This window comes from Hyunsoonleella pacifica (assembly GCF_004310335.1).
In the GTDB taxonomy this organism is placed as follows: Bacteria; Bacteroidota; Bacteroidia; order Flavobacteriales; family Flavobacteriaceae; genus Jejuia; species Jejuia pacifica.
In genome coordinates, this window is record NZ_SIRS01000005.1 from 1 (window position 1) to 115,343 (window position 115,343).

Sequence of the window (115,343 nt, forward strand, 5' to 3'; positions counted from 1 at the left end):
TTGCGGGTGCAAACATACTACCTATTTTTAATTACACAATGACTTTTTTAATATTTTTTTACCCCTTTTTTTTACACGCTTTTAATACCCTATAAATCTGTGTTTTATGTCATGAGAAAAAATGATAAAAAGAAAGACATAGCGTGTAATACTATGGGTTTATCAGAATCTGGTAAGCTCTAACTATAAATCTGACTTTGATAAGCTTTATATATATTTATTTAAATAAATATGGACTACCTACAGTTACTCCTAAAAACATTAGTGCTGCAGATAAAAACTTTTGTTGGCTGGCAAACCCACGTTAGAGATTGCAACAACAGCTTTGAGCGAGACACACACCTCCCTACTATTAGTAAAAAAACTGACTCCAACCAAAGAAGAGAAATGATCAAGAAATTATAATTACAAAAAGAAGTTCCAAACTAAACCGAATCTAATCGTGAAATCTCGGTATGGATAATTGGGAGCTGCATAATAGTTATAGCCTGTAAATGATGAATTGAAATGCTCTGCTTTAAAGAAAATACGTGTTTGGCGGATTTTGGCATTGATAAAAAAGTCTAACCTTGGAAACTCACCAAACTCTCTATCGTTTTGCACATAAAATTCTGCTAATATAGGATTGTAACCATTCATAAAATACTTGGTAAAGTAATTTAACGTTACTCCTGTTTGCAAATACATGGCTTTTTTGAATACATCTGAACCGAAATAAAACGTGTTTCGCGTAGTAATTTGAGGAACATTTAATACATTATTATCGTCCTGTACATTTTGATATAATATTGTATTGTTTAGAGCAAATTTACCCACTTTTATTTCATTTTCCAGCTTTGCTCTTAAATAATTAATTGTTGCATTGTTTTGATAAGGACGAATAGCTTCTGTTTCTATAATAGCTTCATCTTGCTTAAAGTATACATAATCTGAAATTGTTGAATAATCTACAGAGAGGTTTACTAACTGTTTATACTTAATTTGAAATGCTATTTGCTGAGTTTCTATATTATTAAAGCTATTTTGCCAATTATAATCTTGATAATTGCTCTGATATAATAACGTATTAAAATTTGGTGCTCGAGAACTATGGTTTATAGCTACTTTGGCAAATATATCATCAGTTACATTATAGGAAGCTTCTCCTCTTATATAATTACCTGTAAAATCGCCTGCAATGTTTACTCCTGCTTCTCCTTGTATATTGAAGCCTCTATAAAATTTCCGATATTTCCCTCCTGCCGCATAGATGTTTCCTTTTAAACGATTGGTTATTGTACCATCATTAAATATTACCAACTTGTTGTAGCCATAATTATAATGAGTATTACTAACATTTACACGAAAATCGCCTAATTCATTATTAAAATAACTAAGTTCGAATTGATTATATAATCGTTCAAGAGTTACACGGTCTCTAAAATTTGAACTTGTAAAGGCTTCTCCAAAAATTGAACTCTGACTGGTTTGATCAAATTGGAACGATTTATCTTCGAATGAAATTATATGGTTTAAAGCTAATTTATATGTTGATGTGGAATCGTTAAGCGTCTTAGGTAATGCTTTTTTTACTACTTTATTAAATACATTGTAAGTATGATCTAAGTGAAAGCGTTTACCTCTTAAAATATTTTCTGCATTCTGAAAATTTGGATCAAATATCGCTCTATCTAAAAAGTCTACTGCTCCAGATTCAAAATTTTCAATATCTCCGTCTTGAAGCCCACCATTTTCTTGATTTAGTAAATCTTGCATAACTATATGTCCCCGCATTTGATAACGGTTATTTTTAGTTTTATAATTAGTAGTAAACCTAAAATTACCTGTGCTTGTTAAAATATGCTGATATTGCCCCAATGATCGCATTCCTTTATAAGCTATTGAGAAATTAAATCGAGGCGATGTATTTACCGTAAAAAAAGAATCGGCTAGCTGCCCTTGCTCAAAGGCAGTTTTATAAAAAAGTTCTGTTAATGGTGTTGGCACTCTGTAATAGTAGATATCTTCTATCTCCATATAATTAAAGTGTCTAGCTCTTACACCAAAATGTGGTAAAAGATCTGTATTCTGAAAATTATAGGTTAAACTATTATATGTTTGCCCTAAGTTAGAGAATGGCATTAAACCAAAATTATCTCTTCTTAAATAATTGAATTTGTATTCTTTTTGAATTGTTAGTGTAGTGTCTACAAAAGTGGTATCGTTGTTATGAGAAATAATTAAGTAATCCTGTATTTTGGCTTTTTCTTCTTTATCGTCTCCTTTACCTTTGGTTAACCTTCCCAATAGGCTTTCTTTATTTTTTGGCTCATCTTTATCTTTAGTATTTGCAGTACTATCATTAACCTTTGCTGACGGGGATTGTTTCAACTCAGGACTTTGTGATGGATCGCCTTGACTAAAAACCACTGTAGCGTAAAGCGTAAAGAAAAAAATAAAAACTAGTTTTTGCATAAAATTTTAAAAACGTTGCAAATGTAAATACAAAATATGATAACGTACTAAAATGAAAAAATTATTTAGTTGATATATTAAATTATTCATAATACTTTTGAATCATGCTAATTTTTAAGCACACCAAACACACTTATGAATGCGGCACAGACGAGGCTGGTCGTGGTTGTTTAGCTGGGCCAGTAACTGCTGCAGCTGTAATACTTCCTGATACTTTTAAAAATGATATTCTTAACGATTCTAAACAATTAAGCGAAGTAAAGCGTGACGCTTTAAAACCCATAATTGAAAATGATGCATTGTGCTACGGTGTATCTCATGTGTATCAAGATGAAATTGACCAAATTAATATTTTAAACGCATCTATTTTAGCTATGCATAGAGCTATTGATAACCTTAAAATTTTACCTGAGTTTATTATTGTTGATGGGAATAAATTTAAGCCTTATCAATCAATTCCTCATGAGACTATTATTAAAGGCGATGGTAAATATTTAAGTATTGCTGCAGCTTCAGTTTTAGCAAAAACTTATCGTGATGCTTACATGAATAAAATTCATGAAGAATTTCCTATGTATAATTGGAAACAAAACAAGGGTTACCCCACAAAACAACACAGAGAAGCTATAAAAAAATATGGTATTACTAAATACCACAGAAAATCTTTTAGGCTATTACCAGAACAATTAAAATTGGATTTATAGGCCTTGTATGTTTTTTTATTAGTTATAATTTGGTTAATAAACATATTGACGAGGATCTAATTTTTTATATGTCATTTTATATTTTAGCAGAAATTTGATGATTCCATGAGATTCTTTTTGCGCTCCCTCTTACTACTTATTCTTTTAAATTGTACAAACTCCAAACAAGAACGACATCAATTAATTGATTTTGCTCCAGATAATTCTGAAATTATTATTAGAACAACAAATTTTGAAAGCCTTATAAATTCTATCGAAAACAATTCACTTTTAAACACACTACCTAAGGCTAGCATATACAAAGATTTACAGGTTAAATTAAAACCGATTTCCTTACTTAATCCTAATGAAGAAGTTTTAATATGCTTATCAACAGACAGCACTGACAGTCTAGAATACACTGTTATAACAAAACACTCTAAGACTCTATTTCAAAATGACTCATTAAAAAATTACATTGAAGAAGAGCTCAAATACAAATCGTACAACATTACAAAATCCACACTTAAGGATGCTGTTTTTTTCAACACCATAATTGATAGTACGTTTATTTTATCATCTTCTAAAGAGATTATTAGCAATTCTTTTAAAGCTTCAGGTAAGACTTCAGATTTTGAAAAATTATATAACGTTACAGGAGCAAATGAAGACTTATCTGTTCTAATAAAGACACATAATTATTTAACACCACCATTTTTTGTTGAAGGCGAGTTAAGTTCAAGTAATTTAAGTGATTTTTTAGCTTTAGATCTTGAGGTTTCCCAAGATGATATTTACATCAATGGTATAGCAAAATCTTTAGATTCTTCGAAAAAAGTTATCGATTTATTTAAAAATACAACGCCCCAAGAAAACCAAATGCAACATATTACACCTGGTAATAGCGATGGGTACCTAAGTGTGACATTTGATGATTTTCAAGTTCTAAAAGAAAACATATTAAAATATCACAGTAAAGATTCTATTTCTAAAAACACTTTGCTATTTAATAACATTGTAGAGGTTGGTGTGATTTATGAAGATAGAAAACGGGCTATTGTTTTAAATTCTATAGATGCTATCGCAACAAAAGAGGCATTAGTAAATGATAAAAATAAGATAGAAATCTATCGTGATATTAAGATTTTTGAGTTTTCTAAACCTAAACTCTTTGTAGAGACATTAGCGCCTCTTGTTAATGATGTTATGCCTTCCAAATATTGCATGATAGAAAATTACTTTGTTTTTGCAGATTCCATCGATTTTTTGCAAAACATTATTGCTAACTACCAAAACAAAACTACCTTAGGTAATCGTAGCTATTTTAAGGAACTAAGTAAAAACCTTAGTAATGAAAGCTCTTTAATGCTTGTTGCTAAACCAAAATTTTTAGACACTATATTAAAAAAGAATCTTAACTTCAAGGATCACAGTCTTTATGCTATTCAATACATATATGATACTAATTTTGCACATCTTCACGCTGGTATAATAAAAGGAAAGCAAAAGCAGTCCCAACATTCCATTTCAGAACGTTTTAATATAAAATTAGATACAGAAATTTTAAATACACCGCAATTTGTTAAAAACCATATTACTAAAGAAAAAGAAATTGTAGTTCAGGATCTCAACAATAAGCTGTATCTAATTTCTAACAAAGGAAAAGTTCTTTGGAAAAAGCAACTCAATAGTGCTATTATTGGTAAGATCGAACAAATCGATATCTATAAAAACGGAAGGCTTCAATTAGTATTTGCTACAACAAATAGAGTATATGTTATTGATAGAAAAGGAAGAAATGTTACCCCTTTCCCTTTAAAATTTAATGATGCAATTACACAACCACTCTCGGTTTTCGACTATGATAAAAACAAAAAGTATCGCTTACTAGTTACTCAAGGAAAAGATGTATTGATGTATGATGTGAGAGGAAAAATAGTGTCAGGTTTTACTTTTAAGAATGCTAATAGCAATATTACAAGCCAGCCAAAACACTTTAGAATTGGTAATAAAGATTACTTAGTTTTTAAAACTAAAAACAAACTTCACATCTTAGATCGTATTGGGAGAGTGAGAGTATCTCCAAAATCAAGCAACACTTATTCAAACGAACCTGTTTTCCTTTATCAAAATAAATTTACCACAACCACAAAAGATGGAAATTTAGTTAGTATTGATACCAGAGGTAATGTAGCTCTTGTAAATTTAAATCTAACCAACAATCATAGTTTAGAAACCACAAGTAAAACAAGAGTAACATTTCATGATAATAAATTAGGCATAAAGAGTAGGGTTTTAGAGTTAGATTATGGCAACTACACCAGACCAACTATTTTTTATATTAACGATAAAATCTATGTTTCCATTACCGATATACAAGCAAAAAAAGTACTCCTATATGATAGTCAAGGCAAACTAATACCAAATTTTCCTGTATATGGCAATTCTTCAATTACTTTGGATAACATTGATAGAGATAGAAATTTAGAGTTTATTACCAAAGGAGATGCTAACAGTATTATCCTTTACCAAATTAACTAGCTTATTTACAACAACATAATTAACAAATAAATGTTGATTAATTTTATCTAAGCTTTTTGATACTCAAAAACTAATGTCTATATTTAGCACAGCTATTAATCAAACTTTTGTCAATGAAATTCTTGAAAGATGCGTTAAGCATTTTAATTCTTGGATCACTTTTTTTATTCCTGATTCCATCACTAGAAGCTCAAACCAAACAGCTCAAACGTCCAAAAAGCCGTGTTGGTATTTCCAGTGTTGATAGTTTTGTACAAGAATCTTTTGATATTTATGATAAAGTGTATAAATATGATGGCTACGCTGAAGCAGGCACACCTTTGGATGATCATGATATTGATGTTTTAGAAGACGCCCTTGACGATTTAGAAGGCCTTAGCGCAAGTGCTCCAAATATTTTGGGAGACATAGACGGTGCCAGTGTTTTAAAACAAGGCAAAGCAACACTCCAAATTAATAAAGCAAAAAAGGCGTTAAAGTATAGTATTAAAACTTCTAAAGAACTACTTCTGGGACAACGTAAACGTGATAAAGAAGAAGAAGAAGAAGAAGAGCATGAAACAACTTCCAATGAAAATGATTTTGAGAATAACTCCTCTAACAATGAAGACAATACTAAAGAAGAGAAAAACATATCTGATGATTTAGAAGTTTACAGTAAATACGATTTTGTTCCAGGAGATAAACTGCTCTTTTTTGATAATTTCTCCAAGGATTTTATTGGAGACTTCCCAAGTAAATGGAATACAAATGCCTCTGGAGAGGTTGTTAAAATTGGAGATAGAGGTAAATGGTTTGAACTTAAAACAGGCTATGGCGTATATTACATACCCGATGTAAAAGATTTACCAGAAGACTACACAATAGAGTTTGATATTCTAACCAAAGGCCTTAGTCAGCAAACATCATCTACCGCAAAGCTTTCAGTGTATTTAAGCGACAATGACAAATTTACTGATGGCACTAATTATGCTTTCGTATCAATTCCCCTAGGACAATATGGCGCTTTTTCGTTAAGAGCCAGAAATTATTTTATAAGTGACGGAGGAACCATTAATACCGATATTAAAGCTGATGTTAGAAAAGCTGTTTTAAATCAACCGCACATTGCTATTTCTGTCACTAAAAAACGATTTAGACTATGGGTAAATCAAACCAAATACATTGATATCCCAAGATTTATTCAAGAAGAAAATATTTTAAAATATTTAAAATTTCATTTAAACAGTTTAGCTGACGGCAAGGAGCACTTGTATATTTCAAACTTAAAAATAGCAGAAGGTGGCGTTGATTTAAGACGCAAACTTATGTCTGAAGGCAAAATCTCTACCAATGGTATTTTGTTCGATTCTGGTTCTGCAAATATCCAACCACAATCTTTAGGTATTGTGCGTCAAATCTCCCAAGTTTTAATGCAAGATGATAGTATAAAATTAAAAATCATAGGCCACACAGATGCTGATGGGTCTGATGAAGCTAATTTAAAACTATCTAAAGCTAGAGCAGAAGCAGTAAAAAATGCACTTATTAGCATATATAATATTTCGAGCGACAGACTTGAAGCTGACGGAAAAGGAGAAGGGGAACCCGTTGGAGACAATAACACTACGGATGGAAAAGCACAAAACAGACGTGTAGAATTTATTACAATATGATTATGAAAAAGATTTTTATATCATTAATGTTAACCCTATTTGTCAGTTTCTGTGCTACTGGACAAGATGCCTGTAGTGTATATTACCCACTTAAAAAAGGCACTACTTTTGAAATTACAAATTATAACAAAAAAGGTAAAAAAGAAGGTGTTGTAAAGTATACTATTTCAAACGTTGAGGGAAATACAGCGACTATTGAAGCTGTAATTTTAGACGAAAAGGATAAGGAAGTTACTACTACATCATACAATATAATGTGTGAAGGCAATAGTATTTCAATAGATTTTAAATCTTTAATTAGTCCAGAAATGCTACAACAGTATAAAGATATGGATATTGATGTATCTGGAACTAATATTGAATTGCCTAACGATTTAGACATTGGAAAAAAGCTTAAAGATGCTAATATGATAATGACCATAAATATGGGAGGCATGAATATGAAGATAACTATGGACATCACCAATAGAACAGTGGATGCTAAGGAAAACGTAACTACTCCAGCAGGTTCATTTAATTGCTATGCGTTAAGTTATGATTCTGAAGTGAAAATGGGCTTAAAAACATCGTTTACAATAAAAGAATGGATAGCTGAAGGTGTTGGAGTTGTAAAAACAGAATCTTATAACAAAAAAGGAAAACTAATGGGATATTCTGAGCTTACTAGTTTTAGTAAATAATTTTTAACCACCAAAATACAAGTCCTCGAATCTAGGCGTCAAAGTGCTTTTGCTTTGGCGCCTTTTTTTGCTCAACTTTCAACTTAATTTAATACTATTGTAGTCTCAATAATTTACTTATGATTTCACGGAAAAACGCATCTATCACAAAATTCATCATACATAAAGTTGGCAATAAGTTTAACGATACCAAAAACGCTTTTTCAGAAAAAACTGTAGATTTTGATGAAGCCAGTTACGATTTAATGCTGCCATTTCTATTAAAGCCTTTTTCTAGTGCCGTACAAAGCTACCGTTTTAATCATCATGCAAATGTTGCCTTAAACGAAATAAATACCTACTCTTCACAATTATTTAATGAAGATGATGCTTTCATAGAAGTCTCTAAGCATATCGTGATGCATTTGTACGAACAATCTAACTCAGCAAATATAAAAACTGGAGATGTCTTGGTTGTGGAGTTTGAAGGTATAGAATTTAGAGACATCACTACCAATGCTATTGGAATATTTAAAATTGAAAGTAAAGTGAATTTTTTTCAAACTTATTTAGAAAACAACAGTTATGATGTGCTAGTCCAAAAAGGGATAAGCTCCAAAAAAGTTGATAAAGGTTGTTTGATTTTAAACCAAAGTGATACTGAAGGAAACATTATTTTTAGTATTGATAATAATAGTTATGATGCCCAATATTGGACCAATCATTTTTTGAATATAAAATATGCTGATGATGCCAATAGCCATACCCAGCAATATATTGAGCTTTGCAAAGATTTTTCTACTGAGATTTTAAAAACAACTTATGGAGCGCAAGAACAAAACACCTTTTTAGCAAAAACCATAGATTTCTTTAAAGAAAATGAAATTGTAAATGTAGAGCGATTTAAAGATGAGCTTTTTGAAGAAGACAAGCATAAACGAGAATTTGATACTTATAAAAAAGAGTTTGAAGGTGAGCAAAACTTAATAATTAGAAATCAATTTGATGTTGCAGAAGCTGTTGTAAACAAAGAAAAGCGTAAGATAAAAACTGATATAAAGCTAGACACCAACATACAAATAAAACTAGATATTGATGCCCCAGATGCATCAACAGAATATCTAGAGCGTGGCTACGATGATGAGAAGAAAATGCACTACTATAAAGTATTTTTTAATGCAGAAAACTAAATAACATATTCGGTGGTTATTATGCAGGGTAAAAGATGTTTTAAAAATCAAAATCTTCATTTTGATGTCCTTTTATATCATCTATAGAATCTACATAATTACGTACGTCTTGATTAATAATTCTTTTGTATAATGTACTTACCTCTATAGCTAAAAAAACAGCAACAAGTAATATAAAAATAACTACCGAAAGTGTGACTATCATATTGATATCCATATCTCTATTGAAATTTCCAAACCTTAAATAAATCAAATACAAGAAGTACAGTGAAAAACAAAATAAAGTTAATGAAAACAAGATATTACCAATCCAAAATAATCTTCCTGTTATTTCGAGGTTTTTAATTTTTGAACTGTAAAATTTCATGGTTTTAATCTGGTAGACGATACTCTAAACACCACCAAGAATTGTCGCTAATAAAAATAACATTTCATACTCAAACTTAGCTTGTTCAATTATCAGAATGCTATAAGTTGCAAAAGATATTAACGCAAAGATTGCAATACTTAAAATCAATAATGTGATTTTAATCCCCCTTTTTACTTTCATTAAGATGTAATTAAAAACTCAGCCTCAAAAAGCTTAGAAAAATGCTTTAACAACTTATCCTTTACCTCAACCTCATTTACTGTATCCATCCCTAACTCTACATTTAAACTGGTTACCGCTTTACCACGAATACCACAAGGAATAATATTATCAAAATATCCCAAATCTGCATTTACATTTAAAGCAAATCCATGCATGGTTACCCAACGGCTAGCCCTAACACCCATAGCACAAATTTTACGAGCAAATGGCGTACCTACATCTAACCAAACCCCAGTTTCTCCTGGGCTTCTTTCAGCTTTTAATCCATATTCATCTAAGGTAAGAATAATCATTTCTTCTAAGAATCGAAGATATTTATGGATATCAGTAAAAAAGTTTTCTAAATCTAAAATGGGATACCCCACAATTTGTCCAGGGCCATGGTAGGTAATATCCCCTCCTCTATTTATCTTATAAAAGGATGCGCCTTTTTCTTTAAGCTGCTCTTCATTTAACAATAAGTTAGATAAGTCTCCACTCTTACCCAAAGTATATACATGAGGATGCTCTACAAATAAAAAATAATTTTGGGTTTCAAGATGAGCATCTTCTCGCCTATTTTTAACTTTTGTGTCAACAATAACCTTAAAAAGTTGCTCTTGATAATCCCAAGTATCTTTGTAGTCTTTAAAACCTAAATCTTGCAGCTCAATTTTTTTATTCAAAATTAATCTTCTAAAACAATTTCTAAATTCATAACCTCAGGATTTGTTAAATAATCCATTAGACCATATTCTATTATAACAGTTTTTCCGTCTGCACTAAACATGGCCTTATCATTAGAAACAGACTTAACTCTTCTTGGAAAATGATAATTCAACTTATACTTTGAGTTGGCAAACATCATTGCCGCCTGCCCTAAACTATCCATCATTTGCCTTTGTAGCTCTTTATCAACTATGGCAACCTGTCTCTTAAACACACCATTATTAAACGAATAACTTAGGTTGGAATTTCCACCTTTTGCAAATGCTGAAAAAGGATTATTAGGGTCATTAATTTTGGCAGCCTTTTTACCTTGTAAATTACTTACTGTATTTAAAGCTGAAAACATATCTTGTAATTCATTGGAGTTTTTAAAGTCGGTAAAAATTTCCATATTAAACTTCATATCCTTTTCACTCATAAGCATATGGACAGAAAATTTCTCAATAGCTTTAAGTTTTTCCTGTTCTTCTTGGGATAAGTTGGCAATACTATCTCGCTTTTCATCAAATATCTCCTTAAACGTAAATGTAGAATCCATATCTTTTTCTCCAGGATTTTCACTCATTTTTTGTCCTGCCATTTGCATAATCTCAGAAGCATTAAAACTAAACTCCATTCTACCAGAGCCATCTTCGTTAAGATAGATGTTTTCAGAAAACTGACAACTAGTTAAACATAAGGCAGCACACACTAAAAAGAATAAGGTAAATCTGTTCATTTAAATTATTTTATTGGGTTTAAAAATCCCGACAAAGATACGCTAATTCTTAGGATTATTTAAGATAACCAAAGCCGCTATAACTCCAGGAACCCAACCGCAAAGCCATAACAAAAACACAATAATAATTGAGCCACAACCCTTATCTATAACTGCTAAGGGCGGACAAATAATAGAAAGAATAACTCTAAAAATACTCATAATAATTTTTTAACGATACTGAAATAAATTCAGTACGGATTGATGATTAGTTATTTGACGTTAACTTGCACATTTTGTTACATTAACAAAACTCCCTTATTAACATTTAAAGTTAATAGAATTTATAGTAGATTCGTGTTATGAGATTTTTGGGTTTTATTTGTTGTTACGTCTGTTTTAGCTATCTAGGCTTTGCCCAGCATGATTTTAATGGTTTTGTTGACACCGAACGTTGGCACAATACTGTATATCTATCTGTTATTGAGGATTACAGAACAATTGAAAATATTGACAACGAACAGATTATATCTAAAACTACTGCAGACACCTCTGGATATTTTCAATTTACAGGCAATCAGTTGGAGACCGAACATCACATCTATAAATTACATGTGGATAACTGCGAAACCCAAGACCACAACAGCAATCATTTTAATGGCCACTGTACAGACAGTAAAGACATTTTATTTATAGCCAAAAACACAGATACCATTAGCTTTCCTTTGTCTTTTGATGCTGAAATGTTTTGTGATATAACCTCTACTAACCCAAGAACTGTAGCTTTTATAAGAATTGACTCTCTAAAAGAAGAAATGAAATTTGCTTATTCTGAATACAGAAGTAAGGCCAACAGAGATCTTAACAATAAAAAATGGTTTAAGTCTTTACAAGAATTCGGAAAACAGCTAGATGAACCTTTAGCAGAACTATATATTTTTTCGTTTTTATCTGATAGGAGAAGTATGTTTCATTCATATTATCTAGAAGACTTAAAACAGAATCCTTATTACGATAATGTTTTAAAAAGACTTCAAAAAAAATATCCAAATTCTACATACGTCAAGCAATATGAAGCCGAAATCGCTTCAGATAAATATTTAATTTTACCTAAAACAACTCCATCTTCCATTAATTGGATGTATATCCTTTTAGCTTTATTAGCAATATCACTTTTAATCAATTTCTGGTTCATATCAAGATCAAAAAGAAAAACAGCAAAACTAAAAACTGAAACAAAAGATCAACTCACAAAACAAGAACAAAATATTCTTGATTTAATATTGGAAGGCCATACAAATAAAGAAATAGCCGAAACACTATTTGTTAGTGTAAGCACTGTAAAAACACACGTAAACAATCTCTACAAAAAATTAGGTGTTAATTCACGAGACAGCCTAAAGTCTCTGTTTAACAGATAATTACAAAATTCAACCCTAGTACTAGTACCAATTTCAACCCAGCATTGTACTATAGTTTCATCATCATAATTTAGGTTTGCTATACATTAATCACAAAATTATTCAATTATGAAACGAACAGTAAACATTTTTTTCGCTGTATTACTTATGAGTGTTACAAGCGTTGTGCAAGCACAAGACCTGGCTATGTTAGAAAAAGTAGCTATTATTAACTTTGAAACCGAGATTGTAAATTATGGTACTATTACACAAGGTTCTGATGGCACAAAAGTTTTCACTTTTACAAATACAGGCAACGCGCCTTTGGTTATTTCAGAAGTAAAAACAAGTTGTGGTTGCACAGTCCCCTCATATTCAAAAGCTGCTATCCTACCAGGAAAACAAGGCGAATTAGAAATTAAATACGATACCAAAAGATTGGGGAGTTTTACAAAAACTATTACAGTTATTTCTAATGCAAAAGTTATTAAGAAAACACTAAAAATTAGAGGTACTGTAGTCGCTGCTAAATAACACTAAACTTTGCTGTATTAAAGACCCCTAAGAATTATTAATAATCCTTAGGGGTCATTGTTTTATTGTTAGGGTAAATAATGTAATTTTGCACCTTTAAAATTAAGTAGCATGCAGCTTTCAGAACAAGAATTGGTAAGACGCGACAAACTCGCAAAATTAAGAGACCTAGGCATTAACCCATATCCAGCGGATTTATTCCCTGTAAAAGAGACTTCAAAGGATATAAAACAGGACTTTAAGGAAGGGAAAAATGTGGTTATTGCTGGTAGATTAATGTCACGCCGTATCCAAGGAAGCGCAAGTTTTGCTGAGCTTCAAGATAGTGAGGGTCGAGTACAAGTGTACTTTAACAGAGATGAAATTTGCACTGGAGACGATAAAACCAAATACAACGATGTATACAAAAAGCTTCTAGATATTGGGGATTTTATAGGAATTGAAGGCGAACTGTTTACTACAAAAGTTGGCGAGAAAACAGTAATGGTAAAAGACTTTACCTTATTAAGCAAGGCCCTAAAACCACTACCATTACCAAAAACGGATGCAGATGGTAATACCTACGATGAGTTTAACGATCCTGAATTACGTTACAGACAACGTTATGCAGACTTGGTAGTAAATCCTCATGTAAAAGATGTCTTTGTAAAGCGCACCAAACTGTTCAATGCCATGCGTCAGTTTTTTAATGACGCTGGTTACTTTGAGGTAGAAACCCCTGTATTGCAGCCTATTGCAGGAGGTGCAGCGGCACGTCCTTTTATAACCCATCACAATTCTTTAGACATTCCTTTATACATGCGAATTGCTAATGAGCTATATTTAAAACGATTAATTGTTGGTGGCTTTGATGGTGTATATGAGTTTTCTAAAAACTTTAGAAACGAAGGTATGGATCGCACCCATAATCCTGAGTTTACTGCCATGGAAATTTATGTAGCTTATAAGGATTACAACTGGATGATGGATTTCTGCGAGCAGCTTTTAGAGCATTGTGCCACTGCTGTTAACGGCACCACAAAAGCTACTTTTGGCGAGTACGAAATAGACTTTAAAGCACCTTATGCCAGAGTAACCATGGCAGACTCTATAAAACACTTTACTGGGTTTGATATTACTGAAAAATCTGAAGTAGAAATTCGGAAAGCCGCTAAAGACATGGGTATTGAAGTGGATGACACTATGGGGAAAGGGAAGTTAATTGATGAGATTTTTGGCGAAAAATGCGAGGGTAATTATATTCAACCTACATTTATTACCGACTACCCAAAAGAAATGAGTCCGTTGTGTAAAGAACATCGTGAAAACCCAGAATTAACGGAGCGTTTTGAGTTGATGGTTTGCGGTAAGGAAATTGCTAATGCTTATAGCGAATTGAATGATCCTATTGATCAACGTGAGCGTTTTGAACACCAACTAGAATTAGCCAAAAAAGGCGATGATGAGGCTACGGCAACTATAGATTACGACTTTTTACGTGCTTTAGAATATGGAATGCCACCAACCTCTGGAATGGGTATTGGTATGGATAGATTAATTATGTTTTTAACAAATAATCAATCCATACAAGAAGTATTATTCTTCCCGCAAATGAAACCAGAGAAAAAACCACTAGCTATTAGTGATGATGCAAAAGCTGTTTTGGAGATTTTAACTAAAGTTGAAAAACTGGAATTGGTAGATTTAAAATCGCAATCTGGTTTATCTAACAAAAAATGGGATAAATCCATTAAAGAATTAACGAAAAACAGTCTGGCTAAAGTTGAAAAGACCGAGGAAGGGTTGTTTGTGGAAGTGGTTTAGAACTATACAATACTTTATTTAAAAATCAGACTGGTTTTTTTAGCTAAAAGCTTGTTTTAGCGTTATTAAATATTGATGTGATTTCTTCAGAAAACATAAGTATTTTCGTTACTTTTATTTTTACAACGAAAAATAGACACAACTTATGATAGAAAGAATAACCAGAGTTCCTTTGAGACAAATCTGGAAACATGAAGCTAGAGATTTTACCACTTGGCTACAAGAAAACATTGATATTTTAAAGGAAGTAATCGGAATCGAAATTTTGAATCCTGAAAGGGAACAATCTACTGGAAACTTCAACGTAGACATTACTGGAGAAGATATTTCTGGTAATAGTATTGTAATTGAAAATCAATTAGGCAAAAGTGACCATGATCACTTGGGAAAAGTCATAACATATATTACCGCTGTTGAAGCAAAAACTGCTATTTGGATAGTATCAGAACCAAGGCTTGAGCACATCAATGCTATATCTTGGCTAAATGAATCAACGGAAGTAGACTTTTACTTAATAAAGGTTGAAGGAATAAAAATTGGTAATTCTGCACCTGCTCCCCTAATGACCCAAATAGTTGGTCCAAGTGAAGAAGCTAAGAAAATTGGTTCTTCAAAAAAAATAAAATCTGAACGACATAAACTTCGATTTAAATTCTGGGAACAGCTGTTAGAAATTGCTAAGAAGAAGCATAAATTATTTAGTTCTATTTCTCCAAATCAGTATAACTGGATTGGTGCCACATCAGGATTGAGAGGCGTTAACTATAGCTACTGGTTAAATCAAGATAGGATTTCAATAAAAATTTATATTGATAGAGGAAAAGATAGTGATGATGAAAACATCCAGATATTTAACCAAATTAAAAAATATCAAGAAAAAATTGAAAGTGATTTCAAAGACATCCTCATATGGGAAGAACTTGAAGGGTATAGAGCATGTATAATTAAGAAAGATTATTCAATAGGTGGGTGGAAAACAGAACAAGAAAAATGGAATAAAATTCATGAATTTGTAACGGATAAAATGATACTCTTAGAGGCTGCTACAAAATCAATAATAAACAAAATTAAAATTAAGCAAGTTGCACATAGATAAATCTTTGTATTAAAATAAGATTTAAAAAGAAAGCCGATGATTTTGTAGAAATTTCATCGGCTTTTGCTTTAACTAAACTAAACTTAAACTAAACTTGTACAAATAGACGACATTTTTCTCAATTCCTTACAACAGTTTACAAATGTTTAACTTATCTATCCAAATTTTAAGATTTTCTTAGCATTTGTGTTTCAATATCTTAAAGCTACGGCAATAATTCTTCAATAGTGTTATGATACGTTTTAAACTCTATAATATTACTGTGATTTGCTTCATCAATCGTCACTAAAACCCCTTTTCCCTTTGGAGTTACCTTAAATAGTTTCTCTGCACTTTTATAAGGCACTACGCGGTCGTTTAATCCATGAAACATCGTTATGGGGCAAGTTACGTTTTGTATAAACTGATAAGTAGGAAATTTGTATTTCAATAACGTTTCTACAGGCAAAAAAGGAAACCGATGTTTACCTACATCCACCATACTATAATACGGGGTTTCCAAAATTAGCTGTTTAGGTGTATTTTGTGAAGCGATGTATGTTGCAATACCTGTTCCCAAAGAGCGACCATAAACGGTAATACGTCCTTCATTGTACTTAGTCTTTAAAAAATCGTAAAATAATTGCGCATCACTGTAAAATGCATTCTCACTTAACTTTCCTGTGCTCTTTCCATAAGTACGATAGTCCATTACCAATACATCATAATCTTTTTCAACAAAAAATTCTGTGATCTTACCCCAACGTGATAAATCGCCCGCATTACCATGAAAGTATAAAATAACACCTTTGGGGTTTTCTACTTTAAAATGAATGGCATTTAGCACAGCCCCATCATCTGTTTTAAAATTCAATTCTTCAAAATCATAATTGAATTCATATTGATAGTTATCTTCTAAAACCGAAGGTAAAAACAAAAGTTTTTCTTGCATAAAATATAATCCTGCAGAAATCATAACATATAAAGTTAATAAAACAATAGCCAGTTTTTTAAGCTTTCGTTTTATTGGATTTTGTGGCGTGTTTAACATTAATACTTGTGGTTGACAAATCTATATTTTGAGGTTTACTGGTTAAGATATCATGAATCATAAGATGGTAGGACTCAAAAGTATTTAGGTTTTTATGTCCACCACCAATCACGGTATGTAACTTGGTTAATTTAGGGTTTACCTTAGACAACTTTACACTTGTTTTATAGGGTATTAACTTATCATTAGTACCATGGATAATATGGATGGGACATTGCACGTACTTTAACCATTTGTATGTTGGCAACGGATATTTAATTAAAACCGATAAGGGCATAAAGGGTGCATAGCGTTTGGTTACTTTGGTTAAGCTATAGTAAGGCGCATCCAAAATCAGCATTTTGGGGTTATTCATAGATGCTAACTTTGCTGCAAAACCAGAACCTAAGGAGCGTCCGTAAAGAATAATCCTGTCCTCTGTAGTACGTTCTTTTATCTCATTGTAAACACGCTGTAAATCTCTTTTAATGGCTTTTTGGGAACGTTTCCCTGTACTTTTACCAAAACCCCTATAGTCTATCATTAATACATTGTAGCCGTGTCTTGTAAAATCTACTGCAAATTTGCCCCACCCCTTTATACTTTTAGAATTGCCTTTTAAATACAGTACAATTCCTTTCGACTTCTCTTTAGGTTTAAATAACAAGCCATTAATTATAGCACCATCCCTAGTTTCAAGATTGTGCTCTTCAATGTTCTGATTTTCATAATAAAACTGAAAATCCTCGGGTAATTTTTCAGGTTTAAATAAAAAGTAATCCTGTAAATAATACAATGCAACACTAATTACAATGTAAATTACTAGAATCGTAATTATGGTGGATATCCAATATGCCATAAAAAACCTGTTTGCTTACTAAAATACGGAAAATCCTTTAGGTAAAATAGTTCATAAAAATATCCTGAAATGGATCTTGATGTAATACTGTATAATAAAACAAAGCCCCCAACCAACCATGGCAAATACCCATAACGTAAATATTCTTCACTTTTAAATACATATAACCATAGAATAATGCGAGAATAAAAGTTCCAAACATTAACCACATAGATGGGTAATGCACTATAGAAAACAGAATAGCTGTTAGTATAACTACTATTAGTTTATTCACTCTTAAATGGTTTAAATTTCCAGCAATTAAACCAATGGTTAAAAACTGCTGTATGCTTCCCCAAATTGGATAGGTTAGAAGTAACGGTAATACATGCCAGGTAACATTTAAAGTATCTTGATACCATCCAATTATAGAAAAGCTTGTTATGGCTACAAAAACAAAAGGCACAATAAACTTTGTTGCTTTTTTAAAATTATCGATTCTAAAGCCCCAATATTTTAAAATACCTTTTTCTTTTGAAGCACGACAATACACATAGATACTCCATGCCAAAATTGCAACTACTACATAGGGTAACCTCCAATTGAGATAATCCATGAAAATAAATTTACCTATTGCTGTTAGCAATACTGCTATAATTTCCAGAATACGTCTACGCTCTGAAATTAATATTGTTTTAGAGAACTTTATTAAATGTTTGGTAAGTTTTGGTTTCATAATATAAAGTTTAAAACCCCATAGCCGAAGCCACAGGGTTTAGGGTTAACTAACCAACCATCAAAACAACCCTTAGTGTTTTGTGTTTTGATTTAAATGATATTTTAGATTATTTTTCATCTTCTAACTGCCTATCTATATATTGCACATCTCTTGTGTTTTTCTGTACTGCAATAGCTGAAAAAAGACTTAATAGAAAAGACATCCCATAAAATCCTTTTTCGCTTAACAATAAATCTGCATTCCACAAGCCAATAACAAGAAGCACTATGGAAGCTATTGTAGTAAACCAGCTTATACTATAATAAATAGGAGTAACTGGAATATCTTCCATCTTATCGCGCACTGCTTTTTGTACCGAAATCACTGAAAACAATCCAAAAAGTAAAATGGTAAAATAATAGCCTTTCTCGTTTAGCATCATATCGGCATTCCATAATCCTATGCAATAAGATACCATACCTATGAGAAGTGCAGACCAAGATGCACCAATAAATGCTGATGTTGGTTTTTGATCAAAAACTTTAGTTTTCTTTTTTATTTTCGATTTTTTTAAATCTTCTTCAACTGAAACTGTGGTTTGATAATTCATAATTTTTGTTTTAATGATTACGGTTCAAAATTGTGAAACATTTTAAACCCACAATCAACAGTTTTTAAATATTACTGACGATATATTTTGTATACTAATATCATTTTTTATTAATTTTATTGATATTAACATTTTTTTAATGACGATTAAATGAATGACTTAAACCACATGGTTGCATCATTTTCAAAAGAAGATGGACAGAAATTTATTGCATATCTGGAAAAAAAGAATAAACGAAAGGACATTAAAAACATCCAACTTTTCAAACTGCTTCAAAATGAAGATTTAGACTCTAAAGCGGTTTGTTTAAAACTCTACAGCAGTAATAGCAATAAAACAAACGCTTACCATGCCCTAAGGAAACGCTTGTTTAAATCCATAATTAATTTTTCTGCAAACTCAAGTTTGGAAGATGAGAATTCACTTCAAATGGAAATTATACGGTATATCCTTGCTGCCAGAAATTACTTTGAACAAAAACAATATAAAGTTGCGTTTAGAATTTTAAATAAGGCTGAAAAGATATCTGTAGAGCACCATCTATTTTCTCTTCTAAATGAAATATACCACACCCAAATACAATATGCGCATACAAATCCTTTAATAAACTTAAATCAACTCATTGAAAGATTTAACAAAAATAAAGCGCAACATCTTTTGGAAGACCAATTGAATATTATTTACTCCAAAATTAAATACAAACTCGCTAGAGAAGATAATTCAGATTTTCAAACCATACTGCAAAATATTTTGGAAGAATACAATTTAAACATCACTAACAAGCTCTCTTTTAAATCGCTCTACCAACTTATTAGCATTGTTACGTTTTCAGCATTTGCCTCCAATGAAAATTTAAAAATAGAGGACTTCCTAATTCACAACTACAACAACATATTATCATACAAAGCCCAAGAAAAGCAACCCTATTACCATATTCAAATCTTATATCATATTGCAAACACACTGTTTAGAAACAAGAAGTTTAAAACCTCCAAAAACTATTTAAACAAAATGCATTCGCTTATGTTAAAATATGAGAATAAACACTATAATATGTTTCTATTAAAATACAATTTGCTTTTAGCTTTAAACTATAACTTTTCTAATAAGCAAGCAGAGGCCATTGCAATTCTTGAACCTTTTTTAAAAACCAAACACGTAGATATAGAATCTGTTTTAGACATCCATCTTACTTTAGCTATGTTTTATTTTCAAAACGATGCTCTAAAAAAAGCACATCAAGTTTTAAGCAAATTTTACCACAGCGATGCTTGGTATTCCAAAAAAGCAGGTAAAGAATGGGTTATTAAAAAAAACCTCATGGAGATACTCTTACACATAGAATTAGGAAACATTAATCTGGTAGATTCCAAACTTTTAAGTTTTAAGCGCCAACATTACGAGTATTTAAAATCAATTAATCAAGATCGCGCCATAACCTACCTAACACTTGTTGAAACTTATTATAAGACACCCGAGAATGCAACTTCAGAAACATTTAAAAATAAAGTTGAGCAATCTTTTGAATGGTTAACACCAAAGCAAGAAGACATTTTTGTAATGAGTTTCTATGCTTGGTTAAAAAGTAAAATGACTAGGCAACCACTTTACACAACTACCTTAACACTAATACAACATGCATCAACAGAACTCTAAAATATTTTATATTTGTTTGATGCTAAGAAAGTCCCTAATCATTTTCTGTTTTGTAAACCACATCTTATGCTATGCACAACAGCAGGACAGCCTAGTCTTTAAAAACGGCATAGATAGACCTAGTATATTAGCGACACACCATTTTGGAATTTTTAGCGCTCGCATTAATAATAATTTTAAACAGTTACCTTCTAAAAAAAACGCACTATCAATTAACTATACTAGCGGTAACAATTTCCACCCTTTTGTTGAAGCTTATCTTCCCAGAGACCCAGTTGTTAGAGAGCAACAGAGGCAAAAAATATGGTATCAAAGAGATTTTGTTTTTGAAAACCAAGAAACCACACCTGCAGATTATATGAATATTGTAATAGACGCTATAATTAAAGAATTCAGGGTAAACTACAATATTACTTTAAATAAGAAAAGTGAGTTAAACATAACGCTTCGGTCTTACCTAATTAGCAACGGAAAGTATCCATTTTCATTTTTTACTAGCGATGAGAGCATTGAGTGGTTCCATAGCAATATAGCTGGAGGAGAGGATCCTTTTGGCAGGCGCTATTACGGATTAAATCAGGTAAATTTTAGATATTTAGATAGGAATGGGAGAACTTTGGAACTCAATACTAACGATTTTTTTATTGGAGGTCTTGAACTTAATCATTTCTACTACCCTAATTTCCTAAGAAACAAAGACAAACATATTTATACAAACATTGGGAGCCATCTTGGAATAAACACCTCACGATTTAATAGTGCTTTAGATTATGGTGTTTCTATAAACTCCATAAAACAGCTAGTTTTTAAAAGCCAAAACATCTTAAGTTTTGGATTGGGTGGCAGTGTTTTACATAAAAACTTTTTAAATTTTAAAAATAGCAATATTGATTTAGGAAATAACAGACTCCTTGCCTCTTTTGAAGGCCATATTGAGTTTACTAAGTACACAAAAAAAGGAAATTACAATGCCTTTGGCATTAATTACCATATACAGTCTCGTTTTAATAAAAAAGAAGAAGCAGGGTATTACAGGCTTTTAGGAAAATGGCGAGAAATAAATGGTGGTTGGCACAATGGAGTTGCAACATTATATAACACTTTATCAGACTGGACAGCAATTTACACATACGCTACACCCACATATAAGTTATCCCTTTTTTGCAAACAAGATCTTGAGGTAAACAATGCTCCAGATTTCCAAACAGGTATTTCTTTAATCTTACCTTTTGGGAACAAATAGAACGATCTTCTTCTTGTTAATCTTACGTTAAAGTCTAGTTGCTTTTTAAACCATTTCTAATTGTTATGGTCAAAGAAGCAAACATTTAAAAAAGACATCATCATGAAAAAATTAGTTTTAGTTGTAATGGCACTATGCGCAATTCAAATTACATCTGCCCAAGGCCATCAAAAAAGTAAAAAAGGCATGAATTTAAGCGCTGAAGAAATAGCCACTATTCAAACAAAAAAAATGACTTTGGCTTTAGATTTAACAGACGCTCAACAAGACGACATCTACCAAATTAACCTTGAAAATGCAAAATTAAGAAAGTCTCACATTGCAGAAAGAAAAGCTAAAAAAGAAAGTGGAGAGGCTAAAAAGCCTACTAAAGAAGAACGTATAGAAATGGCGAATAAAAGATTAGACCATCAAATAGCCGTAAAAGCCAAAATGAAAGATATATTAAGCGAAGAACAATACAAGAAATGGGAGCGTATGATGGCAAAAAAATACGCAAAAATGAAAGACAAATCTAAAGACAAGAAAGCCCGCAAAAAAGCATAAATAGAGTTTGAATTTTATTTATTTAGTGATTTTTATTTAGTTGAAAACACCTCCAAATCGGAGGTGTTTTTTTATATCTGTTTGGCTAGCTTATCAATTGCGTTTATAGTGAAATCTAAATCCTCATACGTTAATGCATCAGTAATAAACCATGTTTCAAATGCACTTGGCGCTATATAAACCCCTTCGTTTAATAATCCATGAAAAAACGCTTTAAACGTATCATTATTTCCATTAGCTGCAGTATCAAAATCACAAACTTCGTTCTCATCAAAATGAACAGAAATCATAGATCCTACACGATTGATGGTATGCTTAATTTCATTTTTAGTTAAAACTTTAGAAATACCTTTATGTAAATATTCTGTTTTTTCTGCTAACCTAGTAAAGACGTTTTCTTCTCCATCTAAAGCTTCAAGCATTGCTAAACCTGCGGCCATTGCTAATGGGTTTCCACTCAACGTTCCTGCTTGATATACTGGCCCTAAAGGTGCTAAATAGCTCATAATTTCGTCTCTGGCAGCAAAAGCACCAACAGGCAAACCTCCTCCAATTACCTTACCAAAACACACAATATCAGCTTTAATATTATAGAGTTCTTGCGCTCCTCCTTTAGCTAATCTAAACCCCGTCATCACTTCATCAAATACTAATAAAATATTGTTATCATCACACAATACTCTCAAACTTTCCAAAAAACCTGATTTTGGAGGGATGCATCCCATATTCCCTGCTACAGGTTCAATTATAATACACGCTATTTCTCCTTTATTAGCTTGTATTAATGCTTTAACATTATCAATGTCATTATAATTAGCCAATAAAGTATCCTTTGCTGTTCCCTGTGTTACGCCTGGACTGTTAGGTGTTCCAAATGTACTAGCGCCACTACCTGCTTGTATCAAAAAGGCATCAGAGTGCCCATGGTAACAGCCTGCAAATTTTATAATTTTATCTTTCCCTGTAAATCCACGAGCCAGACGAACAGCACTCATACATGCTTCTGTACCAGAATTTACAAAACGAATTTTATCTATGTTTGGAACCATAGATACAGCGAGTTCTGCAATTTTTGTCTCAATTTCAGTTGGCATTCCAAAAGATGTTCCCTTTTTAGCTTTTTCAACAACCGCATCAACTACAGGTTTGTATGCATGACCCAAAATCATTGGTCCCCAAGAATTAATATAATCTATTAATCGGTTACCATCTTCATCATACAAATAAGCGCCTTTAGCTTCTTTAACAAAAATTGGAGTCCCACCTACACCTTTAAATGCTCTAACTGGAGAATTAACACCTCCAGGAATTACTTTTTCAGCCTCTGCAAATAATGCACTACTGCGTTTATATATCATTTGAAATTATTCTATTTTACCTTTAACTCTTGACCTATTGCAATACTAGTTCCTTTCATATTATTTAAAGCTTGCAACTCCTTAACGGTAACATTATAACGTTTGGAAATATTATATAATGTATCTCCTTTTACAACTTTATGCACTTCATTTTCAACTTCACTTTTATCAACAAATTTTCGTTCTGAAGGATTTCTACCTAAAACCTCATCATCATACTTATAAAGCTCATATCGCTCAATTAAACTAATCAGTTTTTGGGGGTATTTCTTATCTGTAGCATAACCGGCAGCCTTTAGACCTCTTGCCCAAGACTTATAATTAGAAACTTCTAAATCAAATAAGCTAGCATACCGCTTTCTTGATGATAAAAACAAAGAATGGTCTCTAAATGAGTATTTAGGACTATTATACTTCCTGAAGCATTCCCCTTTTTTATCATCATCATGATAAATTTTTGCACCTGTCCAAGTATGACATTTTATACCAAAATGATTGTTTGCTTCTACCGAAAGTCTTCCTTTTCCCGAAGCCGATTCTAAAATACCTTGAGCCAAGGTAATACTTGCAGGAATATTATATAAGGTCATTTCTTTTTGCGCTATAGCTTTGTACGCTTCAATGTAAGCTTCTGTACTACTTATTTTAGAAGTTTCTGTTACTGTATTTACTTTTTCAGTAGGTTTTGTCTTTTCAACTACCACTTGCTTTGCAGTTTCTTTTTTAGATTTTTTGGTAATAACAGTCTTTTTAGAACCACAGCTAAACACAAAAAAACTCAGAAATATTATAATTAACAATCGTTTCATTAAACTTGTATTAAGGGTAATTTTTTCTTTTGTAAAACCATATTCATACCATCGATACCTTGTAATCCGCCAGTATGAATCGCTAAAATTTTAGAACCTTTAGGAAAATAGCCTTTTTCAATTAAACGTAAAATACCATACATCATTTTACCAGTATAAATTGGGTCTAACTGAATGTTATTATCTAATTTAAATTTATTTACAAAAGCTATTAAATCAGAATTTATTTTAGCATATCCTCCAAAATGATAATCTGTAATTAAATCCCAATTGGACTTCTGTACAAATTTACTAATATCTTTATGTAAAAAAGAAGCTTTTAAAGCTGGAAAACCTAAAACTTGTTGACTAGGTTTTGAACAATTAACAATCCCAGAAATTGTACCTCCAGTACCAACAGCACAGCATATATAATCAAAATCTCTATCTTCATTAGTCAAAATTTCTTCACAGCCTTTTACCGCCAATGTATTGGTTCCACCTTCTGGAATTAAATAGAAATCATGGAATTCACTTTTCAAGGATTCTATAAAGGTTTCTGAAGTCTTATTACGGTAGACATCACGCGATACAAACTTAAGATACATGCCATGATCTTGAGCAAAAAGTAATGTAGGGTTATTTTCTATCTTAAATTTTAATTCATTACCCCTAATTATACCAATAGTTTTAAACCCCAATACACTTCCTGCTAAAGCTACTGCTGCTATATGATTTGAAAATGCACCACCAAAGGTCAATAAGGTTGCATAGCCTTTTTTATCTGCTTCTCTTAAATTGTACTTTAATTTTCGATATTTATTTCCTGAAACAAATGCGTGTAATTCATCTTCTCGTTTTAAAAACAGACTTACCGCATCTGTTTTAGAAAGTTTAATTTCCTGATTAATAGTATGTTCAAAATCGAAGCTCATTCAACACGAAGATACTTCAAAAAACTCCAAAATCTTCGATGTTTTAAATAGTTAAAATCAAACTCTTTCCCATAGGCTTCCCGTTCAAAAGAAATGTTTTTATAAGCCATATTCCAATTTTTAAATTGCACTAGCCTTATCAAAAATTCTAACGCATACCAAACATAAAACAGTATAATGAGCAACTCTAACTGCTGTCTTAAATGAATCTTTTCATGATTAATTAAAACTTTATTTAATTTCAATTTTGGATGTCCTAAAAAAATGAAAGGAAATAGAGCAATACCTGTATAACCTTTTGGCACCATGTATTTTGAAATAAGAATCATAATCTTGACGCTTCAAAAATCAATCCAATTTACGTTATCTTTGTGAAACTATGAAAAAGATTATCCCCATTGAAGAAGACGATTATTACCTAACACCTGAAGGTTACAGGTGTTTTACTGAACAATACCACCTAAAACGTGGATATTGTTGCGAAAGTGGATGCAGACATTGTCCATACGGATTTAACAAAAACACAGACACGATTAAACGCTAAAGCCCTGCTATTTATGGTATGATTATTGATGATAAAACTATAAAAGTGAGTAGTATTTCTCGTTTAACTGAGATTCAAAATAAATATGATTGTTATGAAAAAATTATTTAAAACTTTACCGCTTATTGCCCTTCTTATAGTAGCAACCTCTTGCTCCTCTGTTCGTGTATCTACAGATTACGACAGAAAAACTGATTTTAACCAATTTAAAACGTTTGCGTTTTTTAAAACTGGTATTGACAAAGCTGAAATTAATGATATTGACAAACGCCGAATTTTACGCGCCATAGAAGCAGAGCTTTTAGCAAAAGGCTTTACAAAATCTGAAGACCCAGATGTACTTATCAGTATTTTTACTAAATCTAACCAGCGTGTAGACGTTTACAACAACGCTTGGGGCATGGGCGCCTGGGGTTGGGGAGGCTGGGGTCCTTGGGGTGGTTTTGGCCCAGGTTGGGGCTGGGGATGGAATCAACCAGCAGTATCTACCCGTACAGAAGGTGTGCTTTTTGTAGATTTAATTAATGCAAAGAAAAAAGAACTAGTATGGCAAGGTATGGGCACAGGGTTTTTAACAAGAAAATCAGAGAAAAAAGAAGAACGTATAAAAGAGTTTGTGAGCAAAATAATGGAGCAGTATCCTCCTGAGGCTGAACAAAAATAAATTTAAAAAAGCGACTCAATCAGAGTCGCTTTTTTTTTTACATCACAATATCATTTTTCCATTCATAAGGTTTAGGAATATCGGTATCATCAATCAACTGACGAATATCTATTTCTATACCTCTACTCATGTCTGTAATCGGAATATCATTTGGACCACCTTCAAAAGGATTCTCCGTATTCTCTCCTATAGCCTCCATTGTATGAAATACCCATGAAATTAGAGCACTAAACGGGATAGAAAACCAAACAAAATGTTTAGCTATAAACTCTTGCGCTAAATGCCCCCAAGATGTTCGGGATTGATGTGTTGTCAAATCCTCTAAAATATGATCTCCTATAGTTTCAAAACCTTCCATAATTCCAAATGGGAGTAGTATTATAAAAATCCAAACAAAAAGATAATTTAATGTAGCAAACTGCCTTGGATAGGGGAAATTTTTAATACGTTCACATTTTCCCTGCAACGTGTAAAATTCAACCAATAAATTTGCCATTTCCATGTGTCTAAAATCCTCTATTAATCCTTCTTGTTTCAATTCTTTTAAACGTTTAGACTGAATACCTAGTAATTGCGATGCTTGATTGCCTTTTGCAAATATTTCTTTAAATTCTGCTTCAGAAATGTACGGTTTTATGGCTCCTTCAATCGGTTCAACATCTTCACAAACCCTATAATAATTTTCCCTAAACTCTTTATTAGATTTCCTGTTTTTTAAATGCATTTCCCAAGGCTTGTCCTTTCGCAATTGATAGCGAAGTGCAGTTAACCATGCTACATGTCGATGTACCATTTCTCTAATAATTCCTTTTAGTTCAGTATCTGTGCGCTTTACATTTACATGATCGTTATTAATAAAATCCTTTACCATAATAGTCCAAGACCTTGAACTATTAACTATACCTCCCCAAATTTTTCTGGCTTCCCAAAGCCTATCATAAGAGGCATTATTTTTAAAACCTACTATAAATGCTACCGCAGTCGCCAAGGCTCCTAATGGTAACCATGGCACATGCAACCATTTTAAACCAACTACATCAAATAAAACAACAGGGATTAGAGCTAATAAAAGAAATAAAAAAATATGGCGGCGCGTCCATTTTATCACACCTTTAACTGGAAAAATACGTCTGGTATACATTTGTAATCTATATATAATTCTGTATTAAATATATGGAAATCTTTTTAGCTACTTTCATTAGACCCCAAACACATTCTTTGAAGGAAAAGTTAAAAAATCAATATTTTGATGAATAATTCGTATTTTTAATTAACTTTTTTATCTAAACTTTAGAAATGTCGGATATATTTGAATCAAATGAGATACTTAAAAAGCTTCCTAAGCATCTAAAGCAATTTATAAAACCGCAAAACTACGAGGACTATTCAGCAATAGATCAAGCTGTCTGGAGATATGTGATGCGCAAAAACGTAGATTTTTTAAGTAAAGTAGCTCATAATTCCTATTTAAAGGGGTTAAAACAAACAGGAATTTCGATAGATAGTATCCCAAACATGTACGGTATGAACCGTATTCTAAAAGATATTGGTTGGGCAGCTGTGGCTGTAGATGGGTTTATCCCCCCAAATGCATTTATGGAATTTCAAGCTTATAATGTATTAGTTATTGCAAGTGATATTCGCCAATTAGACCATATTGAATATACTCCTGCTCCAGATATCATTCATGAAGGTGCTGGACACGCCCCAATAATTGCAAATCCTGAATATGCAGAATATTTAAGACGATTTGGAGAAATTGGATGTAAAGCTATTTCATCTGCTAAAGATTATGAATTATATGAAGCTGTAAGGCATTTATCCATCATAAAAGAAGCTCATAATTCCTCAGAAAAGGAAATACTTTTAGCTGAAAAAAAAGTAGAGGAATTGCAGAAAAATATGGGAGACCCCAGTGAAATGGCTTTGATAAGAAATTTACATTGGTGGACTGTGGAATATGGATTAATTGGAACGGTTGAGAACCCAAAAATATACGGTGCAGGTTTATTGTCCTCAATTGGAGAAAGCGCTTGGTGTATGACGGATAAAGTAGAAAAACTACCCTACGATATTAATGCTACATTTAAGGATTTTGATATTACTAAACCTCAACCACAACTATATGTTACCCCAGATTTTGCTCATTTAAGTTTAATTCTTGAGGAATTTGCCAATACTATGGCGCTAAGACGTGGTGGTTTATCGGGAGTCCAAAAATTGATAAATTCTAAGGCTTTAGGTACCGTAGAATTGAGTACTGGCATACAAATCTCTGGAATTTTTAACACAGTAGTTAACTATGACAACAAACCAATTTATATCCAAACAACTGATAAAACAGCATTAGCTTACAGAGAAAAAGAGCTAGTAGGTCATGGCACTAAAAAACACAAAGACGGCTTCGGGTCTCCTATTGGGAAACTAAAAGGTATAAATATTGCTATTGAAGATATGAGTCCACGAGATTTAGCTGCTTATGATATTTATGAAGGCCAAACCGTACATCTTGAATTTGAGGGAGGTATAAAAGTCTCTGGAGAGATTATTACTGGAAAGCGTAATCTACAAGGTAAGATTATTTTAATAAGTTTTAAAAATTGCACGGTAACGCATCATGACACTACTTTGTTTAAACCAGAATGGGGTATTTATGATATGGCTGTTGGCAAAGACATTGTTTCAGCTTTTTCAGGACCTGCAGATTTTAATAGTTTTAATTTAATTACCCATATACCATCAACACAAACTATTCATTTAAAAAAGTCAAAAAAACGCATTGCTCTAGAACTTTTATACCAACAAGTTAGAGATTATAGAGAAGGTAAAAACAAAACGATTTCAAGAAACAAAGTCTTAGAAGAACTTATTGAAAATCATCCTAATGACTGGTTATTATCAGTAGAATTATATGAATTATCACAGTTAGATAATGAAGTTACGTTGGGCAGAAAAATAATAAAACACTTAGAAAGTATTAAACAAAACAACCCTAAGTTTGGACATTTAATTGATGATGGCTTAGAGATAATCCTTGATAAACCTCTAGCAACTTAACTACCTAAACCGTTTCAATGTTTTTTTAGTAAAGTCGCTTAACACAAGTCGTCCACTAATTTCGGCACGTTCTGCTAAAAGTGCATCCCAATCTTCAGTGCCTTTCCAAATCACTTTTTTCATTTCGGTTAAAGCCTCTGGATTATAACTTGCCAATTTTTCTGCTAAGGTTTTTACAGCAATATCTAAATCTTCAGTAGTATCAAAAACATCGGCATACAACCCTTTATCTCTGGCAAACTCCCAGGAGAAAAACGTTTCAGCATCAATAGTCATTTGCGACATTGCTACCTTACCAATTTTACGAGACACTGCTGGTTCTATAACAAAGGGACCTATACCTATACTTAATTCACTTAACCTAATAGAAGCATATTTTGTAGCTAAACAGTAATCTGTTGCTGCTGCTAAACCAACACCTCCTCCAACTGTTTTTCCTTGCACCCTACCTATAATTAATTTGGGACATTTTCGAATTGCATTGATTACATTGGCAAATCCAGAAAAAAAAGCTTTCCCTTGTGCTTCATTTTCTATCTCAACTACCTCATTAAAACTTGCACCCGCACAAAATGTTCTATCTCCTCCACTTTTTAAAACTATTACCTTAACCGCATCACTACTTCCTGCTTTTATTATAGTTTCTTCTAATTGAGACAAAATAGTACTGGGCATTGAATTTCTATTAGGATGAAAAAACTCAACATAACCAACATTATTTTCTACAGATAGCGTTACGTAAGGACTCATAACCGTATATTATTTTAGAGGCTGAAGATACCCAAAATTTATGTAATCTACCACAGCAAACTATTAACAAATAATGAAATATTAACTAACTTTACAAAAAGCAAACTACATGGGTTTATTAAGTTTTTTCTTCAAAAGAAACGCACAAAAAGTTAAAGATTTTTTAAAACGAGACGCTATTATTTTAGACGTTAGAACACAACGTGAATGGGAAGAAGGGCACATAAGAAATGCTGTTCATATACCTTTAAGCGACTTAAAAGACCATATAGAAGATATAAAAAAATTAAACAAACCTGTAATTGCCCATTGTAAAAGCGGCGGAAGATCTGCCCGTGCCACTAAACTTTTAAAATTTTACAATGTAGAAGCCATAAACGGGGGTGGGCTTTCAGACTTAAAACTACTTATAAAGTGATGTTCTCTAAATCCTTTTGGTTTATTATAGGTGTGGTATTATATTGTAATGTCCACCCCAATGAGTTTGTTAGAATATAAAATTTAGATAACTCACTTATTAATCTGTTTTTAGCATTAGTCTTAATATCAGAACTCTCAATCTTTTTAGACAAAACTTGTTTTACCGTTTTATTAATATCATTGTAGTCCTTAGCTTCAAAAGGGTTCAAATAATCTGCTTGCACATCGTAATACTCTAAATCTGGATGTATTTTAATTTCTTCTGTTGGAATGTTTGTTATCGTTAACGTTTTAGTAGTTTCGTTTATATCATATTCAATCTTGCTTAAATCGTATGCCACAGTAACCTCTGTATTTACAACAACAAGCGCTTTTTTTTCAGCTGATAGCAAATCTCCAAATACATCTTTAGAATTTTTATAGGTAAATACTTCACTAAAATAACCTTCAGTTACCACCAACTTTCCAACATGGTTTATTTGCTCTTGAATTAAAGATGAACTTTCTTTAAGAAAGATGTCCTCTTTTTTCTTATCTCCACAATATTTGAATGTAAAAAGGATAACGAGTGTTATTACAACACCAAACAAAATTTTTCGCATGCTCTAATTTAGAAATAATTTAAAACATAGAAACTAAAGCCCAAAATTAGGCATAAAAAAACATCAGTTTCCTCCGACTTTGAAGTCTAACTAATGCATATAATGTTACTCTCTCGTAACACTATAAAAGTACATGTATTACTCTTGTTAAATATTACCTAATTGTTAAACAACCTTTAAATTAAATTGTTCTTTTTTGCTTTTTGCACTGCTTCTAGCTTATTATGTACTTGTAATTTTTTATAAATATTTTCAATATGTTTTCTTATGGTACCTGTAGATAAAATTAAATTATCTGCTATGGCATTATAACTTAAGCCTTTACTAAGCTGCTCCAAAACCTCTGTCTCCCTAGTTGTTAATGTAATATCCTCTTTATCCTTTTCATTTTTAATTTGAATAGGGTTACGCAGTAGCTTTAAAGTTTTAAGTGCTATGGAAGGTGTCATTGCCGCTCCTCCATTTAATGTTTCCAAAATACCACTATACAAATCCTTTGGATTTACCTCTTTTAATAAATAGCCATCTGCTCCAGCCTTAATAGCATTAAAAATATGTTCGTCATTATCAAAAACTGTAAGCATAATAATTTTTATGTGCGGGTATTTTTGTTTGATTAGCTCTGTAGCTTCAATACCATTTAAAACTGGCATTTCAATATCCATTAAAATCACATCAATGTTATGATTCTCTTGAAGATGCAATAATGCATCAGCGCCATTTACTGCGGTAATCTTAATATCTATATCATCAAAAAATAATAGCTTTTCTTTTATAGCCGTAATTAAAAAGGTATTATCGTCTACAATTGCGGTCTTTATTTTCATCTTATTTAACATGGCACACCTAATAAAACAGAGGTGCCGTTATGTATTTCGCTTTCAATAACAATACTTGCATTAATATCTTTTGCTCGTTTCCTCATATTGTTTAATCCGTTACCATCACTTACACCATTAACATCAAAACCTTTTCCGTCATCAACAATGTCAATACATAATTGGTTGCTTTCTTTTGAAACTTTAACCGAAATATTTTTGGCATCGGCATATTTAATAGAATTGTGTATCGCTTCTTGAACAATCCTATATATATTCATACCTTTTACTGATGTGAATATAATCTCATCAACAATATTATCACTTAGCAAAAACTGAAATTGGATGACTTCTGAATGTTTATCTGCCTTTTCTACAAAATTACTAATGCGCGTTTGCAAATCCTCTAATGAAATTTCACTTTTATTCATTGCCCAAATAGTATCCCGTAACTCATATATCGTATCTTTTGTAAATGCACTTATACTTACTAGTTTTTTATTTAATTTCTCATTTTTTATATTAAAACCATATTGCAAATTCTCTATGGAAGAAATGATAAAGGTTAACTGCGCACCAATATTATCATGCAAATCTCTAGAAATTCTTAAACGTTGTTCTTGTAGTTTATTTTGGGTTTCAATTTTTATTAAAGCTTCTTTAAGTTCCCCTTCTTTTTTTAGTTGTTCATTTTTTAGTTTTTGCTGTTTAAAAAGGAGATACCCCAGAAGTGATATTACAACAGCCAATAAACCTAAACCTATTAACTGCGTGTTTTTTCTATTTATGTTAAGCTCTTTTTCAGCTATATCAGCACGTTGAGTAAGTATTTCTTTTTCGCGTTCAGCAGTATTATATCTTTCTTGTACTTCTGCTATTTCTTTTGTAACTCTATCACTATATATAGAGTCTTTGAGGCGATTGAATTCGTTGTGGTAATATATAATACTATCAGCATTGACAGTTTTAGAATAATGATTAAACAAATAATTGTAAGCTACATGTTCATGTTTCTTAGATTTTATCTTCTTCGATAATTTCAAGCCTTTGTATAATTTTTCTTTTGCCTTTCTATAATTACTAGTCTTAGTATAAACTTCCCCAATACTCAATAAAGCATTGGCACGTCCAAAATCATCATTAATTTCTTCACTGGCTTGATATGATTTTTGATAAAAAACTTGGGCTTCATTAAACGCTTTTTTATTCTCTTTTATTTTTCCATAATTATAATAAAGGTTAGCTAAAACTCTGCTGTAATTATTGTTTTCAGAGATATCTAAAGCTTTGTCATAATACTTAGAACCCTTAATTGTATCATTTAAGGATAAATATGTATTACCAATATTACTATAAACCTTAGCTAAACCCAATGAGTCTTCAATTGATTTGGATATTTCTAATGTTTGAAAGTGTATTTTTAAGGCATTATCATATTGCTTCATTTCTTCGTATAATGCTGCAATATTACCTTTTGTTAAAAAAACATGTCGTTCACTTTTAATTGCTTTATAAACATCAAGAGCCTTAATATTATATTTTAAACATGAATCCATTTGAAACTTCTTATGATAAGAAAAACCAAGTTTGTTATAAATACTAGCCATTCCAAAAGAATCCTTTAACACTTTTCTTATTTTCAATGATTTATGGTACAAAATAATAGATTCATCATGATTAGACCCGTAAGCATGTATTATCCCCAAATCATTATAGGCCTGAGCCTCTCCAACAATATTTCTAGTATTTTTAGATAATTCTAATGCTAAATTGCCATAATAAAGAGCAGAATCATTTGAAACCCTTCCATAATACCAGCATAAATCACTATAAGTTTTAATTTTTATTGAATCATTAGGTTTTGATTCAATCACTAATTTTAAACTATCTATTATTTTTAAATTATTTTGTGAAGAACAATAAAAACTTAGTATAGTAAGTATGATTGATAGAAATCTATGTTTCATAAAAGCGTGGTTACTTATCAAATATAATATTTTGATTTGAAATTAATTTATTAACAAGCCACAACAAACGTCTAATAATTGAATCATTAAAATATTCTGCAATCTTAACTTTTTCAGAATTTAAATGATATTTGTTTTGTTCTAAATGATGTTTTTCAAAAAGAAAAGCATACACTTCCTCTCCTTTTTTCTGAATTAGACTAAAATCCAAATACACTTTTATGACATAAAAAAGTACTATAAAAACTATCAAAAAAATTATTATACCAAACCAATCAAACACCATAATGACTAAAATTTAATAGAAAATTAAGATGCAAAATGTTACACAAAAAAAACACCAATTACCTGTAACTTTATTGATTACAAGTATTGGTGCTTTTTGGTATGAACTGATTAATAGCATTTTAAATCTAATGATTATTACTTGTTAATCTCGTAAATATTCGATTAAGTGTTTGAAAAAAAGATTAAGCGCAATAATCTGATTATCACGCCCAATCAACAAATCTCAACAACAAGATTTAATTTTTAAGGTCGTAAGCATAAATAGTATTGTTGTTGGCTAAGTAATATAAATAACCTCCAAATTCATCAACTTCGTATGTTGGTTTTTTATCTTTAAGCAAGATCTCTTTTTCTGCACTTCCGGTATCTTTATTAATTTTCACTAAACCTGCACCATCATCTAACTTTGTTAATATAAATTGAGCATTTTCAGTTGCTGCAGTTGCTTTAAAGCGCCTTGCCATTTCATTAAAAGAAGCTGTTCCAATCGCTGCAAACATATCTGCAGTACGCTTCATTTGCGCCCCATACTGATTATACTGCCCCAAGTAATTACGATTTGCTCCCGCCCTTGCACTTGCGTCCATGGCCATCGCTGTTGAAGCTACGGCCGTAGCTGCTAATAACGCTACTGCTAAAGCACTTTTCCCTGGAGAACGAAAATATTCATGAAATTTCTCAGACCCATCAAAATCTAGCATCATTAAATTTTGGTCTGACGATAATAGTAAACCTCCATCTCTAACGTCCATAGCAGCAGGATGCTCTTTCTCTTCAAATTTTAATGTAGCTAAAGTGCTTATATCTCCAGAATTTTCATCGATTGCTATGATTTCCTCACCAGTGCTTATTAAGTATCTAGAATGAGCTTCATCGTAAGTACTGGTTACTGCTTTAGCTTTTTTATACTTAATTGGTTTATTCCAAATAGATGCTCCTGTGTTTAGGTCTATGATATTTGCATCACTATCCGTAATATAAATCATACCTTGTTTAGTTAGCGCCATAGTATGGATATTCTCTCCTGTTCTTAATGGCTTTTTAAATAAAGGATTACCATCATAGGATATCTTATTAATACCTCCCTCCCCAATTCCAAACAAAATACCATCATCCATGATGTAAAAGTGCTGCACATAACCTTTGGTTTTTGGTGCTTTTTCCCACAAATCCTCGCCGGTTGAAGCTGATAAAAAAGAGATGTTACTCTGGGCTTTTGCTGCTGCTAATTTTGCTAATCCTTTTTTACCTGTATCTGCTACATCGCTAACAATAGCCAACCCTTTATCTGTAACCTCAAAATTAGACACCACACCTTTTAATTTTGCACCATCTCCCCACATTTGCGCACCAGATGCACTAATTTTATGAATCACATGGTTTTTGCCTTTGCCTTGTACGGCAAACATAGATTTACCATCTTTATCTGGAATAACATAGGCTACATTTTTTAAATCTACCACCCAGTTCTCTGCCCCGGTATTCATATCTATTCTGTAAACCCCTTTATAAGTTGGTAATATTACGCCTCCATTAATGATACTAGGCTGACCAGTTAATGAGTTTGTCCCCTTGAGTTTAAAAAGCTTTACTTCATTTCCTGTACCCATATCATAAATACCTACGGCCTGAGTATATTTTTCTTTTGCTGTTCTTTGCCCAGAAACTATCAATTTATTTTCTGGCATTAGCAACGTTGGCCTACCTGCTGCCTTCCATCCATTAGCCTTAGTATCAAATAAACGCTTACCAGACACCACATCTATTACGCTTTGCTTTGCAGAAATACCTCCAAAGCCTGCCTGCCCTACCATTACATAGGGTGTGTTCGGTACAATATAAATCTCTTCTTGCTTTACTTTTCCATAATCATCAAAATTAAACACTAAACTTTCCTGCCCTGGTTTAATTCCTGCTAATCCTTTACCATGTGTAATTAACATTACTCCAGAACTGGTTAGTGTCATCTGTTCAATTTTACCTCCTAAATCATAAGTAAAATTAGGAGTTTCGGCTTTTTGTGCGTTTAACATTAGCGTACCGGCTAACAGAAAAACAAATATTTTTAAATTTCTCATTGTTGATGTATTTAATTAAATCATCACATTAGAATGTGATTACTTACTATGTTGTTTGCTTAGATAAATTGAAGGATCCTTCGGTAATACTTTTTACCGATCCATCCCCATTAACATTCTTACCTGAAAAATTAAACGAACCAGTAACATTTGAAGCTGTTTCTTCAGAAATTATAACTTCCCCAACCTTAGTATCATCATATGGTGCTTGCCAAATCTCAGTTGTAGAAGCAGTAGGGTTAGACAAATTAACGTCTGTTTCTGTGTATGAAGCAATATTGGTCACAGCAGCATTTGCTCCTGTTAATTCGTAAGTACCAGGGCCATCATAACCAAAAATAGTTATGGCAAATGCATTACCATCACTGTTAGAGGCTATGATAACTAAATTTTTTAGCCCACTTCCAGCATTTGCAACTGTTGCTGAAGACGATATGTCTAATGATTGGAAATTGGCTCCATCTACTTTTGCAACTAAAGTTCCATTCCCAGCTGTGATAGGCCCGCCATCATTGTCATCGTTATTAGAGCATGATGTAAGTGTTAGTAATACAATTACTAATGCATAAATGTGTTTTAAGTTTCTCATTGTTGATTTTTTTATTGGTTAATAACACAACAAAACTGCAACAATGCGTAAATGAAATCAATACGATGAATTACGTATATTTAAAAATAGATGAACAAATAATAAGACTAAGACTGTTGCGTAAATACGCCTAAAAAGGTCTTATCAAAAAGAAATATGAGGGAATTTAGATATAATTTGAGCTTTTTTCACCTCTAGTTTTTGAAGAAATTTTTGGTGTGCCTCAGAATTTGGATTGAAAGGCTTATGTTGAAGCCCTTTTTGAATGGTTTCAACATGCTCCATAACTTCATAACTTTCTTCTGAAATCCATACCACTTTAAATTTTTCCCAAATATAGTTTACTGCCGTTTGATTTGGATGAATCATATCTTCGTTATAAAAACGGTAATCCCGTAGTTCATCCATCATAATTTCATAAGATGGAAAATAATAAGATTTTTGATTGACGATTAATAATTGATGATTTCTGGTTAATTCTTGACCTATCATTTTATGTATTCCCGCAATTAAATGTGCTTTACTCTGCATATTCTCAACAAAACCATCTTTTATATGTCGTACTGGAGACACTGTAAATAGTATTGACACCTTAGAATTTAGGTTTCGTATTAAAGTTGATATGTTTTGTAATGTGTGACAGATATCATCAACTGTTAATAATTCTTTATTAAACTCCTTTTGTGGTACTTTATGGCAATTAGCAACTATGTTATGTGTTTTAACGAAACGATATACCCAAGCTGTCCCTAAAGTGATAATGACATGCGTTGCGTCTTGAATATTTTTTTTAGTTACTTGTATTTGTGTATTTAAGGTTTGTAAAACATCATTCTTTACACTGCTACTTAATTTAGAATGCGCATCAAAACAGTGCCATAAATCATTATACTGAAACACATCATCCTCCAGAAATATTTTATCTGCAACAGCATGGGACACTAAGTTCTCAATAGCCTTAGGATGGAATAAAATTCCCAAAGGATTATGGTAGGATTGAAATTTGAAATACTCTAATTTATTTCCAATGTTTTCTGAAAAACAAGATCCTAACAATAAAAGTTTGGAGTTGTAATCTATTAGATTATCAGACTGCTTGGATAGTGATATTTTGGTTTGAAGGTTCATTTTCTTCTATCACAAAGGCGCCTTAGTGATACTTTGCGAAATTAACTTATATAGTCTTTTGCTTTACTAAGAGCCTCAGCAATACCAGCAGGATTCTTACCGCCTGCTGTGGCAAAGAATGGTTGTCCGCCACCGCCACCTTGTATGTATTTACCAAGTTCTCGTACCACTTGTCCTGCATTTAAATCTTTGTTAGCTACCAATTCTTTTGAAATATAGCAAGACAAGAGTGCTTTTCCATTTTGCTCAGTTGCCAACAGTAAGAATAAATTATCAAATTGACTTCCCAACTCAAAAGCTACATCCTTTAAACCACCTGCATCTAAATCTAACTTTTTAGCTAAAAACTGTACACCATTTATATCCTCAAGTTCATTCTTAAGTTCTCCCTTAATACTTTTAGCCTTATCTTTTAATAATAGTTCAATTTGCTTTTTTAAACTCGCGTTTTCTTCTTGTAGATTTTGAAGTGCTTTAACAGGCTCTTTTGCATTATTAAGCAAATCTTTCATCTCAAAATATGTTCTATTATTTTCAAAATAAAAGTCTTTTACGGCATCACTTGTAATGGCCTCTATACGTCTAATTCCTGCAGCTACTGCACTTTCAGATACAATTTTAAAATGCCAAATATCGGCAGTGTTACTAACATGTGTTCCTCCGCATAATTCAATAGATTTCCCAAAGCGTATAGAACGTACTGTATCTCCATATTTTTCTCCAAATAAGCTCATTGCTCCATCTGCAATAGCTTCTTCTTTCGGTACATTTCGTTTTTCAATTAATGGCAACTTTCCTTCAATCCTTCGGTTAACAAAATGCTCTACGTCACGCAGTTCTTCAACAGTTAACTTTGAAAAATGCGAAAAATCAAAACGTAAATATTTAGAATGTACGGCACTCCCTTTTTGTTCTACATGCGTTCCTAGAATTTCACGCAGTGCCTGATGTAATAAATGTGTTGCTGTATGATTACATTCGGTTCTATGGCGTTGCTTAGAATCTACTACAGCCTTAAATGTTTCATCTAAATGCTTTGGTAAGTTTTTTGTAAAATGAATAATAACATTATTCTCTTTCTTTGTATCTAAAATATAAACTACATCGCCATGTGTATCTTCCAAATAGCCCTTATCTCCAACCTGACCTCCTCCTTCTGGGTAAAATGGTGTTAAATTAAACACCAACTGGTACATGTCGCCTTCTTTCTTAGAAGACACTTTTCTGTAGCGTGTTAATTTTACATTGGTCTCTAGGGTATCGTAACCTATAAATTCTTCTTCGGCATCATCTACTAAAACCGTCCAATCGTCAGTAGACATTTCACTAGCTGCTCTTGAGCGATTTTTTTGTTTCTGTAATTCAACCTCAAAACATTTTTCGTCCAATTTCAACCCTTTTTCAGAAAGAATTAAAGCTGTTAAGTCTATTGGAAAGCCATAAGTATCATACAACTCAAATGCTTTCTCGCCAGAAACCATATCTCCTTTTGTTTCATCTACAATACGATTTAAAAGCACTAAACCTTGTTCCAGAGTTCTTAAAAACGATTGCTCTTCTTCCTTAATTACATTTTCAATTAATTGTTTTTGTGCCTTAAGCTCAGGAAATGCCTTTCCCATCTGCTTACTCAAAACATCAACTAATCGATATATAAAAGGTTCTTTTTTATCTAAAAATGTGAAACCATAACGCACTGCACGACGTAAAATTCTACGTATCACATAACCTGCCCCTGTATTACTTGGCAACTGCCCATCAGCTATAGAAAAAGCTACAGCTCTAACATGATCGGCAATTACACGTGTAGCAATATCTACTTTGTCTTCTTTACCATATTTTTTATGAGTAATGGTTTCTATTTCTCTAATTATGGGCGTAAATACATCAGTATCATAATTAGATTGTACGCCTTGTAATACCATACACAGGCGCTCAAAGCCCATTCCTGTATCTATATGTTTATTTGGTAAAACTTCTAAAGAACCATTGGCTTTTCGGTTGTACTGCATAAATACCAAATTCCATATTTCAACCACTTGAGGATGATCCATATTTACCAAGTCCTTACCTGAAATTTTAGCCTTTTCTTCCGCAGAGCGGATATCTACATGTATTTCACTACAGGGTCCACAAGGTCCTTGGTCTCCCATTTCCCAGAAATTATCCTTTTTATTGCCTTTTAAAATACAATCTTCAGAGATGTGAGCTTTCCAGAAGTCATAGGCTTCTGTATCCATTTCTGTGCCGTCTTCTTTATCTCCTTCAAAAACTGTAACGTAAAGTATATCTTTATCTATGCCATAAACTTCAGTTAATAATTCCCAAGCCCAAGCAATAGCTTCTTTCTTAAAATAATCTCCAAAACTCCAATTACCCAACATTTCAAAAAGTGTGTGGTGGTAAGTATCATATCCTACTTCTTCTAAATCATTATGCTTTCCAGAAACACGTAAACACTTTTGGGTATCGGCCACTCTATTACTTTTAGGCTCGGCATTTCCTAAAAAGCATTCTTTAAAAGGTGCCATTCCTGAGTTTACAAACATTAGAGTGGGATCATCTTTTAACACCATTGGAGCTGATGATACTATGCTGTGTTTTTTACCTTCAAAAAAACTTAAAAATTTAGACCTAACTTCTTGAGATTTCATCTATGTAATTGCGCTATTTCTCGTCAAATTATAGTATTTGTAAAACAATTTTTATCTTTGGTCGTTTAGCTACTAAATTTAACGTGCTATTATTGTCTTTAATTCGCTGCAAAAATAGCATAATTTAAGTAATGAGTAAGGTAAAATATTATTACGATCCAGAATCGCTTTCCTATCGGAAAATAGAGCGTAGAAAGCGTAACACTTTTAAGTTTATTATGTTATTCTTACTAGCATCTGCTCTTTTTGCTTTTTTGTTTGTATTTATTGCCGGACATTATTTTGAGTCTCCAAACGAAAAAGCATTGAAGCGCGAGCTTACTAACATGGAATTACAGTTTGATTTGCTAAATAAAAAAATGAGTGAAGCCGAAATTGTTTTAGCTAATATTGAAGATAGAGATAACAACATCTATCGCGTTTATTTTGAAGCTAATCCTATACCTGAAGAACAAAGACGTGCTGGTTTTGGTGGTATAAATCGCTATAAAAACTTAGAGGGTTATGATAACTCCACTTTAATTATTGAAACTAGTAAACGCTTAGACATTTTACAAAAACAAATCGTAGTACAATCTAAATCGCTAGATGAAATAGCAATTTTAGCTAAAGAAAAAGAAAAACTTTTAGCAGCTATACCTGCTATTCAACCTGTGAGTAATAAAGATTTAACACGTATGGCTTCGGGTTATGGCATGCGTACCGATCCATTTACTAAAGCGAGAAAAATGCATAAAGGCATGGATTTTACTGCCCCAAGAGGCACTCCTATTTATGCTAGTGGAGATGGGAAAGTTATTAGAGCAGACTCTGGATCTAGTGGATATGGTAAGCACATTCGTATAGATCATGGCTTTGGTTACGTAAGTTTATATGCGCATTTGTACAAATACAATGTACGAAAAAACCAAAAGGTAAAACGAGGAGATTTAATAGGATTTGTTGGTAGTACTGGGCGTTCTGAAGCACCCCATTTACATTATGAAATAAAAAAAGATGGTAAAAACATAAACCCTATAAACTTTTATTACGGTAGTTTAACTCCTGAAGAATTTGCAAAATTACTAGAACACGCTTCTTTAGAAAATCAATCCCTCGACTAATGCATATAGATTTACCCGAAAAACGATATTATGGTATTGGTGAGGTAGCCAAGGCTTTTGGAGTAAATACATCTTTAATTAGATTTTGGGAAAAAGAGTTTGATGTCCTTAAACCCAAAAAGAATGCTAAGGGTAATCGTAAATTTACACCTGAAGACATTAAAAATCTTAAATTTATTTACCACTTGGTAAAGGAACGTGGTTTTACTTTAGAAGGTGCAAAAATTCATTTAAAGGAAGAAAAAAAGCAAGCACTGAGTAACTTTGAAATTGTTAGCAAGCTTGAAGACATAAAAGATCAGTTGATTAAAATTAAAAATCATCTTTAGTTTATCTTATTGCTTACATTGAAACAAAACTACACTCCGTTTTATTTTTATTAAAAATAAAGTAACTTTCTAATCGATTTTGAGTCTAACTAAATAACACTAACACTTATTAAATTTATAATTATGAAAAAATGGATTATACCTATTGTAATAGTCTTTATTCTGGGAATTTTCGGGGTTAAAGCTTATAATTCTTTGATTGGATTAGATGAAAACATAAATGAAGCATGGGGAAAAGTAGAAAGCTCATACCAAAGACGCGCTGATTTAATTGGCAACCTTGTTAAAACTGTTCAAGGTGCTGCTGACTTTGAAAGAGGTACTTTAAAGGATGTAATTGAAGCAAGAGCTAAAGCAACATCTATGAATATAGACCCTTCTAATTTAACACCAGAACAAATTGCTAAATTCAGCGAAGTGCAAAGTGGTTTAGCTGGTGCTTTAAAAAGCCTTTTGGTTACCGTAGAACGTTACCCAGAACTTAAAGCAAACAAAAACTTTTTAGAGTTACAAGCTCAATTAGAAGGTACTGAAAACAGAATTAATGTAGTAAGAGATAGGTTTAATGAAGCTGTTAAACCTTATAATGAAACTATAAGATCTTTCCCAAACAACCTTTTTGCAGGATTTATGGGGTTTGATAAAAAGGCTTATTTTGAATCAGATGCTGGAGCCGATAAAGCGCCAGATGTAAACTTCGATTTTAAATAAGAAAACTAATTAGTATATGTCCAAAATTGAAGCATTTCTTACTACCGAAGAAGAACAAGATATTGTTGAAGCCATTAGACTGGCAGAATTAAATACTTCTGGAGAAATTCGTGTACATATAGAAAAAACATCCAAAGGCGATGCCTCGCATCGTGCTTTGGAGTTATTTCATGTATTAAAAATGGACAATACTAAACTCCAAAATGCTGTATTAATCTATGTAGCTATTGAAGATAAAACCTTTGTGATTTATGGAGATAAAGGTATTAATGAAGTGGTAGAAGAAGGATTTTGGGACAGTACTAAGGATGTTATACAATCTCATTTTAAAAAAGGAAATTTTAAACAAGGTTTAATAGACGGTATTTTAAAATCTGGTGAGCAGCTAAAAACCCATTTCCCTTATATGGATGATGATACAAACGAATTGACTAACGAAATTTCTAAAGGATAGGGTTTAGTATGCAGTATCCAGTATTCAGTTCGCAGTCGCAGTCGCAGTCGCAGTCGCAGTCGCAGTCGCAGTTAAAACTCAAAACTATTGGTTTGTTTTTAGCTTTTGTGCTTAGCTTTTTTTGCACAGCTTACGCACAATATGATATTCCTCCTAAACCAACCAATCCCGAAATAATAAAAAAAGACTATGTTGTTTATGATAAAGGAGAGTTTCTCAAACCTTACGAAAAAGAACAACTTAGAACTAAGTTAATTAGATATGCAGATACTACATCGACACAAATTGTAATAGCAATCATTCCTTCTACAAAGGGAGAAGAAATAAAATATTTAGGAGCTAACTGGGGCCATGAATGGGGTATTGGAGGGAGTAAAGAAGAGGACAATGGTATTTTTATATTATTAGCACATAAGGATAGAAAAATAGCTATAAACACAGGATACGGTGTAGAACACTTGTTAACGGATGCCATGTCAAAACGCATCATAGAACGAGATATTATACCTTATTTTAAACAAAACAACTACTACGGTGGACTAAATAGAGGTACTGATGCCATTTTTGAGGTCATGAATGGCGAGTACAAAGGAAAACGAAAATCTAATAACAATACTGGCTTTCCTATTGGCCTTATATTTATTCTCTTGTTTGTCTTTATTATCATTTTAATTTCTATCTCGAAGAATAAACGTGGGGGCGGTAACAGCGGTGGACGAACAGGAGGTGTTGATGGCAGAGATATCCTAGAAGCCATCATACTAAGCAATATGGGACGAGGTAACTACAGAAGAGGTTCATCAGGCTGGGGTAGTTCTAGTGGCGGTGGTTGGTCTTCGGGTGGTGGCTTTGGCGGCGGATTTGGAGGTGGCTTCGGTGGTGGTGGCTTTGGCGGCGGCGGTGCTTCTGGGGGTTGGTAACTATCAAAATCAAAAAATCTCCATAATTTAACAGAGATTTTTTGAGTGTTTTAAACTTCTTTTATTTGTATTTATCCAAAATACCTGGTAATAAATAATTAAAATTATGCATAGGAAAATTGTCATTAATAACATCTCCCTTTTTATCCAAAACCACATATCGCGGAATACCATTAAATTTGAATAATTGACGTAAATAATTATAATCATCTAAAGTCAACCTATAAATATTATTTAATTCTTGATCTTTTACAAACGCATCATATCTTTTTTGTGGCGATGAACGTTCATCAGTAATAAAGACGAAATCAAAATCTTCATTGTCTTTATATTTTGCTCTCGTTTCTTTCATTCTTTTTATACTACCCACACATGGACCACAGGAGGTTGCCCAAAAATCCACAAACAATATTTTACCTTTATGAACATCGACTATATTTCTGAAAATATCTTTTGCTTTACCTTCTGGTAATCTTGTTGTTATTACTGGTAAGTTTATTTTACTAAGCCCTTTATGGTCTAATCCGTTTTTAGTAACAAACGATGGAAATAATTTATTTAAAACTCTTTGGCCTTCGGCTTTTACGAAAGGATGTTCTATACCTTTTTCTAAACTCGTCCAATATTCTAGAGCATATTTTGAATTCGTTCTTTTTATATCATTTTCTAAGGCGCGTATTTTAACTACCTCATTAATTAAACCTGAAGTTTCAACTTTTAAACCATTAACGAGTACCGAGTCTCTTAACCTCCATTTCTCCATTTTCGGGCGGTTTAAATATTTATCATAATATTCATCTAAATAAGCCCTTCTTTCTTTTTTAAACTTCAATTCAAAAGCATCAATTTTTTCTTTATGGTCTTGGTAAAACTTTTTTCTTTCCTCTTTAGGGATGTTTTCTTTTCTTTCAGCAAGCACCATTTCTTCCTTTGAGAGAGGTACGCTTTCGCTATTTAAATATTCTAAAAATGTTTTTTTGGGTTTAAACCCTTTATTACTTTTTCGTTTTGGAAATATATGTTTCGTATATTCATAACGGTTTATAAAATGGGAAAACTTATCTAAGGCCAAAAGACTCTGGTCATTAAAATCAATATCCTGTAAAAAATCATAGTAATCATTTTTCTCAGGAACTTTTACAACGTTATTTGTACTGTCTTTTCTTGCTATATTTTTCCTGTCCATTATGAAATCGAATAATTGAGCTGCATTATCTAACATAATCAAGTTATTGAGTAGAATTTTTGATTTAGATAGCACATCGTTTTTGCCTAAATAGTTGTTCAGCTTTTTTAAATTCTGATTGTAGAAGTGTTGTTGTTTATCTTTAAATTCTTCTGGAGTAAGCCTCTTTAAATCTTTTCTATATTCTGGGTAATCGCGCCGATTTAGTTCAAAGCCTTTCAAATCCTGATTTATCTTTGTTAAAGGTCCTTTAAATTCAATATCTTTCTCAATTAACACACCTAGGGTTTGTTCTGGTTCTAAATAAACTTTAAACGTTGTGTTATTAAAAACAACATAGGTATAAAAAGGATTTAGAAGTGGCACATCAACTTCAAAACGACCATCTTCAGCTATTGGGATTACAACTGGGTACTGTTCTCTAGTAATATCATTTCCGGTATAAATTAAACCAGAATTAAATTTAAGGCGGGATGTGTATCCTTTTATATAACCTACTATTCTAGCGGGTTTTTTATTGAAAAATTTACTAGAACTATAATTCTCAATCGGTTTATTAGTGACTTTTGATAATTCTGAGTTTATCCATAAGTTAATGTCCTTTGGTACAGGAATAGGTTTCTTGGTATTTAGACTGATATTATAAACTTTCCAAGCTGCACTACCTGTGCCTTCTAAAAAGTCTATAATTTGAGTATCGCTTTTTAATCTCGGGAAATGTAGCGCATAATACAACTCCCCAGAACTGGGCAATACTATCTTTTTACCTAATTCAACACCAACAGCTTTTGTTAAAAATAATTTTTCCTCATCTTTCACATCTTGAATGAATGTTTTTTTGGGAATTGAAATACTTCTTCCTGGATAATACTTTAGGTAGAAGTGCAATACCGTTCTAGTTTCATTCAACTCTATTTTAGTTAACTTTCCTGGAAAGGATGAAAATCCATAATTTGGATTCTCAATGATATTTTGTGAAAATATATTGAAATATAAAAGTTGTAAAAAAAGAATAAGAACTAATTTTTTCATGATTGATGTTGATTTGATTGATGACTTTTATTTGATAATAAATGGCTAAATGTAACGTGCTCCCATATATAATTTTGAGTGCAACCGATAGCTAGTTATCAGTACAAAAAAACTATATTCTATAATTTAAATACATTTAGGCATTTATGGCTATGGAGAGTCTGAATATTACAAAGCCATTTTATAAACTTTTTAGACAAATTATTTATTAATTTCTTCCATGAGTTCCTTTTTTAAACTATTATTATCCATATGCCTTAATTTTGGTTTAACTACATTTCCTTTTCTATCCACTAATGTGTAATGCGGAATACCTGAAATATTAAATTTTTGAGCCAAATAGTTCCATTCATCAGTAGATACTCTATAATGTTCGCCTTTAATATTAGCAATAGCGTTCTTCCATGTACCTTCTGGAGAGGTTTGATTGGTTACATACAAAAAAACCACATCTTCATTCGCCATTTCTTCTTTAAGTGGTACAATTTTTTTTATTCCAGATTTACATGGCCCACACCAGGTAGCCCAAAAATCTATATATACTACTTTACCCTTGAATTTTTCAAGCATAGCATCAAATAGTTCATCTCCTTCACTTTTTTCAATCTCATGAACATTGTATCCATCTTTACTCTTATTGCCTTCAATTTTAGCTTTGGTTTGTTTGTTAATTTCAACTAAGTAATCTTGCATAAAAGTGGTGCTTATGGTTTCTTTAGCTAGAGCCAACTCCTTATCACTATAAACTATAAAATCTTCTAGTTGTTGACTTAGTAACTGCATTTTTATAACGTCTTGTAAAAAAGAGCTATCCTTACCAAAAAATTCATTTATCTTTTGCTCCCTATTAACATTTCTTCGCTCCTTATAAATCGCAGAATAATGCGCTTGATATTTTTGATTGAAAGATTTTATGGAATTACTGAAATCTTCTCTAAATACACGTTGAGCCTCAACTTCTTCTGGGGTATCAAGAATACTTAAGGCTTTAACCATTGTAGCCTCTTTGTTGGTTATTTTAATGTCTTTACGCTTTAAATATTCTGCAATACTTAATATAAAATAATTGTGGCTTGGTATTTATTTTTCCTTTAAAGCTAAATTAACAGCTTTAAAATGACTTCTATAGTTTTTATAAAACCCTTGCTCTATTTCTCCATAAGCCTTTTTGTATTTCAACAGTTTTGCAAGCCTTTCTGGGGTTTCAATTTGCTTGCTATTCTCCACCATATTTAGCTCTTCAGTAGTTAATTCTACATCTTTTTTCTGAAGCCAAAACGCTCTCTCAACTTTGCTTAATTCGTTCCTATACCCATAATCATTAAAAATATCTACATGTACTAAATGATTGGTAAAAAAGTAATAACTATTGGATAGTGCCAAAAGTTCGTTATCTAAAATAGAGTCTGGTAAAAAATTATAATATTCATCAGGCACCTTAAACTCTTTAAACGGTAATTTATCTTCTTCTTTTTTTGCCTTTTTATTTTGATATTGTAAAGAACTTCTATACATATTATAACTCATAAGACCACCATAAAAATCCAGCATGATATCTATGTTTTTTAACTGCACTGCTTTTTTACTTACACAATTATCTTTGCGAAATGTATTTAGTTTATTAAGAGCATTTTCCTTTAGTTTAAAACATGTTTTTTTATAGTCTTCAGGAGATGTTTCGCCTATGGCTTTCCGTTCTTTCTTACCCAACCTAAAATTTATCTCTTTTAAAGCGTTAAGATCTGAATTCAACTGTGCATTATCTCCCATAAAGTATGATGCGTTACTATCTAAATAATGAAAGGTTTCTTTATTGGGCTCTAAAAAAATTGTATAAGCCGCAGATTTAGCACGTACAAAAACAGTCTGAGGGTGCGTTAATGGAAACTTTGATTGAAACGTACCATCGGCATTAATTTTCACTAAATGAGATTCTTGTTCTCCTCTAAATGCATTATTTACATGTACCATGAAGGTTTTTTGCTTCATCCTATCTGAAAATCCTTTTATCTTTCCAGAATAGCTTGTAGAGTCTAAACCAAATGTTACATTTTTAAATTCGGTGTCCCCCTTTAAGCTAAACTTGGGGTTAATCACTTTACTTAGGCTGTATGTTTTAAGTGTTTTGGTTGCACTTCCAAATGCGACTTGTTCGTTCTTACCTTGTTTTGCATATATTGTTTTTACATCACCATCATTTTCAAGCTGTATTGTATACAATTCACCTTTTTTATCAATAGATTGATAGTACCAAACCTTACCATCTACAATGGCATACTTTGAATTAAATCCATAATCCCAATGATTACTACCATCTGCTAAAAGCCAATTACCCCTAAGTGCCTTAGGTAATAATAAGCTGTTTTCATCTTCTTGCAGTACAATATCATAGATACGCCAACCACGTTCTCTATCTATGCCAAAATCAATTGTTTTGGTAGTTTTATTTAAAGGTGGAAAAAATAACTTATACATTGCCACTCCTGATGAAGGAAAAAAATTTCTTTTAAATGTAGCACCTGTTACTTCAGAAACGAATAGTTTATTACCTCCACTTAAATCTTGTATATAGGATTCTTTAGGTATATGAAAATAACCCCACGGTAGCTTTTCTAATTTGAAATGAAGTACGGTTATAGTATCTCGTATTTCAATTTTAGTAATTTCTCCAGGAAATGTAGAATACCCATATTCTGGCTTTTCAATATTTTTTTGTGCGTAAGAATACAGTGTTACTAATCCTAATAATAGGATGGTAATAACGTTTTTCATAATTATTTATTAATTGATTGATGTTAGAAATTTAAACTTTCCTGGTAAACATTTTTCGTTATTGCAGGACATGTAATTTACATCTCCTTCTATTTTAAAAGGTTTAGTAATGGTTATTTTTATACGTTGTTTAAAAACTACTTTACCCTCGAAATACTTTACATTCATATCAAAAACATCTTCATACACTTCTTTAGCGTTTTCTTCTTTCGGCTTGCCTTCGCATGTGTAGTTACCGTTAAGCATAAACTTGAAAACAGTGGGTAAAGGCCCTCCTTCTTCAATGTATTGTGAGTACAAATGCCAACCGCTTTCTATATTGGCTGTGAATACAACATCATATTCTTTTTCTGAAATCTTTTCTACTGAGGTTTCCCATTTCACAGGGTTTAGGGTTTGTGAAAAACTATATGAGGATATTAATACAAATAGGAATGTGATGGTTTTCAAAAAAAATGATTGTTTGTAGCTGTTCTTAACACAACGAAAATAAGTTTAAAATAATATACTTAGTCTTAAAAAAAAAGTGAAATTTAATGTAAGATTTATTTACTTTTGAGGTGTTTTAATTTTTACAGTCTCTCCTTCTTCATTTTTAAAATACACATATTTAAAGCCGTTAATTGAATCTGATTTTTTTATAAAATCTAAATACGATTTAGCTTCTTCTTCTAAACCTAAATTCTTTAACGTTTGAGCATACACCTTATTAACATACCTGTTTTTGGTTTTAATTTATATGCTTCACGAACCCATTGTTTGGCAAGTTTTAAATTAAAAGTATCTTTAGATATATTAAATTTACTATTAATTAAACTTGCTACACTTGCTAGTCGTAATACCCATTATAATATTTAAAGTATTCCTTTGATGTTGCAATGAACTCTTCAGTTTTCTTAACAGAATTAAGATTATTTTTAAGCCAACGTTGTGTGTTGTAAAAATCTGTTCGAGCTTTTTTATTTTTATCATATTCTTCCTCAAAAAAGCCTTGAGTCTATATGCCAACTAACCAATACCAATGTGATAAATGTTTAAAAAAACTATTAAAATATATTTACTTGCTTTCATTAGTGTACTATTTAAGTATAGCACAAAGACAAATTTATTTTATCGCAAACAAGTATTGCTTCTATATTTTATTTTTTTCGCATATAAACACTAATAGGTACACCGTTAAACCCAAAATTATCACGAAGTTTATTTTCTAAAAAACGTTTGTAGGGGTCTTTAACGTACTGTGGGAGGTTACAGAAAAATACAAATTGCGGTTGCGGAGTTGGCAATTGCATAATGTACTTAATTTTTACAAATTTACCTTTATATGCTGGTGGTGGATAGTGTTCTATTATTGGCAGTAACACATCGTTAAGCTCACTCGTTTTAATTTTTTTAGAACGATTTTTATATACTTCTACTGCAGTTTCAATAGCTTTATAGATACGTTGCTTTGTTAATGCTGAAATAAAAACAATAGGTACATCTGTAAAAGGCTCCATTTGCTTTCTTATAACCTTTTCGTAGTCTTTCATAGATTTGTGATCCTTTTCAACTAAGTCCCACTTATTTACTAAAACTACAATACCTTTTCTGTTACGTTCGGCTAACCAAAAAATATTCTGCACCTGTCCGTCAAAACCTCTATTGGCATCTAGAACAAGTAAACAAACATCTGCATGCTCTATTGCTCTAACGCTGCGCATTACAGAGTAAAATTCTAAATCTTCTTTTACTTTAGATTTTCTTCTTATACCTGCCGTATCTACTAAATTGAATTCAAATCCAAATCGATTGTATTTAGTGTCTATAGCGTCTCTGGTTGTTCCTGCTATGTCAGTAACGATATATCTATCTTCCCCTATTAGGGCATTTATAAATGATGACTTTCCTGCGTTTGGTCTCCCCACCACGGCAAAACGTGGTAACTCTTCTTCAATACGCTCTTCTTTCTCTGGAAGCGCCTCTACTAATGCATCTAAAAGCTCTCCAGTACCACTACCATTAATACTTGCTACAGTGTAATAGTCTCCTAAACCTAGTGCATAAAATTCTACAGCATCTTCGGCGCGCTTACCATTATCTACCTTATTAACAACTAAAAATACAGGCTTCTTTACTTTTCGTAATAATCGTGCCACGTCTTCATCCATTCCAGTAACACCAGTTTCAACATCTACCATAAAGATTATAGCATCAGCTTCATCAATAGCTAGCTCTACTTGTTTATCTATTTCGGCTTCAAAAATATCATCACTACCAACTACATACCCTCCTGTATCTATTAAAGAAAACTCTCTACCATTCCAGTCAGTTTTACCATAATGTCTATCTCTGGTCACACCACTTACGGCATCAACAATGGCTTCACGTTTTTGTATTAAACGATTAAAAAAAGTTGATTTCCCAACATTAGGTCGTCCTACTATCGCAACTATATTTCCCATAGGTATTTTATTGGGCACAAAGGTAGTATATAAAATCGAAGAAAAAACAGTAATTTACAAGAGTAAACTTCTTTGCATGCCAACTAAAAATGATATCGTTTTAAGACCTCGATTTAAAAGAGAATTACAAGAAAACAATCAATCTATTTTAAAGCGTTTCGAAAATTTAAAATCTTCTCAAACAATGTTTATTGTTAATAGGTTAGATAACCATGTTTTTATAAAGTTCCCAAAGAAAAACCAACATTTTTGGTCGCCACAATTACACTTAGAAATAGATGAGGTAGATGAAAATTCTAGTTTAATTCATGGTTTATTTGGCCCCAATCCCACAGTCTGGACGATGTTTATGTTTCTGCATTTTGTAGTTGCTTCACTTTTTATTGCCTTTAATATATGGGCTTACACTAACTGGAAACTTGAAAAAGATTTTATGATACAAGTCTGCTTAATGGTTTTAATGATAATTATTTGGGTTATACTATATTTTGCGGGTAGCATTGGAAGAGATTCTAGTAAAAAAGAAATGCATGATCTTCATGATTTTATGGTAGCTGCACTAAACGAAAAAAAGCCTTAGTTGAAAGAGGATACAACCAAAGCTTTTAATAAACTAACTAACTCAAAGTTAACCAAACTAAATTTTGAGACGTACAAATATTAGTTTTTAAGATTACCTAAAAGTTACCTAATTAAGAAGTTATCATTAGGTTTTCTATTATAATTTAGTGTTTTACTTTGAATAGATATTTAAAGTAGCATCACTAGGAAACTCATTAGAGACTACCAATACTGTTTTTCCATTAGGGCTATCTTCGGCACTTATTACCAACAAACCTTCTGGAGAGGTGTTTCTAAGTCTTTGTACAAAAAACGGATTATAGATATCGTTAATATTATAAATAAGAACATCTCCACTTCTTTCTAAACCAATTACAGCAAATGTATTATCGCCTTCTGTAAAAGTTGTTACAGCTTCTGGTTCTGTTCCTTTGTCATCAGATCTGTTTTCAGGGTAATTTCCAAAATCGAATAGTCCCATTAATGTAAATTCATTTCCGGAATCAAATAGTAATTTACCCTGAGTATCCCAAATTGAAAATGAACGCCCTCCATAACCGTAGATTTGATCGATATCTCCATCACCATCGGTATCTCCATTGGCAGTAGTTACTTTTAAGCGCCCTAGGTTCTCCTCTAGCTGGAGTAAAGCAGCATTTGGATAAGCTGTTGGGTCTAACGTTAAGTCATCCCCTCGCTCTTCTTCAGAATACCCATCGTAATCTCTTGCATCTCCTTCATTTGCAGTAATTATATAGCCTATACCTCCAATTTCAAAATAGTCAATCGCATCTGGTTGATAAAAGCTTAATACAGGCCAAAAATCAAGATTTCCAATAATGCCATCTTCATTACTTACATCATAAGCAACTTTTGAAAAGTCTTTTGTTCCTAGCGGATAGATGTCTGTGATGGTTTTAGTTTCAATATCCAATTTCGCAATTCCATTGTTTTCTTGTAAGGCGACAAAAGCCGTTTTAGAATCTGCTGAAACTGTAATATATTCCGGCTCTACATCTGTGCTTAAATCTGCTCCGGGGCCAAACACCCTAAATCCTTCTGCTTCAAGAGCAGCTTCTTTATCATTAAAAGCATCAAAATAAATTTGAGTAGCTACTTTTGTTTCAACATCAATTAAAGTTATAGAACCTTTTGGGTCTATATCATAATCGTCGTTTGGTTCGCCTTCATTTGCTGATAACACATATTTCCCATCAGGGGTAAATGTTACCATATCTGGTAAAGCACCTGCTGTAATGTTAGCGTAAGGTGTAGTTAAATCACTTGTTTCAAAAATTACTACTTTACCATCATCTGTTGCTTCTTCTGCTTCTATAGCTATTGCTAAAAAGCCATTTTTGCTGGCTACAGAATTTACATTACCCCCATATTGGGTAACATCTATTGGTGTTTTTACTTCTGGACTATCAATATCAGAAATATCAGTAACCTCAACTTCTTTGGCGTCAGAATTTGTTGAAAAAATTGTTTTAGTTTCTGGATCGTACGCAGAAATCTCTGGAACTCCATCTCCAAAATTAATTTTAGCCTTTGTTGCAAAGTATGTTACATCCATTCCATCTTGGCCGTCAGCACCGTCTTGACCGTCAGCACCATCTTGACCACTGACTCCATCTTGACCATCTTGACCATCTATTCCGTCTTCTGCACAGGAAGTGAAGGCTAAAAAAATTCCTAAAAGCGCTATACTAAATACTTTAATTGCGTTGTTATGTTTCATGATTTAAGATTAATTAATCAACAAATATGAAACTCAATATTAAAGCTAATGTTAAGAATTTAAAAAGTTACTGTTAGTATTTACTTCCTATTGTAACCAAAACGTTTCAGCTGGTTTTGATTACTACGCCAGTTTTTATTCACTTTTACATATAATTCTAAGTGAATTTGTTTATCGAAGAAAACTTCAAGATCTTTCCTAGCCTCAACTCCTACTCGTTTTAAAGCACTCCCTTTGTGTCCAATTATGATGCCTTTTTGAGTCTCGCGCTCAACCATAATAACAGATCTGATTCGAATAATTTTTTCTTCTTCAAAAAACTCTTCGGTTTCAATTTCTACAGCATAAGGTATTTCCTTTTTGTAATGAAGTAATATTTTTTCTCGTATTTTTTCATTGATAAAGAAACGCTCAGGTTTATCGGTTAATTGATCTTTAGGATAAAATGGTGGAGATTCTGGTAATAAATCTAGAATACGATTGAATACTTCTTTTACATTAAAACCTTCTAAAGCTGAAATAGGAAATATTTCTGCATTTGGCACTTTTTCTGCCCACAACTGTACTTGGCTTTCTAACTGTTCTTGATTAGAAATATCAATTTTATTTAATAAAAGTAATACGGGAATTTTGGAGTTAGTAATCTTTTTAAAAAATGCTTCATCTTTAAGATTCTGCTCTCCAATCTCTACCATGTAAATCAAAACATCTGCATCTTCAAAAGCCGACTTTACAAAATCCATCATAGAGGCTTGCAACTCGTAAGCTGGCTTAATGATTCCAGGTGTATCACTAAGTACTACCTGAAAGTCATCTCCGTTTACTATCCCTAGAATTCTATGGCGTGTGGTTTGGGCTTTAGATGTGATAATTGATAACTTCTCTCCTACAAAAGCATTCATTAATGTAGATTTCCCCACATTAGGGTTACCAATAATATTTACAAAACCTGCTTTGTGCGACATTATTTTAGTTATTTATTACAAATTTACAATCTAAAGTAATACAAGATGTCCTATATAAAAAAAACAGGAAGTAAATTTACTTCCTGTCTTTCATTTTATAATATGAGTATATGTATCTTATTTTTCTAGAATTTCTATTAATTCTACTTCAAAAATTAATGCTGAAAATGGTTTAATAGCTCCTCCTGGTCTTGGGTTAGCACCATAAGCTAATTCTTGAGGAATAAAAAACTTATATTTTGCACCTTCGCTCATCAATTGTAAACCTTCTATCCAACCTGGTATTACTTGAGTAACACCAAATTCTGTAGGCTCTCCTCTATCGACAGAGCTATCAAACACAGTACCATCAAGTAGGGTACCATGATAATGTACTTTAACTCTATCTGTAGCTACTGGCTTGTCTCCACTTCCTTCTTTAAGTACTATATATTGTAAACCACTATCTGTAGTTAGTACACCTTCATTAGCTACATTCTCTTTTAAGAATTTCTCACCAGCTTCTTTATTAGCACTGTACTTCTTTTCAGCTTCTTTAGCAGCACGTTCTTGCTGTCTTTTCATGATTTTCTCACGATTCTTTTGAAAATAAGATTGCACCAATCCTTGAGCCATTGTTTTATCTATAAGAACATCAGCAGAATCTAAAACATTAAAATACCCTGCCATAAATAAATCGTTATCGATATCTTCAAAATTAGATAAAATACTATTTCCAACATCCATTCCTATTGCATAGCTTACAGAGTCTATTTCTGTTTTTAATGCATCTTTAGTTACTGCTCCAGGCTTATTTTGACATGAAGCAACACTTACAACAATTGCTAAAATTGATAATTTAATTAATCTCATAGTATGTTCTTGTTTTTAATTGTCGCCAAATGTAACGAAATTAAGTTCAGAAAAAAAACGTATTAACGTTCTATTTAGAAGATAGCTTTTGCTTAAAAATGTAATTTTAATTTCTAATTTATTGTGGTTTAAATTGAGCGTCTTTAGTTATAATAAACTTGTCTAACTCAAAACCATCTTCTCGCATTGAAAACATAATAACATGCTCTCCTACTTCTTTAATATCTAAATAAATAGTATTAGGCGTACCACAATGGTTTTCTGGTATACGTTGCGCGGAAGACCATGTCCATTTATGTTTTCCTTTACATAACTGAATACGTTGTCCACTTTCTGGCCAGTATCCATTTATGCCCACATGAACACCATTATCCTCCGCCCCACTGGAATACGCTTTTACCCAAATATAATATTTACCGGGTGTTTTAACATTCACTTTATAACCCACAATCCCACCTGAACCTGGGATAGGAAAAAAATTCTCGCCCCTGAGTAGTTTATCCTTGTGTGTTACGCGTGTATCTGGTAAAGCTTCAATATACGCTTTACTACTAGCTTGTTTTACGTGATTGTCGATATTTAAAAATGGAGCATGACCATCTTCTTTTCTAACATACCATTTTCTTGGGCTATTGTTACTTGTATTTAGATGATAATTCTCTGCTTCAATCTCAATTTTACCCTCGATTTCTTCAAAGGCTTTAGCGTTATCTAGTCCTTCATTTTCTAAAATGTTGTTTTTTGAAAATGTAATACTATTCCATCGTCCTCTAGACCATGCAGTACCACCATGTTCTGGTAGTAAACCATTTGAATCTGCATTGGATGAGACAAATATAATATCTCCTTTTTTTAGATATAATGCGCCAACATGTAACTCTACTTTTTTGAAAGATTCACTTACCTTAGGATTAACTACTGTTTTTACCCCAACATTATTAATTTTTATAGTGTAACTAGATTCTCCATCTTGTTCTGCCATGGCATGAAGTTTCACATTATACATTCCTGTATCTCCATTAAAGATGGCTTTAGCACTTGCAAAACCTTGTCTTTGATCTTCTTTTGAAGCTTTAATTGCCAAAGCTTTGTTTTTCTTGTCTCTATAATATGTAACGTTATCTTCAATAATTTGAAAATCTGATAAGGCATCTAAAACTATTGGTTGTACTGTGGTAGTGTTTTCTAGAGTTTGATTTGATTTTCGCTTTACAAGTGCTACCCAATCACCTTCTGATTCTGGTGGCATGCCTATTGTAACTACCTTTCCTCCAATAACAGATTTTATTTTCCCTTTTTTAAGATTTCCTCCAACTCTTGGGTTATACCAACGCACCGAAAATTTCCCAGAATCCTTTGTTAAATCTAATTGTAATTCTTCTGCTTTAGGTTGGTATATAACATATACTTCCTCTTTTTTTGCTAGAACAAAATCTGTACTACTTTCAGTTAAATCATCTGCAACCACCATATCTCTGTATGGCAGATATATTTTAAAAAAATCTATCGCATGTTTAGTTTGTTCCCAAAGCCTATCTCTAGAACGCCAATCTTCGCACTTTAAATCGTTATCAGAAAATTTATAACCAAAGTACCATTCAACACCTGCACCTCCAGCCATTAAATTTCCCCATAAAACATTGGTTCTCATATCATCATGACTTATATCATCAACATCTGGTTTTGCCCCTGTATCTGCTGGCCCTATTTCATCTAAAAATGCTACCCAAGGCTTGTTGAAATTTTTAGATGTTTCTATCCATTTTTTAGTGGTGTAATGTACATCTTCGGGCTTTTTTATTTGCATGGACACACCATCTATATACGGATATCCCAATAATGGATTTAATATATGATCTTGAGCATGTTCTACAGCATGTGTGTGTATTACTACAAGGTTTTTATAAGGATCGGTTGTCTTAATGTAACGTGCCATTGCTTTTCTATCCGCATCACTTTGGGCTTTGGGCGCCCAAGTTTGCCAGCCATTTTCTTCTCCTAAATTCCAAATTACTCCTAAATGGTGTGAAAATCTTGCAATCAATTCGCGATAATATAATTTTCGTTGTGTTTTAAGTTCGCCAATATCAAGTAGTAATTCATTTTCCGTTTCTTGGGTTATCACATGTAATAACATCCCTAAATCATCCATGTGATCAAACACTTTCTCCCATTGATCTAATTTACTGCAATCAAAACGATACCGTTCATGTTTATCGGTCCATGGCCATACATCATCTCCATCGCCTTGAACATTCATCGTTAAAAAATATACTGAATTCATCCCTTTTGAAGCCAGATAATTTAAAGCGCCTATAATAGATTTTCCTTTTCCGTTCTTCCACGTAGGATTTCCAATATTCCAATCGTTTTCGTGGTGTCTATATTTATGTGATGGTGGTGTTTGGTCAAATTCATGATAGGCTAAAAAATTCTCTGGACTTCCTGCTCCGCCTTTTAAAAATACTTCATTAGTTGCTGCATGAACTGCATAAGATGAGCCATTATATATTATTCTACCTTTACGCCTCAACACAGATGTTTCATCTAAAGATTCATTTACTATAAATGTTCCTTTAACACCATTAAAATCGATAGGTTTGCCTTCATAAATATCGGTACTTACAGCAATGTTTTCACCATACCTAAAAAACACTTCATATTCCCATTCTCCTATTGCATCTGGTGTAAACCTAACTTTCCAAATTTTACCAGATGTAGCACTTGTTTCAGCGGCATTGCCATCAGCAGCAAAAAAACCTGGCACTGTAAATATCCTACCATTGTTTTTAAATATCACATTCAATCTGTAATTTAAAAATGGGTTGTCTCCATCATTTTCGTTTAAAGCCTCTCCTTCAAAACTAAGTGTTACTTTGTGCCAAGGTTTTAATTCGCCTTTAAGAGTAACTTGTTGGGCTGAGAAACTAAAAGAGCAGAAAAAAAACAGGCACAGAAGAACATGATAAGATTTCATTATATATAATTTAACTTTAAATGATTTAAATAGTTATGTTGTGAATTTTGCACAAATTAAAAAACCATTCCCTAAAAATGGTTAAATCTCAATATATTTTATCTTGACTATTGTTTTGAATATTTACACAAAACAATTCACTAATTTTAAACACCATTAACTATTGCCTTTATCATGAAATTTTTTAAAACTGTCTCACTTAAATTTTACGCAATTATATTTTTATGCTTTAACCATTACTATCTTATTGCTCAAAATGACGTATGGATTGATAAAGATGAAAATGAAGACTACGTTGCAAGACATGAATGTTCTTTTGTACAAGCGGGTAATACATTTATAATGTTTGGTGGTAGAGAACAAGCACAACAACTTGATGTATACGATTTTAAAAACAATAATTGGTCTAAAGGCGGAAACGCACCAAAAGAGTTTAATCATTTTCAAGCCACATTTTACGAAGGATTTATTTGGGTTATTGGTAGTTTTAAAACCAATACATTCCCCAACGAAATACCTGCTGACTATATTTGGTTATATTTTCCTCCTACCAAAACTTGGATGCAAGGGCCAGAAATACCCGAAAACAGACGTCGTGGTGGTGCTGGTCTAGCCTTATATAATGATAAGTTTTATTTGGTTGGTGGTAATACAAAAGGGCATAATGGTGGATATGTAAATTGGTTTGATGTTTATGATCCAAAAACTAGTTCTTGGACTATTCTTGAAAATGCTCCAAATGCTAGAGACCACTTTAGTTGTGTTATTGCTAATGATAAGTTATATGCTCTAGGAGGAAGACATTCTGGTGGAGAGGGAGGTGTTTTTAAACCTCTAATTGCTCCTGTTGATATTTATGATTTTAGCTCTAACAAATGGACGAACCTAAACTACCATTTACCAACACCTAGAGCTGCTCCGAGTGTAGCTTTATTTAACAATGAATTGTTTGTAATGGGTGGTGAAGGTGCGCAAAAAGGGCCAGCCTATAAGTTAGTTGAAGCTTATAATCTAAAAACAAAAAAATGGAACAAAAAAGCAAATATGCATTATGCTAGACACGGTACGCAAGCTATTGTTTCAGGAGAAGGCATTTACATTGCTGGTGGTTCTCCAAAAAGGGGTGGTGGTCGCCAACACAACATGGAGGCTTATAATGATGACAATCCTAAAGGCAAAAAAATTATTGCTAGTACACTAAAACACCCTAAATCAAAGTGTATCCCTGCTGGAACAGAAGGATTGATTAAAATTAAAAGTATAGGTGGTAATTCAGGAATATTCATCAACTCTATAGTTATTCAAGGGAAACATAGCGATATATTTGAGCTTCAAAACAGCTATGACCTTAAACTAGTTAAAAATAAACAAGACTTTCTAATTAAGGTAAAACATCATCACAATACTAAAAATGATACTGCTGAAATCATCATAACTTATAATGGAGGTTTAAAAACAAGCATTTCACTAAAGTCTACATAGTAATTATTTACCCAATTTCTTTTCAAAAAAAACGAAACTATATTGACTTCCCTCTGTAATACTCTAAAACCATAACACGCAGAATGTATTCGTACTTTGCATTGGCTAAATTGACTTTAGAATTATCTAAATTGTTTTTACTGGTTATATAATTCAAAAAATTAGAAACACCATTGTTGAAGCGTATCTCATTAATACGATAAGATTCTGTATATGCTTCCACCTGTTTTTGAATACTTTTATAGCGATTAAAAACAGCCTCCATATCAAAATGAACCTGAGATATCGTATTCTTTATATCAAGATGTGTGCGTTCTAATTCTAGAATAGATTCCTCTACTCTAATTTTTTCTAAAGCTACATTGTTTTTTGCCCTAAACCCATTAAATAAAGGCACCCTTACCGCTACTCCCATTACTGTATTTAGATTATTATCTAATTGATCGTTGTAGCTAATGCTTTCTGCAGAAAACTCTGTTTGTTCTGTCATTACAGGAAAATCTTGTCCGTTTATTGACACAAAATCTCCTGTTTCAACAATACTCGTTCCTGAATTAGAAAAAATCTCTGCTGCACTCGAATAATTAGTATTAACTCCACCAAAAACAGATATCTCTGGTGTAAATTGTGCTTTGGTGGCACTAACACCTTTTTTTGCTGCCTCAATACGCAGGGTATTAGCTTTAAATGTTACTAGATTCTCTAGAGCTTGTTGATATACTTCATCTGCTGAAAGTTGATATTTTTCCAAATCTAATAGAATACCCTCTGTATCAACATTAGTTGTATTTTTTATATTCATTAACCTCAGAAGGTTAAGTTGTGAATTATTTAGGTTAGATTCCGACTGTAGAACGCTAGTTTCATCATTGGCTATTTGTCCTAAAATATCGGCATAATCCGCTGGGTTTCCAGACTCGTTTTCATAGAATTCTTTTTGAATTTCTAATTGCATTTTTGTAGCTTGATATCGCTGTTGTGTTAGCTCTAAAATTGCTTTACTATTCAAAACTTGTAAGTAAGCCAAAGTAACATTTAAAACTAAATCTTGTTTTGCAGCTTCAATTTCAAGTTCTGCTGCTTCCCTGTTTAATTGGTTCTGCTTAGCTGCATTCAATAATCTAAAACCATTAAAAACAGTCATATTTAAACTTAACCCCATGTTGGAAAACGTAAGTTCTTGATTAATAAAATCATTAGTAAAGGGATCTATACTTCTACCATCATTTACCCCTAAATTAAAATTACCATTGACATTTGGCAATAAGTTAGCTTTGGACTGTTGATGATCTATTTTTGCAGAATTAGCTCGTAAATTGGTGGACTTTAAATCTAAATTATTCTCTAATGCTACGTTGATACATTCATCTAAGGTATATACTTTTGTAGTTAAGTCTTGAGGGAAACTTGCCCAATTTATCAAAACTATAAATGCTATTACTAACTGCTTTTGCTTCATGACTTTTTTATTACTCTGAGACTATTTTCCCATCTAGTAGATTTATAATTCTGGAACTATAAGAGGCGTTTTTCTCTGAGTGAGTAGCTTGTATAATAGTAACCCCTTCTTTATTCAATTCTGAAAATAACTCCATAATTTCCATGCTTTGTTTTGAGTTGAGATTGCCCGTGGGTTCATCAGCTAAAATTAACTTTGGTTTTCCAATTAGTGCTCTTGCTATGCCAACCAATTGCTGCTGGCCTCCGCTTAATTGCATAGGAAATAAATCCTTTTTACCAACGATATTAAAACGATCTAGCATATCGGCCACTAAAGCTTTACGTTCAGCCGATTTTATATTTTTATACAGAAGTGGTGTTTCAATATTTTCCCAAACATTAAGTTCATCAATAAGATGATAGGCTTGAAATACAAAACCAATATATTCTTTATATAATTTAGATCTATTTCGTTCTTTCATACTATGTACAGGTTGCCCTAGAAAGACATAACCACCTCCTGTGAAATTATCTAACATCCCTATACAATTTAACAAAGTAGATTTACCTGAACCTGATGGTCCCATTAGAGATATAAATTCGCCTTCTTTAACTTCCATATTAATGGTATCTAATAAGGCTATTTTATTACTACCAGAATTAACTTCTCTTGTAGCTTGACTTAATTTTAATATTGTACTCATCATTTAAATATTGATTTTTACTATTACCTTTCGTCTTTAAACTTTTTTACTCTGACCTTAAACTATTTACAGGATTCATTAAAGCAGTTTTAACCGTTTTAAAACTTATTGATAAGAGTACAAGTAAAAACACTAAAAAAATTGGCAGTATAAACATCCAAATGTTTAAATCAATTCTATATGCAAAGTTTTTTAGCCAATTTTGCAATAACAAATAAGTAATAGGCACGCTGATAATTACTGAAATTAACACGGTTTTTAAAGCATCCTTAGAAAGTAGAATCAAAATTGTTGCAGTACTCGCTCCTACAACTTTTCTAATTCCAATTTCTTTCTTTCTTTTAGCAACTGAAAAAGACGCTAATCCCAACAGACCTAAACATGCAATTAGCATAGAAAATGCAGTAAGAATCATAAACACACTTTTAAAACGATCTTCTGCTTTGAATTGCTTATCATACTCCTGATCCATAAAAAAATAAGAGAATGGTGCACCAGGATAAATGGTATTAAACGCTTCTCTAACCTGTTTTAAATTTTCTGTTGGAGACCCTCCTGAAAATTGAACTGTAGCTAAACTTCCAAAATAATTATTAAATATGTGAATCATAGGAAGGATAGGGGATTTTGGAGATTGTTGGTGGTAATTTTTAACTACGCCTTTAATATTCCACTCTGCACCCCAAAAAGACAATTTTTTACTTATTGCTTCTTCTGGATTGGTAATATTCCATTTTTCAAGAGCTTTTTCATTAACAATAACATCTCGTTTTTGAGGTGTTGTACCTTCATCAAAATTAGTACCCGTTAACATCTCCACACCTAGCAAAGGCACATAATCTTTATCAATAAATGTGAGATAGAAGTTATGATATGCATCTGGTGTTGTGCCAGTAATTCGTATATCTGCTGTAGTTGATAAAGCTCCCGATGGTTGCCCTGGAACTGTATGCGATAACGCTACAATCTTAACATTAGAGTTTGTCAATAAATTTTGCTTGAATGCCGAATAATTTTGAGCAGCATTTTTTGCCGGTGCTTCCACTACTATACTTTGCTCTACATTAACTCCCCGGTCTAAAGCTCGTAAAAAATCAATTTGTTCGTTTACTGTAAATGTTTGAATCAATAAAATTGTAGTTATTGCAAATTGAAAAACCACAAGACCTTTTCGCAATAGATTTCCTTTACTTGAATGTGAAAAATTACCTTTTAAAATTGTAGAAGGTTTAAATGATGATAGCACAAAAGCGGGGTATAAACCTGAAAGAATACCACCAAAAACAATAAATACCAATAACAACAACCAAAAGGATAAATTTGAGAACAAACTAAAATGCTCTGGTAATCCAGCTAAAGCCAAGAACTTAGGTTTTACTATAGCGACCAACCCAACAGCTAAACCTCCAGCTAGAAGATTTAACATAATAGATTCTACTAAAAATTGAATTCGTAATTGACTTTTAGTAGATCCTAGTACTTTTTTAACCCCTACTTCTTTAGCCCTATCAAGTGCTTGAGATGTTGTTAAGTTTATATAATTTACAAAAGCACTGATTATAATTAAAACAGCTACTGCGAAAAGAAAATAAACAGACCTGGCGTCTCCATTAGGTTCTGGTTCAAAGGTTTTTTTAGAATAAAGGTGAATATCAGTTATCTTTTGAGCAACTATAGCTTCACTCTTTATTTTTTCCTCAGCGATCAATCTCTTAGTAAACGCATCTAAAGACGATGTGAAATTAGTATAATTAGCACCTTCAACAAGCTGCGCGTACATATAGGAGTTATTACCATCCCAATTATCTTTCTTTTCTCCATGTCTTCTAAGCATTTCAGGATCAGAAAACATCGTAGGATATGAAATTAGCATATCTACTTTAAGATGGGTATTTGGCGGACTATCATGTGTTACTCCAACAATATTATATAAGATATCTCCATTAGGTCCTGGAGATTTTAATAGTTCTCCAACTACATCTATTCTGTTAAAGTATTTTAGTGCTATGGACTCTGTAATTACAGCTTCATTAGGCTTTTTAAACAAATTGTCTTTATTACCATAAATAAAATCATAACTAAATATATTGAAGAAATCAGGATCTACTGCATAGAGTTTAGACATTAGAAATTGTTGATCTCCAACTTGCATGGGAGAATTAGGCTCACCTATAGAATACACCCTTGTATACATTTCTACTTCAGGTACTTCATCAACTAGTTTTGATCCAGCTGCGGGATACATCTCGCTATCTTGGGTCGTAACAGTATTTCCTGTTAAGTAATTTAAGGTAAGCCGTACTGTTCTATCAGCATTAGGATGCATCTGCTCGTAACTTCTCTCAAATTGTACATATTGCGCTATAAGTAATGTTATAGCAAAACCTGTTGCTAAACCTAATAGATTAATAAATGTTAAACTCTTATGCCGCAAGAGATTCCTAAATGCTATTTTTATATAATTTTTTACCATGATTGTTGTGATTAATTGATGAAAGCTATTCTGTTCTGAGTGATTTTACAGGGTTAGCGATTGCAGCTGATATAGCTTGAAAACTAACTGTTACCAGAGCTATAATGATAGATGATACACCAGCTAAAGCTGGCATCCACCACTCAACATCTATTTTATAAGCAAAATCGTCTAACCAATTTTGCATAGCATACCAAGCAATGGGAGCTGCAACTATAAATGCTACACCTACTAGCTTTAAAAAGTCTTTAGAAAGCAAATTCACAATATTTCCAACAGAAGCTCCAATAATTTTTCTGATACCAATTTCCTTTTTCCGCTGGATTGTACTGTAAGCTGCCAAACCTAATAAGCCAAGACAAGAGATAAATATGGCTAAAAGTGCAAAACTTAAAAACAAATTACCAAAGTTTTCCTCTGCTTCATATTGCGAATTAAACAGTTCATCTAAAAAGTAATATTCAAAGGGATCAGCAGGTTTCATTGATTTCCAAACATTTTCAATTTTGCTTAACGCTTTAGAAATGTTTTCTCCTTGTAGCTTCACAGTTATAAGAGCTGTTCTTTCAGGGTCTAAACGCATTGTTAATGGTGTAATATCTTGTTGAAGTGATCTAAAATTAAAATCTTTTACTACACCTATTATTTGCCCACTACTTCCCCATTGTTCATAACGTGCTCCTATAGCTTCTTCAGGAGTTGTATAACCTAATAGTGCTACTGTTTTTTCATTGACTACCATGGCTTGAGAAGAATCTGAAACAAATTCTCTAGAAAAACCTCTTCCTGCAATAACTTGCATTCCTAACGCATCAATAAAGTCTTCATTAACAAAGTATAAATCTAAGTTTGCAACTTGTAAATCGCCATTTTTATTTTCAATTTCTGAATAAGCCGCTGGGTTATCAGACCCTGGAACACTAGATGTTAGCGATGTGCCTTTAACTTCTGCAATTTGAGCAATGCTATGACGTAGTGCTTCCTGTGAGCTTCCTGTTTCAGTAGGAATAATTAATGTATGTGCTTTATTGAAACCTAAATCTTGGTTTTGCATAAAATGCATTTGTTTATATATTACAATGGTTCCAATAATTAAAGCTATGGATATGGTAAACTGAACAACTACAAGGCTTTTTCTTAATAAAATTCCTTTACTACCTTTAGAGAAGCTTCCTTTAAGTACACTAACTGGTTTAAATGAAGAAAGAACAATAGCTGGATAAATACCTGCTATAATGCCTATTGAAAGTGCTATTATAAAGAGATAACCAATATTAATAGGATCAATAAAAATTCCTGTACTAACAGTTTTACCTGCTAACTGATTAAAATAAGGCAAACTTAAAGATGCTAATCCCAAAGCCATTAAAAATGAGAGCAAACATATTATGATGGACTCTCCTATAAATTGAAAAGCCAATTGGTTTTTTCCAGCCCCAATAACTTTTCTTATACCTACCTCCCTAGCTCTCTCAACAGAACGCGCTGTTGATAAGTTAATAAAATTGATGCTAGCAATGAGTAATATAAATATACCTATTATTGAAAATATATAAACATTATTGATATTTCCTGTTATATCTCCACCTCTGTCTGATTTTAAATACACCTCAGAAAATGGCTCTAAAAAAAGTGTAACAAACATTTGCAGTTCACGCATCTTTTTGCCGTTCTTCTCTTCAAGAAAATTAGGGAATTTTGATTCTAATATTTCAACATCTGTTCCATCAGCGGTTAATATATAACTGGAAGGGTTGTAATTGCTCCATTGTTTATCACGATTACTTGGAGGTGCTGTAAAAGTGACCATCGACATTAATATATCTGCCTGAATATGTGAATTCTCAGGAATTTTCTCGATAACCCCTGTAACCAAACTAGGGTCATCAAAACCATCTAACTCTAATTCCTTACCTACAGGATTAGTATTACCAAAGTATTTTCTAGCAATTTCGTCTGAAATTACTAAGCTATTTGGAGTATTCAATAACTTGGTTCTATCTCCCTGAATTAATTTAAAATCAAAAACATCTAAAAATGCAGAATCAACGGCTATAACATCTTCTTCTATAATTTTTTTGTCTTCTTTAACAATAACCAAATTTAGATTCATAACACGAGTAGATTTTAATATCTCTGGAAACTCTCGCTCTAGATTTGGTGCTACTGCCCAAGCTGCTTTATTTGCTCGTATTGTTTCAGAAGGTGTTTTTAAATTTGCAACTACTCTATATATAGAATTGGCCTTACTATGCATTTTATCATAGCTTAATTCAAAACCTACATACATCAATACAAGAAATCCAGCAGTCATGCCTATAGCTAAACCACTAATATTTAATATTGCAAACCCTTTATGTTTTAGTAAGTTTCTTAACGCTATTTTGAAATAATTTTTAAGCATAACTATTGTCTTTAGATGGATGATGATTATTCTGTTCTAAGTGATTTTACAGGATTTGAAGTAGCTGTTCTTACCGCTTGAAAACTCACAGTAATAAGTGTTATGATTATAGCACCAAAACAGGCAACCGCAAATACTTCCCACTCTATAGGAGTTCTATAAGTAAACTTTTGCAACCACTGCCCCATAATATAATATGCCAATGGCGAAGCCACTAGAATTGAAATAACTATTAATGTGATAAAGTCTTTTGATAGCAATATCCATAACTGACTTACGGATGCTCCAAGTACTTTCCTCACTCCTATTTCCTTAGTACGTTGCTCTGCTACAAACGAAGCCAAACCAAATAGCCCAAGACAACTAATAAAAATCGCCAAAATTGTAAATACCTTTGCCAAACTTGCAATACGCTCTTCTGCCCTAAATTTTTTACCATATTCTTCATCGACAAATTGATATTTAAAAGGGATACTTGGGAAATTTTTTTTGAACGTAGTTTCTATTACATTTAAACTTTCACTTACGCTTTTATTTGGGTTTAAACGAAGGTTGTAGTAAGTCGCATTTTCATAACCATCAAAAACATACATGGCTTGTTTTACGGGCTCGTAAGCAGAACGTACAATCATATCTTTAATTACACCTATAATTTTCAATGGTGGTCCTGGGTCTTCCTTGTCTGAATCTTTAATAAGTTTTCCTATTGGATTTTTTAAGCCCATATATTTAACGGCTGTTTCATTTAATATTACAGCAGTGCTATCCGTAGCAAATTCTCTTGAAAACCCACGTCCAGCAATAAGTTCTACACCCATAGTCTCAACAAATTCATAGGATACTGTTGTGTATGCTAAATCTTCTTGAAAACCTTCTGGTTTACCATCCCATGTATATCCACTTCTGTTAGACCAAATTTGAGTTGTAGGACTACTAGAAGTGGACATATTTGTAATAGCACCAGATTCCAAAAATTGATTTCTCATAATATCTGCCTTTCCTTCAAACTCCGGACTCATTACTGGAAGTTGTATCAGTCCATTTTTGTTATAACCTACAGGTCTGTTTTTACTAAACTGAATTTGATTCATAACTATCATCGTCCCTATAATTAAAGCCACTGAAAATGTAAACTGCATTACTACCAAAATTTTACGTGGCAGAGCACTATAACGTCCAGCTTTAAAAGTGCCTTTAAGTACTGTAACTGGATTAAAAGAAGATAAATACAATGCTGGATAACTACCAGACACTAGTGCTGTAAATAAGATAAATAGCAACGATACAAACCAAAAACTATGATTAGACCAAGGGAATACTATTGATTTACTTGCCAAAGTATTAAACCCATTTAAAAATAATAGAACAATGCCAATAGCAAGTATAAATGCAAATATTACTACTAGAAAAGACTCACTTAAAAATTGGACGATTAATTGTTTACGATTAGAACCAATGGATTTTCTAATACCAACTTCAGTAGCTCTTTTTTCCGAACGTGCCGTACTTAAATTGATGAAATTGATACATGCTAAAAGCAATACAAACACACCAATAATACCAAATAACCATACATTTTCAATACGCCCACCAGTTTGTACACCATCTTCAAAATTACTTCTTAAATGCCAATCTTTCATTGGTAATAACATGAGCTGCGGATTGAATTGCTCAATATCCTTTCCTGCTACTTTCTTTTTAGCATCTCTTATTACTTCAGAAACTGATGCTACAGTTGTATTATCATGAACTTGGACAAATAATTGAAATGAATTATTCCCCCAATTATCCTTCGAGTTTCGCATCCAGTCATAAATTTGTATCAACATCTCCCAATTACCTATATAGTTTAAGTTAGAAAAGGTGTTGTTTTCTGGTATATCTTCATAAATAGCTGTAACCATTAAATCGCCTTGATAATTCACTGTTACTGGTTTTCCTATAGGGTCTACATCTCCAAATAAATCTTTAGCCAAAGTTTCAGAGAGCATTATAGAATTTACCTCTTTCAAAGCACTATGATCGCCTTTAATCATTTTTAAATCTAAAAGAGAGGGCGCTTCCTCTTGCATAAAATTCCCTGTTCTGGACAAGCTTTTATCTCCTACTTGAAGGTAAACGGCATTGGTCCAAGAAGACATCACAATATGCTTAAAATGGTCGGCATAATTTTCACGCAACTCAAACTCCAAAGGTCTTGGAATTGCTGGATTCGTGCCCGTTTTTCCATTAAACGTTTGACTTTGAATCATTTGAGCAACCTTAGATTTATTGGTAAAATAATCGTTATGACTTAATTCATCATTTATCCAAAGCCCTATCATAATAGCTACTGCCATTCCTATGGCTAAACCAGATATATTTATAAATGAATACACTTTGTTTTTAAGTAAATTTCTAAACGCTATTTTGAAATAATTTTTAAGCATAATTTTAAAGAATTACTGTTCGTTTTTTGATTGATGTGATGACAACACCTCGGTATATCTAAAATTGTTTAGTGATTGATGATGTTATACCGAAGTGCCTTCATCTGATTGACTGGTTCGATTGATTTGATTGATGAAATTTTTTGATTTTAAGCCAATATATTCTCTGTAACTTTTTGGCCGTCTAACATTCTAATGATACGATGGCTGTATTTAGCATCATGCTCGCTATGCGTTACCATAATGATGGTTGTACCTGCTTCATTTAAATCTATAAGTAAATCCATAACCTCATTACCATTAGTACTATCTAAGTTACCAGTAGGCTCATCTGCTAAAATTAGTTTTGGATTATTAACTACCGCACGTGCTACCGCTACACGTTGTTGTTGACCACCTGATAACTGCTGAGGAAAATGATTTCTTCTGTGCATAATTTGCATTTTTTCCAATACTTCCTCTACTTTCTTTTTACGCTCAGCCGGTTTAACACCAGTGTAGATTAATGGTAATTCTACATTTTCAAAGACCGTAAGTTCATCAATAAGGTTAAAACTTTGAAATACAAAACCAATATTATGCTTGCGTAAATTAGAGCGTTTACGCTCGTTATATCCAGAAACTTCTTCCCCATTAAACTTAAAACTTCCTCCATCAGGATCATCCAATAACCCCAAAATATTAAGCAATGTAGATTTACCACAACCTGAAGGCCCCATAATTGCTACAAACTCTCCCTCCTTTACTTGGAAGGATAATTTATTCAACGCGATAGTTTGAACCTCTTCGGTTTTATAAAACTTCTCTAAATCTGTAATTTGTATCATTGTATTCTATATTTATGTAATGTTATTCTATTTTAAAATGAGTTCTTCAACATCCCCAAATGAGTCATAACTAGACGTTACAACCTTATCCCCAGGATTTAACCCTTCAAGAACTTCAAAATATTCTGTGTTTTGAGTTCCGAGTCTTACATCTACTTTGTAAGCCGTATTTCCATCTTCACTTATCTTAAACATCCAGTTTCCTCCTGTTTTTTGGAAGAATCCTCCCTTAGCAACAAGTAGTGCCTCTTTTTCAGCACTAAGCGCCAAACGAATTTGAAGATTTTGTCCTCTTCGTATACCTTCAGGAGTTTCGTCTTCAAAAGCCATATCCACCTGAAAACGCCCATTAGTAACCTGCGTAAACACCTTTTTAATCACTAAATTATAGCTCTTACTGTTAAAAGTAAACGTCCCTACCTGTCCGTTGTAAATCCTTGAAATATAGTGCTCATCAATATCTACTCTAACTTTGTAACCACTTGTAACATCTACTTGCCCAAGTCGTGTACCTTTAGTTATAGATTGTCCAATCTCAGCATCCAATGATGTTAATTGGCCATCTATTGGTGCTCTTACCACTAAATCTCCCACTTTTTTTCGCATTAACTGTAACGCACTTTGTGTTCTAGCATAAGAGTCTCGGGCTTGTTTTACCTCAAGTTTTGAGGAAATAGAATCTTCCATCAATACCTGTTTTGCCAACTTCATACGCTCTTGTTGGTAGGCATAATTATTTTTAGAAGACTCATAATCTTGTCTACCAATAGCTTCTTTATCATATAGTTTTTGATTCAATTCAAATACACGCTTCGCCTCAATAAGACTATTCTCAACATCTGTAAATTGATTTTGACGATTAATTGTATTTTGACGTGCAGCATTTTGCGAAATCTGCATCTGCGTTAATAAATTATAAACCGATGTTTCTTGATTGATAAGACTTAATTCTAAATCGGTATTAGATAAGCGAAGTATAGGTTCTCCCTGCTTCATCATTGCACCATCTTCAACAAACTTTTCTTCTACTCTACCACCCTCTAAAGCATCCAAATAAATTGTAGTTATCGGCAACACGATACCATTTACTGGAATATTTTCTTGAAACACATTTTTTGAAACCGTGTAAATAGAAATACGTTCTTTTTCAACATTTAATTTTGCACCTCCAGATGTTAGTACAACTACATAACCTATAAAAGCTAATAGGATTACTACACCTGCGATTAACCAAAGTTTCTGCTTCGAAAATTTTTTCTTTTGAATTGGTACGTCCATTTTTATTTTTTTATGACACTTAACTTATAGTGAAGATGATGCCAAAAACACAAATAATTAAAAATCAATTATTTACATTTTTTACTAAAAATAAAAGTGTTCGTTTTTGATACACTTTGTGTTCGATTGTGTACACATTTAAAGCATCTATTTTTTGATTTAAGAGGCTTTAGAAGCTGAATATAAAATCGTAATATTGTATGAATGGTTATAAAAAAGGCTAACATACTGGTTGTTGACGACGATGCAGACGTACTTACAGCATTACGATTACTACTTAAACCAATAGTAAATGAGGTAGTTACCGAAAAAAATCCAAACAACATTAATTCCCTCATTGATCGCTCTAACTTTGATATTGTCATTTTAGACATGAATTTTAGTGGTTTAGTAAATACTGGGAATGAAGGCATTTTTTGGTTAAATAAAATTAGAAAGCAAAAGCCTGAAATAGCTGTTATACTTATGACGGCTTATGCTGATATAGATTTGGCGATTAAAGGTTTAAAGGAAGGTGCTGCCGACTTTTTAATGAAGCCGTGGAAGAATGATAAAATCATTGATACCATTACCTCTATTCTAAGTAATAAAAAATCAAACATCCCAAAAGAGAAAAAACTTAGTTCTAGCAGCGTAGATATTATTGGAAGTAGTGAGGTGATGGACGATGTTTTTGTAAAACTTAAAAAAGTTGCCCCAACTGATGCCAATGTTTTAATTCTTGGTGAAAACGGTACAGGTAAAGATTTAATTGCAAGAGCACTTCATGATAACTCTAACCGAAAGCATAAACCATTTATAAAGGTTGATGTTGGCGCATTAACCTCTTCTCTGTTTGAAAGCGAATTATTTGGTTACAAAAAAGGAGCTTTTACTGATGCCAGAGAAGATCGGCAAGGGCGTTTTGAAGCCGCAAACGGTGGCACTTTATTTTTAGATGAAATAGGAAATATAACCCTTGGCCAGCAAGTACGGCTCTTAACTGTTTTACAAAACAGGCAAGTAACCCCATTAGGCTCTAATACTGCTATTCCTATTGATATTAGATTAATTTGCGCTACCAATTTAGAGCCCAAAGTGCTTGCAGATGAAAAGAAATTCAGAAAAGATTTAATATACAGGATTAATACTGTTGATATTATAGTACCACCTCTTAGAGATCGTGGCACAGATATTACGGAACTTTCTCGTTATTTTGTTTCACTATACGCTGAAAAATACAATAAAAGTGCTTTTAGTTTTGATACTGGTTTTATTTCAAAATTAAAACAACATGACTTCCCAGGCAATGTTAGAGAACTGCAATACGTATTAGAGCGCGCAGTTATTATGACAGATGGTAATGTTTTAAAACCTGAAGATTTGGTGTTTTCTTCAATTGAGCGCACTACAACTTCAAATAGACTTGAAGCCAACAGCTTAAACCTTGATGAGGTAGAAAAAAATACGATTATTACTGTATTAGAAAAACATAAAGGTAACGTATCTAAATCTGCTAAAGAATTGGGTATTACAAGAGCTGCTCTATACAGAAGATTAGAAAAGTATGAACTATAGGGGTTATATACTTAGATTATTTTTTAGAATTCTACTTTTAGTTGCCGCAATTCTCGGTCTCACATATTCTATTTATACTGAAAAAACCACTTATATGGTTATTGGCAGTTTAATTATTTTCTATCTAATTGTTGACACCTATAATTTTGTAAAGCGCAGGTTTGTTGCAATGGATGATTTCTTTCAAGCCGTTAAATATCGTGATTTTTCAAGATGGTTCCCAGAAGATAGAGGACCAAAAGACATTCGGTTTTTATATACTGGATTCAATGAAATTAACCGAACTATTAAAGAAATTAATGCCAAAAATGAAGCACAGTATGTCTATCTGCAAAAAATTCTTGAAATGGTAGACATAGGTATAATTGCCTATAATTTAGAAACGGGTAATGTGTTATGGAGTAATGATTATTTTGGGGAAATACTAGATATACCATCATTTAAAAACATAAGATTTATAGAAAGTAGAAAGCCTAAACTCTTCAATACAATTTTTGACACCTATCACAGAGAACCTCATTCTATATCTATTGCTTTGCAAAACGAAAGTATTAAAATACTAATTTCAGATACCGTTTTTCAAGTGGATGAGGATGCGTTTAAGCTAATTGTAATTCAGGATATTGATACTACATTAAATAAAAATGAATCTGAATCGTGGAAAAAGTTATTGAGTGTGATGACACATGAAATTATGAATTCCATTGCTCCAATATCATCTTTAGCAGATACACTTCAAAAAAGTGTTGAATTAGCTATTGAACACCCTCAAAAAAACACTTTGGAGTTAGATGATTTAAACGCAGGTATAAAAACAGTAAAAAATAGAAGTGAAGGCTTATTAAAATTTGCAAAAACATATCGTAGTTTAAGTAAAGTTACCAATTTAAATTTGCAAAGAATTATGGTTTCAGAACTGTTTAATAATATACAGTTGCTTATGGAACCCTCTATAAAAGCAAAAAATATTGATATTGAGTTTAAAATATCTGGAGCTAGATTAGAGTTAGATATAGATATTCATTTAATAGAACAGGTTTTAATAAACCTAATACTAAATGCGATTGACGCCTGTATTGAAGAAGACGCACCTAAAATAAAAGTACTAGCATCACAAAACCAAAATAGAGATATTCTCATTAAAGTATACGACAATGGTTTAGGCATACCAGAAGATATTCTAGAAAACATATTTGTACCTTTCTTTACCAGTAAGGCCACAGGAAGCGGTATTGGCTTAAGCCTTTGCAAACAAATTATGCTATTGCACAAAGGAAAAATAATGGTAAAAAGTGCCGAGGGAGAAGGTTCTGTGTTTAGTTTGGTGTTTTAAATAAAAAAACTCCAACTTTACAAGTTGAAGGTTTTATTTAGTAGCGAGAACAATGCAAATATCTAACCACTTTATTTCTGATTTTTTAAAAATCATGGACTTTATTAAGCAACAATACCCTACTTATTTATTGATGTAATATTCTAAGTCAAAAACGGGCTCTTTTCTTTTACTCATTAGTAAAATCTTTCCAAGATATCATCTCAGAGTTTTCAAATGTATTACTCTCTTCATCATAATCTTGAAGTTTTCCAAATTCAGCTATAAGAAGACGGTAATTAGGATAAGATGGCGAACTATGCCAGCCTACAATTTGAGTAACCATTGTACGCAAATAACCTTCCATGTCTTGGTTAGGGCTTACTAATTGGACTAATTCCTTTCCGATATGTGTAAATATTAATCCATTTAGAGATAACCATCTAAAATCACTATCCTTACAAGTTATTTTAATTCCATAGTCAAAGTAAGGAATCCAAACAGAATCCATTCCTTCTTTAACTTTGTATAATAATCCTTGAGGCTTACCAATATTGTCATTAAGAAGGTTTAATGTTTGCAGTATACTAATACTATCTCTTTCTCTTGTATAATTAAAACCTGAAAAATATTTACTATTGAGAGTAGGAGATACTACATCTCCCATTTCATTTTTGAAAGACAGAACTGCTATTTCATAAAATACTTTTGCCTCTTGATGAGACATTGATGCTAGAGTTGCCATTGCTCTTTTTGAAAATGAATTTGGCTTCTGAACTTCTCCTGACAATAACTTAGCCCATAATAGCTGCATTTCTTCATTGGAAGTACTTTCTACATGACCAATAAATTGAGTAACCCAGTCTTTATCGACTTTTTCCTTATTTACAGTTTTACCATCTAATTCTTCGGCAGCCATAATTATGACATTATCCCGATTATTCTTTTTTTGAAATTCCAGCAAAAGTCTTTCTTGTTCAAGAGCTAAGTAATAATTCTTTATAGAACTGTCTTCAATAACTAAAGCTTCAACCTTAGCTCTAGCCAATATTTTTATGGCTTCAGCATCAGCTTTAGCTTTCCTTTTTATTTTTGTCGGCTCGTACCAAATTCCTACAGCAGTACCAATAGTTTCAATTAGTTTTGTAATTGGCTCAGCAAGTTTTTCCAAAGAAAAGTCAGACATAAGAGTTATTTTGAATTAAAATTACAAAATAATTTGTAACATCCTGAATGTCGTAAATATGTTGTACAGAAAAACAAAAAAAGGGCATCAATCTCTTGAAACTCTTGTATATTCTATTACCGGAAACTAGACTCAAACCAGTGACTTTCGGGTTATGAGTTTGATATTTTATTTTTTATAGCTTCTCAATAATTTTACTTTTAAGCCACTCAAAAGCTTTTTCTTGATTATATGCTATTCCAGTTCTCAATAGAGCCTCCATATCTCCCGTGAAATTTGGGTCTTGTTCTTTTTCTTCAATATTGAGCAAAAACTCTCTTTGACTTGGCGGTCTATTTCCTTTTGAAAATGCTGTGTATTCCTTAAAGCATTTAATTATCTGTTCTACATCCAATTCCATATGTAATCTGGAATAATCCAAATCGAACAAATCCCTGCCTTTACTGCGCTGGTATAATGCCCTTAATTTTGTACCCAGTAACTCATTAATGCTGTAGGTTCTAATTTTAGTACTTCCTGTAAACCAATCACTTTCTACTTGAAAAGGAAACTCAACCCAAGGCAACACATTAAAATGTTCTTTACAATTGATTTCCAATTTTAAGCGCAGTCTAATTTCTTCATATTCTGAAGTGAAACGGTATAATGCCTTCGCACCGTGTCCTTTTACTTGGGTTTTTCTTGGTTCTTCAAAAAACGTAACAACCTCGTTTAGGCGTTGCATGATTGGTTTTATAGGACCTGGTTTTATTTGAACCAAATCGATATCCTCCGAATAACGTGGTGCTGGATTTAAATATAACTTATGAAGTGCAGTACCACCTCTAAACGCTAAGTTTTCTCGTAGAAAATCATCCGAAAAAATTTCTACTAGCGCACGACTAATCACAAGGTCTTGTTCTACTTGATAAAACTGTTTCCAAGGTGCTTGCCCTTGCCATTTCGCTATATAAGGCTTCGGAATCATAAATCGCTTTCTAATTTTATATTTATATCGACTTTCCAATCATTAAGAACAGCTCCAGGTTTCTCTTTTGATTTTGGACTCAATAATACAGGATAGTATTTGGATGTATTTAAGTACTTCATAACTGGTGTATACAAAGTCTTCTCAACTTGCAGTGCTACTTCCAGTAAAAACCCTAAACGTTGTAAGGTGCTTTTATGAGGATACCAACTAATTAGGTCTTCTATATCTTGAACGGTCATTTCCTCTGACAATTCCTCGAGAATTGCTAACATTCTATTGATACCACCCAATTTAGTTTGATGATGAATTAAATCTACAGCCGTCAGTGCTGGACTTGAAATTTTAAAAATGCCTGCATCTGATTTTTTTTTCAAAATGTTTTTTATTGGCCATTTTGATGTTGTAAAAAAATGAATATCCAGCGATGATTTTTTAATATCAGGGAATGACTTGTCTGTCATAACATATTCCCTTTGCACTTGTTGATGCCCAGCACCGTGAAACTTTGCAGCAGAATAAAAGCCTAAATAATAATTGCTATCCAAGTATTTAAAGAGCTTATCTGCAAATAATTGTATAGGGATTTGTTCTTGTTTTGAATATCTCGGTGGAATTATGAGGTAAAATCCTTTTCTTAAATTCATAATTTCCTTTTTGGCTACCAGTCTAGAAAGCTCCCGCTTTAAAGCAGTTTCGGTTTTATTACAGGCTATTACAAGTTCATCCCAAGAAAACGAGTATTCTTCAAAGGTTTGTAGTTGCTTTATATATTCTGAAATATCCACTATAAAAGTAAATTTTAGAGAAAGATACCACTTTAAGGTAATTATCTCATTATTTTACTATATATTTTTTAATTTAATTGAAACTTCTTCCAATTTTGGGATGCGGATAGTATATCAACAACAGCTTAAGTACTAAGTAATGATGTTTACTGGTAAAAAACGCCAATTCTTATCAATTAGAATGAATATGTGAAAAACTTTAAATTGTTGTACCTATGTTGTACCTAAGAATTAGAAAAGCCTTCACGTTTATGTGAAGGCTTGGTTTTGCTAGTAGCGGGAACTGGACTCGAACCAGTGACCTTCGGGTTATGAGCCCGACGAGCTACCTACTGCTCTACCCCGCGATTTTTAAATCGCTGTTATTCAATATGTTATAATAATTGAAAATAGGTGAAAAATCTACTACTGTTTACGGTAGTGTTTACGATTTTTGATTTTGTAAATATAACAAAATTTAAATGCTTTGCGTTTAAAAGTTGAATTTATTTTAGGACTTTAGAACTCTTATCCATAGCAGGAATAATGTTTGAAAAACTAAGGTCATAACTAGAAAACGACTTTTTTTTAAATGATTTTATTTTCAATACACAAATTAATTAAATCCTGGCGATTATAATCCTTCATGCCAAGTTTTCTTGCTAGTTCTTTCATTCGCTTTTCTATTGTGGGTATAGAAAGTGGTACAGGAATTTCTTTAATGTTGAGACCTCTGTTAAGAAAAAACATTATATCTCGATCCTTTTGGTCTATGTTTAAAACAAATTCTGACCTAAACATTTGTAAAACATCGCATGAATAATTCAGATGCCCCACTAGAAGGTTTCGAACGTGGTCTGTTATTTCTTTAATCTCGACGTTGTGAAAAGACATAAAACCATCTGGGTTAAATTTTTTGAAGAGACGTTTTAGGAAATAAGAATCCAACTGCTGGGCTATAAGGAGGATTTTTGTCGAAAACTTTGTTTTGTGACTCTCATTCTCAAATATTAATGGCTCAAATTTAGTTGGAAAATCGGTTGGTTTAAAAAGGGCTATGACTATATCGTACATTTCTTGTACTTCAGACTCCTCAAGAAACTTGAGTATATTGGTATGTTGGGTGCATTCATACTTATCAATAGTTTTTTCCTTCTGAAGAAATTTAAACGTTTTCTTGACAAGCTTTCGAAATTCAGAATCACTGCTTACAATTAAAACTTTAAAGGGTTTGTTGTTCAGTGACATAAATAATCAGTTAAAATTTGAACTTTAATTTATAAAAACTGTTTCTTTTTAGTTGATTTAGATTTGAGAGTTATCATTATAGCAATTTGCAGTTTCTATTAGATTGTAAATTTAAGAGCCCCTGATTCGAATTGCAGGAGCTCTTTATGACGGGGAAACATGTTGAGAGAAACATATTTTATAATGGGCCCATTCCCGTCTGGCTATTATAGTTCTAGGGACTATTTTACTTCTTGTTATACCATTCCCTCAACTTTTGGCATAGATTGGCATATAAATCATTGTAAGTTTTCTCATTAATAAGGACAGACGTTTCCCAAGTCTGCATTTCTTCCATTTCTTTTTCTACTTCGTTTAAAATATTGTTCTTATCAAAGGAGTATACCATAAAATCACGTGTATTATGGCTTTTTAAAGTTTCCAATGAGTCCATATACAAGTTTATTGCTTCCAATGTACCTGATAAAACATAGATATTTTCTAGAGACTTCATCAAGTACGTAAGTAAATTAGGTATTTGTTCGAAACAATATGCCACAAATTTAATTAAAAAAAATAAAAACACGCCGTGTGGGGCGTAATTTTTTCGAATGATTTTATGCACTTTGTGGGATTCAAATGAATCAAGATTACGAATTAAAAAGAAAGGCAATAGGCTTAAGAATAAAAGAGCTGAGACTCGCTGCTGGATATGGCAGTTACGAGACTTTTGCTGTTAAGTATGGATTTGGTAGAAGGAATTATTGGTCGTTAGAAAATGGCAGCAACTTTAAAATTAATACTCTTCTCAAAATTGCTTCTGTACATAATATCACATTAGAGGAATTTTTCAAAGGCATTAAGTAATTTTAGTCTAAATGCATATTTCCTTTTGAATCTATCCCAAGGACATAAAGAATTCTATCTGTGAATACACTGCTACTACAGAGAGATTGACGTTTTACATTCCTACATGGAATTATTCCATAAGGACACTGAATGTTATAATGCTCCTCAATAGTTTTGTTAAACAGGTCTTTCCTTAACCAACTGGTACAGAGAGAAGAGTCCCTTTATCTGCATCAATTCCATATTTGGTGCAATTGTCATTATCCTTAATAAGGTAAGAACAGAGCTTAGGAATATATCCTAGTCTTCATAATAAATCCTAAATTTATTTCCGAAGTGATTTTGTTATATAAATCCTTCAGATTTTAGAATCCTTCCGTTTTATCGTTAGCAACTAAACTCAAGGGTTGTAGTATGTAAATGTTTTGTATTTAAGTATTTGCTTAAATAATAAAATATTATACTTTTGTGTTATGGAAAATAATTCTTGTATAAGGCAGCAAGCGGATAAAGAGCAAATAAATCGTTGCAAAGACACTGTTTCTGAATTAAATGAATCGTTCGACTATTTGGCTAATGGGCTTTCATTGGTCGGAAATAGTGTTAGACTTAAAATACTCTATCTGCTATATGAAGAAAAAAGACTTTGTGTTTGTGATTTAAGTGATATTCTAGAAATGAACATTTCAGCTATTTCCCAGCACTTGAGAAAAATGAAAGATAGAAAGCTTTTAGAAACTGAAAGAGATGCTCAAACGATTTTTTATTCATTGACAACTGAATACGAAAAGCTACTTAACCCATTTTTTGAGATACTTGACAATAACAAAGTTTTAGAAGTGGTATGAAAAGTGAAAACAAATTAATAGGGGCAGGTTTACTAACAGCAATTACAGCTTCCTTATGTTGTATTACCCCCGTTCTGGCTCTTATAGCCGGAACAAGCGGAATTGCCTCAACATTTTCTTGGATAGAACCTTTTAGACCCTACCTAATCGGCTTGACAATTTTGGTTCTTTGTTTTGCCTGGTATCAAATGCTAAAACCTAAAAAGGAAATTGACTGTGAGTGTGAGACAGATGAGAAACCAAAATTTACGCAGTCTAAAACTTTTTTAGGAATAGTAACTCTATTTGCTATCTTAATGTTGGCATTTCCATATTATTCAGGAATTTTTTACCCAAATACAGAAAAGCAAATAATCGTAGTTGACAAATCGGACATTAAGACATCTGAATTTAAAATCAGCGGAATGACCTGTGCAGGTTGTGAAGAACACATAAATCACGAAGTGTACAAACTCAATGGAATTGTAAACTCAAAAGCATCTTACGAAAATGGAAATGCAATCGTTGAATTTGACAAAACCAAAACCAACGAAGCTGAAATCGAAAAAGCGATTAACTCAACAGGCTATAAAGTAACCGGCAAAAGGGAAAACTAATGGAAATCCAATTAAAATCAGAAATTACGTGTCCGAACTGCGGGTATAAAGAAGTAGAGGAAATGCCGACAGAATCCTGTCAATTCTTTTACGAATGTGTGAGTTGTAAAAAAGTATTACGACCAAACGAAGGCGATTGTTGCGTCTATTGCAGTTTTGGTTCAGTAAAATGTCCTTCAATTCAACAGAACGAAAGCTGTTGTTAAATGTAAGTGTGATAACCTATATCTTGCGAAAATGAAAACGGGACCACATAAATTACCATCTGACTTGATTTCAGATATAAAAACCAGACTGAAAACATTAAGTGATCAAATCAATGGCATTGTAATAATGCTTAATGATGGAAAAGACCCAAAGCAAATAAACATCCAGTTCAAATCCATTGACAAAGGCATCCAAAACGCACATTAACTGCTGTTGGGTGAAGTATACCGTAAGGCACTCGCAATTGGAATCGTAAACGCTATTAATTCTTGTCCAGGAAATTGTGGCAATGAAGATAAAATTGAATATTTAAAAAGGGAATTTCCAAACGTGGAACTGTCCAACTTGACAGATAAATTGAAAGAAATCCAAATCATAGAAAACAGGTTAAAAGACTATAACGAAAAAAAAGACTAAAAAATTAGGTTACCCCCTACCTACCGTTCTCATCTTTGTTTTATTATTAATTTGAACTTCAAAATAAGAAGAAACGAAAAATCGAAATATTTACGGCGGGATATCCAGTATGCGAGCCTGTGGTACAATTGGTAAAAGAGACAGCAGGAAAAGACTGCGAAATCACACTTTATAATCTATCCGAGCAATCCGAAAGTAAAATCTGTATTTCAAAAATGAAGGAATATGGAGTTAAAAGAGTTTTCTGCTAAATGGTTGATTAGTCTATTACTTGTTTTACCTCTCCACAGGTTAGCATTGCATCACCGAAATATGGGTTTAATACTTTTTCTTCTTTGCTCAACCAATAAGCGCCTTTGTTGTTATCCGCCATTGGGCAAAATTGATTATAAACCTTTTCGTTGACTCCAAATAACTGTATCGCACTGCCCAAATGCGATGATAGATGCTTAAAATGATTTCTCTGTTTTTTAATATCCGAGGATTCTATGATAGATTTGGTTGAGGATTTCAGTTCTTTCTCCAACTTCATCCAGTGATTATGAGCATTGTTATCCTTCAATAATGTCATATCTATGAGATTCAATTTATCCAATAGTTTCTTCGCATCGTCAGCTACTTTCTTTGAATCATCTTGTACCAATGCATTTTTTACTTCTAAATAATCATTAAAAGCAGTTTTCAATTGATTTTGAAAATCCACTGAGACCTTAATTCTATCATTCATTTCAGAGTGATTACTATTGTCACTTGAAGTTGTTTCTTGCATTCCCAAATGTCCTTCGTGTCCGGTCATTACTTTTCCACCTTCCTTGTTCATCATTGATTTTTTACCCTGTAATTGAGCAGCTGCATCGATGGTAAAAGTTCCATTAGTGACTATTTCATCACCATTCTCTAAGCCATTTAACACCTCATAATTATCGCCTAAAGTATTACCCAATTTTACTTCGCGCATTTCAAAAACTGGTTCATCAGGGTTGCTTTTTAGATAGACAACCGAACGTTCTCCCGTCCATAACACTGCTGTTGACGGAATACTAAGTAATTGCTCTTTAGATGTAGAAATACCTTCAATGTTACCTTCAACAAACATTCCTGGTTTAAGCTCATCTTTTGTATTGTTTAATACAACTCTTAATTTTACGGTTCTTGTACGTGTATCCAATACTGGGTCTATAAATGAAACTTTACCTTCAAATTCTTTGTTGGGATAGGCATTGGTTGTGATAGCCACTTCCTGTCCTTTTTTGAATAAGTCAATCTGATTCTCATAGACATCGAAATTTGCCCAAACCGTATTCAGTTTTGCTATTTTCAATAACGGTTGCCCTTGTTTAATATAATCCCCTTCTTCTACTAGTTTTTCGGAAACCGTACCTGAAATCGTTGCATAAACGGGGAAGTTGTCCAAAACTTTGCCTGATGATTCAATTTTATTGATCTGGGCTTCTGATAATTTCCAGAGCTTCAATTTGTTCCTTACAGCTTTGTAGAGTTCTGGTTGGGATTCCCTTAAGGAAGCCGCTGTTAGCAATTCCTGTTGTGCTGCATATAATTCAGGAGAATAAATAGTAGCTAACAATTGCCCTTTTCGAATTTCTTCTCCTGTAAAACTCACGTTCAAACGTTCAATCCTTCCAGAAAAATAGCTTACTTCTACAGCGTTGGATTCTTCATTTTCTACTATTTTTCCTGATAACTTTATGGCGTTATTATCTAAGTTATTGTTGTCAACTATGGATGTCTGGACATTGGCCAAAGCCATAGCGTTTTCTGTAAGTTTGAATTGGTCAGCCAATAAACCGTCTGCACCACTTTCCGCAGGAATTAAGTCCATCCCGCAGATAGGACAATCGCCAGGTTCGGGTTGCATAATTTGAGGGTGCATTGAACAGGTCCACATTTGATTGGCTTCTGCCACTTCATTATGATTATGCTCAACTTCCTTGTTTGATGAGTTGCCGAATAGTAACCACCCAAACATTAATCCTAGGACTACTAATCCAATGTAAATCGTGTATTTCTTCATTTTTTTGTTTTTTTTCGTTTTAATAATTTTCTAACTGAAGGGGATGATGTATACCATAACAAGAAGCCACTTAATACTGTAATTAAACCTAAAAGGGAGAAAGCCCTCAAGACCGTGGTATTGAAATTATCCCGACCTTCATAATCCATGGTGTGTGTCATCCATAAAAAGTCAAACCAACGCCAACTGCGATGCCTTACTGTTTGAAACTTTCCGTCTTTATAAGATACATAAGCTTTTAAAGCTTCATCTGTTTTGTATGAAATAACATAGGCTGGTAATAACTTCTCTCTATACTCGTGGTGTCTTCCTGCTTCATTGATTTGCTCGATAGATTCAACTACCAATTCACTATTCATATACTTTTTGGCGACATATAGGGCTTCATCTTTTGTGATGCTATTCTTAGTGCTTCCATCTGTAGCATTGTATAATTGCACCTTATTAACCCAATAGTAAGGGGTATTACCAATATCTCTCAACTCAATAGTATTAATACCGTTGGCAACATTGAGTTGTGACGGGCTTATTAAATTATTGAAAGCTTGAGGTTGATAATCCAGATTTTTAAAATTGTCGCCGTGTATATCATCGATATTTGTCCAACTAAAATACATTCCGCTTATCGTCCAAAACAGAAATTGAACCCCTAAAAAGAGACCTAAGTACCTGTGTATTTTTCTAACTTTCAAAGCTGTTTTTCTATTAACCATATTATGTTTTTGATTGTAGAATTCCTTTGAGTGTTTGTGCATTAATTGCACAAATAATTGTACTGATACTCATTAAAGCTGCACCAAATGCAGGGCTTATCATAAGCCCAGGTATGAACCCAGTTGCCAAGGGCAAAGCCACAATATTGTAGCCCGTTGCCCAAACCAGATTTTGAACCATTTTACGATATGTAGCCTTACCAAATAATATCAAGTTAGCAATGTCTTTTGGATTGCTGTCCACTAAAACAATATCAGCGGTCTCGGCGGCTACATCCGTTCCAGAACCAATGGCAATACCAACATCTGCTTGTGCTAATGCAGGTGCATCGTTTACACCGTCGCCTGTCATTGCCACAAATTCATCCATTGCTTGCAATTCTATTATTTTGTCTTGTTTCTGGTCTGGCAGTACTTCTGCCATATAATCATCTAGTCCTAATTTATCAGCGACATCTTTAGCTACTTTTTCATTGTCTCCAGTAAGCAAAGAGACTTTGATATTGTTTTTCTGAAGGACTTTAATAGCTTCATAAGAACTTTCCCTGATTTCATCTGCGAAGGTTACAAAGCCAATCACTTCATCATCTACTATGGTAAAGATTTTGGTTTCAATACCCTCGTCTTTATCTTCAGCAACATCTTTGTTCAATTGTTCCATTAGTACATATCCACCTGCTTGTACTTTCTTTCCATTGACTGTTCCACTAACACCAACGCCTGCGTTGTACTTGAAATCGGTTACAGAAGGAATCTCAATATTTTCCTCTTTTGCTTTTCGTCTTAATCCTTTAGAGATATGGTGCTCGGAAGGGCTTTCAACAGCAGTCGCATACTTTAAGAGTTCTGTTTTATCGTAGTCAGATGACAATGGAACAATTCTTACTACTTCGTGTGAACCTTTAGTTAGTGTTCCAGTTTTGTCGAACACAATGGTTGATATTTTTCGAGAAGCCTCAAATGCTGTTCGGTTACGAATTAAGAGTCCATTTTTAGCAGAGATACTTGTAGATATTGCAGCGACTAAAGGCACTGCCAGCCCTAAAGCGTGTGGACAACAGATTACCATTACAGTTACCATACGTTCTAAGGCAAATGATACTGTTTCTCCTAATGCCAACCACGTAAAGAATGTACCAAAACCTAATACTAATGCAATTACAGTAAGCCATTTTGCTGCTACGTCTGCCAAACGTTGCGTTTTGGACTTCTGCTTTTGAGCCGTCTGAACCATATTTATCACTTTTGATAAATAGGTTTCTTCTCCTATGCCTTTTACTCTTACTTTGATGACCCCATTACCATTAATAGCACCGCCAATTACTTCTTCATCAACACTTTTACTTACAGGCTTACTTTCCCCAGTGAGCATACTTTCATTGAGGTCACTTTTACCTTCTACTATTACACCGTCAGCTGGAACTTTTTCACCTGGTTTAATGAGAATGATATCACCTTCGCTTAGCTCGTTTATTTTTACTTTTCGAGTTTGGTTTCCATCTACCAAGTTAGCTTCGTTAGGCATTAATGCTGCCAATGCTTCTAAAGCTTTACTAGCACCCAAAATAGAACGCATTTCTAGCCAATGACCAATTAGCATTACATCGATAAGTGTTGCCAACTCCCAAAAAAACGTTTTCCCCTCAAACCCAAAAATGACAGCTACGCTATAAAAATATGCTGCCGAAATTGCTACGGCAATAAGTGCCATCATTCCTGCCGATTTCTTCTTTAACTCACTTACCAAACCTTTTAAAAATGGCCATCCGCCGTAGAAGTAAACAATACTCGACAATGCAAACAGCACATAATTACTGCCAGTGAAATTCCAGTCCACGCCCAACCAATTCTGTATCATTGGCGATAATAGAAGAATAGGTATGGTCAAAATTGTGGACACCCAAAATCTTCGTTTAAAATCTTCTATCATCATTTTGTGATGGTCGTGTCCCATTTCGCCGTGAGCAGGATTATGACCTGAATGGTCCATCTTACTATGGTCCATTTCTGCCTTTTGTTTGGGATGTTTTTCGTGGTTATGATGTTTGTGGTGTTCGTGATTTTCCATTTTAATTGTCTTTAATACTGTTCAATATAAAATTCACTCGTTCCAATGGTGGTAATACAGGTACGTGTACCACTGGAAAGGGTAATGATTCATACACTTCGGTAATAAGATTGTGTATTTGATTTTGGTCGTTTTCACTTTCCAATCGCGCATAGTCGTTGATTAAAGGCAGTTTGTCTAAAACGAAAATCTTTTTGTAATTCACTTTGCGCATTGCGTCTTTTAAAATTTCGTCAACTTCTAATTTTAAAAACCGATAATATGCTAATGCATCTGGGATTGCCCTGTCTAGAAAAACTAAATCTTTAGGGTTTATCGATGCTTCCTGTTCGATTTGCATATCTAAAACACCAAGTTGAAACTCTCGTTTATTGCTTCGAAGTTCTTCAACTGTTTGCCCCTTTATTCGCATCGTATCTATATAATGTCTAGCGTGTTCAATGGTAGTTTCATACCCCAGTTCTGCAAGCATATTGATAGTAGTAGTTTTGCCAGTGCTTGGGCCTCCTGTTATGACACACCAATTGGTTTCTATGATTTGGTCATTCTTCATTTTCTTTTAGTGATTACATAATTCATTAGCTTCTTCTAAAATCTTTTTCTTTTTCGATGTAGGTACTCCTAAGTTGTTTATAAGCCTGGGATTATCGCAAACCTCTCTACAAAGCACAATACCATTGTTTAGAATCTTTTGTTTATCCTGTTTGCTCAATGAGGGCAATGCTGTAATTGGGTACAATCTTGAATGGTCAATCTTACTTTTAAGACTATTTTGTTGAGGATAATCCCAACTAACTAATCCGAGTCCAGCACATTCACCAAATTGAATTGCATCGGTTGAAAATCTTGTATTGGTATAAACCCAGCCTTTATGAAATTTCTTGGAATGGTCTTTTTGCTTTAGCCAATGGGTTTCTAAATCTTTAAACCTGGACTGTATGTAAAGAGGTATTTTTACATTGCAATTCCTGCCTTGGTCGCTATGGAACTTACATTCCACCAAATAATGTTCGTTAGTTTTCAAAGCGGTTACATCTACCTCGTGGGTTACACAATGACCTTGCATAACTACACCTACATCTGTTTTGAAACCTTCATATTCGAGAATTTTACCAATATATCTCTCAAAAGGGTAGCCAGTAGGACCAAATTCCATAATGGCTTTTTTGAGTTTGTATCGAGCAGAACCTGATTTTGATTTCTGTTTCAAAATCGCATAAGCAATTTCATAAATTCGTTTGGTTGTCATTCCATCTGTTAATTGCTTCTGTACTTCTTCGGCGATTTCCACTACAAGTTGTTCACTCGCTTTGGAATGCCTCAAAGAGCGTTTTAGCTTTTCAATATTGAAAACTTCAACCTCACCCGAATACTTTATGATATTGATTGCATTTTCCATTTTAAAGATGAACTGTCATTACAGGTTTTTTTGAATGGTTAGTAACACTTTCAGCAATACTCTTTGAAAAGACACTCGCAAACCCTTTTCTACTGTGGGTGTACATTGCTATTAAATCCACATCATTTGAACCTTCAAATTTTTCAATACCACCTAACACGGTAGATTCATTATAGACGTGCATTGCGTAGTTTTCCAATTTTGGGAAGAGTTTTAAAAATTCTTCGATGGGTTGCAGTCCATTTTCAACACTATTAAAATCCGATGTCGTGTTGATATTCAACAAATGGATTTTTGCATTGCATTCTTTGGCTATTTTGTCAACTTCCTCAAATGCATTGGATATGTCTTCCTTAAAATCAGACACAAACACGATATCCTTAAAAGGAAAGGCTACAGCATCTTCTTTTACAACCAAAATAGGTACTCGTGCCTTACGAATGATTTTTTGGGCATTGCTTCCTAACAATTTCTTTAAGAATCCATTTTGTATGCCTTTGCTTCCGGTAATAATAAAATCGTGATTAAAATTGTGGGAATGTGCCACAATTGCATCTTCATCTGAAACAAATTCTAGAAACGTCCTTGATTTCAAACCTTTACCTTCAGCTTCTTTGTCCAAAGTCCTCAATTTGCTTTTAGCTATGCCAATTTCTGCAAGGGTGTCAGGGTAGTTTTGCTCCTGGGTCTTGGTCAATTTTGTCCAGTTAATTACAGTACTTATTTGGTGCAAAAAATGTATTTCTGCATTAAAAAGCGCCGCCATTTCTATTGCCAATTTTGCCGCTTTATTGCAGTTATCCGAAAAATCTGTGGGTACTAATATATTTTTCATCTTATTTCTTTATTTGCCAATTATAAAGCGATGCAATACAGGCACCGATTAACCAACCCAAAATGAACGTTTGGATAATACCTAGGCAAGCTTCCCAAAGTGGTATATCCATCCTAATTATGGTCGATACATCCAATCCGTGCAGTAGGCTATTGAAGAATTTTACAGACCCTTCACGGCCAACAGTAAACATTACCACCATACAACCCAAATAGAGCAATGCTCCAGTAAGGCCTGTGGCCATTCCTAATTTTTTGATGCTGATTGTTTTCATAATTGTGGTTTATTGTTATTTTCTTTATCGTGATTATGTTTATGATGCGGCATCAACAGATGGCAACCAAACATTAGAATTATAAAAATGAACAAGGATATATTCTCCCCCATTCCTATACTTGGTGCAATAAAAATGAGTAGTAATGGAAGTACACAACCTAATATCATCCAAAGCGTATGTGATTTCATCTTTTATATAATTTGAGTTAACATTACTATCGCCATTACAATCATAATGGCATTTTCAATAAATGTAGCTTCGGTCATTGGTAATTTTAATGCCGTTCCAAGACAAGCACAACGAATTGATTTTTTATCCAAAAGCGTTTTAGTAACGCCAACCGTTGTGATACTTAATATTATTAAGGTAGCGATTAGGGCAATTTCAATTTCAAAACGCATTAAGAACATCAAACCCAGAGCAGTTTCTATGAATGGGTATATCCAACCATATATCGAAACTCGTTTTGCCAATGGGTCATACATTCTGAAGGATTCAGGGAAATTCTTTAAGTCTAGCATCTTGAAGAAACTGAACACTATGAAAAACAATCCCATAAAATCTAACATTACGGCATTACCATCCCAATTTTTATAATGCAACAAAATACTTGCAGTTGCTATGTAAAAAAGGATGAGCAATAATGGTTGCAATTGTTGCAGTTTTGATTTTTGCTCTATTTCATCCATAGATTGGGATGTCATCTGGAAAACATTTTTGTTTTCCTTTTCCGAAAGAGTATATTTTTCCGGTAATGCTTTTTTAAGAACTTCCGTAGCAACGTGACAACTCATTGTAACTTCAGCTTCGGCTTTTTCGAGATTAACAGTAACGTTGGTAACGTTATCTACGTTACCTAAATATTTTTCTACCGAAGCCTTACAGCCTCCGCAGGTCATTCCTGTTATGTTATATGTATGTGTCATTGTTCATTTTTTTTAATGATTATTACACAAAATTAATTTCGGCAGCCCACCTTCATTTGTACAATTCTGGATAATCCTTACACAATTTGGTCTATGGGTTTTCTGTTCCATTTTTGCAGGTTCTTAAATACTGTCATTGACATTCCTGTTACATTTTTGAATTGTCTCGCCAAATGACTACTGTTATTATAGTTCAGGCTGTATGCTATTTCTGAAAAATTCAACTGCCCCAATTGTATCAGTTCTTTTACCTTTTCAATCTTTAAGTTGATTTCATATTTTTCTATGGTTAAACCTTCTGTTTTACTGAACAACTTGCTTAAAGCCGAATAGGATTTATTAAACCTTTTGGTCAAAAAAGAGGAAAGGTTTGCATTGTCTTGATTTTCGATTTTTTGTATGAGTACAATCTTTATTTCCTCTATCAAAATTTCTGTTTCATCCTTTATGATTTCAAAACCGTGTTTGTTCAGCACTTTTTCCAATTCTAATGCTTGGATGCCTGTCTTTTCGTTTAAAACAATTTGCCCAAGCTCAACCGATTTTATGTCACAACCCAATTCCTCCAACTCACGCAATACAGTTGATTTGCATCTGTCGCACACCATATTCTTTATGTTAAGGGTTTGTTCCATATTTCTTTTATAGTGCCTGAAACGGGAAGGGCTATTAACCAATCAACCAGTATTTCCTTCCCATATCAGGGCTTTATCTTAAATTTTCTTTTAGGTTCTTCACATAATCAATAATCAAGGTCTTTTCAGATTTGGACAACCTAGCATCCTTGTGAATCAATGTGTAAGATGCTAGTGGCATTTCATCATCTTTAACCTGATTGATTATAGACTTTAGTTTGCTGTTTTTTCTTCGGTTGGAATATGCATCCCATTCATTGAAATTCAATTCTTCCTTTCCATCTTTTATGTGGTTTTCTAAAAACCAAGCAGCGGGTTGAACCTTATTGTACCAAGGATATTGTGTGTTATTACTATGGCAATCGTAGCAGGATTCTTGTAATAGTGTGCTTATATTTTCAGGGGTGTTGTTTACCAACAAGAAGTCGGTTTTTGGCACAATATCACTTTGATTAAGGTCTGTGGGCACAAACTGTATGCCCACAAATCCAATCAATAAAATCAATGCTATGATTTTTGTAATTTTCATTTAGTTAATTTCTCGCTGCACCTTTCCGCATTTCAACATCTGGCTTCCATAATATGGATTTCGTACTTCTTCCTTTGTACTCAACCAAGCTGTACCACCATCATACATCGGGCAAAATTGCTCGTATAGTTTCACTTTTGTTCCTGTGATAGCAACCATATCCGTAACATCCTTACTCAAGACTTTAAAATGCTCACGCTGATGTTTAATATCGCTTTCGCTGATGTGTTCAGCGTGCTCGATAGCATCTTCCATAATATCCTTTAATTCAGACTTCTCTTTACTTGAAAAGCTAGATGCGTCAAACGATTTTAAAGATTGAGCCAATACATTACCCAATTCCTTTGCCTTTGCATTATCGTCATTTACTAAAGCATCCTTAAGAGCCACATAATCTGCCAAAACTTTTTGTGCACCTAAGTTCTGCGTATCGGAATCCATCATATCATTGGATTTATCCATTTTATCGTGGTTCATTTCGGAATGTGTTGTACTATCTTGCGCATTTTCCTTTTTGGTGTCTTTGCAAGACATTGCAGTTAGGCTTAAAAATGCCATCATCATAATTGTTGTTGTTAATCTTACTTTTTTCATTATTACTAATTTTAAATTATACTTGTTTTTTAGTTACTTAAATAATTGACTATTGTTGTTTTTACATAGTAGGTTTTAATGGATTCTATTTGGTTTATTTGAAACTTTAACTGTAATTCCTGAATGTCCAGAACATCATTAAAATCAATGGTTCCAGTTTCATAGCTTTTGATTAATATTTCTTCGGCATCATTAGCTTGCTTCAAATTCTTCGTCTGTGTTTTGTAGCTGATTCTTGCTGAGATTCTATCGTTTACAGCTTTGTCCAAAACTGTTTCCAATTTGTTCAAACGTTCTTGTTTCTGAGCAGTTATTTCCTGCTGTTGTAATTGGTTTTGTTTTGTTTGCGATTTGTATTTTTTGTTGAAAATTGGAATTGACACTGATACCATTGGCATTACAATGTCTTTTCCGTTATCACTAAAATCCATATTTGGTCGTTTGTCAACGTTGACATAATCCAAACCAAAACCAATCATAGGAAGGCTTTCTTTTTGATTTAGTAATTCTGACTGCTCAACAGATTGGTAGAGCTTGTCATATTTTATCAGTTCTGGATGCAGGGATAAGTTTTCTGTATTAATCAAAGTAGTTTCAGAAGGAATCGTCAATTCTTGAACTACATTCACCACAATATCCTTATCACGGTTTAAAAGTTTATTGAGTGTGGTTTGTTCTGCCAAATACTGTTGAGCTAATACTTCCTTTAATTGTTCCAACTCATTTTGACGCATTTGTAATCGCAATACATCCACCGCTGAAGCTTTACCGACTTCAACAGAGGTCAATGCCAAAGTCTCATAGGTTTCGAGCAATTCAATATTTTGCACCAAGACCTTTTGCTTAGCTTTGTTTGCATACAAATTGTAATAGGATTGCGATACAGAAGCGATTAATTTTCTTTTGGCAATAACAATATCCTCGTATTTGGCATCGGCCAATGAACTTACATAGTTTTCCCTTGCGGTTATCGAACCAAACCAGGGTATCATTTGTTTTGCTGATACCTTAAAGCGCTGAGCTCCTGTCCTTGTCTCAGGTTCACTAACAAAATATCCAACTCCAAATTCAGTGTTTGGAATCGTGTTTACTTCGTTCACTTTTTCAGAGACAATACTATATTGCAATTCAAATTTTTGAATTTCTGGACTGTTTTTCAATGCTTCCTCGATAAGAGTTTCCAATTGCTGTGCATTTGAAAAACCAAAAGTTAAAAGCCCTATCCCTATTAAAATTATTTTCTTCATTTCGCTACTTTTTTAAGTTGTGCCTCGTGTTTCCAACTGTATAATACAGGAACAACAAACAGTGTAATTAAGGCGATGACCATCCCGCCAAAACTTGGGATTGCCATAGGAATCATTATATCGCTTCCACGTCCTGTGGATGTTAGAACTGGTAGTAATGCCAAAATGGTGGTTGCCGTGGTCATCAAGCAGGGGCGAATACGCTTTTCTCCAGCTTCCACTACGGAAGCTCTAATTTCCTGTTTCGTTTCTGGTGTATTTCTATCAAATGTTTGGGTTAGGTAAGTTGCCATTACTACACCATCATCGGTAGCAATACCAAATAGCGCGATGAAACCGACCCAAACAGCAACACTCAGGTTAATGGTGTGCATTTGAAAAAGGTCTCTTAAATTTTCTCCAAAAAAACTGAAGTTTAAAAACCAGTCCTGACCATATAGCCAAATCATTACAAAACCACCTGCAAACGCTACCGCAATGCCTGTAAATACCATTAATGATGTGGCTACCGAACGGAACTGGAAATACAAAATCAAGAAGATAATAAGTAGAGCCAACGGCACCACTACTGATAATGTTTCTTCTGCTCGCAATTGATTTTCATACGTTCCAGTGAATTGATAGTTGATGCCTTTAGGTACAATTAATTCCCCAGAATCTATCTTTTGTTGAATTAGAGTCTGGGCATTTTCAACCACATTGACTTCTGCAAAACCATCTAATTTATCGAACAGCACATAACCAACTAAAAAGGTGTCTTCACTTTTAATGACTTGTGGACCTTGCTCGTATCGAATTGATGCCAATTCGCTCAGTGGAACAGGACTTCCTTTTTCGACAGGCACATAAATTTGTTTTAAATCGTTCGGGTTGGCTCGCAATTCTCTTGGATAGCGTACACGAACACCATAACGTTCACGGCCTTCTACCGTTTGTGTTAACACCATTCCACCTACAGCAACTTTCAGCACATTTTGAACATCATCTATAGATATGCCATAGCGAGCCAGTTTATCCCTATCTATATCAATTAATAAATAAGGCTTTCCAACTATCCTATCTGCAAATACAGCTTCTACTTTAACACCTTCAGCTTGTTTTAAAATATCCTCTAATTGAATTCCAAAAGCTTCAATTTGCTTTAAATCTTGCCCTTTTACTTTAATCCCCATTGGAGCACGCATCCCGGTTTGGAGCATTACCAATCGGGTTTCAATGGGCTGTAATTTAGGTGCTGAAGTAACGCCTGGTAACTTGGTTACTTTTACTATTTCTTTCCATATATCATCAGGTGAATTTATTTCTGGTCGCCAGTTTCGATAGAATTCACCATTGCTATCTTCGAGTAATTGTGAGCTGTCGAATGTACTGAAAGTAGCATTTTCAGTATTATTAGGATTTGCAATAAATCGCCCGTCTTTCAATTCAAATAATCCGTCGTCATTTACTTTATAGCGTTGCCGATTTCCTTTTTCGTTCAGTGCATATTCTGGTTTATACTGAATAACATTTTCATACATTGATAAAGGAGCAGGGTCTAAAGCTGATTCCGTTCTACCTGACTTCCCAACAACGGTTTTGATTTCTGGAATACTGGCTACCGCCATATCTAACTGTTGTAAAATCCGTTTGTTTTCTTCAACTCCTGAGTGGGGCATAGAAGTTGGCATCAACAAGAATGAACCCTCATTTAATGATGGCATAAATTCTTTCCCTGTATTTTTCATAATGGAAAAACCAGCAATGACAATAAGTGTTGGTATTGATAGAAATAATAGTTTATTGGCAAGAGCCCACCTTAAGATGCGTGTGTATTGTCGTCTGAACAGGGTGAATGCTCCTAATAGTCCGAAGCAAATAAGCCCGACAAAAATTAAATTCCAAAGGATGCTTCTGTCTACACCAAGTGGTCGCCAATATTCTGCTAACAAGAATACAATGGCAAAAGCGGAAATCCCTATGTTTAATAGATTGGAACGTTTTTCTGTAATCCTGTCCTGTGATTTTAAGAAGGCAGTAACGCCAAACGCAATTAGAATTATGCCCAACCAAGAGCCAAAAATTAAGGCCGCTATTCCTAAAACAACTAAAAGACCATTGATTATATAACCTGATAGTTTCTTAAGGCTTTTCTTTCTAAATAAGAATGCTGCAAAAGGCGGAATTAAGAATAAGGCAACAATTATGGAAGCCGTTAACGCAAATGTTTTTGTAAATGCCAATGGTCTGAACAATTTACCCTCTGCACCAATCATTGTAAACACAGGGATGAAACTAATAATGGTGGTCATTACTGCTGTTACAATTGCACCAGAGACTTCCGCAGTAGCAGTATAAACAACTGTGTTTATAGGTAGCTTTTCATTGTTTTCATCAAGATGCCTGATAATGTTTTCCGAGAGTATGACACCCACATCTACCATTGTGCCAATAGCAATAGCGATACCAGACAATGCAACTATGTTAGCATCGACACCGAAAAGCTTCATTGCTATAAAAACCATTAAAACGGCAACTGGTAGAAGTCCAGATATAAGTACCGAAGCTCGAAGATTAAATACCATAATGATAATGACCAAAATGGTAATTAGTATTTCTAAAGTGAGGGCTTCGTTAAGTGTTCCAAGAGTTTCTTGTATAAGTTCTGTTCTATCATAAAAAGGCACAATAGTCACTTGTGAAGTCCTTCCATCACTCAGAACTTTTGACGGTAACCCAGGGCTTAATTCATTTATTTTCTCTTTTACATTATTGATGACTTCCATCGGGTTGGCACCATAACGAGCCACAACAACTGCTCCCACAACTTCCGCACCTTCTTTGTCCAACATTCCTCTGCGTGTTGCTGGGCCTAAAGACACTTTACCAATATCCTTAATTTTGATTGCCGTATAATCTTCTGATGTAACGACTGCATTTTCTATATCCGATACAGATTTCACATACCCCAAGCCACGGACTAAGTATTCAGCTTGATTGATTTCTATAGTTTGAGCACCTATATCTTTATTGCTTTCCTTTACGGCTTTTACAACGTGATGTAATCCGACATTATATTGTCGCATCAGTTCCGGATTGACATCTACTTGATACTCCTGAACATAACCACCTATGGATGCTACTTCTGACACACCACTGGCTGAAGACAAAGCATATTTTACGTAGTAATCCTGTATGCTTCGCAATTCGTGTAAATCCCATCCGCCCGTAACCTTACCGTTTTCATCCCGACCTTCAAGAGTGTACCAAAATATTTGACCTAAACCTGTAGCATCAGGACCCAAAGCTGGATTTACTCCTTCTGGAAGTAGCCCACTAGGTAATGAGTTTAGCTTTTCTAGAATTCGACTACGACTCCAATAAAATTCTATATCTTCTTCAAAAATGATATAGATACTGGAAAAGCCAAACATAGACGAACTTCGGATGGTTTTTACCCCCGGAATACCCAAGAGTGATGTTGTTAATGGGTAAGTAATTTGGTCTTCTATGTCTTGAGGGGAACGACCATCCCATTTAGTGAAAACTATTTGCTGATTTTCGCCAATATCTGGAATGGCATCCACAGCTACAGGATTAGCTGGTAAAAAACCAGTGTCCCAATTAAAAGGTGCATTTACAATTCCCCAGCCTATAAAAAGGACAAGTAACAGTACTGCAACGAGTTTGTTTTCTATTAGAAATTTTATGCTTTTGTTTAGCATTGACTTGATAATTAAATAATTAGACATTGGTGCTAAGAAAACACCGAATACAAGGAATTATCCTAATGGAAATAATCCACTGGATAAAAAAGTCTATTATTTAAAAATCAAATTAAGTATGTCTCGTCAAGCTTGTAGATTTGCCTGACAACGAGAGGAGGCCTATATTCTTCATAGGAAACAACCTTTTTATCTAAACTTTCAAAAAGGTTGATGTAAGTGTAAACAAATGAAGCAACAAAAACTTGTTGGTCAAAAGATAGCTTGTCAAAAGTTATGTTTAATTCATCTTGACCATCAACTGTCAACTGTTCATCAGAACAGCAATTTTTTACCTTAATGGAACATCCCTCAGTTGAAGGGTTTTCCATTTCCATCCCACAACCTTTTGCCTTTTTGAAAATGGCAGTTTCTACCAAAGAATCTCCACAATAATGCATATCAATAGTGAATGACATTGTAGAAAATAATACTACAATTGCCATTAAAAAGGATGATATTTTATTAAAAAATTGCTTCATTGGTAATGCAAAGGTATAAAATTTTAACAGTTTTTATTAGGATTAACAATATTTTAATTTTGCACAATAGCTAGTTCCAACGCATTCGTTGTAATCTAACAGCGTTCAAAATAGCTAATAATGCCACCCCAACATCTGCAAATACAGCTTCCCACATTGTAGCTAATCCACCTGCTCCTAAAATCAGAACAATTACTTTTACGCCAAACGCTAATATGATGTTTTGCCATACAATTTTACGAGTGGAACGACTTATTTTAATAGCTCTAACTACTTTAGATGGTTGGTCGGTTTGAATTATCACATCTGCCGTTTCAATAGCGACATCACTTCCTAAACCACCCATTGCAATACCAACGTTACTTGCGGCTAAAACCGGTGCATCATTAATGCCATCACCAATAAATGCTACTTTATTTTCTGAATTTTGTTTTAAGGTCTCAACTTCATTTAATTTGTCTTCTGGTAGCAATCCTCCTTTAGCATTTTCTACACTTAATTCTTTTGCTACTTGTTGGGTTATGGAATCTTTGTCTCCAGAGAGCATCATTATATTTTTAATGCCTACTTTATGCAATGCGGTAATCGTTTCTTTAGCATCTTCTTTTAATTCGTCTGCTATCACCACATAACCAGCAAATTGATTATCGATTGAAACCAATACTATAGATTCTACAATACTTTCAATTTCAGTTGGAACATCAATATCATAGGCAATCATTAAGGCTTTATTTCCTACTAAAACGATTTTACCTTTTACTATTCCTTTTAAGCCTTTACCTGCAATTTCAGAAACTTCTTTTGCTTCATAGTCATCTCCATTTTCTTTATACTCCATAATAGCTTTTGCAATAGGATGAGTTGATTGTTCTTCCATAGCCATTAGGTATTTCATAAATTCAGATTCTTCCCAACCTATAGACTTGATTTCCTTGATTTTGAAAACACCTTTGGTAACAGTTCCTGTTTTGTCCATTACCAATGTATTTATCTTGGTCATAGCATCTAAAAAGGAAGCTCCTTTAAACAAAATACCATTTTTTGAAGCTGCACCCAATCCACCGAAATAACCTAAAGGAATAGAAATCACCAATGCACAAGGGCAAGAAATTACCAAGAAAATCAATGCTCTGTACAACCAATCCCTAAAGACGTAATCATCTACAAAAAAATAAGGGATGAATGTTACACCTATCGCTAAAAACACTACAATTGGTGTATAAATTCGTGCGAACTGTCTGATAAATAATTCCGTTTTTGATTTACGTGCAGTAGCATTTTGGACCAAATCTAATATTCTGGCAATAGAACTATCTTCAAACTTGTTAGTGACTTCAACTTCAATGACACTTTCTAAATTAATACTGCCCGCATATACTTTTCCTCCTTTTAAAACAGAATCTGGTTTGCTTTCTCCAGTTAAAGCAGCCGTATTTAATGATGCTTTTTCGGATAATAATATGCCGTCCAAAGGAATTTTTTCGCCCACACGAATTTGAATCTTCTCACCAATTCTCACATCTTCTGGTGAAACACTTATATAGTCTCTTTCACGAAATACATTGGCTTCTTTTGGTCTAACATCCAGTAATGCCTTTATATTACCTTTTGCTCTGTTGACTGCCGCATTTTGAAATAATTCACCAACAGCATAGAATAACATTACTGCTACTCCTTCGGGATATTCGCCAATGGCAAATGCGCCAAGAGTAGCTATGGACATTAAAAAAAACTCTGTAAAGAAGTCGCCTTTTTTAATGCTTACCCATCCTTCTTTTACCACAGGAAAACCCACGGGAATATAGGCCACCACATACCAAAGAATGCGAATCCAACCAGAGAAATGAGGAAATGCTTCAAAATAATCTACAGCAATACCTACTATTAACATTACAAAACTGAAAATAGCCGGCAAATAGGTGTTAAAAGTTGAAGCGCCTTTAAGGTCGCTATGATTGTGACCATCATCGTGACTATGTTGCTCCTCTGAATCTGGTTTTAAGTCTCTTAAATTTACTTTCTTTTTTTTCATTTTCTCTCTAATAGCTTTTCAATATCATTTGGAATAGGCATACATCTTAATGGTGGTACGTTTGCACCACCTGTATTACCAAGAGGAACGTGGTTTATAAAAGATTTCCATCCACCTACAATTAACCTTATAATTTGCCCAAACACTTCTTTGGTGTTTTTTTGACTTATCCCAAACTTTAGCATTAACCAATGTGAATAAGTGTGTTCTATGGGGTAAGATTGACCTATAATATGACTTCTTTCTAAATGATACCAAGCATTGCTGTACTGCTTATTAACTAAATAGTAGCGGTAATGCCCTAATTCTTTTCTATGGAATTGTTTGAGGTGCTTAGGTATTTTTATATTAAACTTTATATCCATTGATTTTGGATAAAATTAGTTTAATAGTTAATGCAATGGAAGTGCATTGTTGTCTGCCGGACTTAACACTAATACAGAATTCAAACGAAATATTACTTCATGCTAAAAAAGGCAGAAAAATAGATTAAAAGTATGAAGATATACCAAAACTAAATCCACCTAATTTGGCTGGTGCATTGTTCAGAATATCTGTTTGTCTTTGTATCCTGTAATTAAGCCTGAAAACAGTTTGCTGTGTTGGTCTGAAAGTGATAGCTGGCATAATACTCCAAAGTTCGTCTCCTATATCGTCTCCAGTCTCGTTAAATGTACCTACGTTCCAATCTACATATTCAAATCGGCAAGCCAGATTTAAGGTTGCATTATCCCAACCAAGCATTTTTTGCTTCAAAACAGGCTGGACTATATCCAAAAACCCTCCATATTGCTTGTCTCCGTACTGTTGCGTATAGGTTTCCGGAATATCTACATTAATCCATGCCCATTCGCCCGTAATAAATGTATTTGTTTTTGTTAAGGTTGTGTTGTAATCTATTGCAAAAACATTTAACCTTCGCTTTTCATCAAGTACAATACCATCGTCTTGAAAAGTATTATAAATCCCTCCCATATAGGAAAGACCAATTTCTCCAAATTTCTTATTTCTTATAGCAATCTTAACAGTAGTCAAAGGGGTGCCGCTTGCTGATTCCTCAAAACGCTCTGCGTTTTCTTTAGATGCAGGTAAAAATGTTTTGCCCTCTTCATTATCAATAATAGCGTCATCAAAACCACTTGAAAGATATAGTTCATAACCAAACATCCAGTTATTTTTATAGGTCTTTCCAAACAATCCAAAACCTGCATTACTCCAGGTTGCGGGTAACATCTGTGTAGCTGCAATTGGTCGGTCTGTAAATTCCCATTTTGGGCCATCATGGTTTTGATTAAATGCTCCAATAGGGTTCATGATGATACCTCCTCTTAAGTTGAATAATGGGTGAAATTCAACATCCAAAGAAGCAAATTCAATAGCAACCTCTTTACCTCCTTCTTCAAATTCTATCTCACTTAAAAATTTAATTTTCTTTGAAATTGAAGAAGCCACAAACAAAGTCATTCTTCGCATTTGGAATTGATGTCCTTCAGATACACCATCTGTCCCTATATGTTGCCAATTTACTTCTGCATAACCACCTACTGAAACTGGGAGTTTTCCAAAACTTAAAAATGGTCTATTATAGACCGCATCCATATTAAGTTGTCGTTTGGTGCTGTCTATCTGTTGCCTTTTTAATAGGGTTGTATCTACTTGTGCAAAAGATAGTATAGATGTTAAAAGTAAGATTACTATAATTATGTGTTTCATGCTTTTTTCAGAGAAATTAAAATATTGTGATTGTCTAGCTCTAATTGAAATTTGCGCAATGGATTTGATGCAGGACCGTTGGTTGCATTACCTTTATTATCAAACTCACTCCCATGTGCAGAACAAACCAATTTTTCGCCGTAGGCGGTCACTTCATTCCCTTGATGAGTGCATTGCATATATAAAGCTGTGAAATGGTTTTCTGAAAATCGAAAAACATAAATAGGGTATTGCAGTTGCGAATTATTTACCACAAGATATTTTAGTGTTTTTCCATCTTTTTCAAAATTTGATAGAGGAACTATTAAATCCTCTCCATTAATTTTTACGCTAATGCTTTTGGTTGAGACGCATCCTTGTAGTAGTGATGAAAAAATGGTAGTCCCTAAACAAGCAAATCCACAAGTTTTAATAAATTCTTTTCGTTCCATATTTATAGTGATTCTAAGAATTTGATTAAATCTTCTTTTTCGTTTTCAGAAAGATTCACAAACTGATTTTTACTATTCTCCGCCTCCCCACCGTGCAATAAAATAGCTTCAGAAATACTTCCTGCTCTTCCATCATGCAACAAAAAGTATCGTCCACCCTGTGTTGATTCCGATAAACCAAGCCCCCAAAGAGGCGGGGTTCTCCATTCAGATGTTAGTGCGTTTCCTTCAGTATAACCATCATCCAAATTGCTACCCATATCATGTAATAAAAGGTCTGTGTAAGGATTAAATTCTTTGAATGAAAGGGCTTCTATTGGAGAATAGCCTGTGCTTAAGGTAGGTATGTGACAAGAAGCGCAGTTTATTTGACTGAAAAGTGATTTTCCGTTAATAACTTTTGGGTCGTTTTGATTTCTAGGAACGGGTGCTTTAAGTGTTTGTAAATAAGCTACAACATCACGAATTGTATTATCTGAAACTTCTGGGTCTATAGATAATCCACTATAAGTATCTATAAGGTTAAAAGTGGATGTTATGCCCATATCTTCATTATATGCACCAACTGTTTGGTCTAATAAATCATAAGCAACAGCTTTTTTCCCGAAACGATGTATATACATTCCGTTCTGAGAAACAGCATTAGAAGCGGGTATAACAAAATCTTTAAGAGCCATCCAATGAACGACACCGGAAATACCATCACCGTCGCTATCATTAGGATCCGCCATTGCCAAAATATCCTCATCGGTTACATATTGCAAAAAACCAAGTCCCGTTACAGCAGGAGGAGTGAATTTTGAGAATGTTGCACCGTTTGGAAGGTTTTCAGGTTGGTAACCTGGTAATGCCCTATGTTGAAGTTGCGGACCTCCTACATCTAGAAATTGGTTACCCGTATTGTCAGACTGCCCAAAACGGGTAAGTGTAGTAAAGGGATGCCCTTTTCCATCACCTGCATGGCAACTAATACAACTATTAGTATTAAATAAAGGACCCAACCCCTTTGATGATGTAAAAACCTCACCAAATGCTTCATCTCCTCTTAGAAATTCAGCTTGTTGTGCTAGTGTTAATCCTTCCATTTCTCCATCCAATACTTCTTCATTTTCAGGGAGTAATGGCTCAAAATTGTCACAGGACACCATTATTAGGACACAAACCACGTTAAATAAAAAAAATCTTGTTGTCATGCTCTTGTTATTTTGGCATACAAATATATACATATTTAAGTATACTTAAAAATAATTTTAGATTTGTCTAAAATTATTTTTAGAACAACAATAATGTGTTAATACCTAACCATTATTTAAGGCATTATTATAGCCTTTCAGGTTAAATATTAATAATTATGCTTCAGTATTGTATAAATTGCAACGCTACTTAACTTGCCATCTTAAAAAGTTACAATGGTCGAACCAATAAAAAGTATTGTATTTATAATTTAATTACTGGCAAATTACTTTAGGCATCAATGTATTATCCACTACAATTTTCACAAATACCTTTTACTACCAAGTTGACGTTTTCAGAAATAAATCCATCAGGTACTTTAATTTGAGGGATTTTATGGTCAGTTAGACAAATGGTTTCTCCACAATTATTACAATGAAAATGCAAATGTAAATCGGTTTCAATTTCACAATTACACCCGTTTTCACATAAAGCATATTTAGTAATTCCGGTACCGTCGTCTATTTGGTGTACAATATCTTTCTCTACAAATGTTTTAACTGTTCTATACAATGTAGTTCTATCCGCCTTTTCAAAAGCGTTCTCAATATCACTTAACGTTACGGCCACCAGGTTTTCGGCAAGGAACTTATAAATTAATAAACGCATTGCAGTAACACGTATATTTTTTGACTCCAATACTTGTTCTATTGTTTCCATAATTAATGTTCGTGTTCTGCTTCACCTTTTTTCATTTCTGCAATAAGGTAATATGCATTATTATAAGCAAATTTTGTGTTTGGTTTTATTTCTTCAGAAAATTGAACTGCTATCCAATTGTTATCTTTTGCTCCTAAAATAACTTCAACTGGCTTAAAACTCCAATCGCCATTTTCCTTTTCTGCTGAAAAAACATAATACCTATCACCTTCTTTAATAATGGCACTTTCAGGTAATGCTTTTGTCTTGGTGTTCTCTACTTGAATTTTACCTTGAATATACATTCCAGGGATTAAGTTGCCTTTCTTGTTTTCAATTTCTGCGTGAACGTGAACTGCTTTTGGATTGTCTTCAAAAGTTTTGCTAACGGAATAGATTTCTGCGGTAAGTTCTGTGTCTGGTGCAGACTGTACAGTAAATGTTACTTTCTGCCCTTTTTTTACTTTATACACATCTTTTTCAAACACCATTAAATCTGCGTGAACGTGATGTGTATTTACAATTTCGAATAACTCGGTTTGTGGTTCAACATATTGTCCTGTTTTCACCTCAACCTTTTGTACAAAACCTTCTATTGGACTTCGCAAAGCAATACGCTGTGCAATTGTGCCATTACGAACTGATGCTGTATTAACATTTAGTATTTTTAACTGAGCTTCCAGACCATTCACCATAGCTTTTGATGCATCATACTCTGCTTCTGCCTTTTGAAAATTAGCACCAGAACCAACACCTGCATCGTACAACTTTTTCTGACGTTCATAATTCTTCTTTAAAAAATTACTGTTGCTAAAAGCGTTCAAATAATCGGTTTGTAGCTTTATAATGTTTGGATGAGAAAGGTATGCTACCACTTGACCTTTATTAACCTTATCGCCTTCGATGACTTCAATTGAAACCACGTTTGCACCAACAACTGAAGTTATGGCAGCTTCGTTTTGAGGTGGCACTTCTAGCGTACCATTTGCCTCTACGTAACCACTCATATTGCGCAATGCTATAGTGTCCATTTTCATTTGCAAGGCATCATACTGCTGTTGTGAAAGCATCACTTCTTCGCTTTCATTATGGTCATCATCTACTTCTGTTTTTTGTTCTTTATTATGGGAATGACCATCATTTTCGTTATGATTTTCTTTATTTCCACAGGCAGAAACAAAAAAAGATAACATCATTACGGTTAGAATTTTATATAATATATTTTTCATTGTCTTATTGGTTAAAATATTGTAATTGAAATGTACTTTGTAAATAATTGATTAGCGCGGTTTGAGATTCCAAATCAGATTGAACAGCTTCTTTTATAAGTTGTGTAAATGTTGTATAATCAATTTCCCCTTCTTTATATGCTAATAAAGCACCCACTTTTTGTTCTTTTACAAGTGGTAACACTTCATTTTTGTAAAAAAGCCAAGACGTTTTCCATTTTTGGTAATTTTCTTTAGCTTGAATAAATTTGGATTGTACTTCTTTTTGCATGAATTGCACATTGCCTTCCGTAATCTCCTTATCAATTTTTGCGATTCTAATTTGCGCTTTGTTTGAACCCGATAAAAACGGAATTGAAATACCTGCTTGATAGGTGTAAAATCCCGAATTGCCATCAACTTTTTGTAACCCCCCTTGTAGGTTGAACTTTGGTAAATTATTTGCTTTTGCAGCTTTATAATTGGCTTCGGCTTCATCTACAATATTCTGTGCCATATTGTACAACGGATGATTTTCAATATTGAATGCTTCCATATTTATATCCATAGCAATATCAAATTCATCAGAAACCGTATAAATTTCCTCTGAAACAAACCATAGATTTAATTGCTGTAAAGCGACTAAATAATCACTATACGCCTGCGCTTTTTTATTTTGAATTTGTAAGGCTTGATTTTTAGCTGCTGAATATTCTAATCTTGAAATGGCCTCTACTTCATAATTTAAGGCAACAGCTTTCTCGAAGTTGATATAAATAGAATCTAACTCTTTGTACAAATTATAATTCCTTTTACTCTGCAAAGTATTTGTCCAAGCCTTTTTCACTTCCAATTCTAAATCTAATTCTGAAAGCTGAAACGCTTTTTGAGCTAATTGAATGCGTTGTTCTTGCAATCGCTTTTTCGCAGAAATACCAAACACATCAATGTTGCTTTGGCCAATTCCTATGGTAGTATAAATACCATTTCCATTATTAATTTCCTCACCTCCGGTAAATATTTGAGTTGTGCCAAAATCATAGGCTGTAGCTTTTAGTTGTTCCTGTTTTGTGATTTCCAACTGCTTTTGCTTCAACAACGGATAATTGTTTTTTGAGAGTTTTACAGCCTCCTGTATTGTTATTTCAGGAAGTGTATCGCTTATCTGTTGAGCGTTACTTTGTGTCGAAAAACCAAACATTATAAGTAAAACCGCAGTTGCTGTAACTATCTTTTTATTCATTTTGAACTTAAAAGATTTGTTTTCTACCCAATGGTACAAAATTGGTAACACGAATAGAGTCAGTAATGTAGAAGTCATTAATCCACCAATAACCACGGTTGCCAATGGGCGTTGTACTTCTGCTCCAGCAGATGCCGAAATTGCCATAGGTAAAAACCCCAATACATCTGTAAATGCTGTTAGCATAATTGGTCTGATTCTTCTTTTTGTGCCTTCTACAATCCTATCTTTTAGATTGGTTACACCTTCATCTTTTAACTCGTTGAGCCCGCTAATCATCACTAATCCATTTAAAACCGCAACGCCAAACAGCACAATGAAACCGACACCTGCCGAAATACTAAAAGGCATATCACGTAACCACAATGCCACGACACCACCAATGGTTGCCATAGGAATTGCGATATAAATCATTAAGGTTTGTGGTATGGATTTTAATGCAAAATATATTAATATAAAAATGAGCAATAATGCAATAGGAACAACAGTTTGTAAACGGTTACTGGCACGTTCCAAATTCTCAAAAGCTCCACCATAGCGAATGAAATAACCTGATGGCAATTCTAATTGTGCATCTAGTTTTTTCTTTATTTCAGTTACCAATGATTTTACATCACGACCTCTCAAATTAATCCCTACATAAGTTCTTCTGTTGGTATTGTCTCTACTTATTTGCATTGGTCCTGCTTTGTAGCTAACATCCGCAATTTCACGTAGTGGAATTTGAGTGCCAGAAGGAAGATTGATGTAGAGGTTTTGAACATCTGAAATATCCTTTCGGTTTTGAGAACTTAAACGCACCACTAAATCGAAGCGTTTTTCACCTTCAAAAATCACGCCTGCTGTACCACCAGCAAATGCAGATTGAACAATTTGATTTAGCGCATTTATTTGAAGTCCGTATTGCGCTAATTTATCCCTATCGTAATTAATAGTCATCTGTGGTAGTCCGGTTGTGGCCTCCGCTTTCATATCACCAATACCTTCTGTACCTGCGATAATTTTAGATATTTCTTCAGCTTTTTGGGACAACACATCAATATCTTCACCATATAGTTTTATGGCAATATCTTCTCGAACACCTTCAAGCAATTCATTAAAGCGCATTTCAATAGGTTGGGTAAACTCATAATTAACGCCCGGAACGATTTCAACCGCTTCTTTCATTTTCTCAATCAGCTCATCTTTAGTAGTTGCTGTCGTCCATTCGCTTTTTGGTTTTAGAATTACAAAAACATCCGCTAAATCCATTGGCATTGGGTCTGTTGGTATTTCTGCAACACCAATACGACTAACTATTTTTTCGACTTCTGGAAATTTAGCTTTTACAATTTGCTCTATTTTTGTCGTTGTTTCAATGGTTTCTGTTAGAGAACTACCTGGTTTTAAAATGGCGTGAAATGCAATATCTCCTTCATCGAGTTGCGGGATGAACTCGCCACCCATTCGGCTAAACATAAAAACTGTAATTCCGAATAGCACGACTGCAATACCTATAATCCATTTTCCTTTTTTCAGTGCCTTTACCAATAATGGTTGATACTTATCCTCAACCCAATGCACAAATCTATCTCCATAAGATTTTTTGTCGTTTTTTGGTGCCCTTAACACCAATGCAGACATCATTGGTACATACGTCAAACAAAGCACCATTGCACCTATCATAGCAAAAATGAAAGTTAATGCCATTGGTTTAAACATTTTTCCTTCAATTCCTTGTAAAGCCAGAATTGGAAGAAAAACAATGAGAATAATAAGCTGACCGAAAAAAGCAGCATTCATCATTTTTTTTGAAGCATTTGAAGCCACTTTATCTCTTTCCTTTGCCGTAAGACTCTTCTTTTTTAATACTTGGGAAGTGATAAGAAAAACAGTGCTTTCTACTATAATCACAGCGCCATCTACAATAATTCCAAAATCAATTGCACCCAAGCTCATTAAATTTGCCCATACGTCAAATACATTCATTAGTATAAATGCAAATAATAGGGACAATGGAATGGTTGAAGCCACTATTAAACCGCCTCGCCAGTTTCCTAATAAGAAAATAAGAACGAAAATGACTATTAATGCACCTTCAATTAGATTGGTTGCAACCGTAGAGGTTGTTTCACCGATAAGTTTACTTCGGTCTAACAGTGATTCGATAATGATTCCTTCAGGTAATGACTTTTCTATTTGAGCCATTCGCTCTTTTACATTAGCGATAACATCATTGGAATTAGCACCTTTAAGCATCATCACCAAACCACCTACAACCTCACCTTCACCATCTTGAGTTAATGCACCATAACGAATTGCAGAACCAAATTGTACTGTAGCGATATCACCGATAGTAACAGGAATATTATTAATATTCTTAACCGTAATTTTTTTAATATCCTCTAAACTTCGTACCAGGCCTTCACCACGAATAAAATTAGCTTGATGGTTTTTTTCGATGTACGCACCACCTGTATTTTGATTATTAGCTTCTAGTGCATTAAACACATCAGTAATGGTCAAACCAATGGCGTTTAAATCGTTTGGGTCAACTGCTACTTCGTATTGCTTAATTTTGCCACCTATGGCATTTACTTCAACCACACCTTCAACCATAGCCATTTGACGTTGTACAATCCAATCTTGCATAGAACGCAAGTCTGCGATGGAATATTTGTCTTTAAACTCTGGAGCTACCTTTAATGTGTATTGGTAAATTTCTCCCAGACCTGTTGAAATAGGCCCCATAGAGGGTTCGCCAAAACCAGCAGGAATTTGCTCTTTGACTTCATTTAGTTTTTCCGCTACTAATTGTCGTGGAAGATAGGTTCCCATATCATCGTCGAAGACAATGGTAACCACAGATAGGCCGAAACGAGAAATTGACCTAATTTCCTGTACATTGGGAAGGTTGCTCATTGCGACCTCAACAGGATAGGTTACAATTTGCTCAATATCTTCTGTACCTAAATTTGGTGCTTGTGTAATGACCTGTACTTGGTTGTTAGTAATATCTGGAACAGCATCGATTGGTACCTGGGTCATACTCCAAATACCTGCTCCAATAATGGTGAGCGTAAGCAAACCAATAAGAAATTTGTTATTGATTGAAAAATCAATGATTTTATTAATCATAGAAAATGTGTTAATTCAGTTAAACTATTCGATAGACACTAATTTAATAGTCGTACATCGAAGTAATGAGAACCTGCTTGCAGATTCATAAATGGATATAACTATCCTAAAACTGAATTAAACTTGTGGCGGTTGCCAAATATTGGAATGAAAATCAAATCTATAAATAGATTGATATGGAGAAATTATTTCTGTAGAAATTTTTGGGTCAATAGCAACAAGGTTAAAACTACCCAAAGGCTCGTAAGTAATTGACATCCCACAACAGTTACAGATACAGGTTACGGGACAGGAATCGTCACTATCTTCTTGATGGTTGTGATTAACACTTATTTCTTTTGGATTTTGGTCTTCCAGATTTTGACCATCAGAACATGGTTTTACTGATAGAAACAGTAAAAACAAGGATAATATGATTGTTGCAAATTTCACAAATACAAAGATAAAAATTATTTAATGCAATGGTTGTGCAAAATTAGAATGATTCAAAAATTGACTACGCTATCCAAAGCATCATCAGCATCTTTGTGAATGAAGTTAGCTTGATAATTAATCGTAGTTTTTAAATTACCAATTACAGAAGAAAACTAATTATATTTTGATGGCTCAAAAGAGACTAAATACACTAAAATAAAACAAATTGAAATCTATGTAAAAACAAAAAACTTAAATGAATTACTTAATCAAGCTAATGACTTTATCAATTCAAAAATGAATGGAATGACCACTAGTGATAGAGTTCAAGCTTCTCGTATGGGAAAGGAAATTATATTAGGCATAAACGCCACGTATAAGAAAACTAAAGACCCTGAACTGATGAAAATCATGAAAGCTGTAACAGAGAAGAAAAGAAAATTTGAGAAAAGGCTTAAGATGAGACCATAGGTTTGATTGAAATATTTGAAGCTAGTAGTTTTGGCACAGCTTAAGATTTTGGTATAAGTTCTTGTAGGGTTCGGCAAGGTCTTGCGATATGTCTACTTCATTTCGGTGGCAAGATCCAAGCACGTTTCGCTACGCTCACTCCACTTGGAGCTTTTACCTTCATTACGCAGACAAATCTCAGACCGCGCATAAAGACAAAACACAACTTAAAAAAGTTGTGTTTGCCTTTATCTTTTCCTTTTGCGAACCCTACCCAAGTAAAACTATTTCAATGTGACTTCTTGATACAATTTCTCAAAAAGTAATTTTTGTAAAGAGACCTCATAAATCAATGATAGAGTATGTAGCTGCTTCAGCGATATTTGTGATTCGCCTTTCTCAATTTTTCTATAACCGGTCTTAGATAATCCTAAATACTTCCCTACCAGTTCTAACGAATGTCCTCTACTCTTACGTAAAAATTCAATGTTATCTAATATGGAAGTGTGTAACTCTTCAAAGTTTTTCATAATTACAAATATAAAAAAGTTCACTTTAAGTCAACATTTTGTGAGAATTAATTATATTTGTAGTGAACCCATTACAATTCTTATTAAAATGAAAAATCTACAAATCTTACTTACTGCCTGCGCTATAACAACCTTGTTCTATTCTTGCAATAATGACGATGATGTGTCTATAGACGACAGAGATACCGCTATTTTAGGTCAATGGGAATACGTATCTATCATGTCTGATAGAGCCGTTGATTTGAATGGCGATAATGAGTCTAATATTGATCTTTTTGGAACTCAAGAGCTAAAACAGTGTGTAAAAGATAATCTCACTCTATTTACCGAAAGTGGACCGTCGAACAAGCCTGAATTTAATGTTAATGAGAATAATTTAACATGTGATAACAACGACCCATTTTCATTAGTTGAAGAAGACTTTTGGACACTTAGTAACAATAACACTGTAATTACTTTCGAGAATAGGAATCCGTATAGAATAGTTGAGCTCACCAATGATAGACTAGTCGTTGAAATGGATGATGTCTTTGAAGGTTTAGACTATATCGTTACCACGGTTTTTAGCAAAAGATAAACCTGAGCTAATACTGAAAATAAAAAGGTCAAGAATTATATTCTTGACCTTTCTTAATAAAACTGAGCTTTGTTTTAAACCCTAATGACATTACCTGTAACCGTTTCGCTCCACTGACCATTACTATCTTCTATTCTTACTTCATATCTTTGGTCTAAGAACCTCAAGTCCCTTTCTTTCCCTCTTTCCTCTAATAAGAAATATCTGTTAACTCCAGACCCACTAGCATCGTTGTAGTTAAAAAGAAAAGTACTCCACTTTCTGTCCTTTCTATTCCAAATTCGTATCTCAACTCTGCGTATCGTACTGCCATTAAATGCCTCCGAACAGGCTACATCCCAGCATGTATATATCCGTACTTGATAATCACACCCATTAAGACCACCACAACTCACATTATGCTTTTCACCCTTTACCATAGCAACTGGTTTCTTAAACATGGTTATTGGTTCGCTCTCGGAGTTTGATATGTCTGTAGAGTTTTCCACTCTTACATTGATAGTGAAGTTTTCATCCGTTTCAGGGGTAAATTGAATTGATGTTGAACCATAGTCTAATGGAATTGATTCACCCTCTCTATATATGATGCCTTTATATCTCATATACCCCGCTGTTGCTCCAACAAAATTATATGTCAATTCATAAGTTACATTAGGGTCATGTCCAGCATTGGCATTCGTTACCACAGTAATCCAAAAAGGTTGATTCTCATATTTATCAACGGCTGCTTGACTCACACTTAAATCAAAAAACTCTTCGTATTTTTCATATTCGATATTTACGAGAGCTGTTTTCTCAACACCTGATGTCGATACAGTTGTGAAAACTATCTCATGTGCCCCATCTGTTGAACCGGTATAAACTCCATTAAAAGAGCCTGTGGGCACGGAAAATGTTTCTCCGGGGGAATAGGTGTTGCCATCATAGAAAAGCTGACTATTGTTACCAATGGAAGTATATGACATTGTAAATTCTTCACTCTCACCATCCTTTTCTGTTATATTGAAACTCACGGGAACTGGATTACCAGTAAAAGCCTTTGATTCTGAAGCATTCGCAATAAATGTATAATCCTTATTACGAACTTTTATAATCAATTCACGGGTTACCTTGGCCCCGTCTGCTGCCTCTGCAGTAGCTATTAATTTATGTTCCCCTGGTACATCAGTAAGATACCCTAGTTCTGACTCTCCCTTTTGAAGATGTAGTTTTTCACCTTCTTCATATTCTTCATCTTGGTAGGATAGCTTAGCGGTTCCATTCTCAATTTGATAAGTGACTTCAAAAGCATTTTCTTCCTCTGAATCTTCATTTACGTTATCTCGAATTAAATTGACAATAACAGGATTGTAAGTATTGACTATAAAATCATCACTTCCTTTGTTTAAGAGAAAGGTAAAATTTGTCTGTTTTACGTCATAAACAAGCTCTATTACTTCAGAATTGTTATTGCTATCCCAAGCCAATACTTCGACCCTATGAATCCCTTTGTCCATATGCTTATAATTATAGTCAAAGTTGTGTTTTATAAGGTTGATGGTGTCATTCTCACTAATGGTTTCGCCATCTATATTTAAAAAGGAACCATCACCTTCTAACACATTATATTTCATGTAATATTCTACAGTTGTAATCTCCTTCTCAGGAGTTAAAATAAACGAAGTACGAGTTGTACCAAATACAACTCCTTCAGCATCATGTTCTTCTGTAAAACTGAAACCAAAATTATCGACTATAATGTCATCAAAATCTTTAGTACAGCTAAACAAAATGAATGCTCCAAGAGCCAGCCCCCCGAAAAGGGCTCTAAGTTTTGTGGGATGATTTTTCATTTTTTTAGTGTTTATATTTATTGTGTTCTAGAATAGAAAATACCTTAACCCTATGCCCGCATAGGGATAAAAATTTCCTACATCGCTATTTGCATGATAATATTCATTCGCCTTTATTAAAACTGATAAATTGTTACCTAAAACTATTTCACCTTCAATACCTACAAATGCACCATAGATAAATTGACTTTTGCCATCAATTACTGCTCCAGTAGGCAGGCTGGTGTCTCCGTTATTAATCGCCTCATAGCCAAAGACACCACCGCCACCAATATTTAGCGCGTATTTTTTGAATGTCTTTTGCTCCAAAAGCTTAAAGAAATAACCTGGTTGAATGGTAAAAACATTGTATGGTATATTGAAAGTACCCTTGTCTTCGGCAATAGCCACAAGAATACTTAGCTGAGCGTAGTCATTTCTGCTCAAATGATAGTTGTATGTGGCCATTATTCCATAACCATCTTCGACATATCCACCACTCAAACCTACTGAAGAAGCATAATTACCACTCCGTTGTGAATATGCCGTGAAAAATATTGAGAGAAAGGTGCACAAGAAAATTAGTCTTTTCATAATCAAAATCTTATTGGGTCGTTAACGGTTTCTTTATCAATGTTTAGAGAAAAGTTTCTATCACCAGACTCTTCATCTATTTCTATAACAAGCTCTTTTTTGTCATCAAGTGTGATTTTTTTAATTACAATTACAAAGTAGTTTTCGGTATTACCCTTGACCCTTTTTGGCACCTTGAACTCGTACAAAAGGCCATTATCCTTTGTAATTTCTATTTTCTGATTTGTCACTCCTCTATTTGAGCTTTGAATAAAATATTTTATAAAATTCACATCAAAATCAACCTGTTTCTTGTTTTCCAGTCTTACCTGTATATATAGTTCATTTTGATTGTAATAAATCCCTTGAAGCCATAAGTACATACCATCCTTTTTGCCAAAATAACGTGCGATTCTAGCCTTGTCAAATTGTAGATAATAACTCCTTAATCGATAATATTCTTCACGGTCATTCACATATAAACTTGGTGTGGCAATTTTCGGAATAGAGTCAGTTGGAGGGTAATCAATAGTTGATGTTAAAACGTTTTCCTTGGGCTCTGAATTACTGGTTTTATCGCTTCTCCATTCTTCAGATGCATCTGAGCTTTTTATTTTAGAAGCAGAGCTTTCAGTAGTGGCATTCTCGATATTCATTTGTGCCATATCAGGTTTGATATGCCATGTTAGTTTTTTAGGGTTTTTGGAAAGTTTAAGAATAAAATTGAAAAGGTCTCCTGATTCAGTAATTACGGTAAGATTTGTATAGTTCTCTTTTTCTCTGGCTAAATCCTCATAATAAACTTTTAGTATTCTTTCATTGAACCTACTACCTACTTCTTTAGGTAAATCAATAGAAAACCCAATATCACTTCCTATGATGCTTTCTGAAATGCTCTCTTTAAAGATTAAAACAGTCTTAAATTTTCGCGATACTTCAATTGTATCTTGAATACTCTGCGCATTTAGATTAATACAACACAACAAAAGGATTGGAATTATTAATTTTTTAATCATCTATCTTTTTTTAAGGTTAGAAATACTGGATGTCCATTTCTAAGAAGTATTTCGTCTTTGTTTTTTCTTTTCTTTCTTTTGAAGTATTTGTTAAATGCACTAATAGTATTATCGCTCATAGGGTTATCAATCTGTCTCGACACCTCAAGTGAAATGTCTTGCACAGTCCCTTCTTCAACATCACTATAAAACTCTGAAAGTAATTCTCCTGCCTGTGGGTTATATATACCAACACCTCCATTTCTAGCTTTTACTTCTAGATTAATAGGGAAATCGTCAACATTGTCTATTTCCAATAAAACCCTTGATTGCCTTATGTTTGCTTTAGCATACACAAAAGTGTTTTTGGGAAAGCTTTTGCCATTAAATGTCAGCTCTTCCTTTAGAATTAGCGTGACTAATTTACCTGGTAGAATGAACTGATCTTTGTATATGGCAGCACTAACTTTTAGATTAGATAATGAAGTACTTAATTGATTATTCTTGGATTTAGGTGCGGAGTAATCTTGACTCTTTGCTTTTCTCTTTTCACGAGCTTCCAAGAGCATATTTCGATACTCTAACTTTTGCTCATATTCACTAACTTC

At 33.3% G+C, this 115,343-nt stretch carries 105 protein-coding genes and 1 tRNA gene (1 of these 106 running past the window's edge); 32 read left to right on the forward strand and 74 right to left on the reverse strand.

Annotated features, from left to right (window positions below):
* Positions 1-405: 405 nt before the first annotated feature.
* Positions 406-2,454 carry a putative porin gene (locus EYD46_RS11955; RefSeq protein ID WP_130937407.1) on the reverse strand — a complete coding sequence of 683 codons (2,049 nt, stop codon included), beginning with the start codon at positions 2,452-2,454 and terminating at the stop codon, positions 406-408.
* A gap of 104 nt (positions 2,455-2,558) precedes the next feature.
* On the opposite strand from EYD46_RS11955, the gene EYD46_RS11960 reads away from it, so the two are divergent.
* The 5 genes from EYD46_RS11960 (at position 2,559) to EYD46_RS11980 (ending at position 9,182) form a co-directional block, all read left to right on the forward strand.
* Positions 2,559-3,158 (forward strand): ribonuclease HII, encoded by a 600-nt coding sequence (locus EYD46_RS11960; RefSeq protein WP_130937408.1) that lies wholly within the window; start codon positions 2,559-2,561, stop codon positions 3,156-3,158.
* A 105-nt stretch (positions 3,159-3,263) separates the two neighbouring features.
* Complete coding sequence (locus tag EYD46_RS11965; protein ID WP_130937409.1) at positions 3,264-5,678, forward strand: ribonuclease HII; 2,415 nt, start codon at positions 3,264-3,266, stop codon at positions 5,676-5,678.
* A gap of 113 nt (positions 5,679-5,791) precedes the next feature.
* The gene (locus EYD46_RS11970) at positions 5,792-7,333 is read left to right on the forward strand and encodes an OmpA family protein (RefSeq protein WP_130937410.1); all 1,542 of its coding nucleotides are present in this window, start codon (positions 5,792-5,794) and stop codon (positions 7,331-7,333) included.
* A gap of 2 nt (positions 7,334-7,335) precedes the next feature.
* Positions 7,336-8,013 (forward strand): TapB family protein, encoded by a 678-nt coding sequence (locus EYD46_RS11975; RefSeq protein ID WP_130937411.1) that lies wholly within the window; start codon positions 7,336-7,338, stop codon positions 8,011-8,013.
* A 119-nt stretch (positions 8,014-8,132) separates the two neighbouring features.
* On the forward strand, positions 8,133-9,182 hold the full coding sequence (locus tag EYD46_RS11980) for a nucleoid-associated protein (RefSeq protein ID WP_130937412.1): 1,050 nt from the start codon (positions 8,133-8,135) through the stop codon (positions 9,180-9,182).
* A gap of 40 nt (positions 9,183-9,222) precedes the next feature.
* On the opposite strand, the gene EYD46_RS11985 is transcribed toward EYD46_RS11980, so the two are convergent.
* The 4 genes from EYD46_RS11985 to EYD46_RS12000 all read right to left on the reverse strand — a co-directional run bounded on the left by EYD46_RS11985 (position 9,223) and on the right by EYD46_RS12000 (position 11,401).
* Entirely contained in the window at positions 9,223-9,549 is a 327-nt protein-coding gene (locus tag EYD46_RS11985) for a hypothetical protein (RefSeq protein WP_130937413.1), read from the reverse strand.
* Between the two features lie 182 nt (positions 9,550-9,731).
* Positions 9,732-10,439: a lipoyl(octanoyl) transferase LipB gene (gene lipB / locus EYD46_RS11990; RefSeq protein ID WP_130937414.1), complete on the reverse strand. Its 708-nt coding sequence runs from the start codon at positions 10,437-10,439 to the stop codon at positions 9,732-9,734.
* A gap of 2 nt (positions 10,440-10,441) precedes the next feature.
* Positions 10,442-11,200: a hypothetical protein gene (locus EYD46_RS11995; RefSeq protein WP_130937415.1), complete on the reverse strand. Its 759-nt coding sequence runs from the start codon at positions 11,198-11,200 to the stop codon at positions 10,442-10,444.
* A 42-nt stretch (positions 11,201-11,242) separates the two neighbouring features.
* Positions 11,243-11,401, reverse strand: coding sequence for a YqaE/Pmp3 family membrane protein (locus tag EYD46_RS12000; RefSeq protein WP_130937416.1), 159 nt, complete (start codon positions 11,399-11,401; stop codon positions 11,243-11,245).
* Positions 11,402-11,541: 140 nt separating this feature from the next.
* Between EYD46_RS12000 and EYD46_RS12005 the strand changes: the two genes are divergently transcribed.
* The 4 genes from EYD46_RS12005 (at position 11,542) to EYD46_RS12020 (ending at position 16,012) form a co-directional block, all read left to right on the forward strand.
* The gene (locus EYD46_RS12005; RefSeq protein ID WP_130937417.1) at positions 11,542-12,600 is read left to right on the forward strand and encodes a helix-turn-helix domain-containing protein; all 1,059 of its coding nucleotides are present in this window, start codon (positions 11,542-11,544) and stop codon (positions 12,598-12,600) included.
* A 108-nt stretch (positions 12,601-12,708) separates the two neighbouring features.
* Positions 12,709-13,113: a DUF1573 domain-containing protein gene (locus EYD46_RS12010; protein ID WP_130937418.1), complete on the forward strand. Its 405-nt coding sequence runs from the start codon at positions 12,709-12,711 to the stop codon at positions 13,111-13,113.
* Between the two features lie 111 nt (positions 13,114-13,224).
* A complete protein-coding gene (lysS, locus tag EYD46_RS12015) occupies positions 13,225-14,916 on the forward strand; it encodes a lysine--tRNA ligase (RefSeq protein WP_130937419.1) in 1,692 nt (563 codons plus the stop codon).
* A gap of 145 nt (positions 14,917-15,061) precedes the next feature.
* Positions 15,062-16,012 (forward strand): DUF4268 domain-containing protein, encoded by a 951-nt coding sequence (locus tag EYD46_RS12020; RefSeq protein ID WP_130937420.1) that lies wholly within the window; start codon positions 15,062-15,064, stop codon positions 16,010-16,012.
* Between the two features lie 205 nt (positions 16,013-16,217).
* Here EYD46_RS12020 and EYD46_RS12025 read toward each other — a convergent pair whose 3' ends face one another.
* The 4 genes from EYD46_RS12025 to yiaA all read right to left on the reverse strand — a co-directional run bounded on the left by EYD46_RS12025 (position 16,218) and on the right by yiaA (position 19,187).
* Positions 16,218-17,042, reverse strand: coding sequence for an alpha/beta hydrolase (locus tag EYD46_RS12025; protein ID WP_130937421.1), 825 nt, complete (start codon positions 17,040-17,042; stop codon positions 16,218-16,220).
* On the reverse strand, positions 17,002-17,880 hold the full coding sequence (locus EYD46_RS12030) for an alpha/beta hydrolase (protein WP_130937422.1): 879 nt from the start codon (positions 17,878-17,880) through the stop codon (positions 17,002-17,004). The genes EYD46_RS12025 and EYD46_RS12030 overlap by 41 nt, the downstream gene beginning before the upstream one ends.
* A gap of 37 nt (positions 17,881-17,917) precedes the next feature.
* Positions 17,918-18,595 carry a CPBP family intramembrane glutamic endopeptidase gene (locus EYD46_RS12035; protein ID WP_130937423.1) on the reverse strand — a complete coding sequence of 226 codons (678 nt, stop codon included), beginning with the start codon at positions 18,593-18,595 and terminating at the stop codon, positions 17,918-17,920.
* 109 nt (positions 18,596-18,704) lie between these two features.
* Positions 18,705-19,187, reverse strand: a complete 483-nt coding sequence (yiaA, locus tag EYD46_RS12040) for an inner membrane protein YiaA (RefSeq protein WP_130937424.1) — start codon at positions 19,185-19,187, stop codon at positions 18,705-18,707.
* 150 nt (positions 19,188-19,337) lie between these two features.
* Between yiaA and EYD46_RS12045 the strand changes: the two genes are divergently transcribed.
* The 3 genes from EYD46_RS12045 (at position 19,338) to EYD46_RS12055 (ending at position 22,632) form a co-directional block, all read left to right on the forward strand.
* Positions 19,338-20,843 (forward strand): hypothetical protein, encoded by a 1,506-nt coding sequence (locus EYD46_RS12045; protein WP_130937425.1) that lies wholly within the window; start codon positions 19,338-19,340, stop codon positions 20,841-20,843.
* A 19-nt stretch (positions 20,844-20,862) separates the two neighbouring features.
* Entirely contained in the window at positions 20,863-22,086 is a 1,224-nt protein-coding gene (locus tag EYD46_RS12050) for a hypothetical protein (RefSeq protein ID WP_130937426.1), read from the forward strand.
* Positions 22,087-22,188: 102 nt separating this feature from the next.
* Positions 22,189-22,632 carry a hypothetical protein gene (locus EYD46_RS12055; RefSeq protein WP_130937427.1) on the forward strand — a complete coding sequence of 148 codons (444 nt, stop codon included), beginning with the start codon at positions 22,189-22,191 and terminating at the stop codon, positions 22,630-22,632.
* Positions 22,633-22,703: 71 nt separating this feature from the next.
* Here EYD46_RS12055 and hemL read toward each other — a convergent pair whose 3' ends face one another.
* Genes hemL through EYD46_RS12075 form a run of 4 tightly spaced genes read right to left on the reverse strand, consistent with a single transcriptional unit; the run spans position 22,704 to position 26,042 of the window.
* A complete protein-coding gene (gene hemL, locus EYD46_RS12060) occupies positions 22,704-23,990 on the reverse strand; it encodes a glutamate-1-semialdehyde 2,1-aminomutase (RefSeq protein ID WP_130937428.1) in 1,287 nt (428 codons plus the stop codon).
* A gap of 11 nt (positions 23,991-24,001) precedes the next feature.
* Positions 24,002-24,799, reverse strand: coding sequence for a glucosaminidase domain-containing protein (locus tag EYD46_RS12065; RefSeq protein WP_130937429.1), 798 nt, complete (start codon positions 24,797-24,799; stop codon positions 24,002-24,004).
* The gene (locus tag EYD46_RS12070) at positions 24,799-25,713 is read right to left on the reverse strand and encodes a 1-aminocyclopropane-1-carboxylate deaminase/D-cysteine desulfhydrase (protein WP_130937430.1); all 915 of its coding nucleotides are present in this window, start codon (positions 25,711-25,713) and stop codon (positions 24,799-24,801) included. Before EYD46_RS12070 ends, EYD46_RS12065 begins: the two co-directional genes overlap by 1 nt.
* Positions 25,710-26,042 carry a hypothetical protein gene (locus EYD46_RS12075; protein WP_130937431.1) on the reverse strand — a complete coding sequence of 111 codons (333 nt, stop codon included), beginning with the start codon at positions 26,040-26,042 and terminating at the stop codon, positions 25,710-25,712. The genes EYD46_RS12070 and EYD46_RS12075 overlap by 4 nt, the downstream gene beginning before the upstream one ends.
* Positions 26,043-26,092: 50 nt before the next feature.
* Between EYD46_RS12075 and EYD46_RS17780 the strand changes: the two genes are divergently transcribed.
* Both EYD46_RS17780 and EYD46_RS12080 read left to right on the forward strand, forming a co-directional pair.
* Positions 26,093-26,257 carry a DUF5522 domain-containing protein gene (locus EYD46_RS17780; protein ID WP_165454378.1) on the forward strand — a complete coding sequence of 55 codons (165 nt, stop codon included), beginning with the start codon at positions 26,093-26,095 and terminating at the stop codon, positions 26,255-26,257.
* Between the two features lie 94 nt (positions 26,258-26,351).
* Positions 26,352-26,921 (forward strand): DUF4136 domain-containing protein, encoded by a 570-nt coding sequence (locus EYD46_RS12080; protein WP_130937432.1) that lies wholly within the window; start codon positions 26,352-26,354, stop codon positions 26,919-26,921.
* A 37-nt stretch (positions 26,922-26,958) separates the two neighbouring features.
* Here EYD46_RS12080 and EYD46_RS12085 read toward each other — a convergent pair whose 3' ends face one another.
* Positions 26,959-28,062, reverse strand: a complete 1,104-nt coding sequence (locus EYD46_RS12085) for a bestrophin family protein (RefSeq protein WP_130937433.1) — start codon at positions 28,060-28,062, stop codon at positions 26,959-26,961.
* 155 nt (positions 28,063-28,217) lie between these two features.
* Here EYD46_RS12085 and EYD46_RS12090 point away from each other — a divergent pair, with 155 nt between their 5' ends.
* On the forward strand, positions 28,218-29,978 hold the full coding sequence (locus EYD46_RS12090; RefSeq protein WP_130937434.1) for an aromatic amino acid hydroxylase: 1,761 nt from the start codon (positions 28,218-28,220) through the stop codon (positions 29,976-29,978).
* Here the strand turns inward: EYD46_RS12090 and EYD46_RS12095 are convergent, their stop codons facing one another.
* Positions 29,979-30,728, reverse strand: coding sequence for an enoyl-CoA hydratase/isomerase family protein (locus tag EYD46_RS12095; protein WP_130937435.1), 750 nt, complete (start codon positions 30,726-30,728; stop codon positions 29,979-29,981).
* Between the two features lie 109 nt (positions 30,729-30,837).
* Between EYD46_RS12095 and EYD46_RS12100 the strand changes: the two genes are divergently transcribed.
* Positions 30,838-31,146, forward strand: a complete 309-nt coding sequence (locus EYD46_RS12100; RefSeq protein WP_130937436.1) for a rhodanese-like domain-containing protein — start codon at positions 30,838-30,840, stop codon at positions 31,144-31,146.
* Here the strand turns inward: EYD46_RS12100 and EYD46_RS12105 are convergent.
* The 8 genes from EYD46_RS12105 to alaS form a co-directional block, all read right to left on the reverse strand.
* The gene (locus tag EYD46_RS12105; RefSeq protein WP_130937437.1) at positions 31,136-31,750 is read right to left on the reverse strand and encodes a DUF4230 domain-containing protein; all 615 of its coding nucleotides are present in this window, start codon (positions 31,748-31,750) and stop codon (positions 31,136-31,138) included. The two genes, EYD46_RS12100 and EYD46_RS12105, sit on opposite strands and share 11 nt — an antisense overlap.
* 176 nt (positions 31,751-31,926) lie before the next feature.
* Entirely contained in the window at positions 31,927-32,577 is a 651-nt protein-coding gene (locus EYD46_RS12110) for a response regulator (protein ID WP_130937438.1), read from the reverse strand.
* 5 nt (positions 32,578-32,582) lie between these two features.
* A complete protein-coding gene (locus EYD46_RS12115; RefSeq protein WP_130937439.1) occupies positions 32,583-34,535 on the reverse strand; it encodes a tetratricopeptide repeat-containing sensor histidine kinase in 1,953 nt (650 codons plus the stop codon).
* A gap of 10 nt (positions 34,536-34,545) precedes the next feature.
* Complete coding sequence (locus EYD46_RS12120; protein WP_130937440.1) at positions 34,546-34,746, reverse strand: hypothetical protein; 201 nt, start codon at positions 34,744-34,746, stop codon at positions 34,546-34,548.
* A gap of 313 nt (positions 34,747-35,059) precedes the next feature.
* Positions 35,060-36,901 carry an outer membrane protein assembly factor BamB family protein gene (locus tag EYD46_RS12125; RefSeq protein WP_130937441.1) on the reverse strand — a complete coding sequence of 614 codons (1,842 nt, stop codon included), beginning with the start codon at positions 36,899-36,901 and terminating at the stop codon, positions 35,060-35,062.
* Between the two features lie 46 nt (positions 36,902-36,947).
* Complete coding sequence (locus EYD46_RS12130; protein WP_130937442.1) at positions 36,948-37,490, reverse strand: DUF6252 family protein; 543 nt, start codon at positions 37,488-37,490, stop codon at positions 36,948-36,950.
* Between the two features lie 144 nt (positions 37,491-37,634).
* On the reverse strand, positions 37,635-38,618 hold the full coding sequence (locus EYD46_RS12135; RefSeq protein ID WP_130937443.1) for a GSCFA domain-containing protein: 984 nt from the start codon (positions 38,616-38,618) through the stop codon (positions 37,635-37,637).
* Between the two features lie 41 nt (positions 38,619-38,659).
* Positions 38,660-41,272, reverse strand: coding sequence for an alanine--tRNA ligase (alaS, locus tag EYD46_RS12140; protein WP_130937444.1), 2,613 nt, complete (start codon positions 41,270-41,272; stop codon positions 38,660-38,662).
* A gap of 131 nt (positions 41,273-41,403) precedes the next feature.
* On the opposite strand from alaS, the gene EYD46_RS12145 reads away from it, so the two are divergent.
* The 5 genes from EYD46_RS12145 to EYD46_RS12165 all read left to right on the forward strand — a co-directional run bounded on the left by EYD46_RS12145 (position 41,404) and on the right by EYD46_RS12165 (position 44,789).
* The gene (locus EYD46_RS12145; RefSeq protein WP_130937445.1) at positions 41,404-42,375 is read left to right on the forward strand and encodes a M23 family metallopeptidase; all 972 of its coding nucleotides are present in this window, start codon (positions 41,404-41,406) and stop codon (positions 42,373-42,375) included.
* Positions 42,375-42,704 carry a MerR family transcriptional regulator gene (locus EYD46_RS12150; RefSeq protein ID WP_130937446.1) on the forward strand — a complete coding sequence of 110 codons (330 nt, stop codon included), beginning with the start codon at positions 42,375-42,377 and terminating at the stop codon, positions 42,702-42,704. The genes EYD46_RS12145 and EYD46_RS12150 overlap by 1 nt, the downstream gene beginning before the upstream one ends.
* A gap of 123 nt (positions 42,705-42,827) precedes the next feature.
* Positions 42,828-43,415, forward strand: coding sequence for a LemA family protein (locus EYD46_RS12155; RefSeq protein WP_130937447.1), 588 nt, complete (start codon positions 42,828-42,830; stop codon positions 43,413-43,415).
* Between the two features lie 16 nt (positions 43,416-43,431).
* On the forward strand, positions 43,432-43,869 hold the full coding sequence (locus tag EYD46_RS12160; protein WP_130937448.1) for a TPM domain-containing protein: 438 nt from the start codon (positions 43,432-43,434) through the stop codon (positions 43,867-43,869).
* A gap of 8 nt (positions 43,870-43,877) precedes the next feature.
* Complete coding sequence (locus EYD46_RS12165) at positions 43,878-44,789, forward strand: TPM domain-containing protein (protein WP_130937449.1); 912 nt, start codon at positions 43,878-43,880, stop codon at positions 44,787-44,789.
* A gap of 61 nt (positions 44,790-44,850) precedes the next feature.
* Here the strand turns inward: EYD46_RS12165 and EYD46_RS12170 are convergent, their stop codons facing one another.
* The 6 genes from EYD46_RS12170 to der form a co-directional block, all read right to left on the reverse strand.
* The gene (locus EYD46_RS12170) at positions 44,851-47,007 is read right to left on the reverse strand and encodes a TlpA family protein disulfide reductase (RefSeq protein ID WP_130937450.1); all 2,157 of its coding nucleotides are present in this window, start codon (positions 47,005-47,007) and stop codon (positions 44,851-44,853) included.
* A 201-nt stretch (positions 47,008-47,208) separates the two neighbouring features.
* Positions 47,209-48,003, reverse strand: coding sequence for a TlpA family protein disulfide reductase (locus tag EYD46_RS12175; protein ID WP_130937451.1), 795 nt, complete (start codon positions 48,001-48,003; stop codon positions 47,209-47,211).
* An 84-nt stretch (positions 48,004-48,087) separates the two neighbouring features.
* Positions 48,088-49,779: a hypothetical protein gene (locus EYD46_RS12180; protein ID WP_130937452.1), complete on the reverse strand. Its 1,692-nt coding sequence runs from the start codon at positions 49,777-49,779 to the stop codon at positions 48,088-48,090.
* A gap of 9 nt (positions 49,780-49,788) precedes the next feature.
* The gene (locus EYD46_RS12185; RefSeq protein WP_130937453.1) at positions 49,789-50,229 is read right to left on the reverse strand and encodes a protein-disulfide reductase DsbD domain-containing protein; all 441 of its coding nucleotides are present in this window, start codon (positions 50,227-50,229) and stop codon (positions 49,789-49,791) included.
* 99 nt (positions 50,230-50,328) lie between these two features.
* A complete protein-coding gene (locus EYD46_RS17785) occupies positions 50,329-50,484 on the reverse strand; it encodes a hypothetical protein (protein ID WP_165454379.1) in 156 nt (51 codons plus the stop codon).
* A gap of 434 nt (positions 50,485-50,918) precedes the next feature.
* On the reverse strand, positions 50,919-52,223 hold the full coding sequence (gene der / locus EYD46_RS12190; RefSeq protein WP_130937454.1) for a ribosome biogenesis GTPase Der: 1,305 nt from the start codon (positions 52,221-52,223) through the stop codon (positions 50,919-50,921).
* 76 nt (positions 52,224-52,299) lie between these two features.
* Between der and EYD46_RS12195 the strand changes: the two genes are divergently transcribed.
* The gene (locus EYD46_RS12195) at positions 52,300-52,803 is read left to right on the forward strand and encodes a GTP-binding protein (protein WP_130937455.1); all 504 of its coding nucleotides are present in this window, start codon (positions 52,300-52,302) and stop codon (positions 52,801-52,803) included.
* A gap of 153 nt (positions 52,804-52,956) precedes the next feature.
* On the opposite strand, the gene EYD46_RS12200 is transcribed toward EYD46_RS12195, so the two are convergent.
* From EYD46_RS12200 to EYD46_RS12215, 4 genes are all read right to left on the reverse strand, one after another.
* Positions 52,957-54,525: a choice-of-anchor I family protein gene (locus tag EYD46_RS12200; protein ID WP_130937456.1), complete on the reverse strand. Its 1,569-nt coding sequence runs from the start codon at positions 54,523-54,525 to the stop codon at positions 52,957-52,959.
* Positions 54,526-54,605: 80 nt separating this feature from the next.
* On the reverse strand, positions 54,606-55,490 hold the full coding sequence (gene era / locus EYD46_RS12205) for a GTPase Era (protein ID WP_130937457.1): 885 nt from the start codon (positions 55,488-55,490) through the stop codon (positions 54,606-54,608).
* Between the two features lie 117 nt (positions 55,491-55,607).
* Positions 55,608-56,342, reverse strand: coding sequence for an FKBP-type peptidyl-prolyl cis-trans isomerase (locus EYD46_RS12210; RefSeq protein WP_130937458.1), 735 nt, complete (start codon positions 56,340-56,342; stop codon positions 55,608-55,610).
* Between the two features lie 118 nt (positions 56,343-56,460).
* Entirely contained in the window at positions 56,461-59,319 is a 2,859-nt protein-coding gene (locus tag EYD46_RS12215) for a DUF5060 domain-containing protein (RefSeq protein WP_130937459.1), read from the reverse strand.
* 174 nt (positions 59,320-59,493) lie between these two features.
* Between EYD46_RS12215 and EYD46_RS12220 the strand changes: the two genes are divergently transcribed.
* Complete coding sequence (locus EYD46_RS12220) at positions 59,494-60,801, forward strand: Kelch repeat-containing protein (RefSeq protein ID WP_130937460.1); 1,308 nt, start codon at positions 59,494-59,496, stop codon at positions 60,799-60,801.
* A 37-nt stretch (positions 60,802-60,838) separates the two neighbouring features.
* On the opposite strand, the gene EYD46_RS12225 is transcribed toward EYD46_RS12220, so the two are convergent.
* From EYD46_RS12225 to EYD46_RS12255, 7 genes are all read right to left on the reverse strand, one after another.
* Positions 60,839-62,260, reverse strand: coding sequence for a TolC family protein (locus EYD46_RS12225; RefSeq protein WP_130937461.1), 1,422 nt, complete (start codon positions 62,258-62,260; stop codon positions 60,839-60,841).
* Positions 62,261-62,270: 10 nt separating this feature from the next.
* The gene (locus EYD46_RS12230) at positions 62,271-62,948 is read right to left on the reverse strand and encodes an ABC transporter ATP-binding protein (protein WP_130937462.1); all 678 of its coding nucleotides are present in this window, start codon (positions 62,946-62,948) and stop codon (positions 62,271-62,273) included.
* Positions 62,949-62,991: 43 nt separating this feature from the next.
* On the reverse strand, positions 62,992-65,418 hold the full coding sequence (locus tag EYD46_RS12235; RefSeq protein ID WP_130937463.1) for an ABC transporter permease: 2,427 nt from the start codon (positions 65,416-65,418) through the stop codon (positions 62,992-62,994).
* Positions 65,419-65,443: 25 nt separating this feature from the next.
* Positions 65,444-67,822: an ABC transporter permease gene (locus EYD46_RS12240; protein ID WP_130937464.1), complete on the reverse strand. Its 2,379-nt coding sequence runs from the start codon at positions 67,820-67,822 to the stop codon at positions 65,444-65,446.
* A gap of 26 nt (positions 67,823-67,848) precedes the next feature.
* Complete coding sequence (locus tag EYD46_RS12245; protein ID WP_130937465.1) at positions 67,849-70,251, reverse strand: ABC transporter permease; 2,403 nt, start codon at positions 70,249-70,251, stop codon at positions 67,849-67,851.
* Between the two features lie 149 nt (positions 70,252-70,400).
* Positions 70,401-71,078: an ABC transporter ATP-binding protein gene (locus tag EYD46_RS12250; protein WP_130937466.1), complete on the reverse strand. Its 678-nt coding sequence runs from the start codon at positions 71,076-71,078 to the stop codon at positions 70,401-70,403.
* Positions 71,079-71,105: 27 nt separating this feature from the next.
* Positions 71,106-72,356, reverse strand: a complete 1,251-nt coding sequence (locus EYD46_RS12255; RefSeq protein ID WP_130937467.1) for an efflux RND transporter periplasmic adaptor subunit — start codon at positions 72,354-72,356, stop codon at positions 71,106-71,108.
* Positions 72,357-72,560: 204 nt separating this feature from the next.
* Here EYD46_RS12255 and EYD46_RS12260 point away from each other — a divergent pair, with 204 nt between their 5' ends.
* Both EYD46_RS12260 and EYD46_RS12265 read left to right on the forward strand, forming a co-directional pair.
* The gene (locus EYD46_RS12260) at positions 72,561-73,913 is read left to right on the forward strand and encodes a sigma-54-dependent transcriptional regulator (protein WP_130937468.1); all 1,353 of its coding nucleotides are present in this window, start codon (positions 72,561-72,563) and stop codon (positions 73,911-73,913) included.
* Entirely contained in the window at positions 73,903-75,246 is a 1,344-nt protein-coding gene (locus tag EYD46_RS12265) for a sensor histidine kinase (protein WP_130937469.1), read from the forward strand. Before EYD46_RS12260 ends, EYD46_RS12265 begins: the two co-directional genes overlap by 11 nt.
* A 169-nt stretch (positions 75,247-75,415) precedes the next feature.
* On the opposite strand, the gene EYD46_RS12270 is transcribed toward EYD46_RS12265, so the two are convergent.
* The 6 genes from EYD46_RS12270 to EYD46_RS12295 all read right to left on the reverse strand — a co-directional run bounded on the left by EYD46_RS12270 (position 75,416) and on the right by EYD46_RS12295 (position 79,886).
* Positions 75,416-76,411: a DUF2806 domain-containing protein gene (locus EYD46_RS12270; RefSeq protein ID WP_130937470.1), complete on the reverse strand. Its 996-nt coding sequence runs from the start codon at positions 76,409-76,411 to the stop codon at positions 75,416-75,418.
* 175 nt (positions 76,412-76,586) lie between these two features.
* Complete coding sequence (locus EYD46_RS12275) at positions 76,587-77,378, reverse strand: nucleotidyl transferase AbiEii/AbiGii toxin family protein (RefSeq protein WP_130937471.1); 792 nt, start codon at positions 77,376-77,378, stop codon at positions 76,587-76,589.
* Entirely contained in the window at positions 77,375-78,166 is a 792-nt protein-coding gene (locus EYD46_RS12280; RefSeq protein ID WP_130937472.1) for a type IV toxin-antitoxin system AbiEi family antitoxin domain-containing protein, read from the reverse strand. The genes EYD46_RS12275 and EYD46_RS12280 overlap by 4 nt, the downstream gene beginning before the upstream one ends.
* 274 nt (positions 78,167-78,440) lie before the next feature.
* Positions 78,441-78,513, reverse strand: a tRNA-Met gene (locus EYD46_RS12285).
* A gap of 220 nt (positions 78,514-78,733) precedes the next feature.
* On the reverse strand, positions 78,734-79,393 hold the full coding sequence (locus tag EYD46_RS12290) for a helix-turn-helix transcriptional regulator (protein ID WP_130937473.1): 660 nt from the start codon (positions 79,391-79,393) through the stop codon (positions 78,734-78,736).
* A gap of 226 nt (positions 79,394-79,619) precedes the next feature.
* Positions 79,620-79,886: a hypothetical protein gene (locus EYD46_RS12295; protein ID WP_130937474.1), complete on the reverse strand. Its 267-nt coding sequence runs from the start codon at positions 79,884-79,886 to the stop codon at positions 79,620-79,622.
* A gap of 125 nt (positions 79,887-80,011) precedes the next feature.
* On the opposite strand from EYD46_RS12295, the gene EYD46_RS12300 reads away from it, so the two are divergent.
* From EYD46_RS12300 to EYD46_RS17995, 5 genes are all read left to right on the forward strand, one after another.
* On the forward strand, positions 80,012-80,239 hold the full coding sequence (locus tag EYD46_RS12300; protein WP_130937475.1) for a helix-turn-helix domain-containing protein: 228 nt from the start codon (positions 80,012-80,014) through the stop codon (positions 80,237-80,239).
* A gap of 455 nt (positions 80,240-80,694) precedes the next feature.
* The gene (locus EYD46_RS12305; protein ID WP_130937476.1) at positions 80,695-81,069 is read left to right on the forward strand and encodes an ArsR/SmtB family transcription factor; all 375 of its coding nucleotides are present in this window, start codon (positions 80,695-80,697) and stop codon (positions 81,067-81,069) included.
* The gene (gene merTP / locus EYD46_RS12310) at positions 81,066-81,665 is read left to right on the forward strand and encodes a mercuric transport protein MerTP (protein WP_130937477.1); all 600 of its coding nucleotides are present in this window, start codon (positions 81,066-81,068) and stop codon (positions 81,663-81,665) included. The genes EYD46_RS12305 and merTP overlap by 4 nt, the downstream gene beginning before the upstream one ends.
* Positions 81,665-81,871: a GDCCVxC domain-containing (seleno)protein gene (locus EYD46_RS17990; RefSeq protein WP_130937478.1), complete on the forward strand. Its 207-nt coding sequence runs from the start codon at positions 81,665-81,667 to the stop codon at positions 81,869-81,871. The genes merTP and EYD46_RS17990 overlap by 1 nt, the downstream gene beginning before the upstream one ends.
* Before the next feature lie 31 nt (positions 81,872-81,902).
* Complete coding sequence (locus EYD46_RS17995) at positions 81,903-82,079, forward strand: metal-sensing transcriptional repressor (protein ID WP_229731295.1); 177 nt, start codon at positions 81,903-81,905, stop codon at positions 82,077-82,079.
* Positions 82,080-82,548: 469 nt separating this feature from the next.
* Here the strand turns inward: EYD46_RS17995 and EYD46_RS12330 are convergent, their stop codons facing one another.
* From EYD46_RS12330 to EYD46_RS12445, 23 genes are all read right to left on the reverse strand, one after another.
* Positions 82,549-84,321, reverse strand: coding sequence for an efflux RND transporter periplasmic adaptor subunit (locus tag EYD46_RS12330; RefSeq protein WP_130937479.1), 1,773 nt, complete (start codon positions 84,319-84,321; stop codon positions 82,549-82,551).
* Positions 84,318-85,034, reverse strand: coding sequence for a PepSY domain-containing protein (locus tag EYD46_RS12335; RefSeq protein WP_130937480.1), 717 nt, complete (start codon positions 85,032-85,034; stop codon positions 84,318-84,320). The genes EYD46_RS12330 and EYD46_RS12335 overlap by 4 nt, the downstream gene beginning before the upstream one ends.
* Position 85,035: 1 nt before the next feature.
* Positions 85,036-87,102, reverse strand: a complete 2,067-nt coding sequence (locus EYD46_RS12340; RefSeq protein ID WP_130937481.1) for a copper-translocating P-type ATPase — start codon at positions 87,100-87,102, stop codon at positions 85,036-85,038.
* 1 nt (position 87,103) lies between these two features.
* Positions 87,104-87,655 carry an AAA family ATPase gene (locus tag EYD46_RS12345; protein WP_130937482.1) on the reverse strand — a complete coding sequence of 184 codons (552 nt, stop codon included), beginning with the start codon at positions 87,653-87,655 and terminating at the stop codon, positions 87,104-87,106.
* A 6-nt stretch (positions 87,656-87,661) separates the two neighbouring features.
* A complete protein-coding gene (locus tag EYD46_RS12350) occupies positions 87,662-88,501 on the reverse strand; it encodes a restriction endonuclease (RefSeq protein ID WP_130937483.1) in 840 nt (279 codons plus the stop codon).
* Between the two features lies 1 nt (position 88,502).
* Positions 88,503-89,336: a universal stress protein gene (locus tag EYD46_RS12355; RefSeq protein WP_130937484.1), complete on the reverse strand. Its 834-nt coding sequence runs from the start codon at positions 89,334-89,336 to the stop codon at positions 88,503-88,505.
* Position 89,337: 1 nt separating this feature from the next.
* A complete protein-coding gene (locus EYD46_RS12360; RefSeq protein WP_130937485.1) occupies positions 89,338-89,610 on the reverse strand; it encodes a DUF5676 family membrane protein in 273 nt (90 codons plus the stop codon).
* 194 nt (positions 89,611-89,804) lie between these two features.
* Complete coding sequence (locus tag EYD46_RS12370; RefSeq protein WP_130937486.1) at positions 89,805-90,539, reverse strand: heavy-metal-associated domain-containing protein; 735 nt, start codon at positions 90,537-90,539, stop codon at positions 89,805-89,807.
* 77 nt (positions 90,540-90,616) lie between these two features.
* Complete coding sequence (locus EYD46_RS12375; protein WP_130937487.1) at positions 90,617-91,174, reverse strand: helix-turn-helix domain-containing protein; 558 nt, start codon at positions 91,172-91,174, stop codon at positions 90,617-90,619.
* A 73-nt stretch (positions 91,175-91,247) separates the two neighbouring features.
* On the reverse strand, positions 91,248-91,703 hold the full coding sequence (locus EYD46_RS12380; RefSeq protein ID WP_130937488.1) for a heme-binding domain-containing protein: 456 nt from the start codon (positions 91,701-91,703) through the stop codon (positions 91,248-91,250).
* Positions 91,704-92,297, reverse strand: a complete 594-nt coding sequence (locus EYD46_RS12385; RefSeq protein ID WP_130937489.1) for a DUF3347 domain-containing protein — start codon at positions 92,295-92,297, stop codon at positions 91,704-91,706.
* A gap of 29 nt (positions 92,298-92,326) precedes the next feature.
* The gene (locus EYD46_RS12390) at positions 92,327-93,544 is read right to left on the reverse strand and encodes a TolC family protein (protein ID WP_130937490.1); all 1,218 of its coding nucleotides are present in this window, start codon (positions 93,542-93,544) and stop codon (positions 92,327-92,329) included.
* Positions 93,541-97,248, reverse strand: a complete 3,708-nt coding sequence (locus EYD46_RS12395) for an efflux RND transporter permease subunit (protein ID WP_130937868.1) — start codon at positions 97,246-97,248, stop codon at positions 93,541-93,543. Before EYD46_RS12395 ends, EYD46_RS12390 begins: the two co-directional genes overlap by 4 nt.
* A gap of 107 nt (positions 97,249-97,355) precedes the next feature.
* Positions 97,356-97,769: an HYC_CC_PP family protein gene (locus tag EYD46_RS12400; RefSeq protein ID WP_130937491.1), complete on the reverse strand. Its 414-nt coding sequence runs from the start codon at positions 97,767-97,769 to the stop codon at positions 97,356-97,358.
* Positions 97,770-97,839: 70 nt separating this feature from the next.
* The gene (locus EYD46_RS12405) at positions 97,840-99,801 is read right to left on the reverse strand and encodes a heavy metal translocating P-type ATPase (protein WP_130937492.1); all 1,962 of its coding nucleotides are present in this window, start codon (positions 99,799-99,801) and stop codon (positions 97,840-97,842) included.
* Positions 99,798-100,160, reverse strand: coding sequence for a DUF3703 domain-containing protein (locus EYD46_RS12410; RefSeq protein WP_130937869.1), 363 nt, complete (start codon positions 100,158-100,160; stop codon positions 99,798-99,800). The genes EYD46_RS12405 and EYD46_RS12410 overlap by 4 nt, the downstream gene beginning before the upstream one ends.
* Before the next feature lie 130 nt (positions 100,161-100,290).
* The gene (locus tag EYD46_RS12415) at positions 100,291-101,514 is read right to left on the reverse strand and encodes a hypothetical protein (protein ID WP_130937493.1); all 1,224 of its coding nucleotides are present in this window, start codon (positions 101,512-101,514) and stop codon (positions 100,291-100,293) included.
* Positions 101,511-101,945, reverse strand: a complete 435-nt coding sequence (locus EYD46_RS12420; RefSeq protein WP_130937494.1) for a QcrA and Rieske domain-containing protein — start codon at positions 101,943-101,945, stop codon at positions 101,511-101,513. The genes EYD46_RS12415 and EYD46_RS12420 overlap by 4 nt, the downstream gene beginning before the upstream one ends.
* 2 nt (positions 101,946-101,947) lie before the next feature.
* Positions 101,948-103,138, reverse strand: coding sequence for a di-heme oxidoredictase family protein (locus EYD46_RS12425; protein WP_130937495.1), 1,191 nt, complete (start codon positions 103,136-103,138; stop codon positions 101,948-101,950).
* A gap of 286 nt (positions 103,139-103,424) precedes the next feature.
* Positions 103,425-103,838 carry a Fur family transcriptional regulator gene (locus EYD46_RS12430; RefSeq protein WP_130937496.1) on the reverse strand — a complete coding sequence of 138 codons (414 nt, stop codon included), beginning with the start codon at positions 103,836-103,838 and terminating at the stop codon, positions 103,425-103,427.
* Between the two features lie 2 nt (positions 103,839-103,840).
* Positions 103,841-105,046 carry an efflux RND transporter periplasmic adaptor subunit gene (locus tag EYD46_RS12435; RefSeq protein ID WP_130937497.1) on the reverse strand — a complete coding sequence of 402 codons (1,206 nt, stop codon included), beginning with the start codon at positions 105,044-105,046 and terminating at the stop codon, positions 103,841-103,843.
* A 4-nt stretch (positions 105,047-105,050) separates the two neighbouring features.
* Complete coding sequence (locus tag EYD46_RS12440; protein WP_130937498.1) at positions 105,051-109,385, reverse strand: CusA/CzcA family heavy metal efflux RND transporter; 4,335 nt, start codon at positions 109,383-109,385, stop codon at positions 105,051-105,053.
* 117 nt (positions 109,386-109,502) lie between these two features.
* Positions 109,503-109,817 (reverse strand): DUF6660 family protein, encoded by a 315-nt coding sequence (locus tag EYD46_RS12445; protein ID WP_130937499.1) that lies wholly within the window; start codon positions 109,815-109,817, stop codon positions 109,503-109,505.
* A gap of 288 nt (positions 109,818-110,105) precedes the next feature.
* Here EYD46_RS12445 and EYD46_RS17790 point away from each other — a divergent pair, with 288 nt between their 5' ends.
* On the forward strand, positions 110,106-110,270 hold the full coding sequence (locus EYD46_RS17790) for a hypothetical protein (protein ID WP_165454377.1): 165 nt from the start codon (positions 110,106-110,108) through the stop codon (positions 110,268-110,270).
* A 263-nt stretch (positions 110,271-110,533) separates the two neighbouring features.
* Here the strand turns inward: EYD46_RS17790 and EYD46_RS18140 are convergent, their stop codons facing one another.
* The gene (locus EYD46_RS18140) at positions 110,534-110,779 is read right to left on the reverse strand and encodes a helix-turn-helix domain-containing protein (RefSeq protein WP_130937500.1); all 246 of its coding nucleotides are present in this window, start codon (positions 110,777-110,779) and stop codon (positions 110,534-110,536) included.
* 88 nt (positions 110,780-110,867) lie between these two features.
* Here EYD46_RS18140 and EYD46_RS12455 point away from each other — a divergent pair, with 88 nt between their 5' ends.
* Positions 110,868-111,356, forward strand: a complete 489-nt coding sequence (locus EYD46_RS12455) for a lipocalin family protein (RefSeq protein WP_130937501.1) — start codon at positions 110,868-110,870, stop codon at positions 111,354-111,356.
* A 74-nt stretch (positions 111,357-111,430) separates the two neighbouring features.
* Here EYD46_RS12455 and EYD46_RS12460 read toward each other — a convergent pair whose 3' ends face one another.
* The 4 genes in view from EYD46_RS12460 to traM are tightly spaced (at most 27 nt apart) and all read right to left on the reverse strand, a layout consistent with a single transcriptional unit that may run on beyond the window.
* Positions 111,431-113,188 (reverse strand): TraQ conjugal transfer family protein, encoded by a 1,758-nt coding sequence (locus EYD46_RS12460; protein WP_130937502.1) that lies wholly within the window; start codon positions 113,186-113,188, stop codon positions 111,431-111,433.
* A gap of 27 nt (positions 113,189-113,215) precedes the next feature.
* Positions 113,216-113,743, reverse strand: coding sequence for a conjugal transfer protein TraO (locus EYD46_RS12465; RefSeq protein WP_165454380.1), 528 nt, complete (start codon positions 113,741-113,743; stop codon positions 113,216-113,218).
* 20 nt (positions 113,744-113,763) lie between these two features.
* The gene (locus tag EYD46_RS12470; RefSeq protein ID WP_130937504.1) at positions 113,764-114,756 is read right to left on the reverse strand and encodes a DUF4138 domain-containing protein; all 993 of its coding nucleotides are present in this window, start codon (positions 114,754-114,756) and stop codon (positions 113,764-113,766) included.
* Positions 114,753-115,343 carry the 3' portion of a conjugative transposon protein TraM gene (gene traM, locus EYD46_RS12475; protein WP_130937505.1) on the reverse strand. Its footprint extends 438 nt past the window's final position, so only the last 591 of its 1,029 coding nucleotides appear in the window; its start codon lies beyond the right edge, outside the window; it ends in the stop codon at positions 114,753-114,755. Before traM ends, EYD46_RS12470 begins: the two co-directional genes overlap by 4 nt.

What these genes read in the sequence shown, in the direction of transcription:
- EYD46_RS11955 (WP_130937407.1), bottom strand. Translation starts at nt 2,454, where the DNA reads ATGCAAAAACTAGTTTTTATTTTTTTCTTTACGCTTTACGCTACAGTG.
- EYD46_RS11960 (WP_130937408.1), top strand. Translation starts at nt 2,559, where the DNA reads ATGCTAATTTTTAAGCACACCAAACACACTTATGAATGCGGCACAGAC.
- EYD46_RS11965 (WP_130937409.1), top strand. Translation starts at nt 3,264, where the DNA reads ATGAGATTCTTTTTGCGCTCCCTCTTACTACTTATTCTTTTAAATTGT.
- EYD46_RS11970 (WP_130937410.1), top strand. Translation starts at nt 5,792, where the DNA reads ATGAAATTCTTGAAAGATGCGTTAAGCATTTTAATTCTTGGATCACTT.
- EYD46_RS11975 (WP_130937411.1), top strand. Translation starts at nt 7,336, where the DNA reads ATGAAAAAGATTTTTATATCATTAATGTTAACCCTATTTGTCAGTTTC.
- EYD46_RS11980 (WP_130937412.1), top strand. Translation starts at nt 8,133, where the DNA reads ATGATTTCACGGAAAAACGCATCTATCACAAAATTCATCATACATAAA.
- EYD46_RS11985 (WP_130937413.1), bottom strand. Translation starts at nt 9,549, where the DNA reads ATGAAATTTTACAGTTCAAAAATTAAAAACCTCGAAATAACAGGAAGA.
- EYD46_RS11995 (WP_130937415.1), bottom strand. Translation starts at nt 11,200, where the DNA reads ATGAACAGATTTACCTTATTCTTTTTAGTGTGTGCTGCCTTATGTTTA.
- EYD46_RS12000 (WP_130937416.1), bottom strand. Translation starts at nt 11,401, where the DNA reads ATGAGTATTTTTAGAGTTATTCTTTCTATTATTTGTCCGCCCTTAGCA.
- EYD46_RS12005 (WP_130937417.1), top strand. Translation starts at nt 11,542, where the DNA reads ATGAGATTTTTGGGTTTTATTTGTTGTTACGTCTGTTTTAGCTATCTA.
- EYD46_RS12010 (WP_130937418.1), top strand. Translation starts at nt 12,709, where the DNA reads ATGAAACGAACAGTAAACATTTTTTTCGCTGTATTACTTATGAGTGTT.
- lysS (WP_130937419.1), top strand. Translation starts at nt 13,225, where the DNA reads ATGCAGCTTTCAGAACAAGAATTGGTAAGACGCGACAAACTCGCAAAA.
- EYD46_RS12020 (WP_130937420.1), top strand. Translation starts at nt 15,062, where the DNA reads ATGATAGAAAGAATAACCAGAGTTCCTTTGAGACAAATCTGGAAACAT.
- EYD46_RS12025 (WP_130937421.1), bottom strand. Translation starts at nt 17,042, where the DNA reads ATGTTAAACACGCCACAAAATCCAATAAAACGAAAGCTTAAAAAACTG.
- EYD46_RS12030 (WP_130937422.1), bottom strand. Translation starts at nt 17,880, where the DNA reads ATGGCATATTGGATATCCACCATAATTACGATTCTAGTAATTTACATT.
- EYD46_RS12035 (WP_130937423.1), bottom strand. Translation starts at nt 18,595, where the DNA reads ATGAAACCAAAACTTACCAAACATTTAATAAAGTTCTCTAAAACAATA.
- yiaA (WP_130937424.1), bottom strand. Translation starts at nt 19,187, where the DNA reads ATGAATTATCAAACCACAGTTTCAGTTGAAGAAGATTTAAAAAAATCG.
- EYD46_RS12045 (WP_130937425.1), top strand. Translation starts at nt 19,338, where the DNA reads ATGAATGACTTAAACCACATGGTTGCATCATTTTCAAAAGAAGATGGA.
- EYD46_RS12050 (WP_130937426.1), top strand. Translation starts at nt 20,863, where the DNA reads ATGCTAAGAAAGTCCCTAATCATTTTCTGTTTTGTAAACCACATCTTA.
- EYD46_RS12055 (WP_130937427.1), top strand. Translation starts at nt 22,189, where the DNA reads ATGAAAAAATTAGTTTTAGTTGTAATGGCACTATGCGCAATTCAAATT.
- hemL (WP_130937428.1), bottom strand. Translation starts at nt 23,990, where the DNA reads ATGATATATAAACGCAGTAGTGCATTATTTGCAGAGGCTGAAAAAGTA.
- EYD46_RS12065 (WP_130937429.1), bottom strand. Translation starts at nt 24,799, where the DNA reads ATGAAACGATTGTTAATTATAATATTTCTGAGTTTTTTTGTGTTTAGC.
- EYD46_RS12070 (WP_130937430.1), bottom strand. Translation starts at nt 25,713, where the DNA reads ATGAGCTTCGATTTTGAACATACTATTAATCAGGAAATTAAACTTTCT.
- EYD46_RS12075 (WP_130937431.1), bottom strand. Translation starts at nt 26,042, where the DNA reads ATGATTCTTATTTCAAAATACATGGTGCCAAAAGGTTATACAGGTATT.
- EYD46_RS17780 (WP_165454378.1), top strand. Translation starts at nt 26,093, where the DNA reads ATGAAAAAGATTATCCCCATTGAAGAAGACGATTATTACCTAACACCT.
- EYD46_RS12080 (WP_130937432.1), top strand. Translation starts at nt 26,352, where the DNA reads ATGAAAAAATTATTTAAAACTTTACCGCTTATTGCCCTTCTTATAGTA.
- EYD46_RS12085 (WP_130937433.1), bottom strand. Translation starts at nt 28,062, where the DNA reads ATGTATACCAGACGTATTTTTCCAGTTAAAGGTGTGATAAAATGGACG.
- EYD46_RS12090 (WP_130937434.1), top strand. Translation starts at nt 28,218, where the DNA reads ATGTCGGATATATTTGAATCAAATGAGATACTTAAAAAGCTTCCTAAG.
- EYD46_RS12095 (WP_130937435.1), bottom strand. Translation starts at nt 30,728, where the DNA reads ATGAGTCCTTACGTAACGCTATCTGTAGAAAATAATGTTGGTTATGTT.
- EYD46_RS12100 (WP_130937436.1), top strand. Translation starts at nt 30,838, where the DNA reads ATGGGTTTATTAAGTTTTTTCTTCAAAAGAAACGCACAAAAAGTTAAA.
- EYD46_RS12105 (WP_130937437.1), bottom strand. Translation starts at nt 31,750, where the DNA reads ATGCGAAAAATTTTGTTTGGTGTTGTAATAACACTCGTTATCCTTTTT.
- EYD46_RS12110 (WP_130937438.1), bottom strand. Translation starts at nt 32,577, where the DNA reads ATGAAAATAAAGACCGCAATTGTAGACGATAATACCTTTTTAATTACG.
- EYD46_RS12115 (WP_130937439.1), bottom strand. Translation starts at nt 34,535, where the DNA reads ATGAAACATAGATTTCTATCAATCATACTTACTATACTAAGTTTTTAT.
- EYD46_RS12125 (WP_130937441.1), bottom strand. Translation starts at nt 36,901, where the DNA reads ATGAGAAATTTAAAAATATTTGTTTTTCTGTTAGCCGGTACGCTAATG.
- EYD46_RS12130 (WP_130937442.1), bottom strand. Translation starts at nt 37,490, where the DNA reads ATGAGAAACTTAAAACACATTTATGCATTAGTAATTGTATTACTAACA.
- EYD46_RS12135 (WP_130937443.1), bottom strand. Translation starts at nt 38,618, where the DNA reads ATGAACCTTCAAACCAAAATATCACTATCCAAGCAGTCTGATAATCTA.
- alaS (WP_130937444.1), bottom strand. Translation starts at nt 41,272, where the DNA reads ATGAAATCTCAAGAAGTTAGGTCTAAATTTTTAAGTTTTTTTGAAGGT.
- EYD46_RS12145 (WP_130937445.1), top strand. Translation starts at nt 41,404, where the DNA reads ATGAGTAAGGTAAAATATTATTACGATCCAGAATCGCTTTCCTATCGG.
- EYD46_RS12150 (WP_130937446.1), top strand. Translation starts at nt 42,375, where the DNA reads ATGCATATAGATTTACCCGAAAAACGATATTATGGTATTGGTGAGGTA.
- EYD46_RS12155 (WP_130937447.1), top strand. Translation starts at nt 42,828, where the DNA reads ATGAAAAAATGGATTATACCTATTGTAATAGTCTTTATTCTGGGAATT.
- EYD46_RS12160 (WP_130937448.1), top strand. Translation starts at nt 43,432, where the DNA reads ATGTCCAAAATTGAAGCATTTCTTACTACCGAAGAAGAACAAGATATT.
- EYD46_RS12165 (WP_130937449.1), top strand. Translation starts at nt 43,878, where the DNA reads ATGCAGTATCCAGTATTCAGTTCGCAGTCGCAGTCGCAGTCGCAGTCG.
- EYD46_RS12170 (WP_130937450.1), bottom strand. Translation starts at nt 47,007, where the DNA reads ATGAAAAAATTAGTTCTTATTCTTTTTTTACAACTTTTATATTTCAAT.
- EYD46_RS12175 (WP_130937451.1), bottom strand. Translation starts at nt 48,003, where the DNA reads ATGGTTAAAGCCTTAAGTATTCTTGATACCCCAGAAGAAGTTGAGGCT.
- EYD46_RS12180 (WP_130937452.1), bottom strand. Translation starts at nt 49,779, where the DNA reads ATGAAAAACGTTATTACCATCCTATTATTAGGATTAGTAACACTGTAT.
- der (WP_130937454.1), bottom strand. Translation starts at nt 52,223, where the DNA reads ATGGGAAATATAGTTGCGATAGTAGGACGACCTAATGTTGGGAAATCA.
- EYD46_RS12195 (WP_130937455.1), top strand. Translation starts at nt 52,300, where the DNA reads ATGCCAACTAAAAATGATATCGTTTTAAGACCTCGATTTAAAAGAGAA.
- EYD46_RS12200 (WP_130937456.1), bottom strand. Translation starts at nt 54,525, where the DNA reads ATGAAACATAACAACGCAATTAAAGTATTTAGTATAGCGCTTTTAGGA.
- era (WP_130937457.1), bottom strand. Translation starts at nt 55,490, where the DNA reads ATGTCGCACAAAGCAGGTTTTGTAAATATTATTGGTAACCCTAATGTG.
- EYD46_RS12210 (WP_130937458.1), bottom strand. Translation starts at nt 56,342, where the DNA reads ATGAGATTAATTAAATTATCAATTTTAGCAATTGTTGTAAGTGTTGCT.
- EYD46_RS12215 (WP_130937459.1), bottom strand. Translation starts at nt 59,319, where the DNA reads ATGAAATCTTATCATGTTCTTCTGTGCCTGTTTTTTTTCTGCTCTTTT.
- EYD46_RS12220 (WP_130937460.1), top strand. Translation starts at nt 59,494, where the DNA reads ATGAAATTTTTTAAAACTGTCTCACTTAAATTTTACGCAATTATATTT.
- EYD46_RS12225 (WP_130937461.1), bottom strand. Translation starts at nt 62,260, where the DNA reads ATGAAGCAAAAGCAGTTAGTAATAGCATTTATAGTTTTGATAAATTGG.
- EYD46_RS12230 (WP_130937462.1), bottom strand. Translation starts at nt 62,948, where the DNA reads ATGATGAGTACAATATTAAAATTAAGTCAAGCTACAAGAGAAGTTAAT.
- EYD46_RS12235 (WP_130937463.1), bottom strand. Translation starts at nt 65,418, where the DNA reads ATGGTAAAAAATTATATAAAAATAGCATTTAGGAATCTCTTGCGGCAT.
- EYD46_RS12240 (WP_130937464.1), bottom strand. Translation starts at nt 67,822, where the DNA reads ATGCTTAAAAATTATTTCAAAATAGCGTTAAGAAACTTACTAAAACAT.
- EYD46_RS12245 (WP_130937465.1), bottom strand. Translation starts at nt 70,251, where the DNA reads ATGCTTAAAAATTATTTCAAAATAGCGTTTAGAAATTTACTTAAAAAC.
- EYD46_RS12250 (WP_130937466.1), bottom strand. Translation starts at nt 71,078, where the DNA reads ATGATACAAATTACAGATTTAGAGAAGTTTTATAAAACCGAAGAGGTT.
- EYD46_RS12255 (WP_130937467.1), bottom strand. Translation starts at nt 72,356, where the DNA reads ATGGACGTACCAATTCAAAAGAAAAAATTTTCGAAGCAGAAACTTTGG.
- EYD46_RS12260 (WP_130937468.1), top strand. Translation starts at nt 72,561, where the DNA reads ATGGTTATAAAAAAGGCTAACATACTGGTTGTTGACGACGATGCAGAC.
- EYD46_RS12265 (WP_130937469.1), top strand. Translation starts at nt 73,903, where the DNA reads ATGAACTATAGGGGTTATATACTTAGATTATTTTTTAGAATTCTACTT.
- EYD46_RS12270 (WP_130937470.1), bottom strand. Translation starts at nt 76,411, where the DNA reads ATGTCTGACTTTTCTTTGGAAAAACTTGCTGAGCCAATTACAAAACTA.
- EYD46_RS12275 (WP_130937471.1), bottom strand. Translation starts at nt 77,378, where the DNA reads ATGATTCCGAAGCCTTATATAGCGAAATGGCAAGGGCAAGCACCTTGG.
- EYD46_RS12290 (WP_130937473.1), bottom strand. Translation starts at nt 79,393, where the DNA reads ATGTCACTGAACAACAAACCCTTTAAAGTTTTAATTGTAAGCAGTGAT.
- EYD46_RS12295 (WP_130937474.1), bottom strand. Translation starts at nt 79,886, where the DNA reads ATGAAGTCTCTAGAAAATATCTATGTTTTATCAGGTACATTGGAAGCA.
- EYD46_RS12300 (WP_130937475.1), top strand. Translation starts at nt 80,012, where the DNA reads ATGAATCAAGATTACGAATTAAAAAGAAAGGCAATAGGCTTAAGAATA.
- EYD46_RS12305 (WP_130937476.1), top strand. Translation starts at nt 80,695, where the DNA reads ATGGAAAATAATTCTTGTATAAGGCAGCAAGCGGATAAAGAGCAAATA.
- merTP (WP_130937477.1), top strand. Translation starts at nt 81,066, where the DNA reads ATGAAAAGTGAAAACAAATTAATAGGGGCAGGTTTACTAACAGCAATT.
- EYD46_RS17990 (WP_130937478.1), top strand. Translation starts at nt 81,665, where the DNA reads ATGGAAATCCAATTAAAATCAGAAATTACGTGTCCGAACTGCGGGTAT.
- EYD46_RS17995 (WP_229731295.1), top strand. Translation starts at nt 81,903, where the DNA reads ATGAAAACGGGACCACATAAATTACCATCTGACTTGATTTCAGATATA.
- EYD46_RS12330 (WP_130937479.1), bottom strand. Translation starts at nt 84,321, where the DNA reads ATGAAGAAATACACGATTTACATTGGATTAGTAGTCCTAGGATTAATG.
- EYD46_RS12335 (WP_130937480.1), bottom strand. Translation starts at nt 85,034, where the DNA reads ATGGTTAATAGAAAAACAGCTTTGAAAGTTAGAAAAATACACAGGTAC.
- EYD46_RS12340 (WP_130937481.1), bottom strand. Translation starts at nt 87,102, where the DNA reads ATGGAAAATCACGAACACCACAAACATCATAACCACGAAAAACATCCC.
- EYD46_RS12345 (WP_130937482.1), bottom strand. Translation starts at nt 87,655, where the DNA reads ATGAAGAATGACCAAATCATAGAAACCAATTGGTGTGTCATAACAGGA.
- EYD46_RS12350 (WP_130937483.1), bottom strand. Translation starts at nt 88,501, where the DNA reads ATGGAAAATGCAATCAATATCATAAAGTATTCGGGTGAGGTTGAAGTT.
- EYD46_RS12355 (WP_130937484.1), bottom strand. Translation starts at nt 89,336, where the DNA reads ATGAAAAATATATTAGTACCCACAGATTTTTCGGATAACTGCAATAAA.
- EYD46_RS12360 (WP_130937485.1), bottom strand. Translation starts at nt 89,610, where the DNA reads ATGAAAACAATCAGCATCAAAAAATTAGGAATGGCCACAGGCCTTACT.
- EYD46_RS12370 (WP_130937486.1), bottom strand. Translation starts at nt 90,539, where the DNA reads ATGACACATACATATAACATAACAGGAATGACCTGCGGAGGCTGTAAG.
- EYD46_RS12375 (WP_130937487.1), bottom strand. Translation starts at nt 91,174, where the DNA reads ATGGAACAAACCCTTAACATAAAGAATATGGTGTGCGACAGATGCAAA.
- EYD46_RS12380 (WP_130937488.1), bottom strand. Translation starts at nt 91,703, where the DNA reads ATGAAAATTACAAAAATCATAGCATTGATTTTATTGATTGGATTTGTG.
- EYD46_RS12385 (WP_130937489.1), bottom strand. Translation starts at nt 92,297, where the DNA reads ATGAAAAAAGTAAGATTAACAACAACAATTATGATGATGGCATTTTTA.
- EYD46_RS12390 (WP_130937490.1), bottom strand. Translation starts at nt 93,544, where the DNA reads ATGAAGAAAATAATTTTAATAGGGATAGGGCTTTTAACTTTTGGTTTT.
- EYD46_RS12395 (WP_130937868.1), bottom strand. Translation starts at nt 97,248, where the DNA reads ATGCTAAACAAAAGCATAAAATTTCTAATAGAAAACAAACTCGTTGCA.
- EYD46_RS12400 (WP_130937491.1), bottom strand. Translation starts at nt 97,769, where the DNA reads ATGAAGCAATTTTTTAATAAAATATCATCCTTTTTAATGGCAATTGTA.
- EYD46_RS12405 (WP_130937492.1), bottom strand. Translation starts at nt 99,801, where the DNA reads ATGAAAAAAAAGAAAGTAAATTTAAGAGACTTAAAACCAGATTCAGAG.
- EYD46_RS12415 (WP_130937493.1), bottom strand. Translation starts at nt 101,514, where the DNA reads ATGAAACACATAATTATAGTAATCTTACTTTTAACATCTATACTATCT.
- EYD46_RS12420 (WP_130937494.1), bottom strand. Translation starts at nt 101,945, where the DNA reads ATGGAACGAAAAGAATTTATTAAAACTTGTGGATTTGCTTGTTTAGGG.
- EYD46_RS12425 (WP_130937495.1), bottom strand. Translation starts at nt 103,138, where the DNA reads ATGACAACAAGATTTTTTTTATTTAACGTGGTTTGTGTCCTAATAATG.
- EYD46_RS12430 (WP_130937496.1), bottom strand. Translation starts at nt 103,838, where the DNA reads ATGGAAACAATAGAACAAGTATTGGAGTCAAAAAATATACGTGTTACT.
- EYD46_RS12435 (WP_130937497.1), bottom strand. Translation starts at nt 105,046, where the DNA reads ATGAAAAATATATTATATAAAATTCTAACCGTAATGATGTTATCTTTT.
- EYD46_RS12440 (WP_130937498.1), bottom strand. Translation starts at nt 109,385, where the DNA reads ATGATTAATAAAATCATTGATTTTTCAATCAATAACAAATTTCTTATT.
- EYD46_RS17790 (WP_165454377.1), top strand. Translation starts at nt 110,106, where the DNA reads ATGACCACTAGTGATAGAGTTCAAGCTTCTCGTATGGGAAAGGAAATT.
- EYD46_RS18140 (WP_130937500.1), bottom strand. Translation starts at nt 110,779, where the DNA reads ATGAAAAACTTTGAAGAGTTACACACTTCCATATTAGATAACATTGAA.
- EYD46_RS12455 (WP_130937501.1), top strand. Translation starts at nt 110,868, where the DNA reads ATGAAAAATCTACAAATCTTACTTACTGCCTGCGCTATAACAACCTTG.
- EYD46_RS12460 (WP_130937502.1), bottom strand. Translation starts at nt 113,188, where the DNA reads ATGAAAAATCATCCCACAAAACTTAGAGCCCTTTTCGGGGGGCTGGCT.
- EYD46_RS12470 (WP_130937504.1), bottom strand. Translation starts at nt 114,756, where the DNA reads ATGATTAAAAAATTAATAATTCCAATCCTTTTGTTGTGTTGTATTAAT.